This is a genomic window from Nocardia sp. NPDC056952 (assembly GCF_042674185.1).
Lineage (GTDB): Bacteria > Actinomycetota > Actinomycetes > Mycobacteriales > Mycobacteriaceae > Nocardia.
This window is the reverse complement of sequence record NZ_JBHURA010000008.1, coordinates 1-97,690: the sequence shown is the minus strand read 5'-3', so window position 1 is coordinate 97,690 and position 97,690 is coordinate 1. Positions and strand designations below refer to the sequence as shown.

At 67.9% G+C, this 97,690-nt stretch carries 98 protein-coding genes, 1 pseudogene and 1 riboswitch; of the genes and pseudogenes, 44 read left to right on the top strand and 55 right to left on the bottom strand.

The annotated features are described in order from the left end of the window. The first annotated feature begins 108 nt into the window (after nucleotides 1–108). Nucleotides 109–888 (top strand): purine-nucleoside phosphorylase, encoded by a 780-nt coding sequence (locus tag ACFTS5_RS25520; RefSeq protein ID WP_378635530.1) that lies wholly within the window; start codon nucleotides 109–111, stop codon nucleotides 886–888. Beyond that, nucleotides 889–2,397: a phospho-sugar mutase gene (locus ACFTS5_RS25515; protein ID WP_378635528.1), complete on the top strand. Its 1,509-nt coding sequence runs from the start codon at nucleotides 889–891 to the stop codon at nucleotides 2,395–2,397. It abuts the gene before it with no gap. 1 nt (nucleotide 2,398) lies between these two features. Here the strand turns inward: ACFTS5_RS25515 and upp are convergent, their stop codons facing one another. Next, nucleotides 2,399–3,022 carry a uracil phosphoribosyltransferase gene (upp, locus tag ACFTS5_RS25510; protein WP_378635525.1) on the bottom strand — a complete coding sequence of 208 codons (624 nt, stop codon included), beginning with the start codon at nucleotides 3,020–3,022 and terminating at the stop codon, nucleotides 2,399–2,401. Nucleotides 3,023–3,168: 146 nt separating this feature from the next. Between upp and ACFTS5_RS25505 the strand changes: the two genes are divergently transcribed. From ACFTS5_RS25505 to ACFTS5_RS25485, 5 genes are read left to right on the top strand one after another with little or no spacing between them, the layout of a single operon-like run. Next, a complete protein-coding gene (locus tag ACFTS5_RS25505) occupies nucleotides 3,169–3,501 on the top strand; it encodes a hypothetical protein (RefSeq protein WP_378635523.1) in 333 nt (110 codons plus the stop codon). Next, nucleotides 3,498–4,652 carry an NlpC/P60 family protein gene (locus tag ACFTS5_RS25500; protein WP_378635520.1) on the top strand — a complete coding sequence of 385 codons (1,155 nt, stop codon included), beginning with the start codon at nucleotides 3,498–3,500 and terminating at the stop codon, nucleotides 4,650–4,652. The genes ACFTS5_RS25505 and ACFTS5_RS25500 overlap by 4 nt, the downstream gene beginning before the upstream one ends. Then, complete coding sequence (locus ACFTS5_RS25495; RefSeq protein ID WP_101464284.1) at nucleotides 4,649–5,002, top strand: hypothetical protein; 354 nt, start codon at nucleotides 4,649–4,651, stop codon at nucleotides 5,000–5,002. Before ACFTS5_RS25500 ends, ACFTS5_RS25495 begins: the two co-directional genes overlap by 4 nt. After that, nucleotides 4,999–5,358, top strand: a complete 360-nt coding sequence (locus tag ACFTS5_RS25490; protein ID WP_378635517.1) for a YbaB/EbfC family nucleoid-associated protein — start codon at nucleotides 4,999–5,001, stop codon at nucleotides 5,356–5,358. Before ACFTS5_RS25495 ends, ACFTS5_RS25490 begins: the two co-directional genes overlap by 4 nt. A gap of 14 nt (nucleotides 5,359–5,372) precedes the next feature. Next, the gene (locus ACFTS5_RS25485) at nucleotides 5,373–6,611 is read left to right on the top strand and encodes a primosomal protein (protein WP_378635515.1); all 1,239 of its coding nucleotides are present in this window, start codon (nucleotides 5,373–5,375) and stop codon (nucleotides 6,609–6,611) included. A 136-nt stretch (nucleotides 6,612–6,747) separates the two neighbouring features. On the opposite strand, the gene ACFTS5_RS25480 is transcribed toward ACFTS5_RS25485, so the two are convergent. The 3 genes from ACFTS5_RS25480 to ACFTS5_RS25470 form a co-directional block, all read right to left on the bottom strand. Continuing rightward, nucleotides 6,748–7,845 carry an adenosine deaminase gene (locus ACFTS5_RS25480; protein ID WP_378635512.1) on the bottom strand — a complete coding sequence of 366 codons (1,098 nt, stop codon included), beginning with the start codon at nucleotides 7,843–7,845 and terminating at the stop codon, nucleotides 6,748–6,750. A gap of 128 nt (nucleotides 7,846–7,973) precedes the next feature. Further along, nucleotides 7,974–9,260, bottom strand: coding sequence for a thymidine phosphorylase (locus ACFTS5_RS25475; RefSeq protein ID WP_378635510.1), 1,287 nt, complete (start codon nucleotides 9,258–9,260; stop codon nucleotides 7,974–7,976). 27 nt (nucleotides 9,261–9,287) lie between these two features. Next, nucleotides 9,288–9,689 carry a cytidine deaminase gene (locus ACFTS5_RS25470; RefSeq protein WP_378635507.1) on the bottom strand — a complete coding sequence of 134 codons (402 nt, stop codon included), beginning with the start codon at nucleotides 9,687–9,689 and terminating at the stop codon, nucleotides 9,288–9,290. Nucleotides 9,690–9,979: 290 nt separating this feature from the next. Here ACFTS5_RS25470 and sdhC point away from each other — a divergent pair, with 290 nt between their 5' ends. The 9 genes and pseudogenes from sdhC to ACFTS5_RS25425 all read left to right on the top strand — a co-directional run bounded on the left by sdhC (nucleotide 9,980) and on the right by ACFTS5_RS25425 (nucleotide 16,214). Beyond that, nucleotides 9,980–10,384 carry a succinate dehydrogenase, cytochrome b556 subunit gene (sdhC, locus tag ACFTS5_RS25465; protein WP_266296386.1) on the top strand — a complete coding sequence of 135 codons (405 nt, stop codon included), beginning with the start codon at nucleotides 9,980–9,982 and terminating at the stop codon, nucleotides 10,382–10,384. Nucleotide 10,385: 1 nt separating this feature from the next. After that, entirely contained in the window at nucleotides 10,386–10,820 is a 435-nt protein-coding gene (locus ACFTS5_RS25460; protein ID WP_194826025.1) for a succinate dehydrogenase hydrophobic membrane anchor subunit, read from the top strand. 34 nt (nucleotides 10,821–10,854) lie between these two features. Next, on the top strand, nucleotides 10,855–12,606 hold the full coding sequence (gene sdhA, locus ACFTS5_RS25455; protein ID WP_378635801.1) for a succinate dehydrogenase flavoprotein subunit: 1,752 nt from the start codon (nucleotides 10,855–10,857) through the stop codon (nucleotides 12,604–12,606). After that, the gene (locus tag ACFTS5_RS25450; protein ID WP_378635503.1) at nucleotides 12,606–13,376 is read left to right on the top strand and encodes a succinate dehydrogenase iron-sulfur subunit; all 771 of its coding nucleotides are present in this window, start codon (nucleotides 12,606–12,608) and stop codon (nucleotides 13,374–13,376) included. Before sdhA ends, ACFTS5_RS25450 begins: the two co-directional genes overlap by 1 nt. 321 nt (nucleotides 13,377–13,697) lie before the next feature. Beyond that, nucleotides 13,698–14,654, top strand: a complete 957-nt coding sequence (locus tag ACFTS5_RS25445) for a WXG100 family type VII secretion target (RefSeq protein WP_378635821.1) — start codon at nucleotides 13,698–13,700, stop codon at nucleotides 14,652–14,654. Beyond that, nucleotides 14,548–14,901, top strand: a complete 354-nt coding sequence (locus tag ACFTS5_RS25440) for a DUF6973 domain-containing protein (RefSeq protein WP_378635500.1) — start codon at nucleotides 14,548–14,550, stop codon at nucleotides 14,899–14,901. The genes ACFTS5_RS25445 and ACFTS5_RS25440 overlap by 107 nt, the downstream gene beginning before the upstream one ends. A 7-nt stretch (nucleotides 14,902–14,908) precedes the next feature. Beyond that, nucleotides 14,909–15,424 (top strand): hypothetical protein, encoded by a 516-nt coding sequence (locus ACFTS5_RS25435; RefSeq protein ID WP_378635498.1) that lies wholly within the window; start codon nucleotides 14,909–14,911, stop codon nucleotides 15,422–15,424. A gap of 9 nt (nucleotides 15,425–15,433) precedes the next feature. Beyond that, a pseudogene (locus ACFTS5_RS25430) lies at nucleotides 15,434–15,562 on the top strand (succinate dehydrogenase iron-sulfur subunit); the annotation flags it as partial. Between the two features lie 142 nt (nucleotides 15,563–15,704). Beyond that, a complete protein-coding gene (locus ACFTS5_RS25425) occupies nucleotides 15,705–16,214 on the top strand; it encodes a hypothetical protein (RefSeq protein ID WP_378635495.1) in 510 nt (169 codons plus the stop codon). 106 nt (nucleotides 16,215–16,320) lie between these two features. Here ACFTS5_RS25425 and ACFTS5_RS25420 read toward each other — a convergent pair whose 3' ends face one another. Continuing rightward, the gene (locus ACFTS5_RS25420) at nucleotides 16,321–17,211 is read right to left on the bottom strand and encodes a fructosamine kinase family protein (protein WP_378635492.1); all 891 of its coding nucleotides are present in this window, start codon (nucleotides 17,209–17,211) and stop codon (nucleotides 16,321–16,323) included. Between the two features lie 204 nt (nucleotides 17,212–17,415). Between ACFTS5_RS25420 and ACFTS5_RS25415 the strand changes: the two genes are divergently transcribed. Together ACFTS5_RS25415 and ACFTS5_RS25410 are read left to right on the top strand one after the other, a co-directional pair. Next, nucleotides 17,416–18,645: a cytochrome P450 gene (locus ACFTS5_RS25415; protein WP_378635489.1), complete on the top strand. Its 1,230-nt coding sequence runs from the start codon at nucleotides 17,416–17,418 to the stop codon at nucleotides 18,643–18,645. 28 nt (nucleotides 18,646–18,673) lie between these two features. Continuing rightward, the gene (locus tag ACFTS5_RS25410) at nucleotides 18,674–19,390 is read left to right on the top strand and encodes a TetR/AcrR family transcriptional regulator (RefSeq protein WP_378635486.1); all 717 of its coding nucleotides are present in this window, start codon (nucleotides 18,674–18,676) and stop codon (nucleotides 19,388–19,390) included. Nucleotides 19,391–19,405: 15 nt separating this feature from the next. Here the strand turns inward: ACFTS5_RS25410 and ACFTS5_RS25405 are convergent, their stop codons facing one another. Beyond that, nucleotides 19,406–20,077, bottom strand: a complete 672-nt coding sequence (locus tag ACFTS5_RS25405; RefSeq protein WP_378635484.1) for a RadC family protein — start codon at nucleotides 20,075–20,077, stop codon at nucleotides 19,406–19,408. Between the two features lie 114 nt (nucleotides 20,078–20,191). Then, nucleotides 20,192–20,374 (bottom strand): type II toxin-antitoxin system VapB family antitoxin, encoded by a 183-nt coding sequence (locus tag ACFTS5_RS25400; RefSeq protein WP_378635482.1) that lies wholly within the window; start codon nucleotides 20,372–20,374, stop codon nucleotides 20,192–20,194. A gap of 246 nt (nucleotides 20,375–20,620) precedes the next feature. Between ACFTS5_RS25400 and ACFTS5_RS25395 the strand changes: the two genes are divergently transcribed. Both ACFTS5_RS25395 and ACFTS5_RS25390 read left to right on the top strand, forming a co-directional pair. Next, nucleotides 20,621–21,517, top strand: coding sequence for a phenylalanine 4-monooxygenase (locus tag ACFTS5_RS25395; RefSeq protein ID WP_378635480.1), 897 nt, complete (start codon nucleotides 20,621–20,623; stop codon nucleotides 21,515–21,517). A gap of 141 nt (nucleotides 21,518–21,658) precedes the next feature. After that, nucleotides 21,659–22,354, top strand: coding sequence for an ester cyclase (locus tag ACFTS5_RS25390; protein WP_378635478.1), 696 nt, complete (start codon nucleotides 21,659–21,661; stop codon nucleotides 22,352–22,354). On the opposite strand, the gene ACFTS5_RS25385 is transcribed toward ACFTS5_RS25390, so the two are convergent. Both ACFTS5_RS25385 and ACFTS5_RS25380 read right to left on the bottom strand, forming a co-directional pair. Then, nucleotides 22,355–22,939, bottom strand: a complete 585-nt coding sequence (locus ACFTS5_RS25385; RefSeq protein ID WP_378635475.1) for a TetR family transcriptional regulator — start codon at nucleotides 22,937–22,939, stop codon at nucleotides 22,355–22,357. Further along, nucleotides 22,929–24,440: an MFS transporter gene (locus ACFTS5_RS25380; RefSeq protein ID WP_378635473.1), complete on the bottom strand. Its 1,512-nt coding sequence runs from the start codon at nucleotides 24,438–24,440 to the stop codon at nucleotides 22,929–22,931. Before ACFTS5_RS25380 ends, ACFTS5_RS25385 begins: the two co-directional genes overlap by 11 nt. Before the next feature lie 139 nt (nucleotides 24,441–24,579). Between ACFTS5_RS25380 and ACFTS5_RS25375 the strand changes: the two genes are divergently transcribed. Further along, nucleotides 24,580–25,899, top strand: coding sequence for a D-alanyl-D-alanine carboxypeptidase family protein (locus ACFTS5_RS25375; protein WP_378635470.1), 1,320 nt, complete (start codon nucleotides 24,580–24,582; stop codon nucleotides 25,897–25,899). A gap of 16 nt (nucleotides 25,900–25,915) precedes the next feature. Here the strand turns inward: ACFTS5_RS25375 and yhjD are convergent, their stop codons facing one another. The 3 genes from yhjD to ACFTS5_RS25360 are packed head-to-tail and all read right to left on the bottom strand — an operon-like array spanning nucleotide 25,916 to nucleotide 28,978. Next, nucleotides 25,916–26,938, bottom strand: coding sequence for an inner membrane protein YhjD (gene yhjD / locus ACFTS5_RS25370; RefSeq protein ID WP_378635468.1), 1,023 nt, complete (start codon nucleotides 26,936–26,938; stop codon nucleotides 25,916–25,918). 41 nt (nucleotides 26,939–26,979) lie between these two features. Next, nucleotides 26,980–28,011: a tryptophan--tRNA ligase gene (gene trpS / locus ACFTS5_RS25365; RefSeq protein ID WP_378635465.1), complete on the bottom strand. Its 1,032-nt coding sequence runs from the start codon at nucleotides 28,009–28,011 to the stop codon at nucleotides 26,980–26,982. A gap of 22 nt (nucleotides 28,012–28,033) precedes the next feature. After that, a complete protein-coding gene (locus tag ACFTS5_RS25360) occupies nucleotides 28,034–28,978 on the bottom strand; it encodes an oxygenase MpaB family protein (RefSeq protein WP_378635462.1) in 945 nt (314 codons plus the stop codon). Nucleotides 28,979–29,081: 103 nt separating this feature from the next. Here ACFTS5_RS25360 and ACFTS5_RS25355 point away from each other — a divergent pair, with 103 nt between their 5' ends. After that, nucleotides 29,082–29,714: a TetR/AcrR family transcriptional regulator gene (locus ACFTS5_RS25355; protein WP_378635460.1), complete on the top strand. Its 633-nt coding sequence runs from the start codon at nucleotides 29,082–29,084 to the stop codon at nucleotides 29,712–29,714. Between the two features lie 9 nt (nucleotides 29,715–29,723). Here the strand turns inward: ACFTS5_RS25355 and ACFTS5_RS25350 are convergent, their stop codons facing one another. The 4 genes from ACFTS5_RS25350 to ACFTS5_RS25335 all read right to left on the bottom strand — a co-directional run bounded on the left by ACFTS5_RS25350 (nucleotide 29,724) and on the right by ACFTS5_RS25335 (nucleotide 32,011). Next, entirely contained in the window at nucleotides 29,724–30,104 is a 381-nt protein-coding gene (locus tag ACFTS5_RS25350; protein ID WP_378635457.1) for a hypothetical protein, read from the bottom strand. A 157-nt stretch (nucleotides 30,105–30,261) separates the two neighbouring features. Beyond that, entirely contained in the window at nucleotides 30,262–30,741 is a 480-nt protein-coding gene (locus tag ACFTS5_RS25345; RefSeq protein ID WP_378635455.1) for a barstar family protein, read from the bottom strand. Beyond that, entirely contained in the window at nucleotides 30,741–31,235 is a 495-nt protein-coding gene (locus ACFTS5_RS25340) for a ribonuclease domain-containing protein (RefSeq protein ID WP_378635453.1), read from the bottom strand. Before ACFTS5_RS25340 ends, ACFTS5_RS25345 begins: the two co-directional genes overlap by 1 nt. Beyond that, nucleotides 31,232–32,011, bottom strand: coding sequence for an exodeoxyribonuclease III (locus ACFTS5_RS25335; RefSeq protein WP_378635450.1), 780 nt, complete (start codon nucleotides 32,009–32,011; stop codon nucleotides 31,232–31,234). The genes ACFTS5_RS25340 and ACFTS5_RS25335 overlap by 4 nt, the downstream gene beginning before the upstream one ends. A 67-nt stretch (nucleotides 32,012–32,078) precedes the next feature. Between ACFTS5_RS25335 and ACFTS5_RS25330 the strand changes: the two genes are divergently transcribed. Beyond that, nucleotides 32,079–32,933, top strand: coding sequence for an alpha/beta fold hydrolase (locus ACFTS5_RS25330; RefSeq protein ID WP_378635448.1), 855 nt, complete (start codon nucleotides 32,079–32,081; stop codon nucleotides 32,931–32,933). A 43-nt stretch (nucleotides 32,934–32,976) separates the two neighbouring features. Here ACFTS5_RS25330 and ACFTS5_RS25325 read toward each other — a convergent pair whose 3' ends face one another. Further along, entirely contained in the window at nucleotides 32,977–34,206 is a 1,230-nt protein-coding gene (locus ACFTS5_RS25325; protein WP_378635445.1) for an acyl-CoA dehydrogenase family protein, read from the bottom strand. Nucleotides 34,207–34,399: 193 nt separating this feature from the next. Here ACFTS5_RS25325 and ACFTS5_RS25320 point away from each other — a divergent pair, with 193 nt between their 5' ends. Continuing rightward, entirely contained in the window at nucleotides 34,400–36,022 is a 1,623-nt protein-coding gene (locus ACFTS5_RS25320; protein ID WP_378635442.1) for a purine-cytosine permease family protein, read from the top strand. 166 nt (nucleotides 36,023–36,188) lie between these two features. On the opposite strand, the gene ACFTS5_RS25315 is transcribed toward ACFTS5_RS25320, so the two are convergent. The 3 genes from ACFTS5_RS25315 to glpK (ACFTS5_RS25305) all read right to left on the bottom strand — a co-directional run bounded on the left by ACFTS5_RS25315 (nucleotide 36,189) and on the right by glpK (ACFTS5_RS25305) (nucleotide 40,334). Continuing rightward, nucleotides 36,189–36,938, bottom strand: a complete 750-nt coding sequence (locus ACFTS5_RS25315) for an SDR family oxidoreductase (protein ID WP_378635440.1) — start codon at nucleotides 36,936–36,938, stop codon at nucleotides 36,189–36,191. 180 nt (nucleotides 36,939–37,118) lie between these two features. Further along, the gene (locus ACFTS5_RS25310) at nucleotides 37,119–38,798 is read right to left on the bottom strand and encodes a glycerol-3-phosphate dehydrogenase/oxidase (protein WP_378635437.1); all 1,680 of its coding nucleotides are present in this window, start codon (nucleotides 38,796–38,798) and stop codon (nucleotides 37,119–37,121) included. Between the two features lie 33 nt (nucleotides 38,799–38,831). Then, the gene (gene glpK, locus ACFTS5_RS25305) at nucleotides 38,832–40,334 is read right to left on the bottom strand and encodes a glycerol kinase GlpK (protein WP_378635799.1); all 1,503 of its coding nucleotides are present in this window, start codon (nucleotides 40,332–40,334) and stop codon (nucleotides 38,832–38,834) included. A 133-nt stretch (nucleotides 40,335–40,467) separates the two neighbouring features. Between glpK (ACFTS5_RS25305) and ACFTS5_RS25300 the strand changes: the two genes are divergently transcribed. Next, nucleotides 40,468–41,220: an IclR family transcriptional regulator gene (locus ACFTS5_RS25300; protein ID WP_378635434.1), complete on the top strand. Its 753-nt coding sequence runs from the start codon at nucleotides 40,468–40,470 to the stop codon at nucleotides 41,218–41,220. A gap of 73 nt (nucleotides 41,221–41,293) precedes the next feature. Continuing rightward, nucleotides 41,294–42,790 (top strand): glycerol kinase GlpK, encoded by a 1,497-nt coding sequence (gene glpK, locus ACFTS5_RS25295; protein ID WP_378635431.1) that lies wholly within the window; start codon nucleotides 41,294–41,296, stop codon nucleotides 42,788–42,790. Nucleotides 42,791–42,816: 26 nt separating this feature from the next. On the opposite strand, the gene ACFTS5_RS25290 is transcribed toward glpK (ACFTS5_RS25295), so the two are convergent. The 4 genes from ACFTS5_RS25290 to ACFTS5_RS25275 all read right to left on the bottom strand — a co-directional run bounded on the left by ACFTS5_RS25290 (nucleotide 42,817) and on the right by ACFTS5_RS25275 (nucleotide 48,148). Beyond that, complete coding sequence (locus tag ACFTS5_RS25290) at nucleotides 42,817–43,707, bottom strand: hypothetical protein (RefSeq protein WP_378635428.1); 891 nt, start codon at nucleotides 43,705–43,707, stop codon at nucleotides 42,817–42,819. Between the two features lie 40 nt (nucleotides 43,708–43,747). After that, entirely contained in the window at nucleotides 43,748–44,896 is a 1,149-nt protein-coding gene (locus ACFTS5_RS25285; protein WP_378635797.1) for an MFS transporter, read from the bottom strand. Nucleotides 44,897–45,127: 231 nt separating this feature from the next. Further along, nucleotides 45,128–46,345, bottom strand: a complete 1,218-nt coding sequence (locus tag ACFTS5_RS25280; protein ID WP_067447965.1) for an NADP-dependent isocitrate dehydrogenase — start codon at nucleotides 46,343–46,345, stop codon at nucleotides 45,128–45,130. A 309-nt stretch (nucleotides 46,346–46,654) separates the two neighbouring features. Continuing rightward, nucleotides 46,655–48,148, bottom strand: a complete 1,494-nt coding sequence (locus ACFTS5_RS25275) for an MFS transporter (protein ID WP_378635424.1) — start codon at nucleotides 48,146–48,148, stop codon at nucleotides 46,655–46,657. Between the two features lie 134 nt (nucleotides 48,149–48,282). Here ACFTS5_RS25275 and ACFTS5_RS25270 point away from each other — a divergent pair, with 134 nt between their 5' ends. The 3 genes from ACFTS5_RS25270 to ACFTS5_RS25260 all read left to right on the top strand — a co-directional run bounded on the left by ACFTS5_RS25270 (nucleotide 48,283) and on the right by ACFTS5_RS25260 (nucleotide 51,721). Continuing rightward, nucleotides 48,283–49,005, top strand: coding sequence for a TetR family transcriptional regulator (locus tag ACFTS5_RS25270; RefSeq protein WP_378635422.1), 723 nt, complete (start codon nucleotides 48,283–48,285; stop codon nucleotides 49,003–49,005). Nucleotides 49,006–49,069: 64 nt separating this feature from the next. Then, a riboswitch (SAM riboswitch) is annotated at nucleotides 49,070–49,180 on the top strand. A gap of 82 nt (nucleotides 49,181–49,262) precedes the next feature. After that, nucleotides 49,263–50,579: a bifunctional o-acetylhomoserine/o-acetylserine sulfhydrylase gene (locus ACFTS5_RS25265; protein WP_378635419.1), complete on the top strand. Its 1,317-nt coding sequence runs from the start codon at nucleotides 49,263–49,265 to the stop codon at nucleotides 50,577–50,579. Next, nucleotides 50,576–51,721, top strand: coding sequence for a homoserine O-acetyltransferase (locus ACFTS5_RS25260; protein WP_378635416.1), 1,146 nt, complete (start codon nucleotides 50,576–50,578; stop codon nucleotides 51,719–51,721). The genes ACFTS5_RS25265 and ACFTS5_RS25260 overlap by 4 nt, the downstream gene beginning before the upstream one ends. Nucleotides 51,722–51,725: 4 nt before the next feature. On the opposite strand, the gene ACFTS5_RS25255 is transcribed toward ACFTS5_RS25260, so the two are convergent. Further along, nucleotides 51,726–52,361, bottom strand: coding sequence for a TetR/AcrR family transcriptional regulator (locus ACFTS5_RS25255; RefSeq protein ID WP_378635414.1), 636 nt, complete (start codon nucleotides 52,359–52,361; stop codon nucleotides 51,726–51,728). A 133-nt stretch (nucleotides 52,362–52,494) separates the two neighbouring features. Here ACFTS5_RS25255 and ACFTS5_RS25250 point away from each other — a divergent pair, with 133 nt between their 5' ends. After that, nucleotides 52,495–53,451: an oxygenase MpaB family protein gene (locus ACFTS5_RS25250; RefSeq protein WP_378635383.1), complete on the top strand. Its 957-nt coding sequence runs from the start codon at nucleotides 52,495–52,497 to the stop codon at nucleotides 53,449–53,451. 64 nt (nucleotides 53,452–53,515) lie between these two features. Here ACFTS5_RS25250 and ACFTS5_RS25245 read toward each other — a convergent pair whose 3' ends face one another. Continuing rightward, entirely contained in the window at nucleotides 53,516–53,842 is a 327-nt protein-coding gene (locus tag ACFTS5_RS25245) for a DUF3017 domain-containing protein (RefSeq protein WP_235569656.1), read from the bottom strand. Nucleotides 53,843–53,888: 46 nt separating this feature from the next. Here ACFTS5_RS25245 and ACFTS5_RS25240 point away from each other — a divergent pair, with 46 nt between their 5' ends. Then, a complete protein-coding gene (locus ACFTS5_RS25240; protein WP_378635380.1) occupies nucleotides 53,889–54,371 on the top strand; it encodes a tRNA (cytidine(34)-2'-O)-methyltransferase in 483 nt (160 codons plus the stop codon). Between the two features lies 1 nt (nucleotide 54,372). On the opposite strand, the gene ACFTS5_RS25235 is transcribed toward ACFTS5_RS25240, so the two are convergent. The 5 genes from ACFTS5_RS25235 to ACFTS5_RS25215 are packed head-to-tail and all read right to left on the bottom strand — an operon-like array spanning nucleotide 54,373 to nucleotide 60,822. Beyond that, nucleotides 54,373–54,597 carry a DUF167 domain-containing protein gene (locus ACFTS5_RS25235; RefSeq protein WP_378635378.1) on the bottom strand — a complete coding sequence of 75 codons (225 nt, stop codon included), beginning with the start codon at nucleotides 54,595–54,597 and terminating at the stop codon, nucleotides 54,373–54,375. Further along, entirely contained in the window at nucleotides 54,557–55,582 is a 1,026-nt protein-coding gene (locus ACFTS5_RS25230) for a DUF4349 domain-containing protein (protein ID WP_378635376.1), read from the bottom strand. The genes ACFTS5_RS25235 and ACFTS5_RS25230 overlap by 41 nt, the downstream gene beginning before the upstream one ends. Nucleotides 55,583–55,635: 53 nt before the next feature. Beyond that, the gene (locus ACFTS5_RS25225) at nucleotides 55,636–56,676 is read right to left on the bottom strand and encodes a M48 family metalloprotease (protein ID WP_378635374.1); all 1,041 of its coding nucleotides are present in this window, start codon (nucleotides 56,674–56,676) and stop codon (nucleotides 55,636–55,638) included. 51 nt (nucleotides 56,677–56,727) lie between these two features. After that, nucleotides 56,728–60,309 (bottom strand): error-prone DNA polymerase, encoded by a 3,582-nt coding sequence (locus tag ACFTS5_RS25220; protein ID WP_378635371.1) that lies wholly within the window; start codon nucleotides 60,307–60,309, stop codon nucleotides 56,728–56,730. 57 nt (nucleotides 60,310–60,366) lie between these two features. After that, nucleotides 60,367–60,822 carry a hypothetical protein gene (locus ACFTS5_RS25215; protein WP_378635369.1) on the bottom strand — a complete coding sequence of 152 codons (456 nt, stop codon included), beginning with the start codon at nucleotides 60,820–60,822 and terminating at the stop codon, nucleotides 60,367–60,369. A 132-nt stretch (nucleotides 60,823–60,954) separates the two neighbouring features. Between ACFTS5_RS25215 and ACFTS5_RS25210 the strand changes: the two genes are divergently transcribed. Next, entirely contained in the window at nucleotides 60,955–61,911 is a 957-nt protein-coding gene (locus tag ACFTS5_RS25210; protein WP_378635366.1) for an SDR family NAD(P)-dependent oxidoreductase, read from the top strand. A 36-nt stretch (nucleotides 61,912–61,947) separates the two neighbouring features. On the opposite strand, the gene ACFTS5_RS25205 is transcribed toward ACFTS5_RS25210, so the two are convergent. The 4 genes from ACFTS5_RS25205 to ACFTS5_RS25190 all read right to left on the bottom strand — a co-directional run bounded on the left by ACFTS5_RS25205 (nucleotide 61,948) and on the right by ACFTS5_RS25190 (nucleotide 65,847). After that, the gene (locus ACFTS5_RS25205) at nucleotides 61,948–62,388 is read right to left on the bottom strand and encodes a GNAT family N-acetyltransferase (RefSeq protein WP_378635363.1); all 441 of its coding nucleotides are present in this window, start codon (nucleotides 62,386–62,388) and stop codon (nucleotides 61,948–61,950) included. A gap of 109 nt (nucleotides 62,389–62,497) precedes the next feature. After that, complete coding sequence (locus tag ACFTS5_RS25200) at nucleotides 62,498–63,424, bottom strand: sucrase ferredoxin (RefSeq protein WP_378635794.1); 927 nt, start codon at nucleotides 63,422–63,424, stop codon at nucleotides 62,498–62,500. A gap of 94 nt (nucleotides 63,425–63,518) precedes the next feature. After that, nucleotides 63,519–65,090 carry a DNA polymerase Y family protein gene (locus ACFTS5_RS25195; protein ID WP_378635361.1) on the bottom strand — a complete coding sequence of 524 codons (1,572 nt, stop codon included), beginning with the start codon at nucleotides 65,088–65,090 and terminating at the stop codon, nucleotides 63,519–63,521. Between the two features lie 16 nt (nucleotides 65,091–65,106). Beyond that, nucleotides 65,107–65,847, bottom strand: a complete 741-nt coding sequence (locus ACFTS5_RS25190) for a hypothetical protein (protein WP_378635358.1) — start codon at nucleotides 65,845–65,847, stop codon at nucleotides 65,107–65,109. A gap of 199 nt (nucleotides 65,848–66,046) precedes the next feature. Between ACFTS5_RS25190 and ACFTS5_RS25185 the strand changes: the two genes are divergently transcribed. Then, on the top strand, nucleotides 66,047–67,180 hold the full coding sequence (locus ACFTS5_RS25185; protein WP_378635356.1) for a serine/threonine-protein kinase: 1,134 nt from the start codon (nucleotides 66,047–66,049) through the stop codon (nucleotides 67,178–67,180). 20 nt (nucleotides 67,181–67,200) lie between these two features. Here the strand turns inward: ACFTS5_RS25185 and ACFTS5_RS25180 are convergent, their stop codons facing one another. After that, a complete protein-coding gene (locus tag ACFTS5_RS25180) occupies nucleotides 67,201–67,857 on the bottom strand; it encodes a response regulator (protein WP_378635353.1) in 657 nt (218 codons plus the stop codon). A gap of 85 nt (nucleotides 67,858–67,942) precedes the next feature. Next, nucleotides 67,943–69,280: a PspC domain-containing protein gene (locus ACFTS5_RS25175; RefSeq protein ID WP_378635792.1), complete on the bottom strand. Its 1,338-nt coding sequence runs from the start codon at nucleotides 69,278–69,280 to the stop codon at nucleotides 67,943–67,945. Nucleotides 69,281–69,688: 408 nt separating this feature from the next. Here ACFTS5_RS25175 and ACFTS5_RS25170 point away from each other — a divergent pair, with 408 nt between their 5' ends. From ACFTS5_RS25170 to ACFTS5_RS25160, 3 genes are all read left to right on the top strand, one after another. Continuing rightward, nucleotides 69,689–71,398 carry a PspC domain-containing protein gene (locus ACFTS5_RS25170; RefSeq protein WP_378635351.1) on the top strand — a complete coding sequence of 570 codons (1,710 nt, stop codon included), beginning with the start codon at nucleotides 69,689–69,691 and terminating at the stop codon, nucleotides 71,396–71,398. Then, nucleotides 71,391–71,603 (top strand): hypothetical protein, encoded by a 213-nt coding sequence (locus ACFTS5_RS25165; protein WP_378635349.1) that lies wholly within the window; start codon nucleotides 71,391–71,393, stop codon nucleotides 71,601–71,603. The genes ACFTS5_RS25170 and ACFTS5_RS25165 overlap by 8 nt, the downstream gene beginning before the upstream one ends. Nucleotides 71,604–71,686: 83 nt before the next feature. Next, nucleotides 71,687–71,821 (top strand): hypothetical protein, encoded by a 135-nt coding sequence (locus tag ACFTS5_RS25160; RefSeq protein WP_378635347.1) that lies wholly within the window; start codon nucleotides 71,687–71,689, stop codon nucleotides 71,819–71,821. A 1-nt stretch (nucleotide 71,822) separates the two neighbouring features. Here the strand turns inward: ACFTS5_RS25160 and guaA are convergent, their stop codons facing one another. Further along, nucleotides 71,823–73,397 carry a glutamine-hydrolyzing GMP synthase gene (gene guaA / locus ACFTS5_RS25155; protein WP_378635344.1) on the bottom strand — a complete coding sequence of 525 codons (1,575 nt, stop codon included), beginning with the start codon at nucleotides 73,395–73,397 and terminating at the stop codon, nucleotides 71,823–71,825. Nucleotides 73,398–73,529: 132 nt separating this feature from the next. Between guaA and ACFTS5_RS25150 the strand changes: the two genes are divergently transcribed. Beyond that, nucleotides 73,530–74,330 (top strand): alpha/beta fold hydrolase, encoded by an 801-nt coding sequence (locus ACFTS5_RS25150; protein WP_378635342.1) that lies wholly within the window; start codon nucleotides 73,530–73,532, stop codon nucleotides 74,328–74,330. Nucleotides 74,331–74,343: 13 nt separating this feature from the next. Here the strand turns inward: ACFTS5_RS25150 and ACFTS5_RS25145 are convergent, their stop codons facing one another. Together ACFTS5_RS25145 and guaB are read right to left on the bottom strand one after the other, a co-directional pair. Continuing rightward, nucleotides 74,344–75,498, bottom strand: coding sequence for a GuaB3 family IMP dehydrogenase-related protein (locus tag ACFTS5_RS25145; RefSeq protein ID WP_358126810.1), 1,155 nt, complete (start codon nucleotides 75,496–75,498; stop codon nucleotides 74,344–74,346). Nucleotides 75,499–75,766: 268 nt separating this feature from the next. After that, the gene (guaB, locus tag ACFTS5_RS25140; protein WP_378635339.1) at nucleotides 75,767–77,311 is read right to left on the bottom strand and encodes an IMP dehydrogenase; all 1,545 of its coding nucleotides are present in this window, start codon (nucleotides 77,309–77,311) and stop codon (nucleotides 75,767–75,769) included. A gap of 221 nt (nucleotides 77,312–77,532) precedes the next feature. Between guaB and ACFTS5_RS25135 the strand changes: the two genes are divergently transcribed. Beyond that, nucleotides 77,533–77,946, top strand: coding sequence for a DUF5319 domain-containing protein (locus tag ACFTS5_RS25135; protein WP_022567296.1), 414 nt, complete (start codon nucleotides 77,533–77,535; stop codon nucleotides 77,944–77,946). 168 nt (nucleotides 77,947–78,114) lie between these two features. Here ACFTS5_RS25135 and ACFTS5_RS25130 read toward each other — a convergent pair whose 3' ends face one another. The 3 genes from ACFTS5_RS25130 to ACFTS5_RS25120 all read right to left on the bottom strand — a co-directional run bounded on the left by ACFTS5_RS25130 (nucleotide 78,115) and on the right by ACFTS5_RS25120 (nucleotide 80,783). After that, a complete protein-coding gene (locus ACFTS5_RS25130) occupies nucleotides 78,115–79,221 on the bottom strand; it encodes an anti-sigma-D factor RsdA (protein WP_378635336.1) in 1,107 nt (368 codons plus the stop codon). Then, complete coding sequence (locus ACFTS5_RS25125) at nucleotides 79,214–79,792, bottom strand: sigma-70 family RNA polymerase sigma factor (protein ID WP_056818204.1); 579 nt, start codon at nucleotides 79,790–79,792, stop codon at nucleotides 79,214–79,216. Before ACFTS5_RS25125 ends, ACFTS5_RS25130 begins: the two co-directional genes overlap by 8 nt. A 157-nt stretch (nucleotides 79,793–79,949) precedes the next feature. Beyond that, on the bottom strand, nucleotides 79,950–80,783 hold the full coding sequence (locus tag ACFTS5_RS25120; RefSeq protein ID WP_378635334.1) for a hypothetical protein: 834 nt from the start codon (nucleotides 80,781–80,783) through the stop codon (nucleotides 79,950–79,952). A 620-nt stretch (nucleotides 80,784–81,403) separates the two neighbouring features. Between ACFTS5_RS25120 and ACFTS5_RS25115 the strand changes: the two genes are divergently transcribed. From ACFTS5_RS25115 to ACFTS5_RS25105, 3 genes are all read left to right on the top strand, one after another. Further along, entirely contained in the window at nucleotides 81,404–81,697 is a 294-nt protein-coding gene (locus tag ACFTS5_RS25115) for a WhiB family transcriptional regulator (protein WP_022567299.1), read from the top strand. A 146-nt stretch (nucleotides 81,698–81,843) separates the two neighbouring features. Next, on the top strand, nucleotides 81,844–82,461 hold the full coding sequence (locus tag ACFTS5_RS25110) for a sigma-70 family RNA polymerase sigma factor (RefSeq protein ID WP_378635331.1): 618 nt from the start codon (nucleotides 81,844–81,846) through the stop codon (nucleotides 82,459–82,461). Nucleotide 82,462: 1 nt separating this feature from the next. Continuing rightward, a complete protein-coding gene (locus tag ACFTS5_RS25105) occupies nucleotides 82,463–82,714 on the top strand; it encodes a hypothetical protein (RefSeq protein ID WP_378635329.1) in 252 nt (83 codons plus the stop codon). A gap of 157 nt (nucleotides 82,715–82,871) precedes the next feature. Here the strand turns inward: ACFTS5_RS25105 and groL are convergent, their stop codons facing one another. Together groL and groES are read right to left on the bottom strand one after the other, a co-directional pair. Continuing rightward, on the bottom strand, nucleotides 82,872–84,482 hold the full coding sequence (groL, locus tag ACFTS5_RS25100) for a chaperonin GroEL (protein WP_378635326.1): 1,611 nt from the start codon (nucleotides 84,480–84,482) through the stop codon (nucleotides 82,872–82,874). An 84-nt stretch (nucleotides 84,483–84,566) separates the two neighbouring features. Next, nucleotides 84,567–84,866, bottom strand: coding sequence for a co-chaperone GroES (gene groES / locus ACFTS5_RS25095; RefSeq protein WP_056818214.1), 300 nt, complete (start codon nucleotides 84,864–84,866; stop codon nucleotides 84,567–84,569). A 351-nt stretch (nucleotides 84,867–85,217) separates the two neighbouring features. Here groES and ACFTS5_RS25090 point away from each other — a divergent pair, with 351 nt between their 5' ends. Beyond that, nucleotides 85,218–86,699, top strand: coding sequence for an Hsp70 family protein (locus tag ACFTS5_RS25090; RefSeq protein ID WP_378635323.1), 1,482 nt, complete (start codon nucleotides 85,218–85,220; stop codon nucleotides 86,697–86,699). Nucleotides 86,700–86,769: 70 nt separating this feature from the next. On the opposite strand, the gene tsaD is transcribed toward ACFTS5_RS25090, so the two are convergent. The 7 genes from tsaD to ACFTS5_RS25055 all read right to left on the bottom strand — a co-directional run bounded on the left by tsaD (nucleotide 86,770) and on the right by ACFTS5_RS25055 (nucleotide 93,248). Next, a complete protein-coding gene (gene tsaD / locus ACFTS5_RS25085) occupies nucleotides 86,770–87,816 on the bottom strand; it encodes a tRNA (adenosine(37)-N6)-threonylcarbamoyltransferase complex transferase subunit TsaD (RefSeq protein WP_378635322.1) in 1,047 nt (348 codons plus the stop codon). After that, nucleotides 87,813–88,307 (bottom strand): ribosomal protein S18-alanine N-acetyltransferase, encoded by a 495-nt coding sequence (gene rimI / locus ACFTS5_RS25080; protein ID WP_101468212.1) that lies wholly within the window; start codon nucleotides 88,305–88,307, stop codon nucleotides 87,813–87,815. Before rimI ends, tsaD begins: the two co-directional genes overlap by 4 nt. Before the next feature lie 29 nt (nucleotides 88,308–88,336). Further along, complete coding sequence (tsaB, locus tag ACFTS5_RS25075) at nucleotides 88,337–89,029, bottom strand: tRNA (adenosine(37)-N6)-threonylcarbamoyltransferase complex dimerization subunit type 1 TsaB (RefSeq protein WP_378635319.1); 693 nt, start codon at nucleotides 89,027–89,029, stop codon at nucleotides 88,337–88,339. A gap of 65 nt (nucleotides 89,030–89,094) precedes the next feature. Beyond that, nucleotides 89,095–89,550, bottom strand: a complete 456-nt coding sequence (gene tsaE, locus ACFTS5_RS25070; protein WP_056818220.1) for a tRNA (adenosine(37)-N6)-threonylcarbamoyltransferase complex ATPase subunit type 1 TsaE — start codon at nucleotides 89,548–89,550, stop codon at nucleotides 89,095–89,097. Beyond that, the gene (locus tag ACFTS5_RS25065) at nucleotides 89,543–90,619 is read right to left on the bottom strand and encodes an alpha/beta fold hydrolase (RefSeq protein ID WP_378635316.1); all 1,077 of its coding nucleotides are present in this window, start codon (nucleotides 90,617–90,619) and stop codon (nucleotides 89,543–89,545) included. The genes tsaE and ACFTS5_RS25065 overlap by 8 nt, the downstream gene beginning before the upstream one ends. Then, nucleotides 90,616–91,779: an alanine racemase gene (alr, locus tag ACFTS5_RS25060; RefSeq protein WP_378635314.1), complete on the bottom strand. Its 1,164-nt coding sequence runs from the start codon at nucleotides 91,777–91,779 to the stop codon at nucleotides 90,616–90,618. The genes ACFTS5_RS25065 and alr overlap by 4 nt, the downstream gene beginning before the upstream one ends. A 20-nt stretch (nucleotides 91,780–91,799) precedes the next feature. Then, the gene (locus ACFTS5_RS25055) at nucleotides 91,800–93,248 is read right to left on the bottom strand and encodes a bifunctional ADP-dependent NAD(P)H-hydrate dehydratase/NAD(P)H-hydrate epimerase (RefSeq protein ID WP_378635312.1); all 1,449 of its coding nucleotides are present in this window, start codon (nucleotides 93,246–93,248) and stop codon (nucleotides 91,800–91,802) included. A 71-nt stretch (nucleotides 93,249–93,319) separates the two neighbouring features. On the opposite strand from ACFTS5_RS25055, the gene ACFTS5_RS25050 reads away from it, so the two are divergent. After that, nucleotides 93,320–93,742 carry a plastocyanin/azurin family copper-binding protein gene (locus ACFTS5_RS25050; protein ID WP_378635309.1) on the top strand — a complete coding sequence of 141 codons (423 nt, stop codon included), beginning with the start codon at nucleotides 93,320–93,322 and terminating at the stop codon, nucleotides 93,740–93,742. A 36-nt stretch (nucleotides 93,743–93,778) separates the two neighbouring features. Here the strand turns inward: ACFTS5_RS25050 and glmS are convergent, their stop codons facing one another. Beyond that, on the bottom strand, nucleotides 93,779–95,659 hold the full coding sequence (gene glmS, locus ACFTS5_RS25045) for a glutamine--fructose-6-phosphate transaminase (isomerizing) (RefSeq protein WP_378635306.1): 1,881 nt from the start codon (nucleotides 95,657–95,659) through the stop codon (nucleotides 93,779–93,781). A gap of 36 nt (nucleotides 95,660–95,695) precedes the next feature. Here glmS and ACFTS5_RS25040 point away from each other — a divergent pair, with 36 nt between their 5' ends. Further along, nucleotides 95,696–96,550 (top strand): dienelactone hydrolase family protein, encoded by an 855-nt coding sequence (locus tag ACFTS5_RS25040; RefSeq protein ID WP_378635304.1) that lies wholly within the window; start codon nucleotides 95,696–95,698, stop codon nucleotides 96,548–96,550. Nucleotides 96,551–96,627: 77 nt separating this feature from the next. Here the strand turns inward: ACFTS5_RS25040 and ACFTS5_RS25035 are convergent, their stop codons facing one another. Then, the gene (locus ACFTS5_RS25035; RefSeq protein ID WP_378635301.1) at nucleotides 96,628–96,921 is read right to left on the bottom strand and encodes a hypothetical protein; all 294 of its coding nucleotides are present in this window, start codon (nucleotides 96,919–96,921) and stop codon (nucleotides 96,628–96,630) included. Nucleotides 96,922–96,994: 73 nt separating this feature from the next. Further along, on the bottom strand, nucleotides 96,995–97,690 hold a 696-nt coding region (locus ACFTS5_RS25030; RefSeq protein WP_378635299.1), incomplete at its 5' end, for a hypothetical protein.

Genomic DNA, 97,690 nt, shown 5'->3' with positions numbered 1-97,690 from the left:
AAACCGGGCCGGTGGCGACGCCCCCCACGCTCAACGCAACGGCACCTGATCGTCGGGACACCCTCGGCCGCGAACTCGAGCGCGCCAGCGCTCCAATAAACTCAGCTCATGACTGCCGAACAGGCCGCTGCGGCGATTGCCGAACGTACGGGAGTGCCGCGTCATCGCGTGGCCGTGGTGCTGGGATCGGGGTGGCAGGAGGCAGCAGCCGAGATCGGCGCGCCGCGTGCCTCGATCCCCATGACGGAGCTACCCGGCTTCGGCAAACCCAGTGCCCAGGGGCACGGCGGCATGGTGCATTCGGTCACCGTGAACGACAACAACGTGCTGCTGCTGATGGGCCGTCAGCACCTCTACGAGGGCTACACACCGCAGCAGGTGGTGCACCCGGTGACCGCGGCGATCGCGGCGGGCGCCGAGATCGTGCTGCTCACCAATGCCGCGGGTGGGCTCAGGGCGGGCCTGCAGGTGGGTGAGCCGGTGCTGATCGCCGACCACATCAATCTCACCGCGCGCACCCCGCTGGTAGGCGCGCGATTCGTCGACCTGGTCGATGCCTGGGATCCCGAATTGCGGGCGCTGACACGGGAAATCGATCCGAGTCTGACCGAGGGTGTGTACGCCGGGCTCATCGGCCCGCAGTACGAGACGCCCGCCGAGATCCGCATGCTCGCGACCATCGGCGCCGACCTGGTCGGTATGTCGACGGTACTCGAGGCGATCGAGGCACGTTCACTGGGCGCGAAGGTGCTCGGCATCTCACTGGTCACCAATTTGGCCGCGGGCGTTACCGGCGAACATCTTTCGCATGCGGAGGTGCTGGCCGAGGGGCAAGCCGCGGCGCCCCGGTTGGGCAAGCTGCTGCGCGGCATTCTGGAGCGCGTGTAGATGCTGCGCTTCGGAACCGCGGGCCTGCGTGGACCGTTGCGTGAGGGCCCGGACGGGATGAACGTGACGACGGTGTCGCGGGCCACCGCCGGGCTGGCCGACTGGCTGCGCGAACGCTGCCTCGGCGGTGGCGCGGTAGTGGTCGGGCGCGACGCGCGGCACGGGTCGGCGGAGTTCGCCACGGCGACCGCTGAGATCTTCACTGCCGCGGGCTTTCCCGTCACGGTGCTGCCGGATCCGGTGCCGACTCCGGTGGTGGCGTTCGCGGTGCGTGAGCTGGGTGCGGTGGCGGGGGTGCAGATCACCGCCTCGCACAATCCGCCTGCCGACAACGGTTACAAGGTGTACCTCGACGGTGGGTCGCAATTGATCGCGCCCGCCGACAGCGAGATCGAGCAGCGCATCGAGGCGGTTGTCGAACCTGTCGCACGGGAAGCTGTCTCGACCTCCGGTGCCGACCTGGTCGATCGCTATCTCGAGCGCGTCGCGGAATTGCCCCGGCTGCTGGGCGGTCCCGGCGAACGGGCGGATGTGCGGATCGCGCTGACCGCGCTGCACGGGGTCGGCGGTGAGCTCGCGGTGCGCGCGCTGGCCGCGGCCGGGTTCACCGATGTGCGGGTGGTCGAGGAGCAGTTCGCTCCCGACCCCGACTTCCCCACCGTCTCCTTCCCCAATCCGGAGGAGCCGGGCGCCGCCGATCTGTTGCTCGCGCTGGCCGAGCGGGTCGATGCCGACGTGGCGATCGCCCTCGATCCCGATGCCGATCGGTGCGCGCTCGGAGTGCCGGGCCCGGATGGTTGGCACATGCTGCGCGGCGACGAAACCGGTGTGCTGCTGGCCGACTACGTGCTGCGCACGCACCCCACCGACCCGCTGGTCGCCACGACCATCGTGTCCTCACGCCTGCTGTCGAAGCTGGCCGCCGCGCGCTCGGCCCGCTACGCCGAGACCCTCACCGGCTTCAAATGGCTGGCCAGGGCGGGCGACGGACTCGTCTACGCCTACGAGGAGGCCATCGGACACTGCGTCGACCCGTCCAAGGTCCGCGACAAGGACGGCATCTCGGCCGCGGTGGCCGCCGCCGATCTCGTCGCCCTGCTGAAGGCTCAGGGCACCACGCTGCAAGCCGAACTCGACTCCTACGCTGTCGAATTCGGTCTGCACGCCGGCGGCCAGGTCTCCCTGCGTCTACCCGACCAGGCCGCCGCGAGCGTGCTGGTCGCCGCCCTGCGCGCGAACCCACCCAGCGACATCGCGGGCACCCCGGTGAAATTCACCGACCAGGCGCAGGTCCGCGGCCGACTCCGCACCGACGCACTGATCTTCGACGCCGACGACTTCCGCATCGTCGTCCGCCCCTCGGGCACCGAACCCAAGCTCAAGTGCTACCTGGAGGTATTCGCCCCGGTCGCCGACCGAGACGACCTGAGCGACGCGAAACAGCTCACCGCCCAGCGTCTCTCCCAGCTCACCACGTTCTGCCGGTCACTGGCAGCAGGCGAGGAGTAGTTCAGCGGGGGCCGAACTGGCGGTCGCCCGCGTCGCCGAGGCCGGGGACGATGTAGGCGTTCTCGTTGAGTTTCTCGTCGATGGCGGCGGTGATCAGGCGGACCGGGAGGCCCGAGTCCGCGAGGGCGGCAACGCCTTCGGGGGCCGAGACGACGCAGATGGCGGTGATGTCGGTCGCGCCGCGGGCGACGAGCAGTTCGATCGTGTGGCGCATGGAACCGCCGGTCGCCAGCATCGGATCGAGGACGAAGACGGGCAGACCGGTGAGGTCGGCGGGCAGCGACTCGAGATACGGCACCGGCTCGTGGGTCTGCTCGTCGCGGGCGATGCCGACGAAGCCGACGCGGGCTTCCGGCACGAGTTCGGCTGCGGCGTAGACCATGCCGAGCCCGGCGCGCAGCACCGGAACGAGCAGTGGGGGCGCCGCCAGGCGGACGCCCTCGGTGACCGCGACCGGCGTGTCGATGGGCTCGCGCACCACCGGCGCGTCGCGCAGCGCCTCGTACATGAGGATGCCGGTGAGATCGGCCAGAGCATTGCGGAAAGTGGCGTTGTCGGTCCGGGCGTCCCGCATGGTGCTGAGCAGGGCCGCGGCGAGTGGATGATCGACGGTGTCGGTGCGCATGAAAAGACGATAGGGTCGCTTGGCGCTTCGCGCCTACGACCGCTGGGGAAATTTTCGCGGTAGTAGGGAACCGAATGCGGAGTCGGTGCGTCCAAGATACTGAGTGACGTACTCTGCCCGGGAACTCGAGGATTGGGGGAAGTTCGATGACGAAAAAAATGTCGGCCGATGCCGAAGGCATCGTCGCGTACAGCGCAGCTGCTGAGGTGATGGCCACGGAACTGGCCACGGCGGCGGCTGGTTCGGCTGCCTCCGACCCCACCCTGCTCGGCCCCATCATGGGCCTCATCGGCGGCGACTTCACCGCCGCCTACTCCGCCGCGCACGCCGGTCACGTGGCGTCGATCGCCCAGCTGTCGGCGGTCATGGGAAGCATGGGGCTGGCCACCGCCAGCGCCGCGACCACCCTCGTCGAGACCGACCTGAACAACGCGGCCGGGCTCACCGCCGCCGCGGGCGACATCGGTACCGAAGCATGATCGACCTCACCGGCCTGGCTCAGCCCCTCCTCGATCTGCTGTCGAGCTTCGGCACCGGCGTACTCGGCACCGGCGGCGCGTCCGACGGCTTGCGCTCGACCTCGACCAACCTCGACCAGATCTATCAACAGGGCCGCAACAGCATCAACAACGTGAACACCGCGTGGGACGGCCAGGCCGTCGACGCTGCCACCGCCAAGGCGCTGCGCGTGCAGACCTCCTCGGCCACCCTGAGCGACAACGGCACCGAGATGGCGACCGTCGTCGACCAGGCCGCGGCCTATGTGGAGACCGGGCAGAAAGAGCTCGACGGAATCGTCAACTCGTTCCTGTCGCAAGTGTCCGCGCTCAGCCCCACCCTGGGCACCCCGGCCGGTCTGACCGCCGTGGTGAGCTCGGCGATCGACCACATCGGTCAGGGCATGGGCGTCGTCGGCCGGGTGCAGGACGAACTCGGCACCCAGACCGCCGCGATCCAGGAACTCACCCCCGCCCCGTCGAGCACGTCGCTGGCGAGCGTCTCGTCCGGCGCGAGCAACCTCGTGTCCTCGGCGTCGAGTTCCGGCCTGCTCTCGACCGCGGCGAGCACCGGCAGCACAGTGCTCAGCGCCATGGGTTCCGGCCTGTCGACCGCCATGGGCGGCAGCAACAGCAGCAGCAGCAGTACCTCGAAGTCGACCACTACCGGTGGGACCTCGGCGGGCACGGGCGGATCGACGGGGTCATCGGCCGGTTCGTCGACAGGGTCCGGTACCGGAGTCAAGATCACCCTGCCCGACGGCAGCACCGTCGAGGCGCCCAACGAGAAGGCCGCGACCGCGGTCCGCTCGGCCATCGGCGCCGTCGGCACCCCGTACGTCTGGGGCGGCAACGACCCCCAGTCGGGCATCGACTGCAGCGGGCTCACCAAGTACGCCTACGGCGAGGCCGGGGTCGAACTGCCGCGGCTGGCGCAGGAACAGCACATCGGCAATCCTCAGGTGTCCCCCGGTGACCTGATGCCGGGCGATCTGGCGGTGTGGGACGGCCATGTCGCCATGGTCGTCGGCAACGGGCAGCTCGTCGAGGCGGGCGATCCGGTTTCGATCAGTTCCATCCGAACGGAGAACAGTGGCATGGAGTTCTACGGCTTCTACAGGCCTACCGAATGAGCGGCACGCCGATCCCCGAGGTCCCCAATGTGGAGTCCGCGGTCAGCACCAACCGCTCCGGCACGATCTCGGTCCGCGCGACCAGCATGGGTCTGCCGATCGCGCTCAAGTTCGAACGCAGCGAATACCAGTTCGGCGCTCAGGCGCTGGCCGACGAGATTCTGCGCCTGACCCGGCGCTCGACCATCGCCGCCGCGGCTCGGCTGCGCGAGGTCTACAGCGAGCAGGCGCAGATTCCCGATGAACTGCTCGACAAGATGAACCTGCCCACCCGGCGTCAGGCGGTCGACGAGCTCGATCGCATCGACGACGCAGACACCGGTCAGACGAGCTGGATGAGGCCACTGTGAGTGCGGAAATGGATGCCCTGGTCGCGGGCGTCACCGGAAAGCTCGAGGCGCTCGAGGCCGCGCTGTACGGGTTGAAGCAGGTCAACGGGCGGTTCACCACCGAGGACGGGCTGGTCACCGCCGAGGTGAACAGCGACGGCGCCCTCGTCGCCCTGACGCTGGACGAAGCCATCACCACGCTGGCGCCCACCGAGGCCGCCGCACTCATCCTGTCGGCCTGCAAACAGGCCACCGAGACCGCCGGTGAGGCACGTTCCAACATCATTGCGACACTGAACGAATCGCTCGCCGGCCCGAGTGCACAGCCCGACGGGCAATTAGCACCCGGGCCGGATAGTGCCCGGCGCTCGAGCTAGCTAGGCTTCGCGTCATGGCTTCTGGAGACATCGTCCCGATCGAGCTCGGTCTGACCGATGGCGATCTCGTCACCCTGTGGGCACCGCGCTGGCGCGACGGTGACGACGAGTGGGAGGCGTTCCTCGGTCACGAGGACGACCTCTACGGATTCGAGTCCGTTGCGGAGCTGGCGGCGTTCATCCGCACCAACTCCGACAACGACCTCGTCGACCACCCGTCCTGGGCGGTCATCGCCGGACTTTCGGCCGCTGAGCTGGAGCCGGAGGAGAATTTCAGCTTCGATCTGGTCTCCGTGCCGGAACTGGCGGCGGGCGACCCGGACGTCGACGTCGTCGGCGAGCTCGAGGACACCCTGGCGATGGTGCGCAATATCGCCGAGGTGTGCGAGCTCGACGTGGTGACCAAGTTCTTCGGCAACAACCCGGTACTCGGTGCGCTGGCCAGCGGGGCGAGCACCTTCGTCGGCCGCGACGGTGAAGAGCTGTGGGACCAGGTCGGTGCCGCGATCGTCAAGGGCTGGGACGACGTGCTCGACGCGATCGACAGCGTCGTCAGCACACCCGACGTCGACGCGGCCGCGGTGGCCGTCGCCGAGGCGGAGCTGCTGGCGGCCGAGGAGAACGAGGTCGACGCCGACGATGTCGCCGAGGAGGAGGAAGAGTTCGAGAACGTCGACCTCTCCGCCGCCGACGAGGACGAAGAGGAATCCTTCTGGGACGAGGTCGGCATCGACCCTGTCAAGATCGTCACCTCCGACGGCGAGCAGTTCACCCTGCGCTGCTACCTCGACGACGAGCCGATCTTCCTCGGTGACGGCCGCACCATCACCGTCTTCGGTTCCGAGCGCGCACTGGCCCGCTACCTGGCCGACGATCACGAGCACGAGCTGTCGCGGGTGTCGACCTACGCCGAGGTGCAGACCGCGGCGGTGGACGGTTCGCTCGAGGTCGAGGTAACCGACGAGAACGTCTACGTGCTCACCGGTCTGGTCGACGATCTGGCCGAGGGCCCCGAGGCGGTCGATATCGAACAGCTCGATCTCGCGGTCGAACTGTTCAGCGACGCGGCCGACTACGCCGATGACGACAGCGTGGAAACGGCTCTCGCGCAGTCGAACCCGCTCGGCTGGTACGTCTCGTACCTGCTCAACCCGGATCCGAACCGGATGGCGCCGAACCCGCCGTATGCGTCGGAGGCCCAGCAGTTCCGCGACTTGCAGCGTGCGTTCGAAGCGCGGCTCGTCAGCGAATAAGAGGTCCCGCAGTCGGCAGTGAGGACATGGGTAACTCACCGGGGACGGGCGAACCCGACTCCAGCGTTACCGGTAGCCGCGTCGCTACCGGTAACGCACCCGAGTCTGGCTAGAAGTCGCGGAGAGGCGGGACAGCCTAGCCGAGTAGTACCGCGTAACCCGGCTTGATCACTTCGTCGATGATCTTCAGCCGGTCCGGGAACGGGATGAAGGCCGACTTCATGGCGTTGATGGTGAAGCGTTCCAGGTCGCTCCAGCCGTAGCCGAAGGTGTCCACCAGCTTGAGCATCTCCTCGCTCATGGAGGTGTCGCTCATCAGGCGGTTGTCGGTGTTGACGGTGACCCGGAAGCGCAGGCGGGCCAGCAGGTCGAACGGATGCTTGTCCAGCGAGGGCACCGCGCCGGTCTGCACATTCGACGAGGGACACAGTTCCAGCGGCACCCGCATATCGCGCACATAGTTCGCGACCAGGCCGAGCTGGGCGTCCTCGATGTCGCCCGGGACGCTGATGTCGTCGGTGATGCGCACTCCGTGGCCGAGCCGATCGCAGCCACAGAACGCCAGCGCCTCGTGAATCGACGGCAGGCCGAACGCCTCACCCGCGTGAATCGTGAAGTGCGCGTGGTTGGCTCGCAGATACTCGAACGCGTCCAGGTGCCGGGTGGGAGGGAATCCCGCCTCGGCGCCCGCGATGTCGAACCCGCCCACCCCGGCGTCCCGGAACCGCACGGTCAACTCCGCGATCTCCCGCGACCTCGCCGCATGCCGCATCGCCGTGAGCAGGCACGTCACCCGAACGACGTTGCCCTGTTCCGCCGCGATCGCCTCACCCTCCCGGAACCCCGCGAGAGTGTGCTCGACAACCTCGTCGAGCGTGAGGCCCTTTTCGAGGTGCTGCTCGGGGGCGAACCGCACCTCCGCGTACACGACCCCGTCAGCGGCGAGATCGATCGCGCACTCCCGCGCCACCCTGCGCAAACCCTCCGGGGTCTGCATCACCGCGACCGTGTGCGCGAACGTCTCCAGATACCGCTCGAGCGATCCGCTGTCGGCGGCGTCACGAAACCACGCCCCCAGACTCTCGGCATCGGAAGCGGGTAATTCGTCATAACCGCAATCAGCGGCCAGCTCTAGCACCGTCGAGGGCCGCAGACCACCATCGAGGTGATCGTGCAGCAAGGCCTTCGGTGCGCGTCGGATCGAAGCAAGGTCAAGGGGCGCCGGTCCAGTCATGTATAGACGGTAGCGGCCCGCGCCGATCCCGGCAGCGAAGTCCCCACGTGGCAACCGTCTCGTTGATTGTCCGTCCCGCAAAGGACTGTTGCGGGCCATCCGGCGTGCGCGACCCCAGCGGCTCGCACCTACTCGATCCGCCCGAGCACCAGCTCCCCTGGCTTACCGTCGGGCGCGGAATCGATCGTCACAGCATCGGCGAGAGCAGCCGAAGCCCCGGCGAACGCCTCCGGCGTATCGGTGTGCAGCGTCAACAAGGGCTGACCCGCCACCACCGAGTCCCCCGGTTTGGCATGCATCTCGATGCCGGCCCCCGCCTGCACCTTCTCCCCTTGCCGAGCACGCCCCGCACCGAGCCGCCACGCGGCGAGTCCCACCCCCATCGCGTCGAGCCTGGTCAGCACCCCGCTCGATTCCGCCCGCACGATCTCGCTGTGCCGCGCGACCGGCAGCGCGGCGTCCGGGTCACCGCCCTGCGCCTGAATCATCGTGCGCCAGTGATCCATCGCCCGACCGTCAGCGAGAACATCGGCGGGATCGATCCGCAACCCCGCCTGCGCGACCATCTCCCGCGCCAGCGTCAAGGTCAGCTCGACCACATCCGCAGGCCCCCCACCAGCGAGAACTTCCACCGACTCGGCCACTTCCAGCGCATTGCCCGCGGTGCGCCCGAGCGGTGTATCCATCGCGGTGAGCAGCGCGACGGTCTTCACACCCGCATCGCGCCCGAGCTCGACCATCGCGGTGGCGAGTTCCCGAGCGCCGTCGAGCGTCTTGAGGAAGGCACCCGAGCCGACCTTCACATCCAGCACCAGCGCCGCTGTCCCCTCGGCGATCTTCTTGCTCATGATCGAACTCGCGATCAACGGAATCGACTCGACCGTCCCGGTCACATCCCGCAGCGCGTAGAGCCGCTTGTCGGCGGGGGCGAGATCGGCGCCCGCGGCGCAGATCACCGCGCCGATCGCCGGGTCGGTCAGGATCTCGCGCATCCGGGGCACCGTCACATCGGCCTGCCACCCGGGAATCGACTCGAGCTTGTCCAGCGTCCCACCGGTGTGCCCGAGCCCTCGCCCGGACAACTGCGGCACCGCAGCCCCACACGCGGCCACCAGCGGAGCCAACGGGAGGGTGATCTTGTCGCCGACCCCACCGGTCGAATGCTTGTCGACGGTCGGTCGCGGCAGGTCGGTGAAGTTCATCCGGGTACCCGACCCGATCATCGCCGTCGTCCACCGGGCGGTCTCGCACCGGGTCATCCCCCGCCACACGATCGCCATGGCCAGCGCCGACATCTGCTCGTCGGCGACGATCCCCCGGGTGAACGCGTCCACCACCCAGTCGATCTGCGCGTCGGACAGCTCGCCGCCGTCGCGCTTGGCAGTAATGACCGAAACCGCATCCAGTGCCGTCATGGCGCCCAGTCTGGCACTGCCGACCGACTACTGCTTCCCGGCCGCCAGATCATCCGGTCCGAAGGCGTAGGGCAGGAGCTCCGACAGCGGCTTCGGGCCGTCGGCGTGGTCCACCAGTAGTTCGCCCCCGCCGTGTTCGAACAGCAGCTGACGACAGCGCCCACACGGCATCAGGATTTCGCCGCGAGAATCGGTCACCGAGACGGCGATGAGACGGCCGCCGCCCGACGCGAATAAGTTACCGACGAGTACACATTCGGCACACAGGGTTAGCCCATATGAGACATTTTCCACATTGCATCCGCTCACAATTCGGCCATCCGCGCTGAGAGCAGCGGCGCCGACGGGGAAACCCGAGTACGGGGCGTACGCCGACCCCATTGCCCGAATTGCCATGTCATGCAACGTATTCCAGTCGATTTCGGGCATCGATAACCTCCAGCCGATCCCGCCGAACACCGGGAAACAGAGGCCGGAACACCAGTATCCGGCATCGAGAAAGGTAAACCTAACTCGCCTGTTTTACGCGCAACGCGCGGCACGCCGAATTAGTTCCGCGAAACAGAGGGGATTAGAGTTCACCGAAGATCGGTTCAGGTTCCCGGCGGCGGGCCAGCGCTCGAGAATACAGCGCAGCCACCTGGGCATTTGCCTCTCCACGCATGCCGGCGTCGGATCTGTGACCGGGTCCATCAACGACGTTGGAGGCACCGCACTCTATGACCACGATAGAAGCTCCGGCTCCGGCCCAGCCGAAGCGGAAGACGCTGTACCGCGGCGACCCTGGCATGTGGTCGTGGGCGCTGCACCGGATCACCGGTGTCACGCTGTTCTTCTTCCTCTTCGTCCATGTGCTGGACACGGCACTGGTCCGGGTCAACCCGGACACCTACGACCACTCGATCGCGATCTACAAGAACCCGATCGTGGCGTTGATGGAGATGGGTCTCGTCGTCGCCGTCCTGTTCCACGCCCTCAACGGCGTCCGGGTCATTCTGGTCGACTTCTGGTCCCAGGGTCCGCGATTCCAGAAGCAGATGCTGTGGATCGTGCTCGCCATCTGGGTTCTGGTCTCCGCCGCCGGCGTCGGCCGCCAGTTCTTCTACCTGCTGACGGAGCACTGATATGTCTGCACCTGTCCTCGGCAAGTCCTACGATCGCCCGGCCAGCCTCGACTCCCCGCGTTCGCCGCGTGGCAAGTCGAACGGCAACTTCGAGAAGTACGCATGGCTGTTCATGCGCATCTCGGGCCTGTTCCTGATCGTGCTGGTGCTCGGCCACATGTTCATCATGCTGATGATCGACGGTGGCGTGAACCGCCTGAACTTCGCGTTCGTGGCCGGTCGCTGGTCCAGCCCGTTCTGGCAGTTCTGGGACCTGTCCATGCTGTGGCTGGCTCAGCTGCACGGCGGCAACGGTCTGCGTGTCATCATCGACGACTACTCGCGCAAGGACTCCACCCGGTTCTGGCTCAAGACCATTCTCGTGGTTTCGATGGTCCTGGTCGTCGCTGTCGGCACGTACGTCATCTTCACCTTCGACCCCAACATCACAGGTTAGGAACAGGCCACCTCGCATGAGTGAATCCCGTCCGATTCAGGAGCATCGCTACGACGTGGTCATCGTCGGCGCCGGTGGCGCGGGCATGCGCGCGGCGATCGAGGCCGGCCCGCGCGCTCGCACCGCGGTCCTGACCAAGCTGTACCCGACCCGTAGCCACACCGGCGCGGCCCAGGGCGGCATGTGCGCCGCACTGGCCAACGTCGAAGAAGACAACTGGGAATGGCACACCTTCGACACCGTCAAGGGTGGCGACTACCTCGTCGACCAGGACGCCGCGGAGATCATGGCCAAAGAGGCCATCGACGCGGTCATGGACCTGGAGAAGATGGGCCTGCCGTTCAACCGCACGCCCGAGGGCAAGATCGACCAGCGTCGTTTCGGTGGCCACACCCGTGACCACGGCAAGGCGCCCGTGCGTCGCGCGTGTTATGCCGCCGACCGCACCGGTCACATGATCCTGCAGACGCTCTACCAGAACTGCGTCAAGCACGACGTCGAGTTCTACAACGAGTTCTACGTGCTCGACCTGGTGATGACCGAGTCCGATCGTGGCCCCGTCGCCACCGGCGTCGTCGCCTACGAGCTGTCGACCGGCGACATCCACATCTTCCACGCGAAGTCGATCGTGTTCGCCACCGGCGGCTCTGGCCGCATGTACAAGACCACCTCGAACGCGCACACGCTGACCGGTGACGGCATGGCGATCGTGTTCCGCAAGGGCCTGCCGCTCGAGGACATGGAGTTCCACCAGTTCCACCCGACAGGCCTCGCGGGCCTGGGCATCCTCATCTCCGAGGCTGTGCGTGGTGAGGGCGGCATCCTGCGCAACGCCTCCGGTGAGCGCTTCATGGAGCGCTACGCCCCCACCATCAAGGACCTCGCGCCGCGTGACATCGTCGCCCGCTCGATGGTGCTCGAGGTGGCCGAGGGTCGCGGCGCCGGTCCGAACAAGGACTACGTCTACATCGACGTGACCCACCTCGGCGCCGACGTGCTCGAGGAGAAGCTGCCCGACATCACCGAGTTCGCGCGCACCTACCTCGGCGTCGACCCGGTCTCCGAGCTCGTGCCCGTCATGCCGACCTGCCACTACGTGATGGGCGGTATCCCCACCCGCATCCGTGGCGAGGTGCTGCGCAACAACACCGACGTGGTCCCCGGCCTCTACGCCGCCGGTGAGTGCGCGTGCGTGTCGGTGCACGGCGCGAACCGTCTCGGCACCAACTCGCTGCTCGACATCAACGTGTTCGGCCGTCGCGCCGGCATCGCGGCCGCCGAGTACGCCAACCGCACCGAGTTCACCGAGATGCCGGAGAACCCGTCGCAGATGGTGATGGACTGGCTCGAGCTGATCCTGTCCGACCACGGCAACGAGCGCGTGGCCGACATCCGCACCGAGCTGCAGGCCACGATGGATGCGAACGCGGGCGTGTTCCGCACCGAGGAAACCCTCAAGAAGGTCCTCACCGACATCCACACGCTCAAGGAGCGCTACACCCGGATCACGGTGCAGGACAAGGGCAAGCGCTACAACAGCGACCTGCTCGAGGCCGTCGAGCTGGGCTTCCTGCTCGAGCTGGCCGAGGTCACCGTCGTCGGTGCGCTCAACCGCAAGGAATCGCGTGGCGGCCACGCTCGCGAGGACTACCCGGACCGCGACGACGTGAACTTCATGCGGCACACGATGGCGTACAAGGAGGGCCCGGAGCTCATCTCCGAGATCCGCCTCGACTTCAAGCCGGTGGTGCAGACCCGCTACGAGCCGATGGAGCGTAAGTACTGATGACTGCTGTTATCGAACCCACCAAGCAGAAGCCGGCGCCGGTCCCCGAGGGCTCGGTCATGGTCACCGTCAAGATCGCCCGGTTCAGCACCGAGGACGACAAGGGCGCGCACTGGGACACGTTCCAGGTGCCGGTCCTGCCGACCGACCGCTTCCTCAACGTGCTCATCTACATCAAGTCCTACCTGGACGGCACCCTCACCTTCCGGCGCTCCTGCGCCCACGGTGTGTGTGGCTCCGACGCCATGCGGATCAACGGTGTGAACCGGCTGGCCTGCAAGGTGCTGATGAAGGACATGCTGCCCAAGGGCGACAAGACCCTCACCATGACCGTCGAGCCGATCCGCGGCCTGCCCGTGGAGAAGGACCTCGTGGTCGACATGGAGCCGTTCTTCGACGCGTTCCGCGCGGTGAAGCCGTACCTGATGACCTCGGGTAACGAGCCCACCCGTGAACAGATCCAGAGCCAGGCCGACCGGGCCCGCTTCGATGACACCACCAAGTGCATCCTGTGCGCCTGCTGCACCACGTCGTGCCCCGTGTACTGGACCGACGGCAGCTACTTCGGCCCGGCCGCGATCGTGAACGCCCACCGCTTCATCTTCGACAGCCGTGACGAAGGCGCCCGCGAGCGCCTCGACATCCTCAACGACGTGGAAGGTGTCTGGCGCTGCCGCACCACCTTCAACTGCACCGACGCGTGCCCTCGTGGTATCGAGGTCACCAAGGCGATCCAGGAAGTCAAGCGGGCCCTGCTCTTCACCCGCTGACCCTTCTCGTCTTTACGTCACTGGCCGCCTGCATCCGAGATGCGGGCGGCCAGTGCTATTGATCGGCGCGCTCACAGCATCACAAGAAGCCCTCGGAAGAGTGCCTACCAGCGGCTTCATCGCAGCGATAGAGGCAGCGCTTCCAGGATCCGGACTCGGCCACACGTACATGAAGGCCGGGTGGCGTGGGGGTGCAAGCCTTCGTGGTGTCGGAGGACAGCTTGTGGAGATCAATAATTCCGCGACGCACAGTCTGGCTGAGTATCAAGCTCAGCAGCAACGCCAGGTCGCTGATTTCCAGAACCTGGAAAACGGTCCACGATGACCTCGACCCCGCCCACCGTGTCACAAATCAAGAGTTGGTCGTTCGATGCCTTGACCAGTCAGGCGGACGAGTGGGCGGCCAGCACTCGATTGATCACTGATGAGCATTCGGCGATAACCACCCAAATGTCCAATTCGCCGGGCTTCTGGCAAGGACCCGCCGGTGACGCGATGCGAGCCAAAGGCGACGAAGCGCGGACCTCTCTTTCTAAGGTGGTTGGAGCATTTGAAGACTCACACAAAGCCACGCGATCCGTCGCCCAAATTCTCAGTTTTGCCAAAGCTGCGGCCGTCGACGCAATATCGGCCGCAGAGGATTTGAAACTCACAGTGAGCGAAGATGGCTCCGTTGACTATTCTGAAGAGCTCATAGCTTGGCTGATAAACGAGGACAAGCAGAACCTCACGACCGCCCTCGCGATCGCACGGAAGCTGGCATGGCAGCATGAAGTCTCAGTGAAGACGACGCTTGCCAATGCAGCGCAGTCAGCGGAAGACGCGCGGACGGCGATCGACAAAATCTTTTCCGAGGTTCCGATTCCACCGAACGCCGAGCTAGATCAGATCAAATTCAGCTACCAGACAGGCGTAGATCCGGCCGGTATGACAAAGTGGCCAGACGGCGCATTGGCCGCGACGCTCCAAGTCCTCACGTTGGGATCAATCGATCCCAAGGATGTCACACAAAGCGAAGCGGAGATGCTGAACAATCTCAGTCTCGCAGATCAGGCGCGTTTTCTCATTCTTTCCGATGAAGCATCGGCAGCCGCCGAGGAAGCTTACCCCGGCATAGCTACACAGGACAGTCAGTCATGTCGACGCGTACAGGCACACATACTGGAATGCAATGATGACCCAGGAGTTCGGTGCAGAGTGGACCCAAGAATACGCGACCAAACACGAGGGACGAGCAGACAATGCTGCAGTTCGCGAAGCGATGGACCTGCACAATAACGAAGTCGGACGTAAGATCGGCGCGGCAAACCCACAGGCAAGCTCCGCCGAGATGCGGGAGTTGGTCCAGCAGGCAGTAGATGATGGCGATACGGTCCTCATCGATCGCGATCAAAATCTGGCCTGGACCGGCGATGTAAAACCAGGCTCCTCGGTTGTTTCCGAAGAATTCGATCGGAATCCAATCTTCTTACCAGGAACGCCCTTGCCGAACAGCAACCCTTCCCCGAACAGGCCGAATTCCTGAGCATAGAGTGGAGATTAAAGCGATGGCGATGAGGTGGATAGCTGTTTCCACGCTTGTGCTTGGCACAAGCGCAACAACGCTTACCGGCTGCGATTCGTTGAATGCGGGAGAATCAGTTGAGGTCGCTTCGGAGCCAACCGGCTGGGATGCACCATTCTCCCAACTGCTGGCATCACATAACAGTTCGAAACTGGGTGACGTCGTTCGAAATACGGGCGTGCCCGTCGAAGAATGGGATAAACTGTACAGTTTCACCGGCGACGCCTCTCCAGAACGCGTAAATGATACTGTTGGAATTGGCGATATAGAATGGGTGAACCGCTCACGCAGCACTGACGTCACTATGCACGTCTTCGTCAGCAATGGGAAGGTGGTCTACGCATTCAACGATCAGCAACCCCGCAACGGAGCGACAAGTGGTGCGTTCTCGACACCTACCGCGACTGTGACACCGCGCGCTATTGAGCGCGGCTACCCGACAAACGACACCGTCTGGGTACTCGATATCGGCGGTGGCGAATAGCCAGGCCCCATCCTCAACGACGTCGAAGGTGTCTGGCGCTGCCGCACCACCTTCAACTGCACCGACGCGTGCCCTCGTGGTATCGAGGTCACCAAGGCGATCCAGGAAGTCAAGCGGGCCCTGCTCTTCACCCGCTGACACCGTTCTCGCTACACAGGCCGTCCGCACCGAAAGGTGTGGGCGGCCTTTGTCGTTCGTCGGCACTTGCGGGGAATGACGACAGGGTGGATAGTGTTACTATCCATAGTAGATAGTGTCAGTATCCATTCTGGGAGTACTAATGATCACCCTCGTCGCCCTGGTCGGCTCGCTCGTCGTCTTTCGCACGCTCGGAGCGCTCGGCGTGACCCGATTCGCCTCGTGGTCCGCCAGCGCCGCCCACGCGCTGGCCGTCATGCTGGTGATGACGGGCACCGCGCACTTCATGCCCGCGAGCGTCACCGTGATGCCCAACTACGCCGACATGGTCGCCATGATCCCGCCCTTCGTCCCGTTCCCCGGCTTCATGGTCCTGGCCAGCGGCGTCCTGGAACTTCTCGCCGCGCTCGGCCTGATCCTCACCCGCGCGAGGTGGATCGCGGGCTGGGCCCTGGTGCCGCTGTTCCTCCTGCTCCTGCCCGCCAACATCTATGCGGCCCTCAACGACATCCCGTTCGCGGGCGAGCCCGCATCGCCCCTGTGGCAGCGAATCCCGGAACAGGCGCTCTACATCGGGTTCGCAGTATGGGCGACCCGATCGGCACCCCGAGTCCTGCCCGCAATACGGCGACAGGAGCCGTCGCCGATCTGAACACCTGACCGACAAAGGCCATCAGCATCGAATGATGTTGGTGGCCTTCGCTATTGACAACCAGTACCCCTACCTCGTGCTGACACAACATGTCCCGTCATACGCACTAGCGGTAATGGGAAGCCGCGTCCAAGACGGCGGTTCGATAGGAACGGCCGAAGAGGACGGCGTGCGCCAGGAGCAGATGGAGCTGATGGAGGGGGATGCGGGTTTGCCAATCGGGGGCCAAGGGGTGGACGTCGTTGTAGGCGGCGACGATTCGGGGGAGGTAGGGGGCGCCGCCGAAGAGGGACAGGGTCGACAGGTCCGTTTCGGGGTGGCCTCCATGGGCGGCGGGGTCGATCAGCCAGGGGGTGCCGGAGGGGCCCCAGAGGATGTTGCCCGGCCAGAGGTCGCCGTGGATTCGGGCAGGGGCTTCGTCGGGGGCTTCGATGTGAATCGATTCGATGTCGGTGGCGTCGGTGGGGTCGAGAGCGCCCGCGTCGACGGCGAGCTTCAGGTACGGCAGGATTCGGCGTTCGCGGTACCAGGTGGGCCAGTCCTCGCCGGGGGTGTTGTCGAGGGGCAGACTGGCGAGGAAACCCGCGGCGGCAGCGCCGAATTCGGGGGCGCCCGCATTGTGGGTCACCGCTAATCCCGCACCGAATCGTTCGGCGGCGACGGCGGTCGGCTCGGCGTGGTCGACCCACTGCATCAACAGCAGTTCATCGGTCTGCGCGTACAACTCCGGCACCGCGACACCACCGGCCTCTCGCAGCCAGCGCAGCCCCTGCGCTTCCGCCGCGAAGAGTCCGGACGGAGCGGGCGCCCGCTCGGCGGTCGGGGCGGCGGACACCCCACCGGGCCAGGTCTTCAGGAACAGATGCGTCCCATCGTCGAGCGCGATCCGCTCGGCGACGCTGATCGACCCACCCGCTACGGGCGTCGTGCGCAGCCGCTGGTGAGCGAGGAACGTCGGAAGCAGGTGCGGGTGCGCACGCAGAAACGGCAGGTCCACGCCGCCATCTTGCCCAGGACGGCCGGTGGTGGTCAGCGAATCGGAGGATCCCAGGTCCGGACCACGCGTCCCGAGCCCATCGAGCCAGTTTGTGAACAGGTATTACTAAACACTGTTCATAAACGGTGTCGACGTGGTTTCATCGTGGTGAACGTGTTCCACATCACGGTGCGAAGTCCGCGCACCGGATCGAAGGAGACTGCCGTGACCAGCACAAACATCCCCGCGGGATTCGATTTCACCGATCCCGATCTCCTCGCCAGCCGATTGCCGATCGAGGAGTTCGCGCAATTGCGACGCACCGCGCCGGTCTGGTGGTGCGCGCAGCCCGACCGCGCCAGCGGGTTCGACGACGGCGGGTACTGGGTGGTGTCCAAGCTGGCCGACATCAAGGAGATCTCGAAGAATCCGGAGGACTTCTCCTCGCACGAGAACACGGCGATCATCCGGTTCAACGAGGAGACCACGCGCGAGCAGATCGACATGCTCGGCAACATGCTCATGCTGAACCTGGATCCGCCGCAGCACACCAAGATCCGGCGCATCGTGTCGAAGGGCTTCACCCCGCGCGCGGTGGAGAACCTGCGGGCCGCGCTCACCGAGCGGGCCGAGAAGATCGTGTGGGAGGCCAAGAAGTCCGGTCGCGGCGACTTCGTCGAGCAGATCGCGTGTGAGCTGCCGCTGCAGGCCATCGCCGAACTGATCGGCGTGCCGCAGGAGGACCGCATGAAGCTGTTCGACTGGACCAATCAGATGATCTCCTACGACGATCCGGAGTTCGAGGGCAATCACCACACCGCGACCGCCGAGGTGATGGGCTACGCCTGGAACATGGCCGAACAGCGTCGCGGCTGCCCGGCCTCCGACATCGTCACCCAGCTGGTCAACGCCGACGTCGACGGCGAGCACCTCGGTTCCGACGAGTTCGCGTTCTTCGTCATCCTGCTCGCGGTGGCGGGCAACGAGACCACCCGCAACTCGATCACCCACGGCATGAAGGCCTTCGTCGACAACCCGGACCAGTGGGAGCTCTACAAGCAGCAGCGCCCGCGCACCGCACCGGACGAGATCGTGCGCTGGGCGACGCCGGTGACCGCGTTCCAGCGCACCGCGACGCGTGACCTGGAACTGGGCGGGCAGCAGATCAAAAAGGGCCAGCGGATCGGATTGTTCTACAGCTCGGCCAATTTCGACGAGGACGCCTTCGCCGATCCGTTCCGGTTCGACGTGCTGCGCGATCCCAACCCGCACGTCGGCTTCGGCGGCACCGGTACGCACTACTGTGTCGGCGCGAATCTGGCCCGCCTGGAGATCGACCTGATGTTCAATGCCATTGCCGACGCGATGCCGAACCTGCGCCAGGTCTCCGATCCGGTGCGGCTGCGCAGCGGCTGGCTGAACGGCATCAAGCGGTGGGAAGTCGAATACGCTTGAACCGAAACATGACCGAAGGGGTGGCCGCTTGACGGGCAAGGCACGTGGCCGTGTGCCTGTGGTGACCGACGCCGATATCCGGCGGGTCACGCGGGCGCTGCTGGCCGAGCAAGGCCCCGATTCGGTCACCCTGCGGGCGATCGCGCGCGAACTCGGCGTCACCGCGCCCGCGCTGTACCGGCACTATTCCTCGCGCGACGAGTTGATCGAGCGGATGCGGGTGGAGTTCTGCGCCGATCTGGCCGAGTTCCTCTCGACCGAGATCGAGCCGCTGCCCGACGACGGCGCGGTGCAGTTCCTGGCCATCTGCCGGGGGTTCCGGCACTGGGCGCTGGCGAACCCGCGGGAATTCACCCTGGTGTTCGCCTCGCCCACCTCGGGGCGACCGATGATGCGCCGCTTCGACGAACCCTTCGGCCGGATCTTCCTGGCCGCGGCGGGCAGGCTGCTGGCGAACTTCGAGATCGCCACCCCACCGGGCGAGACCATCCCGGCCGCGCTGCGCGAGGACCTCATCGGCTTCCAGACCGAACTGCTGGCCATGCTCTCGGAGTCGGGACAGAAGTTCCCCGCCGAGAAGCTGGACCTGGGCGTGACGTACCTGATGGTGCAGATCTGGGCCCGGCTGTTCGGCCACGTCACTCTCGAGGTGTTCGGCAATTATCCGATCCCCCTGGCCGATCCGGAGATCATGTTCGACGCCATGCTCGCGGATCTGGCTCGCACCACCGGTTTCGCAGGCTGAGGCGCGTCCCGGCCGTCAAGGCAGAGGTGGCGCGGTGGACCAGGTTTCGCCCGCGACCACGATGTGGTCGAGGTAGCGCAGACCTACCGTGCGGGCCGCTTGGTGGAGCAGGGTGCTGGCTCGGCGGTCGTCGGGGCTGGGGGCGGGATCGCCAGAGGGGTGGTTGTGGACCACGGCGAAAGCTCGGCCGTCGTGGCGCAGGACGGTGTTGAGGATTTCCCGGACGGGGACGGCTACGTGGTCGATGGCGCCCTCGGCGACGAAAGCCCGGTGGCGCAGGCGGTTCTGGGTGTCGCAGACGAGCACGAGAAGTCGCTCCACCCGGGCGCCCGCGAAGAGCGGGATCGCCGCTGCCGCGATGTCTTCGGGCGTGGTGAGCTGAGGTAGCGAATCGGTGGGCGTGCGTGAGCGGGTGCCGAGGTGGAAAGCCGCGACGACCGTGGCGGCTTTGGCCGGGCCGATGCCCGCGCGGGCGGCCAGTTCTTCAGGGCGGGCGGCGGAGAGTTCGGCCAATCCGCCGTAGTCGCCGATCAATTGGGCGGCGACCTCCAACGCGGATCGGCCGCGAGTCCCCTGGCCGAGCAGCAGCGCCAGCAGCTCGCCGTCGCTGAGCGCGTGCGGGCCGAGCAGGAGCAGCCGCTCGCGCGGACGCTGGGCGACAGGCAAACTCGCGATCGGAACCGACATCGTTTCCCCCTGCGGATCGGTGACTGACTCCCGATGATCGCAGGGGGTACCGACAAGTCCGGGCTACCCCTCGGCCACCACGTGGGTGACGAAACCCGAACCCGGATCCACCCGCTAGGTGGGCTCCGCGCTGAAAACCGAATCGGCCATCAGCCGTTCCAAATTGCGTAGCTGGCGTTCGTGCACCACGATGCGGCGCAGCGCCTCGTTGACGGTGGCATTGCTGTCGGCGGTGCCCATGATGTCGGCGGCAGCGGCCAGCAGGCGCTGATCGAGATCTATTCGCAGGTTGCGCACGCATCCTCCTCTTCTACGATCGCAATCTTGCGTGATGGCGGCTCGGCTCGTCCGCTAATTCACCGCGTCGTTACCGAAACCACGCGTTCGCAAGTCCACACAGCGGCCGTCGGCATCGGACAGCAAGCACACAGAAAACACAGCTCACCGCCGGAATCCGACAGCGACCACCCCTGCAACTGTGCAGTTTGCGTAGTTGCCGGCGTGGTTGTTGTCGCGACGGGAATGCGGTGATTGCCTGGAGTCATGTTCACCGAGGCCCAGCTCTACTCGCCGGTGACGCGCGAGCGTGACGGCGATGTGACGGTGCATCTGAGCGATGACCACCCCGGCGTGCACGACGAGCACTACCGCGCGCGCCGCAACGCCATCGCCGCGCTCGCACTCGACTACTCCCCCGGCGCCCCCGTACCCCACATCGACTACACCGATGACGAGCAGCGGGTGTGGCGGATCGCCTCGGCCGAGCTGGCCCGCAAGCACGAGGTCTATGCCTGCCGTGAGGTCAGGGAGGCAGCAGGCAACCTCGCTCTCCCGCACGATCACATCCCGCAACTCGACGAGGTGTCACGGCTGCTCACCCCCCTGTCGGGCTTTCGGTACGTGCCCGCCGCGGGCCTCGTCCCGCTGCGCGAATTCTTCGGTTCCTTCGCCGAGCGCACCTTCCACTCCACCCAGTACATCCGCCATCATTCCGCCCCGCTGTACACCCCGGAACCCGACGCGATCCACGAGATCATCGGCCACGCCAACCAGATCGCCAGCCCACGTTTCGCGGCGCTGTACGAGACGGTCGGCGCCGCGGTGGCGCGGCTGGAGACCGACAACGCGCTGAAATTCCTCGCCGACGTCTTCTGGTTCTCGCTCGAGTTCGGCGTGGTCAGGGAGAACGACGAAATCCGTTGCTACGGCGCCGGACTGCTGTCGTCCTATGGCGAGATCGACGAATTCCGGCACGCCCGGCTCCGTCCGCTCGATGTCGCGGAGATGGGCACCATCGCCTACGACATCACCCATTACCAGCCGGTGCTGTTCTGCGCGGATTCGGTGGACCAGATCGTCGGCGTGCTCGGCGAATTCTTCGCGACCATGGATGACGAGACGCCGGCCAGGCTCGGTCACCCCACCCAGGCTGTTTCATAGCTATCTCCGAAAACGTTGCTACAGAACACAGTTCAACTTTTCGTGTTTCTCACTTGTTGGGACCCGACACGCGCGACCGATGCGCGACTGTTACCTTCGACCCGTTCTTCGAGCTTTTTGAAAGGGTCGGGTAGACCGAAAATGACTGTGGACGCGACAGATACGCAGGCCGAGCAGAACCCGGAACCGGAAGCGCCCCTGTGGCTACAGGGCCGGGAAGCCGTGATCGCCGCCGCGGCGCCGGAGGAATGGCGCGGCAATGTTCCCGACTACGAACTGAGCCACGAGGTGATCCCGCGCGAGCGCAGCGTCGAGCACGCGCCCGGTTCGCTCGAGGCGATCGTCGAGGACCTGGTGAAGGTCTTCGAGATGGAGGTCTCGCACAAGGCCGACCCCGCGACGTGGCTGTCGGTGGTGGCCGACCAGTATCGCGGCCGGGTCAACGGCGGAACGTGGCAGGACGCCGAGGAGTTCGCTCGTATCGGCAGCTACAACATCCTGATCGGCGACAACCCCTACTACGACGCCGAGAACGAGACCTTCGATTCCTCGCACCACATCTTCCACACCGCTTTCCCCGGCGGCTTCTTCTGGGAGGTCCAGGAAGTGCTGTCGGGCCCGCCGTCGGTGAGCTTCCGCTGGCGGCACTGGGGCAAGTTCGAGGGCGAGTACAAGGGCCACCAGCCCACCGGTGAGCAGATCGAGATGTTCGGTGTGACCATCGCCCGCGTCAGCGAGGACCTGCGCATCCTCGAGCTGGAGCACTTCTACGACAACAACAAGCTGCTGGGCCCGCTGGCACACGGCTGCCCCGTGCAGCACGGCAAGCCGGAGTGATCAGGCCTTCTCCCCGAACGGCAGCCCTGCTTGCAGGAATGCCAGCGCGTCACTGACGTTGGTGACGTTCATCGGGGTGGCGGGCGCGATGGCGAGCATGGAGCCGATCATCGCGCCCGCGGCCACCCGCACCTCGAAGTCGTCGGCGGACCGGCCGGTGTAGTCGGCCAGCATCTGGGCGGCGAGTTCGATACTGCGCAGAAATTCCAATCCGATGGCCGAGCGCAGTTCCGGCACATGGAACAGCAACGCCTGGCGTTCCTGTTCGAAGGCGAGATCGGCGGGCGACATCCGGCCGAACACGGCCATGGTCGCGTTGCGGATGGCGGTGACCGGGTTCAGGCCGCGCGGGAGCGAGGCCATTTCCTCGATCATCACCGCATCCTGGTCGTCGGCGATGACCAGCTGTTCCTTGGTGGGGAAGTAGCGGAAGAAGGTGCTCGGCGATACCTCGGCCGCCGCCGCGATCTGCTCCACCGTGGTCTCGGTGTAGCCCTGTTCCCGGAACAGCCGGAACGCCTCGACCCTGATGGTTCGGCGGGTCCGCTCCTTCTTCCGCTCGCGCAGCGACATCTCAACCGACATGGATCGATTCTGCCGCATCCGCGTCGGTCGCCGGTGCCGTCTGTTGCCGTAGCCACAGCGCGGTGCCGAGTCCGGCGATCAGGCACACCGCCGCGCACAGCCCGAGCATGGTGTCCATGCCCGCCACGAAGGCCTGCTGGACCTGCGCCAGCATCGCCGGATCACCGGTCTCCCGCGCGACCGCCACACCCGCGTTGACACCGTCGGAGATCGGCGCGCGGTCGAGCGCGCCGAGGTCGGCCCGGTACCGGGTGGCCAGCACGGTGCCGAGCACCGCGACGCCGATGGTGCCGCCCGCCTGCCGAAGTGCTTGCAGCAGTGCCGAACCCGAACCCGAGCGTTGCGCGGTCAGCTCGCCCATCGCCAGACCGACCGCGGCGGGCATCACCATGCCCATCCCGGCGCCGAGCACCGTCGTCCACAGCGCCGTGAGCCAGTAGCCGCTCTCGACCGTGGTGAACGCGCCCAGTCCGAGGCCACTCGCGAGCACGAGCAGTCCGGCGGTGATCACCACCCGCACGCCCAGCCGGGGCAGCGCCACGTCGACCAGTCTGCTGCCGATCACGAGCCCACCGATCAAGGGCAGCAGCCGCAGCCCGCTGCCGAGCGCGTCGACGCCGAGCACGGCCTGGAAGTACTGCGGGACGGTGAAGAACATCCCGAACATGGCGAAGCTGACCAGGATCGAGATCGCGGTGCCCCAGCGGAAGCCGGGTGCGGCGAACAGCGCGAGGTCGATCAGCGGATGCTCGGTACGGCGCTGCCACCACAGGAACACGGCCAGCGTCGCCGCCCCGGCCGCGACGACGAGCCAGCCGAGCAGGTCGCCCCAGCCGCGTTCGCCGATCCGGATGAAACCGTAGGTCAGCCCGAGCATGCCCGCCGCCGAGAGCAGCGCGCCGAGGAGATCGACGCGAAAAACGCTGTCACTGCGCGATTCCGGCACCAGTGTGGCCACGGCCAACGCTCCGATGACGACCAGCGGCACATTGATCAGGAACACCGAACCCCACCAGAAGTGCTGCAGCAGCCAGCCGCCGAGGATCGGGCCCAGCGGCAGGCCGATGGCGGTCGAGGTGACCCAGATCGTCAGCGCGCGTTGCCGCTCGGCGGGCTCGGTGAACAGCACCGGCAGCACCGACATCGACAGCGGCACCAGCGCGGCGGCGGCGACGCCGAGCACCACCCGCGCCACGATCAGCTGGCCGGCGGACGTGGCGAACGCGCAGCCCACGGAGGCCACACCGAACAGCACCAGCGCGGCCAGCAGGATCTTCTTGCGTCCGTACCGGTCGCCGAGCGCGCCCGCGGGCAGCATCAGCGCGGCCAGTGCCAGCGTGTAAGCGCTGCTGAACCATTGCAGCGCAGCGGTATTCGCATCCAGGTCCACCGCGAGCGTCGGGATGGCGACCGTGAGCACGGTGACGTCGAGTCCGATGGTGAGCATCGCCACGGCAAGCGCGCCGAGCGCGAGCCAGCGGCGGGTGTCTTCCGTCCGCATATCTCCTCCAAAATGATAGCTACTACTTTTTGATAGTAACTCTCATTTGAGAGCTCATGTCAATACCCTACCCGGTCCGGACCTGTCAGCTCGTGGACCGGCGAACGCGTCACCGCAGCGACTATTAGGCTGCGAGGCGATGAGGATTCGTGAAGTCGGCCTGCGCGCCGCATGCCTTCTCGGTGCTGCCGTCACCGTCACCGCACTCGCAGGCGCTCCCGCCTTCGCCGTCCCCGCCACCGACGGGCCACCGGTCGGCGGCTCGAGTACGACCACCACACCCCCGTTCACCACGCCGAACACCGACGACTGCCCACAGAAGACGCAGCCGCCCGCGCCGATCGACACCTCGGAGGTGCCTGCGCCCGGCGAGCCGACACCGACCCAGCTCCCCGTCCCCTCCCCCGCCATCGGCGGTCAGCGGATGGGCGATTGCGGCGTGATCGTGCCCGACGGCGCACCCCCGGTGCCCGCCGAGATCTCGGCGACCGCGTGGATGGTCTCCGACCTCGACACCGGTCGCGTGCTCGCCGCCAAGGATCCGCACGGCCGCTACCGCCCCGCCAGCACCATCAAAATCGCCCTGGCCATCGTCGCGCTGCGCAGTCTGGATCTGGACAAGGTCGTGGTCGGCACCCAGGCCGACGCCGATGTCGACGGCACCAGGGTCGGCATCGGACCCGGTGGCCGCTACACCAACCGCCAGCTCATGCAGGCCCTGATCATGTGCTCGGGCAACGACGCCGCGCACGCCATCGCCACCCAGCTCGGCGGCGACAAGGCGGCCGTGGCGAAGATGAACGAGGTGGCGAAGTCGTTGCGCGCGCTGGACACTCGCGCCGCAACCCCGTCCGGCCTCGACGGACCCGGCATGAGTACCTCGGCCTACGACCTGTCGGTGCTGTTCCGCGAGGCGATGAACATCCCGCTGTTCGCCGAACTGATCCACACCGAGCAGGTGGACTTCCCAGGATTCCCCGCCGACCCCAAGATCCCCGACGACAACTTTGACAAAGCAGACCACCCCGGCTTCCCGATCGCCAACGACAACCAGCTGCTCTACAACTACGCGGGCGCGATCGGCGGCAAGACCGGATTCACCGACGACGCCCGTCAAACCTTCGTCGCCGCCGCCGAACGCGACGGCCATCGCCTGGTCGTCACCCTGCTCAAGGCCGACGTGCGCCCGATCCGGCCCTGGGAGCAGGCCGCACGACTGCTGGACTACGGTTTCGCCCTCGACACCGACGCCAGGATCGGCAAGCTGCCCGAATCAGGCAGCGAGGCAGTGCAACCCAGCGTCCCCCTGGCGTCACCCCCACCGCGCGCCGACGGTACCCAGGCCGACCTGGTCCGACCGGCACACCAGGGCGCTCGCATCGCCACCCTGATCGGCGGCCCGGTGCTGATCCTCGTGCTGCTGCTCTGGGCCCGCAGGGCTTTCCGGCGCGGGCGCTGACACCGAACGCCGGGCGCTACCGCCGTTTACCGGCCAGCATCAAGGCGAGCGCCGCCACAGCTCCCGCCCCGAAGTAGGCGGCGCCGGCGCCGGTCGACATCCCGTGCTCGACCACCCGCGGCCGGATGACCACCGCGTCCGGCGGCTCGACCGTGGCAGCACGCTCGTTGTCCGACGACGTCGCCGCCCACGCCGTCGCGAACAGCAGGATCCGATAGGACATGTAGCTGAAGACCATCAGGCCGATGATCGACCCGAACGTCGCCCCCACCGGGCTGGACAGCACCGCCCGCAGATAGATCGCAGCGATGATCTTGAAGATCTCGAAGGCCACCGCCGCCAGCACCGCCGCCCGCGCCGCGCTGCGCAACGACACCGGCTCGCGCGGCAGCCGCGCGATCATCCACGCGAACACCGCCCACGACGCGAGCAATCCGAGCGCGATGGAAACCAGCCGCAACACCAGACCCGCCCCGGGCAGATGATCCGCCCCCAGCAGCTCGAGCACCCCCTTGCCCAACCCGCTCGCCGAGACCGCCGACAAACCGAGCGACACCACGAAGGCCAAGCCGAGACCGATCAACGCACCGATATCCGACAGTTTGGCCAGCCACCACGGCTTGTCGGGGCTGTGACTGGCCCACTGCTCGGTGAGCGCGGCCCGCAGGTTGGCGATCCAGCCGAGCCCGGTATAGAGCCCGACCAGCAAGCCGATGACGCCGACCGTGCCGCGGGAATTGATCGCCTGTTCGATGAGGTCGTTGATCTGGGTGCCGAAGGAGCTGGGAATCTTCTCGACGACCTTGTCCTGCAACTCGGTCAGCAGGTCGGGGTGTCCGGCCAGAATGAAACCGGCCACCGAGAAGGCCACCATCAGCAGCGGAAACAGCGACAGCACAGTGAAATACGTGATGCCCGCCGCGAAGAAGTCACCGCGCTGGCTCTGGAACCGCCCACCGGCCCTGACCAGATGATCCAGCCAGGGCCTGCGCCCGATCTGCTTCTCGACGGCTGTCGAGATGTTGTCGATCAACTGCATGACACGCGCCCCTTCAGCGAAAACCTCAGGTGCGCAACGGGTCAGCGAGCGAGGAAGCCAACCCGGTCGTACACCTGAGCAAGTGTGTTGCCTGCGATCTCACGCGCCCGCTCGGCACCCGCGGCCAGAATCCGGTCCAGTTCTGCCTGATCGGACAGGTATTCCTGCACCTTCTTCTGCACGGGTGTCACGAATTCGACCAGCGCGTCGGCCACCTCGGCCTTGAGATCACCGTAGCCCTTACCCTCGAAATTCACCTCGAGGTCGACGATCGGGGTTTCGCGCAGCGAGCTCAGGATCACCAGCAGGTTGCTCACGCCCGCCTTGTTCTCCGGGTCGTAGCGGATCTCGCGCCCGGTGTCGGTGACCGCCGAACGCACCCGCTTGGCGGTGACCTTCGGGTCGTCGAGCAGGTTGATCAGCCCGGCGTCGCTGGAGGCCGACTTGCTCATCTTCGAGGTCGGGTCCTGCAGATCGAAGATCTTCGCGGTGCCCTTGACGATGTGCGGTTCCGGCACGACGAAGGTCTTCTTGTAGCGAGTGTTGAAGCGCTGGGCCAGGTTCCGGGTCAACTCGAGGTGCTGACGCTGGTCCTCGCCGACCGGCACCTGGTGCGGGCGGTAGAGCAGGATGTCGGCGGCCATCAGCACCGGGTAGGTGAACAGGCCGACGGTCGCGTTCTCGGCGCCCTGCTTGACCGACTTGTCCTTGAACTGGGTCATCCGGCCCGCTTCACCGAAACCGGTGATGCAGCTCAGCACCCATGACAGCTCGGCGTGCTCGGGCACCTGACTCTGCACGAACAGCGTGGACTTGGCGGGGTCGATGCCGAGCGCGAGCAGCTGGGCGGCGGCGGACTTGGTGCGCGCCCGCAGCGCCTTGGGATCCTGGCTGACGGTGATCGCGTGCATATCCGGAATGAAGTACAGCGCGTCGTACTCGTCCTGCATCGTCACCCAGTACTGCAGCGCACCCAGATAGTTGCCGAGGTGGAAGGAGTCGCTGGTGGGCTGGATGCCCGACAGCACCCGCTGCTTACGTTCGGCCGTCTCGGCCGGGGCAGGACTGGACATGCCCCCGATCTTTCCATGGCACTCAAGCGGAATTTCGCTGCACCCAGTTGCGTGGATCGACACCGGGCATGCTCGGGTGGCCCGTCTTGACCATGCGCTGTTCGCGACGGGCGAGTAGCTGATAGGACGGGGCGCTCGGCCCGGCGAGCGTGCCCGCCAGAACCCGGGGCGCCAGCGGCGGGACGACATGGGCGGTGCGGATGCTGCGGCACAGCGCGCGGTGGGCCAGTTCGTCGGAGATCCCCCACTCGATGCCGTACATCTGCCGGATCCGTGGCGGAAGACTGCCCTGGACCAGCAGATACAGCGCGGTCCCGACCTGTTCGGCCGGTGGGCGCAGCCGGTACGCCTTGCGGTGGCCCGCGAGATAGGAGCCGACCAGTTCGGCCTCAGCGGTGAGGAACAGTTCGGTCGAGTTCAGATAGCTGTCGAAGTAGCGACGGAAGGCCGGGTAGTCGGCGGGTGCGGCGTCGCGCGGCATGCCGAACAGTTCGCCCCACCGGACATAGTCCTGGTAGAGGTCTTCGCGCTCGGTGGCCGTGAGTTCGCGGACGAGGCGGTCGTACATCACCTCGGCCGAATCGAAGGTGAAGGCCATGGTCATGAACATCAGGTGCGGGTCGTGGGCCGCGTAGGCGGTGCCGGCCGGATGGTGGGCGCCCGCGTCTTCGGGCAGGGTGCCGACCACCGCGTCGTGCTTGCGCCGGGTGAAGGCCAGCGCGCGATCGGCCTCGGCCAAGCTGCCGAGGAACACCGCTTCGAACAGGGCGCCGGTGATGGCCAGGCGGGTGTAGGGGGTTTCCCGATGCGCGGTGTGTTCGCTGGTGCCGACGAACAGCAGCGGATGCACCGCGCCGATCACCAGCGCCCGCACGCCGTAGGTGAGACCGACCGCGCGCTTGCTCATCACCCGCCGGATCATCGAATCGTCGGCGAAATATCCGGGTTCGCCCTGCCGTGTGGCCATGTTGCGCCTCCTCGTCGAGTGCATCTGGCAATAGAATCCTCCAGAATTGATATTCTGGCAAGAGTCTCTACCAAAACAACGCGCGAGGACGGCAGCACGCACAATGGACGCTGTGGCAGCACAACGGACATACGGTGGCGTTTCGGCGCAGGATCGGCAATCCCAGCGGCGGACCGCACTGCTGGACGCGGCGCTGGATCTGGTCGCCGCCGATGCCAAACTCACCGTCGCCGGCCTCTGTGCGCGGGCGGGCCTGAACGAGCGGTACTACTACGAGAGTTTCGACAAGCGCGACGACGTCCTGGAAGCCCTGCTCGACCGCATCGCCGACGAACTCACCGCGGCGATCGCCACCGCACTGGCCACCGCGCCCGCCGACAGCCGCGTTCAGGCCCACGCCGCGATCGACGCGGGCATCTCGGTGCTCACCGACGACCCGCGCAAGGCCAGGGCCGCGCTGATCGCCGGAATGGCCACCCCGGAGCTTCGCGCCCGTACCGCCAGGACGGTGCGGGCGTTCGCCCGGCTGGTCGCCGCCGAGGGCACCGGCTTCTACGGCGGCGACGTCCCACAGAATCTGGTCGACTTCCGGGCGATCTACCTGGTCGGCGGCCTGACCCAGACCCTCACGACCTGGCTCGCGGGCGACCTCGATCTCACCCGCGAGGAACTGATCGACCAGATCACCGACGTTTTCGTCCTGCTCGGCGACGACCTCGCCGGTCGCTACCGCTGAACGATCCCGCTACAGGGGGAAGCACGCGCCGGTGCACGGCTCCGACGACCCGTTGCTCAGCCAGCCGATCAGGCGCCAGAACTGGATGTCCACGTTTTGCACCGAGCCGGTACCGGAACCGCTGTCCGCGATCTGCGCACCGTTGGCAGGCTGGGACGGAAGGGGCACGCACACATCGAGCATGACGCCGTCGCATTCCGCGGCGGAACCGCTCGACAGCGCGCGCAGCAGGTTACCGACCAGGTCGCTCGATCCCGGGGACGCCTCGGCGACCAGCTGAATCTTCGCCTGCGCGGTGTCGGCGCCCGCCACGGCATCAGCTGTCGCCGGGCCGGTGGCCGCCGCGATGATCGCGCCGAAAATACTCGCGCTCAACAGTATTCGCTTCATCAGGTTCTCCTAGCCGGCAGCCTCGGGTGTGGCCGCACGGCGAAGACAGTAAGCGGACTGATCAGACTGCGACAGACACCAATAGCAGTGGCATCGAAACCCGGGCACCGGTGCGCCGATCCAGCGGGCAGTCGTCCACCGTGGACGCGGATTCGCGTCAGTCGGTCAGTCCGACCGCGCCGAAGGTGTCCGCGTCGCCTTGCAGAACCACGCGGAACACGACATCGCGGCGCGCCCAATAGGCGGCGCAGTCGCGCATGGTGGCGTCGAACCAGGCGCGTTCGGCGGGTTGCTCGCCGAGCATGTCGTCAGCGGTACGGATCACCGCGACATAGCCCGGGGCGTCGCCCACGAAATCGTCGAGGTCGCGCAGGCATTCGTCGAAGGCGTCCTTGTTGGCGCCGAAGTAGTACGGGAACTGGAAGGCGGCGGCGAACTCGTCGAACAGCTCTGCCATGGTGCGCATCTTGGTGCCGCGCAGTTCGCGCACGCGGTAGTCGGCGGGGGCGTCGTAGCGGACGCCGCTGAACTGGTTGGCGTCCACCGGCAGCGCACCGAGCACCGGCGGCGTGGTCGCGGCCGGCGCTTCGGGGGTGGGGCGAGCAAGGAACTGCGACAGCGTCATTCGCGGAGTCATCAGCGCATCCTCGTGAAGGTTTCGTAGTGGTCGCCGGTGTACCAGGCCGAACCGTCGCTGCCGGTGACGATGCGTTCGGCGTCGCGACCGCGATTGCGCTGCTTGGGATTCACATCCCACTCCTGGTACTTCACCGGATTGCCCGCCGAATCCTTGGGCGGCAGTTTGGTTCCCCGGTTCATGAACTGCTCGCCGCCCTTGGTGCCCTGCGCGTTGGCCGAACCGGGCCAGCGCCCCGCGTCGATCTCGACGAGGGTGACATAGGCACGGTCGGGCACACCCGCGGTCTTGGTGACCGGCGAGGCCGACGAATTCCCGGCGGGCGGACCAGGCTTCGGCGCGGACGCGGTGGTGGTGATCCCGGCGACGGCACGCGTGGTCGACGCGACGGTGGTGCTGTCGCTGCCGCGACCCCCGAACACGGTGAGGCCGATGGCCGCCAGAACGAGGACTAGTCCACCGAGCAGGCTGAGAGTCTTGCGTGAGAGTTTCATCGATACTGGACAGTAACGGGCGCGTGGTCGGACCACCGCTGGTCGTAGGCGTCAGCCCGTTCGACGACGGCCTGCTTGGCGCGACCGGTCAGCTCACCGAGGGCCAGCTGGTAATCGATGCGCCAGCCGGAGTCGTTGTCGAAGGCGCGGCCGCGGTAGGACCACCAGCTGTAGGGGCCCGCGACGTCGGGATGCAGGGCGCGCACCACGTCGACGTAGCCCGCGGCGAGCAGTTCGGCGATCCAGGCGCGCTCCTCGGGCAGGAAGCCCGCCGACTTCTGGTTGCCCTTCCAGTTCTTCAGGTCGACCTCGGCGGGGGCGATATTCCAGTCGCCGCTCACCACGAACTCGCCGGTGCGCGACTTCAGGTACGCGCCGAGCTCGGCCATGAACCGGTACTTCTCGTCCTGCTTGGGGGTGTTCTCCTCGCCTGAGTGCACGTAGACGCTCGCCGCGGTGACGTCGTCGAAATCGGCCTCGATATAGCGGCCCGACGCCGCGAACTCGGTGCTGCCGAATCCGACGCGCACGGCATCGGGTGCGCGCCGCGAAAGAATCCCCACGCCCGCGCGGCCCTTGGATTCGGGCTCGGCATGTGAGAGCACCCAACCCGCGTCGAGTGCGGGGGCCAACGCCGCCGCGGTCTGCTCGTCGGTCGCTCTGGTCTCCTGGAGGCAGACGATGTCGGCTTCGGTCGCCGCCAACCAGACCAACATGCCCTTGGTCGAAGCGGCACGGACCCCGTTAACGTTCACAGTCGAGAGGATTATCGGCACCGTACGACCGTACAATGCAGGCAGGGATGCTCCCCCGGACACCGTCGTCCAGGAAGGGGTGATGACGATGACGTCACGCACCGCCAAGTCCACCGCCCGCACCACGCCCGTCGCGGCGTTGCATATCGGGTCAGGCGACCCGGTCTTGTTGTTGCACGGGTTCCTGCTCTCACCACATTGCTGGGAGCAGGTCGCACAGCGAATGTCTGCCCATTGCGAGGTGTACGCGCCGGCGTTCGCCGGGCACTGGGGTGGCCCGAAGGTCGAGGGCTGGGCGCTGGATGTGTATGCCCTGGCCGATCAGATCGAGGACCAGCTCGACGAGCTGGGCTGGCGCACCTGTCACATCGCGGGCAATTCACTCGGCGGCTGGGTGGGACTCGAGCTGGCCCGGCGCGGCAGGGCACGCACGCTCACCACGATCGCCGCGGCGGGGGGTTGGGCGTCGCCGTCGCTGAGCCAGGTCAGGGTCGGCATCAAGTTCGCGTCGATGATTCCCTTCATCGAAATCGGCAAGCGCCTCGGCGGTGTGGCGATCAACAACCCCCTCGTGCAGCAGGTGGCCGCGATGCTGGTCACCAAGCACACCGGCGCCGTCGCCCGCCGCGACCTCGCGACCACGCTCACCGCGGTCCTGCACTGTGACGCGATGATCCCGCTGATCCTCGGCAGCCTGCGGGCGCCGGGCATGGACGACCTGGGTGAGCTGAGCACCCCGGTGCGGATGCTGCTCGCCGAATACGACCGGATCATCCCCAACAGCGTGTACGCCACCCGCTACCTGCGCGAACTGCCCGAGTCGGCGGATCGCATCCTGGTGCACGGAGTGGGGCATGTGCCGATGCTGGAGGCGCCGGACCGGATCGCCACGCTGATCGCCGAGCACATCTACGCCAGCCGCGGACACCTGCGCGCCGTGTGACGAGATCCCGGCCGCGACAGCACTGTTCGCGGCCGGGGCCGGTTCACTTCCCGAGCAGACCCTTGGCGATGTGGGTCACCTGGATCTCGTTGCTGCCCGCGTAGATCATCAGCGACTTCGCGTCACGGGCCAGCTGCTCGACCCGGTATTCGCTCATATAGCCGTTGCCGCCGAACAACTGCACCGCCTCCATCGCCACCTCGGTGGCGGCCTCGGAGCAGTACAGCTTCATCGCCGAGGCCTCGGCCAGGCTCGGCGGCTTGCCCGCGCGAGCGCGCTCGAGCACGTTGAACACCATGTTCTGCACATTGATTCGCGCCACTTCCATCTTGGCCAGCTTGAGCTGGATCAGCTGGAAGCGCCCGATCTCCTGCCCCCACAGCGTGCGATGGCGCGCGTAATCGACACAGAGCCGGTGACATTCGTCGATCACGCCCAGCGCCATGAACCCGACGCCGATCCGCTCGGCGGTGAAACTGGCTCTGGCGCTTTCTCTTCCGTCACCGCCCTGGTGTTCCTCGGTCTCGCCGAGCAACCGATCCTTGCCGAGCCGGACATTGTCGAAGAACAACTCGCCGGTGGGTGAGGAGTGCAGGCCCATCTTCTTGAACGGCTTGCCCTGGGTGAGGCCTTCCATGCCCTTGTCGAGCACGAACGTGAGCACCTTGCGGTCGCGTTTGCCGGCGCCGTCACCCTCGTCGAGCTTGGCGTAGACGATCATCACGTCGGCGCACGGACCGTTGGTGATGAAGGTCTTCTGGCCGTTGAGGATGTAGTCCTCGCCGTCGCGTTCGACGCGAGTCTTCATGCCGCCGAACGCGTCCGAGCCGGAATCGGGTTCGGTGATCGCCCAGGACGCCACCTTGCGCAGGGTGACGATGTCGGCCAGCCAGCGCTGCTTCTGCGCGAGGGTGCCCCGCGACATGATGGTGGTGGCGCCGAGACCGATGCTCACGCCGAGGGCGGACACCAGACCCATACAGACGCCGGACAATTCACTGATCAGCACCGCCATCATCGACTGCTGATCGCCGAACGGGCTGCCCGGCTTCTTGCCACCTTCGCTTGGACCCGCCGCTTCCTTGGCGAGCATCTTCGCGACGGCGTCCTCGCCCATCGCATCGATCCCGAACTGGCTGAACAGCTTGCGCAGGATCGGATACGGCAGCATCTCACCGCTGTCGAGGGCATCGAGGTTCGGCCGGACCTCCTTGTCGATGAACGCCCGCACGGCGTCGCGGATCATCAGATCGGTCTCGGACCATTCGAACACTGTCGTCTCCTGACGCTCGCTCCGTCCAAAAACATACACGCGTGCTTGTTTTTGCGGAGCCGTTTCGGTGACCCCGGTCACCATCCGCCCGCGTAACAGCGGCGTAACGGATCGGAAAATTCGCGTCTACATCTATGCAGGACCGTCTGTGAGTCGCCGGTTACGTGCGGCAGCGGATGAAGGAGAGAGGGAAATGGCCGGAGCAGATACTGCCGCCAAAGAAACACTCGAGGACTACACGCTGCGTTTCGCCCCGCGGAGCTACCGCAAATGGAGCCCCGCCGTCGTCGGCATCTCCGCACTCGGCGGCATCGCCTACCTCGCCGATTTCGCGATCGGCGCGAATATCGGCATCGCCCACGGCACCGGAAACGCCCTGATCGGCATCGGTATCTTCGCCGTGGTCGTGATGCTCACCGGATTTCCGCTCGCCTATTACGCGGCGCGCTACAACATCGATCTCGACCTGATCACGCGCGGCAGCGGATTCGGCTACTACGGCTCCGTGATCACCAATATCGTGTTCGCGTCGTTCACTTTCATCTTCTTCGCGCTCGAAGGTTCGATCATGGCGCAGGGCCTGTTATTAGGCCTCGGAATTCCGCTGTGGCTCGGCTATCTCGCCTCCACGATCATCATCTTCCCGCTGGTCATCTACGGGATGAACACCCTCGCCAAACTCCAGGTGTGGACCACGCCCCTGTGGCTGCTGCTGATGGTGGCGCCGTTCGGCTTCCTGCTGGTGCGCCACCCCGATTCGGTGGGTTCGTTCTTCGCCTACGGCGGCGAGAACGGTGAGGGCGTGAGCGTGTCGGGCGCGCTGCTGGCCGCCGGTGTGTGCCTGTCGCTGATCGCCCAGATCGCCGAGCAGATCGACTACCTGCGCTTCATGCCGCCGCGTACTCCGCAGAACCGGGCCAAGTGGTGGGGCTGGATGCTGCTCGCCGGTCCCGGCTGGGTGCTGTTCGGCGCGGCCAAGCAGGTCGTCGGCCTGTTCCTCGCGGTGTACCTGATCGCGAACCTGCCCGCCGCGCAGGGCATCGCCAACCAGCCGGTGCACCAGTTCCTGGAGATCTACAGGGACATGGTGCCGGGGTGGCTGGCCATGACGCTGGCCGTGGTGCTGGTGGTCATCAGCCAGGTCAAGATCAACGTGACCAACGCCTACTCGGGCTCGCTGGCCTGGACCAACTCCTACACCCGCGTCACCAAGACCTACCCGGGCCGCCTGGTGTTCCTGGTGGTCAACCTCGGTGTGGCGCTGGTGCTGATGGAAGCGAACATGTTCGACTTCCTCAACAACATCCTCGGCTTCTACGCCAACTGCGGCATCGCCTGGATCGTCACCGTGGCCACCGATATCGCGGTGAACAAGTACCTGCTGAAGATCTCGCCGAAGGTGCCGGAGTTCCGGCGCGGCATGCTCTACGACTTCAACCCGGTGGGTCTGGTCGGCTTCGGGCTGTCGGCGGTGCTGTCGATCATGACCTTCTTCGGCCTGTTCGGTGCGCTGCTGAAGCCGTACTCGCCGCTGGTCGCGGTGCTGGTCGCCTTCATCGCGACCCCCCTCACCGCGATCGCCACCAAGGGCAAGTACTACCTGCGACGCGCCGACGACGGCATCGAGGCGCCGATGTTCGACGAACACGGCAACCCGTCGGGCGACCTGCTCACGTGCCACGTCACCGGCATGGACTTCGAGCGCCCGGACATGATCGCCTCGGCGGTGCCTGGTCCCGAGGGCGAGATCCAGTACATCAGCTCGCTGGCGCTGTCCACGGACAAGGACGGCAAGCACCTGCTGCCCAGGCAGTAATTTTGGAGCGCTGGCGCGCTCGAGTTCGCGGCCCCTTGTGTCCCGTCGATCAGGCACCGTTGCTTGCTCCTTCGTCGCCTACGCAACGGCGCCTGATCGACGGGACGGCCGCGAACCCGCCGCTGCGCGGCGGCCCCTCCTCGAGGTCGGGGGTGCGGGGCTGGTTTCAGATCAATCTTCGGACAACCGGCAGCGGCAGGACCCGCAGCGCGAAGCCCAGTGGCACCCATGGCCAGCCGGGCACGTAGGCGTTGGCCCGGCGCTTCTCGATCGCGGCGACCATGGCGTGCACGCCGGTTTCGGTGTCCACCATGAACTTCGGCTGATGCTTGACGCGATCGTTCATCTCCGAGCGGATGTAGCCGGGATAGATCACCGAGACGTCCACGCCCGGAATCGCCTCCGCGCGAACGCCTTCGGCCAGCGCCGCGACGCCCGCTTTGGTCGCCGCGTAGGTGGTGAGCGTCTTGGGCATGCCGCGCAGGCCGGAGATCGAGGAGATCATCACCAGGTGACCGCGACCCTGCGCGCGGAAGATCTTCAACGCCGCCTCGCTCTGGGCCAGGGCGGCAAGGAAATTCACCACCGCGGTCTCGCGATTGGCCTTGTGATGGCCGGTGCCCAGCGGCGCGCCCTTACCCAGGCCCGCGTTGACGATCACGCGGTCGACGGTGCCGAATTCCTCGGCGAACTCGTCGAAGACGGTGAACACCGCCGTGTCATCGGTGACATCGAGTTGCTTCACCGACACGACACGGCCGGGGTGCTCGGCGAGGATCTGCGTACGCAGTTCGTCGAGACGCTCGGTCCGGCGAGCACACAGGCCCAGGTCGTACCCGAGCGCGGCGAACTGGCGCGCCATCTCGGCGCCGAGCCCGGAGCTGGCGCCGGTGATCAGGATGGTGCCCCGGCTCACGACAGCGCCGGGGTTCGTCGGGGGGTGATTCGCGATTCCATGTGCCCACGCTAGCCACCACGCGGCACGGAGGTCGAAGATCGGCGACTACGTTCGCCTGGCCGATGCGCCACAGCACCGCGGTGACGCACTCCTTCGCGCGTGCGAGGGCTGCGGTGCCGCGGTGCTGTCGGCGGAGTTTCAGCGGGCTGCGACCAGTCTGGCGGCGTTGGCGGCGGCGTCGTCGCCCGCTTCGTTGGCGGCCAGCTCCGCGTGGACCCGGTCGTAGTAGCGGTTGATCTCGGCGTTGGTGGTCTCCTCGTTCCAGCCGAGCAGCGGTGCGATCAGGCGGGCGACTTCCGGTGCGGCGGCGAGACCGCGATCGGGAACTTCGATCGAGATCCGGGTGCGGCGGGTGAGGATGTCGTCGAGATGCAGGGCGCCCTCGTGGGTGACGGCGTAGACGATCTCGGCGGCGATGTAGTCCGAGACGCCCGGAATCGGGTGGCGCAGGGCGGGGTCGGCGGCGATGAGGCCGAAGATATCGGTGCTCAGGGAGCCGTAGCGGCCCAGCAGGTGCTCGACCACGTCGACGGGCAGTCGCTGTGACACCGACAGGTCGGTCACCTCGGCGAGCATGTCGAAGTAGCCTGCCGCGCCGACGATCGGCAACTGCGCGGTAGCGGAGGCGGGGATCTCCCCGCCGAGGCGCGCGGCGGCGGCGTCGACGACATCGGCGGCCATCACCCGGTAGGTCGTGTACTTGCCGCCCGCGATCACGAACAGGCCCGGCGCGGGTTCGGCGACGGCGTGTTCGCGCGAGAGCTTCGCGGTCTCCTTCGTGGCGCCGGTCATCAGCGGCCGAAGGCCCGCGTAGGTGCCGACGATGTCTGCCCTGGTCAGCGGCTCACGCAGCAGCGCGTTGACGTGGTCGAGGATGTATTGCACGTCGGCGGCGGTGGCCGTCGGGTGGTTCTTGTCCAGCGCCCATTCGGTGTCGGTGGTGCCGATGATCCAGTGTTCGGCCCACGGGATGACGAACAGGACCGACTTCTCGGTGCGCATGATCATGCCGGTGTGCAGGTTCAGCCGGTCGCGCGGCACGAGGATGTGCACGCCCTTCGACATCTGGACATGGAACGGGAAGTCCACGCCGGTCATCTTGATCATGTCGTCGGTCCAGACGCCGGTCGCGCTGATCACGGTGCGGGCCCGAATGGTGTGTGTCAGACCGGTTTCCAGGTCTTCGACCCGCGCGCCGACGACCTTCTCGCCGTCGCGTTCCAGCCCGATCACCTTGGTCCGGGTCAGTACCGTGGCGCCGTTCTCGGCGGCGGTCCTGGCGATCATCATCGTGTGACGGGCGTCGTCGACCTGCGCGTCGTAGTAGCGGATGGCGCCGGTCAGCGCGTCGTCCCGCAGCGCGGGCGCGAGTTCCAGTGCGCCGGAACGGGTCAGGTGCTTGTGCATCGGGACCGTGCGCGCGCCACCGAGCGTGTCGTAGAGGGCGATACCGGCGCCGATGTAGGCGCGCTCCCACACCCGGTGCTGGAGCGGGAACAGGAACGGCACCGGGTGCACCAGGTGCGGGGCGAGCGTATTCAGCAGCAGCCCACGTTCTTTGAGTGCCTCGCGCACCAACGCGAAGTCCATCTGTTCCAGGTAGCGCAGGCCGCCGTGGATGAGCTTGGAGGAACGGCTCGAGGTGCCCGCCGCGAAATCGCGTGCCTCGACCAGGGTTACGGACAGGCCGCGCGAGGCGGCGTCGAGCGCGGCGCCGGCGCCGGTGACGCCACCACCGATGACCAGGACATCGACCTCGGCGGTGTCGAGCGTGCCGACAGCCTGCTCACGGTAGGTGGGGTCCAGTTGCACAGACACGATGATCTCCTTCTCGAAAGTATCGGGGGTGACTCAGATTTCGGCCCAGTCGAGGGTGCGTTCGACGGCCTTGAGCCAGCGGCGGTAGCCGTGTTCGCGTTGCTCCGCGGACCAGGAGGGGTACCAGCGGACGTCTTCGGACCAGTTGTCGAGCAGTTCGCCGGTGCCGCTCCAGAAGCCCACAGCAAGTCCGGCTGCGTAGGCGGCGCCGAGCGCGGTGGTCTCGGCGACGACCGGGCGCGAGACCGGGACGCCGAGCAGGTCGGCCTGGATCTGCATGGCCAGCTGGTTCACAGTGACGCCGCCGTCCACCCGCAGCGTCGCCAGTCGGACACCGGCGTCGCGCTGCATGGCCTCGACCACGTCGCGGGTCTGGTAAGCGATGGATTCCAGGGTGGCCCTCGCCAGGTGGGCGTTGTTGCTGTAGCGCGACAGGCCGACGACCGCGCCGCGGGCATCGGGTCGCCAGTACGGCGCGAACAGACCGGAGAAGGCCGGCACGAAGTACACGCCGCCGGAATCGGCCACCTGCCCGGCGAGGTCTTCGATCTGCGCCGCACCCGCGATGATGCCCATCTGGTCGCGCAACCACTGCACCGCCGACCCGGTGACGGCGATCGACCCCTCCAGCGCGTAGGCGGGCTTGTCGTCGCCGAACTGATAGGCGACGGTGGTGATCAAGCCGTGGTTCGAGCGCACGATCTCCGTGCCGGTGTTGAGCATCAGGAAATTGCCTGTGCCATAGGTGTTCTTGGCCTCGCCGGGCTGGAAACACACCTGCCCGACGCCCGCGGCCTGCTGATCGCCGAGCACGCCCGCGATGGGCACCGAGCCTTTGAACGGGCCGTCGGGCTTCGTCGTCCCGAACAGTCGCGGGTTCGCCGACGGCGCGATGGTGGGCAGCATGGCGCGCGGGATGCCGAAGATCGCGAGGAGGTCGTCGTCCCAGTCGAGGGTTTCGAGATCCATCAGCATGGTGCGCGAGGCATTGGTCGGGTCGGTGACGTGCACGCCACCGGTGAGGTTCCAGATCAGCCAGCTGTCGAGGGTGCCGAACAGGGCGTCACCGCGCTCGGCATCGGCGCGCACGCCCGCGATGTTGTCCAGGATCCACTTCAGCTTGCCGCCGGAGAAGTACGGCGCGGGCGGCAGGCCGGTCTTCTCGCGGATGAGCGCGCTGTGCTCGGCGGCGTCGAGGTCGGCGATGATGCGGTCGGTGCGGGTGTCCTGCCAGACGATGGCGTTGCCGTAGGGGCGGCCGGTGTGGCGGTTCCAGACCACGGTGGTCTCTCGCTGGTTGGTCACCCCGATGGCGGCGAGGTCGTCGGCCGTGAGATCGGCGAGCGAGAGGGCGGTCTTGACGACGGTGCGGGTGCGTTCCCAGATCTCGTCCGGATTGTGTTCGACCCAGCCGGGGCGCGGCATGATCTGCGAGTGTTCGAGCTGGTGGCGGGCGACCACGGTGCCCTTGTGGTCGAAAACCATGAATCGCGTCGACGTCGTGCCCTGGTCGATCGCGCCCACGTACCGGTTCATCTTCTCGCCTTCCCGGACCTCGTCGTCGAGTCCGCCGATCGGGCGCCTGTGCCCGAAACCCACGCTAGGAACGCGGGCACGCGGGCACCACAAGCACCGTTCGACAATGCTGAACGGTGGTAGGTTCGGGCCCATGCCTGGCCCGATCCAGTCGATCGAACGCGCCGCCGCCGTGCTGCGGTTGCTGGCGCGTGGACCGGGGCCACTGGGTGTCGGCGAGATCGCGACCGCGCTCGACCTGGCCAAACCCACCGCGCACGGCATCCTGCGGACGCTGCTCGGGGTCGGGTTCGTCGACCAGGACGCGCTCACCGGCAAGTACCTGCTCGGCCCCGCGATCGGCGAGCTCGGAACCGATCGGCTCGACGTGAACGAGTTGCGCTCACGGGCGATCCACCGGGCCGACGCGCTGGCCTCCCGTTCCGGGGAATCGGTGCGCATCGCCGTGGCGCGCGATACCGGAATCACGGTGATCCACCACGTCTTCCGGCCCGACAACAGCGAGCAGGCGCTGGCGGTGGGCGAAGTACTTCCCGCCCACGCGACCGCGCTGGGCAAGGTGCTGCTCGCTTACGACGCCGCGGCGCAAGCCGGTGCGCTCCAGGGTTTCACCCACCGGACGATCACCGAACGCGACGCGCTCGACCGGGTGATCGCCGAGGTTCGCCGACGGGGCTGGGCGGACGAAGTCGACGAGCACCGCTCGGGCGAAGCGGGGATCGCCGCGCCCATTCGGGCCAGAGGCGGCCTCGTCGTCGCGGCCATCGGCATCTCCGGGCCGACGGATCGGCTGTGCGACAACCGGTTACAGGTGCGCGCGGCCGCGATCGAGCAGGTTCGCGCCGCCGCTCTCGCCGTGCACCGCGACCTGACGGCAGCGCGATGAACCGGGCCGGTACTTTCGCGAGCGCCACCTCCACCGACCGATACTCCGCGGCCGACAACGAGAGCAGACGACGATGACCCCACGCTTCGTGCTCGCCATCGATCAGGGCACCACCTCGAGCCGGTGCATCGTCTTCGATCAGCACGCCCGGCTGGCAGGCATGGCGCAGCGGACCCATCGCCAGCACTATCCCAAGTCGGGGTGGGTGGAGCAGGACGCGCTCGAGATCTGGCGGACGGTGGAGCGGATCGTGCCCGCGGCGCTGCGCGATGCCGGGATCACTGTCGGCCAGGTGGCCGCGATCGGCATCGCCAATCAGCGCGAGACCACCGTGGTGTGGGATCGGCGCACCGGGCTGCCGGTGCGGCTGGCCATCGTCTGGCAGGACGTGCGCACCGAAGAGCTGGTCGAGCAGCTGAAGGAATTGCCCGGGGCACAGCGTATTCCCGAGTTGAGCGGGCTTCCGTTGGCCACCTACTTCGCCGCACCACGCCTGCGCTGGCTCCTCGACAATGTCGACGGTCTTCGCGCAAGAGCCGAACGCGGCGACGTTCTCTTCGGCACCATGGAATCCTGGCTCATCTGGAACCTGACCGGCGGCGCCGAGCACGTCACCGACGTGACCAACGCGGGGCGCACCCTGCTGATGAACCTCGCCACCCGCCAGTGGGACGCGGAACTGCTGCGGTTCTTCGACATTCCGCCCGCCATGCTGCCCCGCATCGAACCGTCGACGGGCGATTTCGGCACCGCCCGCACCGTCGTCCCCGGCGTCCGGATCGGCGCGGCCCTCGGCGACCAGCACGCGGCGCTGTTCGGCCAAACCTGCTTCGCCCCTGGCGAAACCGAATGCACCTACGGCACCGGCGGCTTTCTCATGATGAACACCGGCACCGAACTGATCCGCTCCCGGCACGGCCTGCTCACCACCATCGGCTACCAGGTCGGCGCCGAACCGGTGTACGCCCTCGAAGGGCCCATCGCGGTCACCGGATCTCTCGTCCAGTGGCTGCGCGATATCGTCGGCCTGATCGCCACCGCACCCGAGATCGAAACTCTCGCAAGCGCAGTCGACGACAACGGCGGCTGCTACCTGGTCCCCGCCTTCTCCGGCCTCTACGCCCCGCACTGGCGCAGCGATGCCCGTGGCCTGCTCATCGGCCTGACCTCCTACGTCACCAAGGGCCACCTGGCCCGCGCCGTCCTGGAGGCCACCGCCTGGCAGACCCGCGACGTGGTCGAAGCCATGAACGCCGACGCCGGCCTCCAGGCGAAGTCCCTGCGGGTAGCAGGCGGCATGGCCTCCAACAACCTGCTCATGCAGATCATCGCCGACGTCCTCGACACACCGGTCATGCGCCCGCTGGTCACCGAAACAGTCTCCCTCGGCGCCGCCTACGCAGCGGGTCTGGCCGTCGGCTACTGGCCCGATCTCCAAGGCCTACGCCGCAATTGGAAGGTCGCTGCCCAATGGATACCGTCGCCGGACCGTCGAATCCGCGAGGAAGAATACGAACGCTGGCAACGAGCCGTCCAGCTCAGCGTCGGCTGGGCCCGGCCCGCCAACTAGACCACTGAGGTAGGGACGGTCGCGCGTCAGCCGAAGAGTTCGTCGGTACGAGTGGCGGTGACCGCCTGCGTCAACCATGCGTCGAGCTGGTCGAGATCGGTACACGCGGCGAGCAGCGCGCGCTGCGCGGCGGACAGCTCGAGCCCGCGGGCAGTCAGCACGGTGAGCACCGCGTGCGCAGCAGTCTCGGCGACCTTCGCGTCCACCTCCGCGAGGCCCTCCTCTCGCCCCTTCGCCATGTACTTGGTAGCGATGCGGCCGCGATATTGAGGCGAGCTCTCCATCAGTTCCTCCAAGCGTCGGCTTGCGGCGACGGTCAACGCGTCGTCGACCAGATCAAGATACATTTTGGCATGTTCATCGTCGGTTTTCATCAGCCCGGCCAGGAACGCGGCAAGGACTTCCTCCGTATGCGGGCCTGCGCCGTGGGCGATCGCCGACAGCGTCGCGCGCTCGGGGCACTTTCCGGCCTCGACCGGATCGGTGACGACCGGGAAACGGTCCGGGCCCAGCACCAGCGGTTGGATGACCGATCCGACTGTATCGAGCTCGATCGGCTGCTCGGCCCACTTCGCGACTGCTCTGCTGGGCGTCACCACCAACAGCACTACCGGGCAACACAGCCGCGATCGCAGGGTGGTCAGGTAGACCGGCCATTTCCAGCGACGCACGTCCGCCTTGGACAACTGCACCTCGACGCACACACCGAGTACCGGGATGTCCCGATCGTCGTGGGTGCTGAGGGCCAAGTCACCGCGGAACTCCTTGGGCCCGACGTCAGTGAAGTCGCACGGCTCAGCCCGCATCTGCGACAAGCCGGGCAGCGGGATCCTGAACTCCTCAGCCAGCAACGACGGGGCGAGCAGGAGATCCGTGCGGAACAGGTCAAGCAAACCCTCGTGCAGGTGGCTCGGCATGTGGGCAACGTAGGACGAGGTGCGCAAGGGCACCAATCGGTTACGGCGTGTTACGCGCCGACCGGCGTTGCAGGAAAGCCGTGAGGGTGAACAGGAGGACACCGGCGACGGCCAGCAGGGCGCCGACCACGGCCGGGGCGGTGTAGCCGAGGCCCGCGGCGATGACGAGGCCACCGAGCCAGGCGCCCGCGGCGTTGGCCATGTTCAAGGCGGCGTGGTTGAGGGCGGCGGCGAGGGTTTGGGCGTCGGCGGCTACGTCCATGAGGCGGGTTTGGAGGCCGGGGGCCAGGGCCGCGCCGGAGGCGCCGACGAGGAAGGCGCCGATCGCGGCGGTGACGGGGTTGTGCGCCGCCAGGACGAATCCGGCCAGGATCACGACCATCGCGATCATGGCGACGAAGATCGAGCGGTCGACGCCACGGTCGGCGAGGATGCCGCCGCCGATATTGCCCACGATCATGCCGAGACCGAACAGCGCCAGCACGATCGGCACCGCGCCGATGGGCATGCCCGCGACATCGGTCATGGTGGTGGCGATGTAGGTGTAGACCGCGAACATGCCGCCGAAGCCGATCGCGCCCACAGCCAGGGTGAGCAGCACCTGCGGGCGTCGCAGCGCACCGAGTTCGGTCATCGGGTTGGTGATCTTCATGCTGGTCAGCGCGGGGACATAGCGCCACAGAGCGGCCACCGTCGCCACGCCGATCACGGCGACGACCACATAGGCGTCACGCCAGCCCAGGTGCTGACCGAGCCAGGTCGCGCCCGGCACCCCGATCACATTCGCCACGCTGAGCCCGAGCATCACCGCGGCCACGGCCTTGGCTCGCTGCCCCACGGGTGCGAGCGTGGCGGCGGCCAGCGAGGCGACGCCGAAGTACGCGCCGTGCGGCAGACCGGACACGAACCGCGCGAGCACGAGCGTGCCGAAGGTCGGCGCGAGCACGGTCCCGATATTGCCGATGGTGAACGCGACCATCAACACGATCAGCAACTTCTTGCGCGCCACCCGCGCGCACAACGCGGCGATCAACGGCGCACCGACCACGACGCCCAGCGCGTACGCCGACACCGCGTGCCCGGCCGACGGCTCGGAGATATCGAAGGCCCGCGCGATATCGGGCAGCAACCCCATGGTCACGAACTCGGTGGTCCCGATCCCGAATCCACCCAGCGCCAACGCGAGCATCGCCGGGACATGCCAGCTGGTGCGTGGCACCTCGAGGCGATCGGGGGCTGCAGTGGAAGAAGTCACGCTTCCATGCAACGGCGACGACTACCCTTTAGCTACCCGAAACGAGCGTGAGTTACCCCACCGTGGGAACAACCGCCGGGGACGGACGCAAAAGCGCTCGCATCGGATTCGATGCGAGCGCTTTCTTACAGCCGTGCGGGTTCGCGGTCGCGAACCGGGGCTACATCACTTCAGAGCACGAGCCAGGTTGACGTCCAGCGCGCCGAGGAATTCCTCGGTGCTCAGGTAACCCTGGTCGCCGCCGACGAGCGCGGCGAGGTCCTTCGTCATCTGACCGCCCTCGACGGTCTTGATGACCACATCCTCGAGCGCCTGCGCGAAGCCGATCACCTCGGGGGTGTTGTCCAGCTTGCCGCGGTGTTCGAGACCACGGGTCCAGGCGAAGATCGACGCGATCGGGTTGGTCGAGGTCGGCTTGCCCTGCTGGTGCTGACGGTAGTGCCGGGTGACCGTGCCGTGCGCGGCCTCGGCCTCACAGGTCTTGCCGTCCGGGGTGAGCAGCACCGAGGTCATCAGGCCGAGCGAGCCGAAGCCCTGGGCCACGGTGTCGGACTGCACGTCGCCGTCGTAGTTCTTGCAGGCCCAGACGTAGCCGCCCTCCCATTTCATGGAGGAGGCGACCATGTCGTCGATCAGGCGGTGCTCGTAGGTGAGGCCCGCCGCGTCGAACTCGGCCTTGAACTCGGCGTCGAAGACTTCCTGGAAGGTGTCTTTGAACATGCCGTCGTAAGCCTTGAGGATGGTGTTCTTCGTGGAGAGGTACACCGGGTAGTTCTGCTGCAGGCCGTAGTTGAACGAGGCCCGCGCGAAGTCCTCGATGGACTTCTTGAAGTTGTACATACCCATGACGACGCCGCCGTCCTCGGGCATCTTCACGACCTCGTGGATGATCGGCTCGCTGCCGTCTTCCGGGGTGAAGGTCAGCGTGACGGTGCCAGCCTCGTAGACCTTGAAGTCGGTGGCGCGGTACTGGTCGCCGAAGGCGTGACGGCCGATGATGATCGGCTTGGTCCAGCCGGGCACCAGGCGGGGCACGTTGGAGATGATGATCGGCGCGCGGAAGATGGTGCCACCCAGGATGTTACGGATGGTGCCGTTGGGCGAGCGCCACATCTTCTTGAGGCCGAACTCTTTCACCCGCGCTTCGTCGGGGGTGATGGTGGCGCATTTCACTCCGACGCCGTACTTCTTGATGGCATTGGCCGCGTCGACGGTGACCTGGTCGTCTGTCTTGTCGCGGTACTCGATGCCGAGGTCGTAGTACTCGAGATTCACGTCGAGATAGGGATGGATCAGCTTGTCCTTGATGAACTGCCAGATGATCCGGGTCATCTCGTCGCCGTCGAGTTCTACAACGGTGCCTTCAACCTTGATCTTGGACATGGATCTTCGTGTCCTCCTCGGTGGGTGCCCTTATTGCACGGCTAGGCGAACACGCTTGTGAGCGGACCCCAGCAGTTCCAACAGACAACGTATATGCCCCGCGTTGTCTGCGGGACGTGTGGTGCAAACAAGACGAGCGTACTGCTGTCCCCCACCTCACCGCGATGGGAGGGCCCGCTGTGCGGGACTCCTCGAAGCTACTCCGCTCCGGCCGCACGTCGGCACCCGATCGGGCCTTGACCGGCTACTGAGTAGTAACACGGCGGGGCCCGCGCACCGAGAACGGTGGCGCGGGCCCGGTTCACCAGGTCAGACCGCGATCGGTACCGCGGCCGCGTGTTCGTCGCCTTCGATCAGGTTCTCCGGCTTGTCGCGGATCATCACCGCGATCACCACGGCGGCGGCGAGGAAGAAGCCGGCGCCGATATAGAACGCGACGTCGTAGCTGTAGATCGAGGCGCGTTCGATCAGGTGGTCGACGGTCGGGTTGTCGGTGACGTAGTTCTCGGCGGCCTGCACCGACAGCGTGGTCAGCAGGGCGGTGCCGACGGCGCCGCCGACCTGCTGGGCGGCATTGAGCAGGGCGCTGGCGACGCCGGAGTCCTCAGCGTCGACCTGATGCAGCGCGACGGCCTGCATCCCGACGAACAGCGGGCCCATCCCGAGCGCCATCAGCAGCTGCGCGGGCAGCACGCTCAGTGCGTACCCGTCGCCGTAACTCAGTTGCGCCAGCCACAGCAGTCCGACGACACCGAGCAGCGCGCCGACCACCATGAGCGGACGCGGCCCGAACTTGGGCATCAACGAACTGGTGATGCCCGCCGCGATCCCGATGCCCACGGGGAACGGCAGGAACGCGATGCCGGCCTTCAGCGGCGAATAGCCCAGGGTGTTCTGGTAGTAGAAGCTCAGGAACAAGAACATCGCGAACATCGCGATCGGGATCAGCAGCGCGGCCAGCAGGGCGCCGCCCCGATTGATCTCACCCGGAATGCGCAGTGGCAACAGCGGATTCGCCGAGCGCGCCTCGATGAAGACGAACGCGATGAGCAACGCGAAGCCCGCCCCGAGCAGGCCGAGCGTGCTGCCCGCCAGCCAACCGTGTTCGGCGGCGCGACTGAATCCGTAGACGATCGACACCAAGCCGAATGTCACGGTGACGGCGCCGGGCAGGTCGTAGCCGCCGGTTCTCGGCACCGGGATATCGCGCGCGATCACCGCCACCGCACCGGCTACCGCGATGAGCGCGATCGGCGTGTTCATCAGCAGCGTCCATCGCCACGACGCGAACTCGGTGAGCGCGCCGCCGACGATCAGCCCGAACGCGATGCCACCGGCGGTGATGCCGGCGAAGACCGCGAACGCGCGGGCCCGCTCCTGCACATCGGTGAAGATCACCGACAGCAGCGACAAAGCCGCGGGGGCGAGCAGCGCGGCGAACGCACCCTGTAGACCTCGGCCGATGAACAACTGCGGGCCGGTCTGCGCGAGCCCGGCCAGCGCCGAGGCGGCAGCGAAGCCGACCAGGCCGACCAGGAAGATCCGGCGGCGGCCCAGGTAGTCGGCCATCCGTCCGCCGAGCAGCAGTAGGCCGCCGAAGATGAGCGTGTACGCGGTGAGCGCCCACTGCTTGTCGCCGTCGCTGATCCCCAGGTCGCGCTGGGCATAGGGCAGGGCGATCGTGATCACGGTGGCGTCGAGCACCACCATCAACTGGGCGGCGGAGAGCACGACCAACGCCCACCACCGCATCGAATTCTGTTGTTGATCAACATGTTTCGTCATTATCTCGGTGCCGGTCACCAGGACTCCTCGTCGCTCGATTGGCGTGGGTCAATCCTGGCACTGCAAGACAATTGGCGTCAAGAGAAAAATGTCTGAATGCGCCAATTGGCCTACTTGGACAGATAGAGCCGCCGACACGGTAGGCTGAGGGAATGCTGGACTCGACCACTCCGATCAGCGCCGACCGGACGACCGAACCGGCTGCCGGCGCGCCGCTGGGCCTGCGCGAGCGCAAGAAGCTCCAGACCAAGGCCGCGATCGTGGCGGTCGGACTCGACCTGTGCGACAGCCAAGGGTTCGACGCGACGACGGTCGAGCAGATCGCCGCGGGTGCCGATGTGTCCCCGCGCACCGTCAACCGGTACTTCGCGCTCAAGGAAGACATCGTGCTGGCCCCGATCGACGACTTCGGGGTCTCCGTCGCCGTCGCGCTGCGCTCCCAGCCGAACACCGGCAACGAACTCCAGGCACTGTGTGGCGCCTACCTGACGGTGGTCCAGGCCGAGGCGGACGCGGACGGCATCCGGTTCATCCGCCAATTCCTGCAGATGCAGCGCATCATGCGCACCAGCCAGTCGGTCAACGCCCGCGCGCTGGAATACGCGGAGAAGAAGAACGTCGCGGTGTGCACCGAGCTCGCGCAACGGATGGGCACGTCACCGGACGACTTCACGGTGAAGCTGGTGGCCGGGATCTGGCAGATGCTGTGCCACCTCTCCGTCGCCGACACCGAACAAGCCTTGCTGAGCGGGTCACCGGCGGTAGCTGTCCGGGTCACTCGGGACGCCGTGCTGCGCGCCTACCACGGCTTACGGCAGGTCTGCGGCGCACCGGTGGACGACACGCCAGGCTTCGGCACACCGTCCAACGAGTGATCTTCGGCGGGAAATGCGGGGGAAGTTTCCGCCCGCGGGAGATCTCCGGTTAACATGACGGCAAGGTCATGAGTACCAGCGCCAAGCCCCGGCTCGCTGGTCGGCAACCCTCCAGCTGCGGTGGGGTGCTCCGGGTGATGACCGGGCTCTCGAAAGTCGAGAGCAAGCGCGCACTGCAGGAGGCCCCCATGTGTTGTTGCCAGTCGATCCGACCCAGTTGACGAGATCCCCCGGCTGACACCCATTTGGAGCACGACATGACTGACTCTTCTCTGCCCGAGAACTGGTCCTTCGAGACCAAGCAGGTCCACGCGGGCCAGGCCCCCGACGCGAGCACCAACGCGCGGGCCCTGCCGATCTACCAGACCACCTCCTACACCTTCCGCGACACCGATCACGCCGCCGCGCTGTTCGGTCTCGCCGAGCCGGGCAACATCTACACCCGGATCATGAACCCCACCCAGGACGCGGTGGAGCAGCGCGTGGCCGCGCTCGAAGGTGGCGTCGCGGCGCTGCTGCTGGCCTCGGGCCAGGCCGCGGAGACCTACGCGATCCTGAACCTGGCGAGCGCGGGCGACCACATCGTGTCCAGCCCGCACCTCTACGGCGGCACCTACAACCTCTTCCACTACTCGCTGCCCAAGCTGGGCATCACGGTCTCGTTCGTCGAGGATCCCGATGACCTCGCGCAGTGGGAAGCCGCGATCCAGCCGAACACCAAGGCGTTCTACGGCGAGACCATCGCCAACCCGAGCAGCGCGGTGTTCGACATTCCCGGTATCGCCGGTGTCGCGCACGCGAACGGCCTTCCACTGATCGTGGACAACACCGTCGCGACCCCCTACCTGATCCAGCCGCTGGCCCACGGCGCCGACATCGTCGTGCATTCGGCGACGAAGTACCTGGGTGGTCACGGTGCGGCCGTGGCGGGCGTGATCGTCGACGGCGGCACCTTCGACTGGACCGTGCGCGACGCCGACGGCAACGCGCGCTTCCCCGGCTTCACCGAGCCCGACCCCAGCTACCACGGTGCGGTGTTCGCCGATCTGGGCGCGCCCGCGTTCGCGCTGAAGGCTCGCGTGCAGTTGCTGCGCGATCTGGGTGCCGCGGTCTCGCCGTTCAACGCGTTCCTCATCGCCCAGGGCATCGAGACGCTGAGCCTGCGGGTCGAACGGCATGTCAGCAATGCCGAGGCGGTCGCGAAGTTCGTCGCCGAGCAGCCGGGCGTCGACGCGGTGTTCTACGCGGGCCTCGAGTCCTCGCCCTGGCACGCGCGAGCCAAGGAGCTGGCGCCCAAGGGCGCGGGCGCGATCGTGGCCTTCGAGCTGGCCGGCGGTGTCGATGCGGGCAAGAAGTTCGTGGACGCGCTCAGCCTGCACAGCCATGTAGCTAACATCGGTGATGTGCGTTCACTCGTGATTCACCCGGCGTCGACCACGCACTCGCAGTTGACGCCCGACGAGCAGCTGGCGGCCGGCGTCACTCCCGGCCTGGTCAGGCTCGCGGTGGGCATCGAGGGAATCGACGACATTCTGGCCGATCTGCGGGCCGGGTTCGCGGCGGCGACGACGTGACTGTGAGCACCGAATCGCCGATCGCCCGACCCGGAACCGGGGTGGCCCTGCTGCCACCGCCGGACGGGCGCGTCGGCGTGGTCGCCATCGGGGATGTGGCGCTGGAGAACGGCGCCGTCGTCCCCGATGTGCGGCTGGCGGTGCAACGCTGGGGCGAGCTCTCGCCCACGCTGGACAATGTGGTGCTCGTCGAACACGCGCTCACCGGCGACTCCCATGTCGTCGGTGGGCCCGACGGGGCGCCCGGCTGGTGGGAGGGCATGGTCGGGCCCGGCGCGCCGATCGACACCGACGAGTGGTGCGTGATCGCGACCAACGTGCTGGGCGGCTGCAAGGGCAGCACCGGCCCGTCCTCGCTCGCCTCCGACGGAAAGCCTTGGGGCGCACGGTTTCCCGAGCTGACCATCCGTGACCAGGTAAAGGCCGAAGCGCAGTTGTTCGAGGTGCTCGGGATCGAGCGGCTCGGCGCTGTCGTCGGCGGCTCGATGGGTGGCATGCGGGTACTCGAGTGGATCATCGGCCTGCCCGAGCGGGTCAGCGCCGCGCTCGTGCTGGCCGTGGGCGCCCGCGCCACCGCCGATCAGATCGGCACCCAGACCACCCAGATGGCCGTCATCGCGGCCGATCCCGACTGGCAGGGCGGCGACTATCACGGCACCGGCCGCGCGCCGATGACCGGCATGGGACTGGCCCGGCGCATCGCGCACCTGACCTACCGCACCGAGGGCGAACTCGACCACCGCTTCACCAACAAGCCCCAGGGCGACGAAGAACCGTGGACCGGTGGGCGCTACGCGGTACAGAGCTACCTCGAGCACCAGGCCGACAAGCTGGTCCAGCGGTTCGATCCGGCCACCTACGTGCTGCTCAGCGAGGCCATGAACCGCCACGATGTGGGTCGCGGGCGCGGCGGTATCGCTGCCGCGCTGGCCTCGACATCGGTGCCGTGCGTGGTCGGCGGAGTCGACTCGGATCGCCTGTACCCCTTGCACACCCAGGCCGAGCTGGCCGAAGGGCTGCCGGGCTGCGCGGGTCTGGAGATCGTGCATTCGCGCGACGGGCACGACGGGTTCCTCACCGAGGCGGCCGCCGTGTCGAAGCTGCTCACCGAGACGATGCGCTTGGCGCGGGAGAACCGCTGAGCCGTCAGGGCCCGGTCAGCAGGGTGACGATCGAGCGAACGTAGGCCTGAAGCCGTTCGCGCGGATACTCTTCCGGCTCGCTGACGGCCAGCCTGCCGAGCATTTCGGCGACGGTCAGGGTCGAGTTCGCGAGCAGTTCGGCATCCATGCCCGACCAGCGCGGTGACAGCGAAATGCCCATGCGGACAAGAGATTCCGCGCGCGCCAGGATATCGGCCCGCGACGTGCGAAGAGCCGCGCGGTATTCACCGGGGGCGCTCGCGGGTGTGGCGAGGATCAGCCGCCAGCGCGTCGGATTCGCCAGTGCCACACCGACGAACGCTTCCACCGTCGACGAGGCGACGGCGACCGGATCGGCGCCGAACAGGTCGTCGGGCAGCGTGTCGGCGATCTGTTCCAGTCCGCGTTCACTCTCGCGCTCCAGCAGCGCTTCGACCAGTTCGGCGCGGGTCTTGAACACGGTGTAGAGCACCGGTTTTCCGACCCCGGCCTCCTGCGCGACCGCCTCCATGCTCAACTCGTGCAGTTCCACCCGGCCCAGCACGGCGAACGCGGCATCGAGCAGTTGCGCACGGCGTTCCTGCGGCGGCAGTCGCGGGGCATAGCGGCGCCGCGGTCGTCGGTCCTGCGTCGCGGTCACACGCCCACCTGCCTTTCTCTCCCTGGACGATACCCCGCGGCCGACTTGTCAGCGCAATTCCTACGCAGCCGTTGTATTCATCACACGCCATTGCTACGGTGGTGTTGTATTCACTTGCAAAGGAGCACGTGCAATGGCCTTCGACCCCACTTCCCTGCGCCGCGACGACTACGGCTTCTTCGGACCCGACTCCCCCAGCTGGAAGGTATGGGCGTCGCCGACCGCCCTGATCGGATTCCAGCGCGCGGTCGCCCTGGAACACTTCGATCCGTTCCTCACCGCCGCCGTCGCCGATTCGCAGGGGATCTACAGCAACCCACGCACGCGGCTCGACCACACCCTGCTGTACTTCGTGCTCGTCGCGGTCGGCGACGGCCGCACCGCCATCCAGGCCGCCGAGCACCTGATGAAGGTGCACGCGCCGATGACGGGCATCGAACCGATCAGCGGCAAACGCTACAGCGCCAACAGCCCGGAAACCCAGCTGTGGATCCACATCACCGGCTGGCACTCGGTGCTCAAGGCCTATGAGATGTACGGACCCGGCCCGCTGAGCCCCGAGGAGGAGCGGCGCTTCTGGGCCGAATGCGCGATCGCCGCCGAATTGCAGACCTGCAAGCCCGCGGACGTCCCGCGCTCGCGCGAGGAGGTGCGTGCCTACTACGAGCGAGTCCGGCCGCAACTGTGCGTCACCGAGCGCGCCATCGAAGGCATGCACTATCTGATGTGGACGCCGCCGAGCAAAGGCTGGGGCTACGCGATCGGGAGCAGGCTGCTCTCGCTGGCCAGCATCCCGACGCTGCCGATGTGGATGCGCAGGCTCGGCCGGTACCGGGTGCCCCGCGTGGTCGACCTCGCGGTGCGGATTCCCGCGAAGGTGATCGCCTGGGTCGCCGCCCGGCGCGACAACTGGGTGATCGTCAAGGCCGCCCCGTTCATCGCCCCGATGACCGGGCAGGTCTTCGCCGCGCACGCCGCCGCGCCGGTGCCGGTCGACCCGGTGACGATCACGCCGGACCGGGCGCGCGCCCTGTACGGCAGCCAGGGGCATCGCAGCCTCTGGGAACCGAAAGTCCCCGAAACCGCCTGAACGACACCACATCCGGGGGTGTCGGGGCCGGCCACGTCAACGATGCCGTGGTCGGCCTTCGTCGTCAGCTGACGCCGAGGGTGTTGATCGTGGCGGCCAGGAAGACGATGGCGCTGCCGAGCGCGGTGAGCGCGGCCACGTCGAACGGGCGGCTGCGCACGGCGAGCAACCCCACCTGCACGGTCGGCAGGCACAGCCGGAACGCGGCGGCCACCAGGGCGGCGCTGCCGAAGATCAGCGCGCCGCGGCGCCACCGATCCCACGCGACGAAGCCGACCGCGATCACGATCAGCGCGGTCACCACGGTCATCGGCAGATGACTGCGCAGGTACTGCTCCCCCGCGCTCAACCGCGCGACCCGGTGCTTGCCGGTCGTCTCCGCCTCGTTCACGAGCCCGATTGTTCCAGATACCGCCTGCGCGCGGACGGGGTGGCGCATGACAGAGTGGTCCGCTGTGCTGCACCTGATCTTTCACGAGCCTGTGATTCCGCCCAATACCGGCAACGCGATCCGGTTGGCCGCGGGGACCGGCTGCGCGCTACACCTGATCGAACCGCTCGGATTCGACCTCTCGGAGTCCAAGCTGCGCCGGGCCGGACTGGACTACCACGACCTCGCGGTGGTGACCGTGCATCCCGACCTGGCGACGGCGTTCGCGGCGATCCGGCCCGGCCGCGTGTTCGCCTTCACCACCCAGGCCACCACTCGTTTCACCGATATCGCCTATCGAGACGACGACGCGCTGCTGTTCGGCACCGAGCCCACCGGTCTGCCCGCGGAGGTACTGGCCGATCCGCAGATCACTGAGCAGGTGCGCATTCCGATGCTGCCGGGTCGACGGTCGATGAACCTGTCGAACGCGGCGGCGGTGTCGGTGTACGAGGCCTGGCGGCAGCTGGGATTTCCGGGCGCGGTCTGACTCAGTCGATGTCGAACCGCTTGAACCGTGAGGTGGCGCCGGCGGTCAGCCGGACGGCGGACTTGGCTACGCCGAAATGATCGGCGAGTAGTTCGATGGCGGCCTTGTTGGCCTTGCCCTCGACGGCCGGGGCGCGGACATAGAGGGTGAGGGTGCCGTCTTCGGCGGTTTCGACGAGTGGGCCTTTACGGCTGTTCGGTTTGATCGTCGCCCGCACTGTGGGCACCGGGGGTCTCCTTCCCGGATGCTGCCGATGCCGATGCGCCGGATGCGTTGACCTCGGATGCGGTGGCCGGCGGTGCGGTGGCCGGCGGTGCGGTGGGCACCGCAGCGGTGGGCACGTGCGCTCCGGTGCGACGGCGCCTGCGCAGCAATCGCAGTGCGGCATACAGCAATCCGCCGATCACCGCGAGGAAGCCCAGCCACGGCACGGCCTTGCCGACGAAGACGATCGCGTCCTGCAACCAGTCGATCAGCGAGTGCCAGCCCGAGACGATGCCGTCCCAGAAGTTGTCCGGATCGCCGGGGGCGTTCTTGTCGTCGGCGGTGAGGGTGATGGTGAGCGTCGACAGCGCGACCTGATCGTCGAGGCTGCGTTTCTGCGCGGTGAGGCTGTCGAGCTCGCCCTGCCTGCTCGACAGCGCCTCCTCCGCGGCGATCAGGTCGGCGGTGTTGGTGGCGCTCGTGATCAGCGCTTTGAGCCGGTCGACGGAGGCTTGCAGGGCGCGGATGCGGGCGTCGAGGTCCTGCCACTGCATGGTGACATCGTCGCGGTTGGTGCTGACCCGGGTCACCGTGCCGACCCCACCGAGCCCGGTGATGAAGGCATCGGTCTTGTCGGCGGGCACCCGCACACTGAGCACGGCCCGAGCGGCCCGCTCGTCGGTACCGGGCTGTTCGGTGCGGCTGTCGATCCGGCCGTCGACGGCGCGGACCTGCTCGGTGACGGTCGCGGCGGCGGCGATCGGATCCCCCGAGGTGACATCCACCGACCCGGTGATCACCTCTTTCCGGTTCGACTGATCCGTCGGCGCCGGACTGTCCTGCTGCGGGGCGCCCTCGCGGAACCCGGGCGCCACTGCGGGAGCGGGCCCGCCCATGACGGTGGGCGAGGACGCCTTACCGGCATGGTCCTCGCTCTCGTCATCGCCGCACCCGACCAGGAACACGAGTCCGAGCAACGCGATCATCACCACGGCAAGCTTGCGCATGTTCGCAGCGTAGTGCGTGGGAGAGCCGGAGCGGGCGCGCTCGCGCGACCTGGTCATGACGGCTGATCGTCGGCCGTTGCCGTGTGCCGTTGAGATTCAAGCGCTTCGACCGCGCGGCGGCGACTGTCGGGCGACGGGTGGGTATGAATCAAGCGAGCCAGCTGGCGCTGCTCGACAGGGGTAGCGTCCCAGTCCGCCTGCAGTCGTCGTAGTACACCACGAAGATCCTGGCCGTAGCCGAGTTCCACCGCTACTCGGTCGGCACCGTACTCCTGCCACTGGGACAGCCTGGCTCGCGCGAGGGGCTGCGCGACGAGGACCACCACCACGACCAGGGCGGTCGGCAGCCCGAGAAACCGGGTCGACACGGCGAGAATCGCCCAACCCGAGCCGAGGACGGCTGCGGTCGGCACGATGACGACCACCAGCACGCCGAGGAGGATGACCGGCCGAGGCCCCCGAAACAGTCGGTGGGCGATCCACCGAGGCCCGATTTGCAGCGACCACGCGACCTTGGACACCACGCCCACAGCGAGTTCGAGGAGCAGGTCGGCAGGCCCTCGATACCACTTGATCAGCCACCGTAACCACATTCGTCCCAGCAACTGATGGCCCAACTCGTGCGCGAGTACCGCCTGCAGTTCTCCTCGCGTGAACACGTCGACGGCATGCCGGGTCACGACGACGTGCCGGCCGAGAGTCGCGTATCCGTACACCTCTCCGTTCACCGTTGCGACGTCGTTAACCCATGGCGTATAGCGAGATCCGTCGATCCGGGCAACGGCGGCGACCGCCGCCCACGCGGCGGCCACTTCCGCGTGCTCGGGCGACGCGGACCGGCTGGCCTGCGCTGCCGCACCGGAGATCAGGACACCGACGAGCAGAACGCACGCGCCCGATACCGGCCACACCAGCGCGGCGACGACCACGAGCCAGTCCCCGACCAGCGCCGACAATCTCCAGATGAGCCATCCGCTGAGCACGACCGACGGCAGCGAGACAACCAGATCCCCGATCAGCACGAAGAACTTGGTCCGTCGTGCGACCAGCACCGGTCCCGCGGGTTCCGATTCCTGCCGAGCGTGCGCGTTCATGCTGTACCCCCAATTCCCAAGATACCCAACGGATACCGGGTGACCGCGAGATCAGCGGAAGTCGCGGGATCGGGCGACGATCCGCAGGTCGAGATGTTCGAGGTGGTCGGCGACGACGCTGGCGGCGCCCTCGGCGTTTTGGATGCGGCCGCGGATGAGCAGGGCGGTGGCGTTCTGGGCGAGACGGCGGTAGCGGGTCCACAGGCCGACCGAGCAGACGACGTTGACCATGCCGGTCTCGTCTTCGAGGTTGAGGAAGGTGACGCCCGCGGCGGTGGCGGGGCGCTGACGGTGGGTGACGGCGCCCGCCACCAGGATGCGGGCGCCGTCCTCGACCAGCAGGAGATCGCACGCGGGAACCACACCGAGTGAATTCAGGTGGGCCCGAAGGAATTCGGTGGGATAGGAGTCGGGCGAGATGCCGGTGGCCCAGACATCGGCGGCGGCGAGTTCGAGCGCGCTCATGCCGGGCAGGGACGGAGCGACGGTGGCGGGACCCGTGCCGGGTAGGCGATCGGGACGTTCCACGGCCGCCGCACCCGCTGCCCACAACGCCGCCCTGCGCACGCTGCTACCGCGCGATTCCCGTTGCGCAACCAGCTGATCCGGCACAGCATCTGGACCCCGCACAGCCGTGACCCCACCGCGACCGGCGCCCGAGCTGAGCCTGTTCGGCGGTGCGACGCGGCCGTTCGCGGAGTCGCCATGGCGCGGTTCGGTGTCGACCAGGACGTCCAGCGCCCCTGCGGTGGCGAGCGATTCCGATTGGGCGACAGTGAGTTCCACGCGACCGGTGAGGTCGAGCATCGAGGCGAAGGGGCCGTGTTCGGCACGGGCGGCGACGATGCGCTCGGCGAGGTCGGTGCCGATGTGCCGCACACCAGACAGGCCGAGCCGGATCTCGGTGCCCGCGTTCTCGAGGGTGGGCTCGGCGCGGCTGGCGTTGATGTCGGGGCCGTGCACGCGCACCCCGTGCCGGCGGGCGTCGGCGACCAGCGACTGCGGCGAGTAGAAACCCATCGGCTGCGCACGCAACAGCCCGGCACAGAACGCCGCCGGATGGTGCAGCTTGAACCACGACGAATAGAACACGATCGAGGCGAAACTCTGCGAATGGCTCTCGGGGAAACCGAAATTGGCGAAGGCGTAGAGCTTCTCGTAGATGCGGTCGGCGAGATCGCCGGTGATGCCGTGCAGGTCCCGCATGCCCTGGTAGAGGCGGTCCTTCAACTGTTCCATCTTCTCCGGCGAGCGTTTGGAACCCATGGCACGGCGCAGCTGGTCGGCTTCGGCGGCACTGAAACCGGCGACGTCGATGGCCATCTGCATCAACTGTTCCTGGAACAACGGAATGCCGAGGGTGCGGGCGAGTGAGTTCTCCAGCGCGGGGTGATCGCAGACCGGCGCCTCCTTGCCGTTGCGCCTGCGGATGTAGGGGTGCACCGAACCACCCTGGATGGGCCCCGGCCGGATCAGCGCCACCTCCACCACCAGGTCGTAGAAGGTGCGCGGCTTCAGCCTGGGCAATGTGGCCATCTGCGCGCGCGACTCCACCTGGAACACCCCGATCGAGTCGGCACGCGAGAGCATCTCGTAGACACCGGCTTCGGTGAGATCGAGCGCGTGCAATTCGACCTGCTCGCCTTTGTGCTCGCGCACCAGGTCGATCATGTAGTGCAGCGCCGAGAGCATGCCGAGGCCGAGCAGGTCGAACTTCACCAAACCGACCGCGGCGCAGTCGTCTTTGTCCCACTGCAACACGCTGCGCCCGGCCATCCGCGCCCACTCCACCGGACACACGTCGGCGATCGGCCGATCACAGATCACCATGCCGCCGGAGTGGATCCCCAGATGTCTGGGCAGACCGTCGAGTTCGCCCGCGAGCTCGAGCACCGCGTCCGGGATATCGGTGCCGGTCTCCGCGGCCACCCCGGACCAGCGGCTCACCTGTTTGCTCCACGCATCCTGCTGCCCCGGTGAAAAGCCCAGTGCGCGTGCGGCATCACGCACCGAGGACTTGCCGCGGTAGGTGATCACATTCGCCACCTGGGCGGCGTAGTCGCGACCGTACTTGGCGTAGACGTGCTGGATGGCCTCCTCGCGGCGGTCGGATTCGATGTCGACATCGATATCGGGTGGTCCGTCACGTTCGGGCGAGAGGAACCGCTCGAACAGCAGCTGGTTGGCGACGGGGTCGACGTTGGTGATGCCGATGGCGTAGCAGACCGCGGAGTTGGCGGCCGAGCCTCGGCCCTGACACAGGATGTCGCTCTTCTTGCAGAACTCGACGATGTCGTGCACCACCAGGAAATAGCCGGGGAACTCCATCTTCTCGATCACCGCGAGCTCGTGCTCGAGCTGCCGGTACGCCCGCGGGTTCCGCTCCGGCGGCCCGTAGCGCTCGGCGGCGCCACGCAGGGCGAGCTCGCGCAGCCACGAGTTCTCGTCATGGTCGGCGGGCACGTCGAACGGGGGGAGCTTCGGGGCGATCAACCCCAGGTCGAACGCGCATTCGCGAGCCAGCACCGCCGCGTTCGCCACCGCGTGCGGGTAGTCGGCGAACAGGTGCGCCATCTCCGCACCCGAACGCAGGTGCGCGCCGCCGGTGGGCGCGAGCCAGCCCACCATCTCGTCGAGACTGCTCCTGGCGCGGATCGCGGCCAGCGCCATCGCCCGGCGACGCTGCGCCGGAGACGCGAAATGCGCACCGGTGGTGGCGAGTACGGGCACATCGAGCCGGTCGGCCAGCGCGATCAGCAGCGCGTTGCGCTCGTCATCGGTGGCGATGCCGTGATGGGTGAGCTCCACGCTCACCCGATCGGCGCCGAATCGTTCGAGCAGATCCCGCAGGGCCGCTTCGGCTTTCGGTAGCCGGATATCGCCACCGCGCAGATCGTGTTCGAGCGCGGTGCGCAGGTGGCCTTTCCGGCAGCCGGTGAGGATATGCCAGTGCCCGCCCGCCGCCGCCGCGAGCGTGTCGAGGTCATAGCGCAGCACGCCCTTCTCCCCCGCGGCCATGTGCGCCGTCGCCATCTCCCGGGAGAGCCGCCGGTAACCCTCCTGCCCCCTGGCGAGAACCAGCAGATGCGGACCGAGCGGATCGGGAGATCCGGTGCGCGGCACCGAGTCCGGCGCGTTCACGTGCCCGTGTTCGACCGCATCCGCGACAGGAGTTCGCAACCCGCCCCGAGGGACAGAACGGCGCCGGACCGCATCCCCTCGGCCCGGCGCCGCCTCCGCATCGGTTCCCAGTGACAGTTCGGCACCGAAAACCGTTGGCATTCCCCATTCCCTGGCCGCCTCGGCGAACCGGACGGTCCCGTAGAACCCGTTGTGGTCGGTGAGCGCGAGCGCTTCCAGACCGAGCCGCACCGCCTCCTCCACCAGCTCCTCCGGCTGACTCGCCCCGTCGAGGAAGCTGTAGGCGGAGTGGGTGTGCAGCTCCGCGTAGGGCACCGTCGGGCCGGTCGGCCGGTCGAGCCCGGCGGCGTGGTACTCGCCGCGTTTGCGTGACCAGGCCGGACTGTCGCCGCCGTCGCCCGGGTGCATGTCTTGCGCGGGCCTGCCGCTCGGCTTGCCCGAGAGCACCCGCTCCAGTTCCGACCAGGTCGGCGGACCGTTGCTCCAGCCCATGCACCCGCTCCTCTCACGACCCCCGCATCACCACACCCTTTCCCCTTGGCGGACTACTCAATTCGCGGGCAAGCGCTCCATCGACCGCGATTCCAGCGCCGCCTCCACATGGCTCAGCCCGGTGCGGATCACCGCGCCGTAGGCATCGTTGGCGAGCACGTCCAGGTGCCCGCGCGCGATGGCCAATTGCATCCGCGCCATCTCGAAGTCACCGACGCGGCGATGACTGTCGGCCAGGTTCAGATACAGCGAGGGCAGAAACCCGCGCAGCCCCTCATCGAGCGGGATGCCCGGCCCGAACACCGCGGCCAGCGCCCGCTGGTCCCACAGCAACGCACCCTCCGGCAACTCCTGCACATCCGCCAGGTGATGTGCCACCACGCAGCGATGCAACGGGTCGCCGCCTTCCCCTATCTCACTCCACAGCCTGGTCAGCGCCGCGCGCGCCGCATCAGGGTCGCCACCGCCGAGCCGCACCGCGGCATAGATGTCCGCCATCCGATCGTCCGCCATGTGCATCAGTATCGCACATACGTTCGAATATTGGCGAGAGGCATTCGAACATATTTTCGAGTTTCCCGGCGATCCTGGCCCTCTAACTTACTTTGGAGTAAGTTCGAGGCAACGAGCTGCAAAGGAGCAGTGATGTCTCAGGTTTCTCCAGGTGAACGCGGCCGCAAGCGGCGCGATCTCACCGGCAGGCATGTCGTGATCACCGGTGCGTCGTCCGGGATCGGACGGGCCGCCGCACTCTCGGTCGCCGACAAGGGCGGTGTCGTGTTCCTGCTCGCGCGCCGCGCCGACGAACTGGCCGCGGTGGTCGCCGAGATCGTCGACGCGGGCGGGCAGGCCTACGGCTACCCGTGCGATGTCACCGACTCCGAGTCCGTGGACTCGGCCGTCAAGGCGATCCTCGACCAGCACGGCCACGTCGACATGCTGGTCAACAACGCGGGCCGGTCCATCCGCCGCGCCATCCACCGATCCACCGATCGCCTGCACGACTTCGAACGCACCATGGCGGTCAACTACTTCGGCGCGCTGCGGATGACCCTCGCGCTGCTGCCACAGATGCGCGAACGCGGCTTCGGCCACATCGTCAACATCTCCAGCGCCGGCGTGCAGGTGGCCACCCCTCGCTTCGCCGCCTACCTCGCCAGCAAGGCGGCCCTGGACAAGTTCACCGAGGTCGCCTCGGTCGAAACCCTCGCCGACGGAGTCACTTTCACCACCATCCACATGCCGCTGGTGCGCACCCCGATGATCGCCCCCAGCGGCGACCAGGGGCCGTCCGAATCCCCCGAGTGGGCTGCGGGCACGATCGTGCGCGCCCTCACCGAACGTCCCAAACGCATCGATGTCCCCCTCGGCACCCTCGCCGAATACGGCGGCATCATCACCCCCAAACTCCGCGACCGCATCCTGCACCGCTACTACCGCGCGCTGCCGGATTCCCCTGCGGCCAAGGGCGAATCGGCCGAAGACACCCCTGCCCCCGCACCGGTCCCCCGGGCAGATCCGAAAACCCCTTCCGCCGCCCGAAAAGCCACCGGCACCGCCCTGCGCCGCGCGGCCCGCTGGGTACCCGGCACACACTGGTGACCCCCGGGTAGCACAGCTCCCGGGTCCGCTCGCGATTCACTGCAGGTCGAGGGTGAAGTGGTGGGCGGTGATGGCCAGGTGACGGCGCATGTAGAGACGATGGGCGGCGGCTCGGGTAGGGCCGACGCCGGAGTCCAGGTGGACCCCCGTGCACCGCAGACGCCGAGCTTCGGCGGTGAGCCAGTCGAGCAGACTGTCGGCATGGCCTCGACCGCGCGCCGCGGGAAGGGTGGAGACATCGTCGATGTAGAGGTGGTGGCCCCAGGCGGTGGAGCGGGATTCGCGGAACCCTGCCACCGATAGCGCCGCAGGGGAACCCGTTTCGAAGACCCCGATGAGACGGTAGCCCGCGGGGCGGAGTTCGTTGTCGATGAACTCGGTCAGGCGCGATGCCGTCTCCCACCCTGGGCGAAGCTCCAGTAGCGCCGGGCCCGCCAGCTCGGTTTCGTCCTCGCCGATTTCCCGGATGTCGATCATGGAGTCGACGTTAAGCCCGTCGGATGACGCACGGGAGGGCCACCGCGCCGTAGTTCCAGTAGTCCACTGTGGCGCTTGCCCGGAAGCCGAGCCGTCCGCAGTCGATGAGTCAGTGATCCGTGGGGCGTTCGGACTGCGCGCGGGACAGCGCGGGAAGTTGTTCTATCGCAGCGGGTTCCAAGTAGGTAGCCGGCTTGGGGGCGGCGCCGCAGCTGGCTTGGCGCGGAGCGGCGGGGACGGTGCGGGCGGTGACGCGCCAGCGGCGGCCGTCGCGGTGGGTGACGATGGCGGCGCCCGCCACGGTCGGGTCGTGCGTGGGGGCCGGGTCGGGCTGGACGGTGAGAGCGGTGGCATCGGCCGGGACCTGCTCGCGCACAGCCACTTCGGCGAGCTGGGAGATCGGGGGGTAGCAGCTGCGGCCACGGAGACCGGTCAGGGAGACCTCGTCGGCGTCGGCCGCCGCGAGCATCGCCTTGGCGGCAGTGGCGTCGACGCGGCCGTAGGTGAGGCCGGAGGGAAGCAGGACAACCGCGGGGGCGAAACGGTGACCACCGGTGTGCGAGGCCTCCCAGACCCGGCCCGGGTAGTCCGCGGCGAGGGCGGCGGCGATCGGGCGGCCCAGCAGGGCACAGCACTGGTCGCGTTTGCCGTGCGCGCAGACCAGCACCACCGGATCGTCCACGCGCACACCGATTCCCGGCGCCGGACCATCGACGAGATGCAGGTCGATGTCGAAGAGCTGGCGCAAGTCGGTGATCTCGAACCGCTCACACCAGGAGCCCTCCGGCCGCGAACTGACCAGCAGCACAGTGCGGGTACCGGTGAACTCGTTGCGGCCCGGGCGGCGGATCAGCGTCGGCCGGACCTGCGCCGCCGACGTCCGCGCCGCGAGTTCGGCGGTGATCTCCGGACCGAGCACTTCATCACCGATCACATCACCGCCCCACGCACCGGGATGCTCGATACACAGCCATCCGGTGAAATGTCCCGCGGTACCGAGCAGCGGAAGATCGGCAGCGGCCGCCGTACACAACATGCCCTCGAACGGGTTCACAGCGCTCCTCCCACGACCGAGCCTTCCGGGGCTGTCCCGGACAAGCGTCGTTTCACTCTAGAACCGGGTCGGTGGGCTACTCGTAGACGCCCTCGGCATGCCATTGCATCGCGTCGTAGACGAGCAGGACAGCGCGGATCTCGGTGGGGTCGGCATCGAGCTGGACTTGGACGCGCACGGCCAGGGAGGTGGGCTCGGCCGTGGACCACCAGCGTTCGGTGATCGGCCAGGGGCCCGCCCAGCCCAGCAGCGCCCACTGCTTGCTGCCCCAGCGCAGACGGGTGGGGACGGCGGTGAACAGGCCACGATCGGTGACCAGGACGGGGGCGCCGTCGGCGGCGCTCAGGTGCACGACCGGACGGTGCAGCAGGAGCAGGGTGGGAGCGGGTTCGGGGAGGCGGCCCGGCCAGGGCTGGGTGGGGTCGGCGGCGGGGGTCAGCTCGTCACCGAGGGCGATCATGGTGATGCGTTCGGCGGGCCCGCGCCCGCCGCTGAGCACGCCGATGCGGACGGCTTCGCCACCGAGCAGCCCCTGCACGCGCACCAGGGCGCGGCGGGCGCGCTCGGTTTCCTCGCCCTCACCACCCCACAGACCGAGTTGCAGAGCACCGGCGGCGACCACCTCGACCGGTTCCAGTGTGAGCGCGACGATCGGGCCGGTGGGGCGGGCGCGGTGGGTGAGCCAGCCGTCGAGTTGCCAGCGGACGCGGTCGGCGGTGTCGGCCGGGGTGAGTGGGCGAGCACAGCGCCAGATCCTGGTGAGCTCCTCGCCCGTCTCGGTGCGCGCGGTCACGGCGAGCCGGGTGCACGCCACTCCCGCCGCCGACAGCACCGTGTGCAGCCGGGTGGACAGCTGCCTACCCGCGAAAGCGGCCGCGTCGACCCGGTCGATGGGCGGGTCGCAGGCCAGCTCGACGGTCAGCTCCGGAGCGGGGCGGCGCGCCGACGGTGGACGTTCCGGCAGGGCGCGGGCAGTGCGATGGGCGAGCACGGCGTCGGCGCCGAACCGGGAGGCCACTTCGGCGGGAGACAGGCGCGCGAAGTCGCCGATGCGGCGCAAACCCAAGCGGCGCAGCAGGTCGACCAGCTCCGCGCGCTGCGGTGCGGCCAGGCTCGGCTCCACCGCCAGCTCCGAGACCGGCAGCCCGGCGAGGAACTTCGCGCCCTCCCCCGGCGCCACGATCGCCCCGCGCCTCGCCGCGATCACCGCTGTCGACATGGCATCGGCGATCCCGATCTGCGCCTCGGCTCCCGCCACGGCGACCGCGTCGATCAACCGCACCACCGCGGCCTCCTCGGAGCCGAAATACCGTGCGGCACCGCGTGCCCCGAGCACGATGAGCCCGGGCCGCAACACCTCGACGCCCGGCACCGTCTCGTCGACAGCGCCGACCACCGGCTCGAACAATCGCGCGTCCCGATCCGGATCATCCTGCACGACAACAAGCTCCGGGCAACATCCCTGCGCATCCCGCCGCCGCATCCCCCGGCGCACACCCTCGGCCCGTGCGATCGCCGAACACGCCACCACCGAACTCCCCCGCAACACCGCGATCGGCCGCTCCGCCGACACCCCCTCCACCGCGGCCGCCGCCACCGCGGGCCAGTCCAGGCACCACACCGCCAGCACCCGATCAACACGCGTCACGACGACAGGTCGGCGGTCATGAGACAGCCTCGTGTAGTGCGGTGACTTCCGTTGCGCCGCTGACGGTTTCGCGTGGCAGCCATTCGGTGCGGCCGACCTGGGCGCACAGGTCCATGCGGCCGTGGCGGGTCTGGCCCGCCTTCGCACTCACGCGCACGTCGAGGCAGACCGAGCGCAGACGGCCGCGACCGGGGCCGAGGCCGCGGTACCCGGTGACGCGGGAGTCCAGGCGCAGAGTCGGGTTGGCCCATTCGCCCGCGACCACCAGGGTGGCGCCGCGATTGCGGGCGCGGGCGGCGAGGACGCGGCAGCGCGACGGGGGAACAGCGTGGCCGCCGAGACCGAGGACTACCAGGTCGAGGCCGTCGAGCAGGACCGCGGCCACTTCGGCGGGGTCGGGGCCGGGGTCGGTGATCACCGCCAACCGGGACAGCTCGGCACCCATCTCGGCAGCGGCCAGCAAACCCAGCCGGGGCAGGCCGACGACCGCGGCGTGGCCGCCGCTCCCGGTAACCGCGGCGAGCATCCCCGTCAGCAGGGAGTGTGCGCCGGTGTAGGCGACGACCGCGCCTTTCGGCAGCCCACCATCGGGCAACAGATCGGCGAGCGGGGGCGGAACAGGCAGCAGATCTCGGCGTAGTGGCTGCTCACGTGGCATATGTCCGGTCGCGGACTCACCACGTCCCGGCACTGCGGCCATCCGCCTGCGCAGCTCGTCGATCATGCCCGCACCGGGCGACAACGCTTCCGAACCCATCAACACCACCTACTTCCACGATGGACCCGCGAGCGGAAAACCGCCCTGCGCCGAAACGGCAGCACCGTTCCAGCTATCGATCGTATTCGAATATACGTTCGATAGCGACCAGCCTGACACCCACCCCCACCCCGTGTCCACCGCGCAGCACCCCGGAGATCCCGGCCAGTCAGCGCCATATTCGGCTACCCTCGCACCCGTGACCGAACGTGCTCGCCCCCATATCGGCCCCGACTACCTGGTCGCGGGTCGCTACCGCCTGCAGTCCAAGCTGGGCGGGGGTGGCATGGGTGCGGTCTGGCTCGCGACCGATCGGTTGCTGAACCGGGAAGTCGCGATCAAGCAGGTGCTGTCCACCGCCGGACTGAGCGCGGCCGAGGCCGAGCGAATCCGCAGCGCCATCGTGCACGAGGGCCGGGTGGCCGCCAAGCTGTCGCACATCCACGCCGTCGCCGTGCACGACGTGGTGATCGAGGCGGGCGAGCCGTGGCTCGTCATGGAGTACTTACCCTCGCGCAGCGTGGCCAAGGCGCTCGCGCTGGTCGACACGCTGCCCGCGGTCGAGGTCGCCCAGATCGGCGCGCAGGTCGCCGACGCGCTGGCCGCCGCGCACGCCGCGGGCATCGTGCACCGCGATATCAAGCCGGGCAACATCCTCGTCGCCGACCGCGGCAACAGTGTGGGCCTGGCCAAACTCAGCGACTTCGGCATCTCGCGCGGCGCCGGCGACACCCAGGGTGACGAACCCGACGGTGTGATCACCGGCACCCCCGCCTACCTGCCGCCCGAGGTCGCGCGCGGCGCCCGGCCCACCGAGGCCAGCGACGTGTTCTCCCTCGGCGCCACCCTCTACACCGCACTCGAAGGCCAGCCGCCGTTCGGTTTCGACTCCGACGAGCACGACGTCGTCGCCGCGGCCGCGATGGGCCGGATCATCCCGCCCACCCGCAGCGGCATCCTCACCCAGCCGCTGCTGCACATGCTCGAGCCCGCGCCGCAGCGCCGCCCCACCATGGCCGAGGCCCGCGACGAAATCCTCACCGCCGCCTTCGGGCCCGGCACCGGCGCCTACATCCTCGGTGTGCCGCTGCGCACCGAGGACGGCACCATTCCGGCCTGGTCCACCCGTAACTCCGCCAGCGGCCTGCGTAGCCCCAATTCCTCCCCCCTCCCGCGCCCGCACCGCGCGCCGGTGGGCGCCACCGCCGCCGCACCCCAGCAGCGCACCGGCAGCTTCGTCGACAACCTCCCCAACGGCGCCCCCCTCGCCATCGGCGCGGGCGTGCTGATCGGCTTGATCATCCTGATCGCGATCATCATCGCCGTGATGTAGAGCCGCGGCCCTACCGCGCTTCACTCGATGCGGCGCCGATGAGCCCATCGAGTCAGCGCGTTCCGGTTCGACTGTTGCGTCTTACGAAGCACATTCGACGCGTGCGTCTCCACGGTCTTCACCGAGATGAACAGGGATTCGGCGATCTCCCGATAGGTGTAACCACGCGCCAGCAAGCGCAGCACCTCCAGCTCGCGCGGGGTGAGTGAATCCAATTCGGGATCGAGCGGCGGCTCGGGGACCGGCGAGCGCCCGGTGAACGAATCGAGCACGAACCCGGCCAGCCGCGGACTGAACACCGCGTCCCCACCCGCGACCCGGCGGATACCGTCGGCCAGCTCGGCACCGGAAATCGTCTTGGTGACGTACCCGCGCGCCCCCGCCCGGATCACCGCGATCACATCCTCGGCCGCGTCGGACACACTCAGCGCCAAACACACCGGCCCCGTGACGATCCCGCTCAGCACCGCCACTCCACCACCGTCGGGCATGTGCACGTCGAGCAGCACCACGTCCGGCTTCGTGGCATCGATCCCGGCGATCGCCTCGGCCACCGCCCCGGCCTCACCGACGACCTCCATATCGGTCTCCCGGCTCAGCTCGGCCCGCACCCCCGACCGGAAAACCGCGTGATCGTCGACCAGGAACACCCGCACACTCACTACAAGACTCCTCATTCGAACCGCTCGATCGACCTGCTGTCATCGGTACCACACCGCGGCGTCCGGGCGCCGAGATCGGCCCGGGTCGGTGCGATCGCGCTCAGTGATCGGCCGGATGATCCCGTGCCGGCGCGTGGTCATCCTGGTCGGCGACGGCCGGCACGTCGTCGCCGGCGACCTCGTCCGGCTCGGAGGTCCCGGAGTCGGTGCGCGGCATGACGATCCGTACCTCGGTGCCACGCCCGAGGGTCGAGTCGATCACGGCCGTACCGCCGCGGCGCTCGATCCTGGCACAGATCGACTTGGCCACCCCGCGCCGATCGGCAGGCACCGCCGACACGTCGAAACCGGCGCCACGGTCGCGCACGAAGATGCTCACCTGGTGGGGTTCGGTCTCGGCGAACAGGTCGATCTCGGGGACCTCGGCGTGCTTGGCGGCGTTGACCAGCGCCTCACGGGTGGCGCCGAGCAGGGCGGTGAAATGTTCCTTGGGCAGGCCCGCGCCGGTGTCGCCGGGGTCCATCGCCACATCGCCGACGGTGACCGGGGTGACCTTCACACCGTGCTGGTCCTCCACTTCGCCCGCGATGGTGCGCAGCGCGGTGGCCAGGCTCGACTGGGCGGGCGCGGTGTCGTCGAAGAGCCACTTGCGTAGTTCGCGCTCCTGACTGCGGGCCAGGCGAAGCACCTCCTGCGGATCCTCGGCCTGGCGCTGGATCAGCGCGAGCGTCTGCAATACCGAATCGTGCAGGTGCGAGGCGATCTCCTCGCGTTCCTCGTTGCGGATACGGGCGCCGCGCTCGGCGTTGAGCGCGCGAACCATGCGCAGCCACAGCGGCACCGTCAGCAGACCCGCGCCGACCAGGGTGACCGCCACCGCGATCAGCGCCGACCCGAGCGAACTGAGATCGATCCTGGCCAGCACCACCACACCGAGCCCGACCACGATCAGCGTCGCCCCGGCCACGATGCGCGACCAGGTGACCACCGAGGGACGCGCGGGCAGCCCGAACAGGGCCCGCGGCCCCGGCGCGGCGACATCGTATTCGCGCCATACCAGCGCGGCACCGACCGCCACCACCACGATCGGCGCGATCACCTTCGCCGCGGTCCCCTGGAACAGCCACCCCACCGTCACCGCGAGTCCGAGCCCGAGCAGGGCGAGCCCGATCGCCTGCCTGCGCTCGTCGCCGGTCGGTTTCGCCGCGTCCGCGCCACCCGGAGTGAAGATCCACAGCAGCCCGTACGCCACCAGTCCCGCACCGACCAGCGCGGACAGCAACACGAATGCCAGCCGCACCTTGATCACGTCGACACCGAGATGGTCGGCCAGACCACCCGCTACGCCACCCACCACCCGCCCACCACTGCGGCGGACCAGGCGCGGGGTCTCGGGCACCGGCGCACCCACCGGCTCGGGGCCGGGTACGGGCAGCATGGGCCGATAGCCGCGCGGCACGCCATAACCCTGCGGATACTGGCCGTAACCCGGCGCGGCCCGATACTGCGGCGGCTGCGCGTAGTGCTGCGGCGCCCCATAGACCGCCGGCTCACCCCCGAACGCGCGCTCCACGAAACCACGCGGCCGTTGCCGACCGAACCGCGGATTCGCCGCGGCCCCCGGCCCGTCGGAAGGCCATGGGTGGGTGGCGTTGTTCCCGGCGGCGGCGCCGGGCCCGGACGGGGTCGCAGACCCCTGGGCGGCAGTGCGGGCGGGAACAGACGGATCCATGCTCTCGATACTGGCACGCATCGGGCGGGGTGGGCATCGGGAACATCCCTGAGATCAAATTATCAGGGTTACCCCCGATGTGCGGAAGGGGTGGCTCGGCACACCATGGATGGCATGAGCAGAACGAGCTTCGCCGACCAGGTTCACCAGATGTGGCAGACGCGGCCCGTCCGGCTGCCTCGGCAAGGGCCGATCGCCGGCGTGGCGGCGGGGTTCGGGATGCGGTACGGGGTGGATCCGGTGCTCGTGCGGGTGGCCTTCGTGGTGTCGACGATCTTCGGCGGGGCCGGGATCGTGCTGTACCTGCTGGCCTGGCTGGTGCTGGGGTCGGCGGGTAACGAGATGTCGGCGGCGCAGGCCCTGTCGGCCCACGATCGAGGTTCGCATTCGCAGACCAAGACGATCGTGTTGATCGTCGCGCTGGCTATCGCCGTGTCGACCATGGGGCCGATCGGGCTGGGTATGGGCGGGTCCGGGGTGGTCAGCATGGGGCTGATGCTCGCGGGCTGGTGGATGCTGTATCTGCGTCATCCCGAGCTGCCCGCGGGGTTCGACGCCTACCGCGCTCCGCTGGGCACGACGGGCTACCCGGGCGCGGGCTATCCGACCGGGGTCCCGGTGCGCGGCTACCCGTACAACCCGGAGGTACCGCCGACGGGGATGTACACGCCCTACACGAAACTCCCCGACGCCTACGTTCCCGATCCGGCACTCGCCCGCGAGGAAACCCGCATGGCCACAGCCGAATCCACGCCGCTCCTGCGAGTCGACGCGACCGACACGGTCGTTCTGCGCAAGGACATCGACGAATCGGGCAGCGCTGCTGAGGATTCCGTCGAGACCACTCGGATCGCGGTGACACCGGCCCCCGTCGAACGCGGACAAGAGGATCCGGACAACCGCGAAGTCGCCTCGGACGCCGTGTCGGATACGAGCGAGCAGGCGGGGGATTCGGCTCCACCCGTCGATCTCGACAAGCGGGCGGACAGCTCGAAATCCGAGGTCGTCGAGCCGGCCGACGCCGACGAGAGCATGCGGCCCGCCGCGCAACCACAGGCGAACGACGCCGGTGCTACCGCCGTGCTGCGCAAGGACCTCCCCGGAACCATCTCTTCCGCACCGGAGCCCCCGCGGATCAACGCGCAGGTGCCCAACGGCTGGGATCCGCTCGCCGTCGCCCCCCTCGCCTGGGAACTTCCGGAAGCGGCACCCCGCTACGCACCTGTCGCGCCACCGGCACCGAAACGTCCACGCTCCCGGCTGACCCCGGTCACCATCGGCCTGGCGATCCTGGCCGCGGCGCTGGCGGGTGCGGCAGCGGCATCGGGCGTCGAATGGATGACCCCCGCACGGATCGCGGCCTTCGCCTTGGCCGTAGTCGGACTCGGCCTCGTCGTCGGCGCGTTCCTGCGGCGCGGGTACGGGCTGCTGATACTCACCGCCCCGCTGGCCGGGTTCGTGGTGCTGGCCTCTCTGATCGGGCCGATCGACTTCAGCGAAACCGCCGTCGGCGACCGTGTCTGGGCGCCGACCTCGGTCACCGAGTTGCAGCCCCGCTACGCCCTCGACATCGGTTCGGGCACGCTGGATCTGCGCGGTCTGAACCTCACCGAGTCACGCAGCGTCGAAGTCGCGGTGAACATCGGTGACGCGAAAGTGCAACTGCCAGAAGGGATGACGGTGAACATGACGTGTGACATCCGAGTAGCCGACTCCAACTCGACCTGCAAAGACGGACTGAGCGGACCGAACTCCCCCGGCGCCCCGGTCCTCGACCTGCACGTCAAGATGCACCTGGGTGACGCGGTGGTGACCCGTGGCTGATCCGACCGGCACCGAGCCCGCCCGCCGACCCGCCTTCACCCTGCTGACCATCGGCCTGATCGCACTGGCCGTGAGCGTCTGGGCACTGCTGGGCGCACCCACCCCCGACGACGGCGGGATCCTGCCCATCGGCTGGGGCGTGGTGATCGCGGCCATCGTCATCGGCCTGCTGCTCACGCTGGCCCCCAGCCGTAAACACCACTGACCGAGGACAACCCAGGACACAGCAATGGCCCGTCATCACGACGGGCCATTGCTGTTGACGGGACCAGTTGAAAGACAAGGGCAATGGACGAATCCGAGAAGAGACCGGAAACCCCACTGGCGAAGGTCCTGCCACCGGTCACCCACCGGCCGCACACCGGCGGCTTCCTCCTGGGCAGGCTCCTGCTCACCCAGGCGGCGCCGCCGCGGCCGGCCTAGGTCACTCCCACTCGATGGTGCCCGGCGGCTTGCTCGTCACGTCGAGGACCACGCGGTTGACCTCAGCCACCTCGTTGGTGATGCGCGTCGAGATCCGTTCCAGCACGTCGTAGGGCAGCCGGGTCCAGTCCGCGGTCATCGCGTCCTCGCTCGACACCGGACGCAGCACGATCGGGTGACCGTAGGTGCGGCCGTCGCCCTGCACACCGACCGAACGCACGTCGGCCAGCAGCACGACCGGGCACTGCCAGATCTGTTTGTCCAGGTCGGCCGCGGTGAGCTCCTCGCGGGCGATGGCGTCGGCCTGACGGAGCAGGTCGAGCCGGTCGGCGGTCACCTCGCCGACGATGCGGATCGCGAGGCCGGGGCCCGGGAACGGCTGGCGCGCAACGATTTCCTCGGGCAGCCCGAGTTCACGGCCGACCGCGCGGACCTCGTCCTTGAACAGCAGGCGCAGCGGCTCGACCAGATCGAACTCGAGGTCGTCGGGCAGGCCACCGACATTGTGGTGGCTCTTGATGTTCGCGGTGCCGGTGCCGCCGCCGGATTCGACGACGTCCGGGTACAGGGTGCCCTGGACCAGGAACTCGACCTTCGGCGCGGCGCCCGCGGCAGCGCCCTCCTCGAGCACGATGCCCGCGACCGCGTCTTCGAAGGAGCGGATGAACTCGCGGCCGATGATCTTGCGCTTCTCCTCGGGATCGGAGACGCCCTTCAGCTCGCCGAGGAACTTGTCCACCGCGTCGACGGTCACCAGCTTGGCGCCGGTCGCGGCGACGAAGTCCTGCTGGACCTGCTCGCGCTCGCCGGCCCGCAGCAGACCGTGGTCGACGAACACACAGGTGAGCCGGTCACCGATCGCGCGCTGCACCAGCGCGGCCGCCACGGCGGAGTCGACACCGCCGGACAGGCCACAGATGGCGTGCCCGTCACCGATCTGCTCGCGCACGCTCTCGATCAGCGACTCGGCGATATTGGCCGGGGTCCACTGCGCGGGGATGCCCGCGAGCTCGTGCAGGAAGCGGCTGAGCACCTGCTGGCCGTGCGGGGAGTGCAGCACCTCGGGGTGGTACTGCACACCGGCCAGGCGCCGCGCACGGTCCTCGAACGCGGCCACGGGCGCACCCGCGGTGGTACCGGTGACCTCGAAGCCCTCGGGGGCGTCGGTCACCGCGTCACCGTGCGACATCCACACCGGCTGGATGGTCGGCAGGCCGCCGTGCAGCACACCGCCGTCGATGTTCAGCTCGGTGCGGCCGTATTCGCGGGTGCCGGTTTCCGACACGGTGCCGCCGAGCGCCTGAGCCATGGCCTGGAAGCCGTAGCAGATGCCGAACACGGGCACACCGAGATCGAACAGCCGCGCGTCGAGTTGCGGTGCGCCCTCGGCATACACACTCGACGGACCACCGGACAGGATCACGGCCAACGGCTGCTTGTCGGCGATCTCTTCCACGGTCATCGTATGGGGAATCACCTCGGAGAACACCCGCGCCTCACGCACCCGTCGGGCGATCAGCTGGGCGTACTGCGCGCCGAAGTCGACGACGAGGACCGGTCTCTGAGTATCTGCCACCGCCACAGTTTAGTGACGGGGTGCGGCGAGCAAGCAGCGGGCATCGCCGGAGGCCGGACTCGCCGTAGTGACTGTGCACGACGCGCCCCCATTCTTGGGCGTGGCGCGGCGGCTCTGGCTATCCTCGTGCTCGTGCCATTCGCCCGCGCGATCGATGCCGACATCTACTACGAGGACAGCGGTGGCACCGGTCCGGTGGTGTTGCTCGCCCATGAATTCTTCATGGATCGCACGATGTTCGCCTCGCAGCAGGCCGCGCTCGCACCCGAATTCCGGATCGTCGCCTGGGACGCGCGCGGTCACGGCCGCACCAGAGACCAGCGGTTGCCCTTCACCTACTGGACGGCGGCCCGGGACGCGCTGACGGTGCTCGACTCGATCGGCGTCGAACGCGCGATCGTCGGCGGGACGGCGCAAGGGGGCTTCACAGCATTGCGGACCGCGTTGGTCGCACCCGACCGGGTCGCCGCGCTGATCTTGATCAGCACCGAGGCGCACGGGCCGACCCTCGACCAGTCGACCGCCACCCAGCGATTCCTCGACGAGTGGCACGACCGCAGCTCCCGCGAGGAAGCCGCGGGCCGACTGGCCGACTGGCTCATCGGCGACGACACCTGGTACCGCGACATCTGGACCCGCCGCTGGGTCGGCGACGCCCACAGCGGGCTCGACGCCGCCGTCGGCTGCCTACTCGGGCGCGATTCGGTACTCGACCGACTACGCGAGATCACCTGCCCGGCACTGATCATCCACGCCACGCAGAGCGGCATCGCGGGCGACCGGGCCCGCACGCTGGCGGACGGGCTCACCGCCTCCACCTTCGTGGAGATCGATGGCGCCCGTCTCGCCGTCACGATGACGCACCCGGAACCGGTCAATACCGCGATCTCCCGGTTCCTGCGGGATCGGGTCTCACTGGCCCACGTTCGTTAGCGCGGGCGGCCTGTCAGCGGACGCTGAGCCCGACCTTCTGGAATTCCTTGAGGTCGGAGTAGCCGGCCTTGGCCATCGAACGGCGAAGGCCGCCGACCAGGTTCAGCGAGCCGAACGGGTCGTCGGAGGGACCGTAGAGCACGCGCTCGAGGCTCGGGCGGGCCACCGCGCCGTCGGGGCCGTCCAGCCAGGCCTCGTCGACCGGCAGGAACGAACCGCGCGGCACCGAGGGGTGCGCGGTCGCCGAGGGCCAGTACCAGCCACGACCGGGCGCCTCCGCCGACGCCGACAGCGGCACACCGAGCATCACAGCGTCGGCGCCGCAGGCGATGGCCTTGGCCAGCTGACCCGAGGTGGCCACGTCACCGTCGGCGATGACGTGCACGTACCGGCCGCCGGTCTCGTCGAGGTAATCGCGACGGGCCGCGGCCGCGTCGGCGATCGCGGTCGCCATCGGCACGCCGATGCCGAGCACCTCACCGGTGGTGGTGGCGCCGGGGAACGAGCCGTAGCCGACGATGACACCCGCCGCGCCGGTGCGCATCAGGTGCAGCGCGGTGCGGTGATCGCTCACACCACCGGCCACGACCGGCACGTCCAGCTCGGCGATGAAAGTCTTGAGGTTGAGCGGCTCCTCGCCACCCACGTGCTCGGCGGAGATGATGGTGCCCTGCACGACCAGCAGGTCGATGCCGGCCTGGAGCAGCGCCGGGGTCAGCGCGCGGGCGTTCTGCGGGCTCACGCGCACCGAGGTGGTCACCCCGGCCGCCCGGACCTGCGCGACGGCGGCGGCCAGCAGGTCGGGCTGCATCGGCGCGGCGTGCAGTTCCTGCAGCAGCGAGATGGCCTTTTCGTAACCCCCCTTGTCGACCAGATCGAGCAGCTGGTCGATCTTGGCCTGCACGTCGGCGTGGCGGGCCCAGAGGCCTTCACCGTTGATCACACCGAGGCCACCCTGGCGACCCAGCTCGATCGCGAACTCGGGCGAGACCAGCGCGTCGGTGGGGTGCGCGAGCACCGGGATCTCGAAACGGTAGGCATCGAGCTGCCACGCCAGCGAGACCAGCTTGGACGAACGCGTCCGCCGCGAAGGCACGATATCGACGTCGTCCAGCTCATAGGTCCGACGGGCGACCCTGCCCATACCGATTTCGACCATGTCACGCACAGTTGCTCCTGTGTTTTTGGAGCGCTGGCGCGCTCGAGTTCGCGGCCACCACGGGCCGCCGGTCAGGCACCGCCGCTTGCTCCTTCGTCGCCTACGCGGCGGCGCCTGACCGGCGACCCGGCCGCGAACCGCCGCTGTGCGGCGGACCCTCCTCGAGGTCGGGTCGTGCGGGGCCGGGAGTGCCGGTAGGCGGCGGACTCGGAGCCTGCTTGCATTGCCCTTGTGCGCCGGGAGCGTACCTCCCGGCGCACAAACGCATCTATTGTACTCAGCCGCGCCCGGTGTAGTTCGGGGCCTCGACGGTCATCGTGATGTCGTGCGGGTGGCTCTCCTTGAGGCCCGCCGCGGTGATCTGCACGAACTGCGCGCCCTGGAGGTGCTCGATGTTCTGCGAACCGGTGTAGCCCATCGCGGCACGCAGGCCGCCGACGAGCTGGTGGATCACCTGGTTGACCGGGCCGCGGAACGGAACGCGGCCTTCGATGCCCTCGGGGACGAGCTTGTCCTCGGCGAGCACGTCGTCCTGGAAGTAGCGGTCCTTGGAGTACGACTTGGCCTGGCCGCGGCCCTGCATGGCGCCGAGGGAGCCCATGCCGCGGTATGCCTTGAACTGCTTGCCGTTGACCAGCACCAGATCGCCGGGCGACTCGGCGGTACCCGCGAGCAGCGAGCCGAGCATCACGGTGGACGCGCCCGCGGCGATGGCCTTGGCGACGTCGCCGGAGTACTGCACGCCACCGTCGGCGATCACCGGCACACCGGCGGCCTTGCAGGCGGCCACGGCTTCGAGGATCGCGGTGATCTGCGGCGCGCCGACACCGGCGACCACGCGGGTGGTGCAGATGGAGCCGGGGCCCACACCCACCTTCACCGCGTCGACGCCCGCCTCGACGAGCGCGGCAGCACCGGCGCGCGTGGCGACATTGCCGCCGACGATCTGGATCCGGTCACCGACCTCGGCCTTGACCTTGGCGACCATCTGCAGCACCTGCGACTGGTGGCCGTGCGCGGTATCGACGATCAGCACGTCGACCCCGGCGTCGGCCAGCGTCATGGCCCGCGACCAGGAATCCTCGCCGACACCGATCGCGGCGCCGACCAGCAGGCGGCCGTCGCGGTCCTTGGTGGCGTTGGGGTACTGATCGGTCTTGACGAAGTCCTTGACCGTGATCAGCCCGCGCAGGCGGCCGTTGCCGTCGACGATCGGCAGCTTCTCGATCTTGTGGCGACGCAGCAGACCCAGCGCGGCCTCGGCGGTGACACCCTCACGAGCGGTGATCAGCGGCGCCTTGGTCATCACCTCGTCCACACGACGGTCCTGATCGACCTCGAAGCGCATGTCACGGTTGGTGATGATGCCCACCAGCGCACCGGTCTCGTCCACCACCGGCAGACCCGAGATGCGGAAGCGGGCGCACATGGCGTCGACCTCGGCGAGGGTATCGGTGGGACGACAGGTGACCGGGTCGGTCACCATGCCCGCCTCGGAGCGCTTCACCGTCTCCACCTGGGCGGCCTGATCGGCGGCCGAGAGGTTGCGGTGCAGCACGCCCATACCGCCCGCACGCGCCATGGCAATGGCCATGCGCGCCTCGGTGACGGTGTCCATGGCCGAGCTCACCAGCGGCGTGCGCAGGGTGATGTCCCTGGTCAGCTTGCTGGACGTCTCGACCGAGCTGGGGATGAGATCCGAGGCGGCAGGCAGCAACAGCACGTCGTCGAACGTGAGGCCGAGCATGGCGATCTTGGTCGGATCGTCGCCCCCCGTAGGAGGGCGCACCGCGATTCGTTCGCCCGACACGGGATTACTCATTCGGATCGACCCCTCCTGGTCGTCATAGCTACCGACGCGGTAGACACGGTGCGTCGGTGCTCGAGCGGAAAAAGCTTTCGGATGGTCGGCTGGAACAAAGTCGCCGACGCCTGTATTCCATGGTATCCGGCGCCCGGAGACGCCTGTGAAGTGAGCCCTTCCGCAAAACTTGCCCGGTGCATCGCTGGCGCGATGCACCAAGTACTGCGTACCGTGGGGATGTGCGTGACCATCTACCACCTGGCCTGCCGCCGGATCCCTTCGCCGGAGACCCCTCCGACCCGTCCGCCGCGCTCGATGCGATCGAGCCCGGTGAGCCGTTGGATCCTCATGAGCGCCTCGCGGTCGAGGAAGATCTCGCAGACCTCGCCGTATACGAAGCCCTGCTGGCCCACCGCGGTATCCGCGGTCTGGTCGTCAGCTGTGAGGATTGTCGGCAAGATCACTACCACGACTGGGACATGCTGCGGGCGAACCTCCTACAGCTACTGGTCGACGGCACCGTCCGTCCACACGAACCCGCCTACGACCCCACCCCCGAGGCCTACGTCACGTGGGACTACTGCCGCGGCTACGCGGACGCGTCGATGAACGAGGCGTTCCACGGCGACGGGTTCGACGGGTTCGACAACTGAGCTCTCCGGCGACTCGGCACAGCTGAGTCCGTCGCGGCGCCTGCCCTCCCCCACTCTCGGTCACGCGTGCGTGGGGGACTACGCAGGCCCGCACCGGAAAGCCCCCAGCACAAGACGAAGGCCCCGAACCTGTTCGGGGCCTTCGTCTTTGTTCAATTCATCGTGCTGCTACGGCGAGGGCACCGCGGGCGGCGACTGCAGGATGGTCGCCGGCGGAGGCACCTGCTGCGTGGGCGGCAAGCTCGGCAGCGGTGCGGACGTCGGGACCACCGTCGGCACAGTGACGACCGGCGGTGATTCGACGATGGTGGTCGGCGGTGTGGTCGGGTCGACAGTCACCGGCGGAGTCACCGGCGGCTGTGTCGGCTCGACCGGCGGCTGCGTCGGCTCGACGGGAACCAGCGGCTTGGTTTCCGGGCCCGGGCCCGGGGTCTGCATGATGACCGGCGGTGGGGTCGACGGATCGGTGGTACCCGCTCCCGGACCGGTCGGCGCCACCGGCGCGGTGGTGCCCGGATTCGTCGTCGGCGGGACCTGGACGGGCGAGCTCGGCTTGGCCGGCGCGGTGGTGGTCGGCGGCAGTTGCGCGCCGATCTCCGGGGCGACCTTGATCAGCTGATCTCGCAACAGGTTCCAGCGCGCGATCAGATCCTCACGCTTGGCCGGATCGTCGACCTGGCCTGCGTTGGCCGAAGCCTGTTCCAGCCTGGCCTTCGCCTGTTCCGGATTGCCCGAGGTGAGCAGATTCTGCGCGGCCAGCAGATCTTCGTCGGCGTACTGTACGACGGTGGACTGCGCCTGCTCGCTGAACACGACCTCCTTGACCCGCCACAGCGGATCGCCGGGGGCCGCGCTGTAAGCGAAGGCCGTGATACCGCCGAACACCAGCGACAATGCCGCTGCTGCCCCGAAAATCGGGCGGACCAGTCGTAGACGTCCGCGCGAGGAAGCTCCGACTCGAACCTGCCGCGCACCGATCTCCTGATTGACAGCCGCGAACACGGTGTCGAGATCAGGGCCCGCGGGCATCGGCTCGGCCAGTAGGTCGGCCCGCCAATCCGCGAGTAACGACGCGAGCTGGAACTCTTCGGGACTGTCGGTACGCACCGGACCATCGCTCGCGATCGCGTCGATCAGCGCATCATCGCTGCGCACCGCCGCAATGTCGACCGGCCCGGAGTCACCGGCATCCTCGGCGGCGTAGGGACCGCTGTCGTGCGATCCGCGCTGCCAAACTTTCCGGTCGCCTAGACCGCGCTCGCCATCCCTAGCCATACATTTCACCTGCCCTCGCCACTTGTGACTTCAGTTTCGCGAGTGCCCTGTGCTGGGCAACCCGTATCGCCCCCGCCGTGCTGCCCACGGCGACTGCGGTTTCCTCTGCTGACAAACCCATGACCAAACGCAGGATCAGGATCTCTCGATGCTTCTCGGGGAGCGTTGCCAGCAGAGTGTTCATCTGCCTGCTCGTCTCCGAGTCGAGAGCCCGCTGTTCCGGCCCGTGGTCGGTGGATATGACATCTGGTACTTCGGCCATCGCCTCCGCCTTGTTACGGGCGGCGTTGCGATGGGCGTCGGCGACCTTGTGCGAAGCGATTCCGTACACGAAGGCCATGAAGGGCCGACCCTGATCCTGATAGCGGGGCAGGGCGGTCATCACAGCCAAACAGACCTCTTGCGCAACATCGTCCGCGGAGAGCTGTCCGCGCTCCGCGGCTCCGATCCGTGCCCTGCAGTAGCGAACTACCAAGGGACGGACCAGTTCCAATACCCGAGCTAAAGCGGTCCTGTCGCCCTGCGCAGCCGCAGCGACGGCGAGGTCCAACTCTTCGCCCATATGCGTCATCGTCAGAGATTTTCCTGGCGTTACGAGTGGCGCGGTCGAATGTGACCGAGCTTCCACCGAAAAGGCGGAACGGGACTAACAATAGCGACCCCCGGATCGGCCGCCAGCGGGCGTGGTCGCTTCTAACCGAGCTCTCAGAAAGATCATCTGGAGCGAATCAGGCACCCAGCGGGGCGATGTCCCCACCCCAGGCCCGTAGACGGGCGCCATGATCTGCGGCTTCGCCCGCCGCGTCGTGCGCCAGAGCCGGTTCGGCGACTCCCGAGCGCAGCATCGCGGTGGCCCATCGCAGTGGGAGAAGGCCGTTTTCGCGGCAGTCCGCGTCGACTCGCACGGCCAGTTCGGCGGCCCCGGCGAGATCGCCGGTCGCTGCTGTCGCGGCCGCCACGAGCAGTGCCGATTTCACCTGGTGACGCACAGAGGGCAGCGCCGCGGCGAGTTCGGCCGCCGCGACCGCGTCGCGCAGCGCTTCGCCCGCTTCACCGCCGGCGAGCGCGGTCTCGGCGCGCACCCAGTGCCAGCGCACCTCGGCTCGCGGAGGTGCCGCGCCGAGCAGTGGCCGTACCCGGCCGAGCAGTGTGCGGGCCAGCGCGAGTCGACCGGTACCGAGGGCATCGGCGGCCAGGCCCGTATACGCGTCGGCGAGCGCCTCGTCGCGGGACGCTCCGGTGGCGCCGAGTGCGATCGCCGCGGCGCGGCCGTCGAACGCTGCCGCACCCGCGTGATCGCCGAGCTGGCGCAGCAGCGATCCACGGGTGCTCTCGACGAGGGATTTCAGGCCGGGATCGGTCGCGGTTCTGGCCGATATCAGCAGGTCAGCACGGGCGGCGGCGTAGCGGCCCTGTCCGCCGAGAGCGACCGCGCGGTACCACCGCGACAACGGGTCTGCCGGCTCCGGCAACTCCGCAGCGGCCAGGCCCGGAGTGGGCCCGAAAGCAGTCGAAACGAGTATTTCGGAACCGATATCCGCGGGTGAGGCCGTTGTCTGCACGACGAGACTCTAGCCGCCACCTACCCCGGGCGGCTCCCATGTTATGGATCGACGAGGGGCAATCAGCAAACAATCAGCATTTCTCTCGAGTGTCGATGTTGCCATCAGGTAAATCTCCGCTCCCCGATGCCACTACCGGAAAGTCTCGAATTCACATGCGTTTCGCGCAATTAACCTTCACGCCCCGTTTTCGCCATCTGCACGCAGTCCGGCGGCGGAGGCCGTTGTGATCCAGCACACCCGGCCACCCTGGCCGTCACCGGCACGAACCAGGCTCCGACCGGCGCGACCTGGGAAAATATGGGATGTCTCGGAAACGCGAAGACACCCGATCCATAGCCAACCAAACAGTATGGAGGGATCGGGTGTGAAATGTAAATAGTGAGTAGGTTAAATTTCAGCGTTGCAGATTTACTGAACTCATGCGCCGAACTATTGACGGAAATTCCCGCCTGCACCTAACGTAGCTCATCGCCACGGTTGGCGCCGCGCGAAATCGCAGCGACCTCCGAGCGGCACCGTCAGGCACCGTCGAGCCGGCCACCCCCATCGGGTGGCGCGAAGACCTGCCGCACCACTCGCTCGACAACGCTGACGAGCTCGCGCCTCAAGGAGTTCACATGCCCATGCCCACCCACCTCCCCGGACCGAACGCCGATGTCTGGGACTGGCAGATGCGTGGCTCGTGCCGCGGTCAGGACTCCGCGGTCTTCTTCCACCCCGACGGCGAACGCGGCCGCGCCCGCACGGCGCGCGAGATGCGCGCCAAGGAGATCTGCCGGGCCTGCCCCGTGCTGATGCAGTGCCGCACCCATGCCCTCAAGGTCAGCGAGCCCTATGGCATCTGGGGCGGCATGTCCGAGACCGAACGCGAGATGCACGCCCGCCGCAACCGGCGACGGATGGCCGTCTGAGGCCAACCGGGCCCGTCTGGCCGGGTTGGCAAATCTGTTCCAATCCGCTGGCCGTGGCGCGCCGAATCTCTAGCAAACAGCTGGCACCCGAATAAAAGGCACCCCCGGTCGCGGGAGGTCATAGCCTCGGGCTACATTCGTGACCGATGACACAGAATGGGTTCCGAAGCGAAGCCTTTCCACCGAGCGTGGATTCTGCGGTTACCGCACGCGCGGCCGAAGGAGTCGAGCTAGCTGCACTGCTGGAACGATGCGGTCTGTCCGACCAGCAGGCCTTTGCCGAGCTGTACGACCGAACGTCCGCGCGCGTTTTCGGCCTGGTCCTGCGGGTGCTCCACGACCCCGGGTACGCGGAGGAGACCACTCAGGAGGTCTATCTCCAGATCTGGCGTACCGCCACGAGTTTCGACCCCGCCAAGGGGTCGGCGGTGACCTGGCTGATGACGTTGGCACACCGGCGCGCGGTCGACCGGGTTCGCGCCGAGCAAGCCCACACCCAGCGCGAGGTCGCGTACGGGATCCGGGTGCTCGGACACGAATTCGACGAGGTCACCGAGGAGGTGGAACGCAGACTAGAACAACAGGCCGTCCAGCGCGGACTCTCGACCCTCACCGAGACCCAGCGCGAGGCGATCTCGCTCGCCTACTACGGCGGGCGGACCTACGCGGAGGTAGCGACATACCTCGGCATCGGGTTACCGACCGTTAAGTCCCGAATTCGGGACGGATTGACACGACTGAAGAAAAGTTTGGGGGTGACGTGAGATGAACGAAGCCCAGATCGATCTCGCGCACACCGTCGCGCTCGGATTGATCGACGACGAAGACCATCACGCGATCCAGACCATCATCGATACCGAAGACTCCACCCTGTGTACGCAGTTCCTGCGAGAGGTTCGCGGTACCCGCGAAGCTCTCGCCCAGCTCGCGTCCGCAACCCCCACCCCACCGCCACCGTCCCTGCGCGCCCGTTTACTGGCCGCCCTGGATGCCGAAGATCCCCCGGTAGCCAGCTGAACGACGAAAGGCCCCCAGATCGCGATAGCGATCCGGGGGCCTTCGTCATATCACCAACCCGCCACGCACGACCCGACCCTGAGGAGGGTCTCGCCGCGCAGCGGCGGTTCGCGGCCCGTGGTGGCCGCGAACTCAAGCGCGCCAGCGCTCCGACAACTCAGTGCGAGTGACCGTGGTGCCCGTGGTCGTCGTCGGCCTCAGCCGGCTTCTCCACGATGGCGCTCTCGGTGGTCAGGATCATCCGCGCGACCGAGGCGGCGTTCACCACGGCGGAGCGGGTCACCTTGACCGGGTCGACGACACCGTCGGCGAGCAGGTCGCCGTAGGTCAGGGTGGCGGCGTTGAAGCCTTCCTTGCCCTCGGAGACCTTGGCGACGACAACCGCACCGTCGAGACCGGCGTTGCTGGCGATCCAGTACAGCGGCGCCTCGAGGCCCTTGCGAACCACCTCGACACCGACGGCCTTGTCGCCGGTGAACGAGTCACGCAGCTCGACCAGCGCGGCAGCGGCGATCACGAGCGCCGAACCACCACCGGGGACGATGCCCTCCTCGACCGCGGCCTTGGCGGCGGCGACCGCGTCGTCGACGCGGTACTTGCGCTCCTTGAGCGCGGTCTCGGTGGCAGCGCCGACCTTGATCACCGCGACGCCACCGGCCAGCTTCGCCAGACGCTCTTCGAGCTTCTCGCGATCCCAGTCGGAGTCCGAGGCCTCGATCTCGCGACGCAGCTGCGCGCTGCGGCCCTTGATGTCCTCGTCGGAGCCCGCGCCGTCGATCAGCACGGTCTCATCCTTGGTGACGACGACGCGACGCGCCTGACCCAGCTGCTCGATGGTGGCCTCGCGCAGGGTGACGCCGAGATCGGGGTTGATCACGGTGCCACCGGTGACGACGGCCAGGTCGTCGAGGAACGCCTTGCGACGGTCACCGAAGAACGGCGCCTTGACGGCGACGGCCTTGATGGTCTTGCGGATCGAGTTGACCACGAGGGTCGACAGCGCTTCGCCGTCGACGTCCTCGGCCACGATCAGCACGGCCTTGCCGGACTCGGCGATCTTCTCCAGCAGCGGCAGCAGATCGGGCAGCGAGCTGATCTTGTCGCGATGCAGCAGGACGTAGGTGTCCTCGAGCACGGCCTGCTGGGTCTCGGGATCGGTCTGGAAGTAGGGCGAGAGGTAGCCCTTGTCGAACTGCACACCTTCGGTGATGACGAGTTCGGTGTTCGTGGTCGAGGATTCCTCGACGGTCACGACGCCGTCCTTGCCGACCGTGGTGAGCGCCTTACCGACCATGTCGCCGATTTCCTCGTCGCGCGAGGAGACTGTGGCGACCTGGGCGATGGCCTTCTCGCCGGAGACGGGGGTGGCCAGCGCGAGCAGCACCTCCGACACCTTCTCGGCGGCAGCGGCGATGCCCTGGCCGAGGGTGATCGGGTTGGCGCCCGCGGCGACGTTCTTCAGGCCGCCGCGCACGAACGCCTGGGCCAGCACGGTGGCGGTGGTGGTGCCGTCGCCCGCGACATCGTTGGTCTTGGTGGCGACGCTCTTGACGAGCTGTGCGCCGAGGTTCTCGAAGGGGTCCTCGAGGTCGATCTCACGCGCGATGGTGACACCGTCGTTGGTGACGGTCGGGCCACCGAAAGCCTTGGCCAGCACCACATGCCGGCCGCGGGGGCCGAGGGTCACCTTGACGGCGTCGGCCAGCTTGTCGACACCGCGTTCCAGAGCCCGGCGAGCCTTTTCGTCGAACTCGATCTGCTTGGGCATAAGAGGATTCAGCTCCTGTTTGTGAACGCAATCCGCCCCGGGCCTGTGAAGACGCCGGGGCGGAACGCTGATGCGGCGTTGGCCTTACTTGGTGACGACGGCCAGGATGTCGCGCGCCGAGAGGATGAGGTATTCCCCACCCTGGTACTTGATCTCGGTGCCGCCGTACTTGCTGTAGATGACGACGTCGCCTTCTTTGACATCGACCGGGATGCGGTCACCCTTGTCGGTGACGCGACCCGCGCCGACGGCGATGACGGTGCCCTCCTGGGGCTTCTCCTTGGCCGTGTCCGGGATGACCAGGCCGGAGGCCGTCGTCGTCTCGGCCTCGTTGGCCTGGACGAGGATCTTGTCCTCGAGCGGCTTGATGTTCACGCTCGCCACGTTGAGCCCTCCACTTTCAGGGGAAATTCGGTTGTCCGGAACTGGTGTCCCAGGCCGGGTTTCGGTCAGCTCGCGACCCTGCGCACAGCCCCGTCGTCGCGGGTGCCGGAGCCGAAGCCCAGAAGTCGACTGGCACAAGTACAGCTTCACAGTGCCGACTAGCACTCTATACGCGAGAGTGCCAGCACTCAAGGTCGGGTTCTGCCGATGTCGCATTTTCGACACGCCCACACTGGCCAGTGATCTTCACATCGCCTGCCACAATCTGTAACGTTCGCATAACAGGCTGTGACATAGCACAGGAAGGCGCCATCCGCTCGGAGAGCACCATCGGCTTGAAGGGAGGTGAACATGCGAACATCCCTCGGCATCTCGGCCGGGAACGAGGTGGTGTGCTCGGCATTGGTCGCGACGGGGCCCGCGGGCGAGCAGACTTTCGACTACCGGGTCGTTTCCGCAGATGAGGCACATTCCGATCTCGGCGATCTCGTATCGTCCTCGATCGAATTGATGACCACCCAGCTGCCGGTGTCACAGGCGGCGATGGCAGGCGAACCGCTCGGGCGCTATTCCGGCGGCCACCGCCGCGCCGAGTCGGCCCGGTCACGGCCACCGACCAGCGTCGCCGTCGCCTACCGCAACAAGGAACAGGCACAAGCCATTCGGGCCGCCACCACGCGCCACCGTGATCTGCGGCTCGTCACCGAGGGCGCCGCCGCCCTCGCCTATCTGCGCCACACCGGACTGCTCGACCGCTACCCCACCGTCGCCGTGATCGACCTGGGCGCGACCGGACTCACCGTCACCGTGGCCGATTACACCGACAACGTGGTGCTGCACACCGAACGGACGCCGACGCTGAGCGGCAACGCGATCGACGAGCTGATCTACCACCACCTGGTCGACCTGCACTACGCCCGACGTGGCACCCGGCCCAACCGCACCACCCTGACCAACCGTGGCCGTGCGGCCAAGGAACACCTGTCGCTGGCACCCGTCGTCACCATCGATCATGTAGCGGGGCAGGGGCTGGAGCTCACCCGTCCCGATTTCGAGGAGCTCATCGACGGCCTTCTGCGCAATATCGCGCTGTTCTCGTCGTCGGTGTTCACCCGCGCGCCGAAGTACCCCGACGCCGTCGCCGTGATCGGTGGCTGCGCCAACATCCCGTGTGTCATCGACATTCTCGAATCGCGCCTCGACGTCCCCGTGCTCACCGTGCCCGACCCCGAGGCCGTCATCGCCAAGGGCGCGGCGCTGGTCGCCGACGCCGCGGCACCGTCCGGACTGCCGGGCGTTGGGCACGCCGACGCACCGAGTGGCACCTTCGCCAAGGTCGTCGGCACCCTCGTCGGCGCGGTCGTGGTGGTCGGCCTGGTGATCGGCTACGGCGTGCAGGCAGTCTCGCCCGACGCCCCCGATGTCACCCCCGCCGGCACGAGCAGCACCGTGCGTCAATCCCCGTTACCGCTGGTGCCCTCCCCGGCACCCACCCCCGCCAATCGCGAGAGCACCGAACGCACCGGCGCCACCGTGGCCCCGCCCGCGACCGAAGCACCGAATGCCACCACCGGGGCGCCGAGCCCGAGCGGCACCACGCCCTCCGCGCCCACCTCGACGACAGCCCCCACCCTGCGCCCCGATCCGAACCTCCCGCAGATCCCCTACCCCGAGTCTCCTCTCGGCGGCCCCTTGGACAGCGGCTCCTCCGGCGGCGGCAGACAACGTCCCTCCACCCCCAATACCTCGCCCACGCAGGCCCCCGCCAACAGCACCCTCCCGATTCCGTCGGCCACCGCGACAGACGAAATCCCCTTACCGCCAGCCGATTAGCACGCGCACTGCGCCGAGTGGACCGGTGGTGGGTTCTTCAGGAGTGCCATGCGACCAGGCAGGACGGGCGCTAGCCGCGCAGGGCGCTCACCGAGACCGGCAGCCCGGGATCGGTGGCGACAGTCAGTTCAGCAGGCTGCGCACCCGCCGCGATCACGTGCGCGCCCAGCGCCGCGATCATCACACCGTTGTCCGTGCACAGCCGTGGCTTGGGCACCCGAAGCGTCAAACCCGCGGCAGCACACCGCTCTTCGGCCAGTGATCGAATCCGCGAGTTAGCGGTGGCGCCGCCGCCGAGCACGATCGTGTCGACACCGACGTCGGTCGCCGCCCGGACAGCCTTCATCGTCAGCACATCCGCCACCGCCTCCTGAAAGGACGCGGCGATATCGGGAATCGGCAGCTGGTCGGGCGTGATGCCCTGACGCTGCGCGGCCTCGACATAGCGGGCCACCGCGGTCTTGAGGCCGGAGAAGGAGAAGTCGTAGCGCGCGTCACGGGGCCCGGTCATCCCACGGGGAAAGGCGATCGCCCGCGCGTCACCCGAGCCGGCGGCAGCGTCGAGGGCCGGCCCACCGGGATAGCCGAGACCGAGCAGCCGCGCGACCTTGTCGAACGCCTCCCCGGCGGCATCGTCGACGGTGCTGCCGAGTTCGGTGATCGGCTCACCCAGATCCGTGACCTGCAACAGGTGCGTATGCCCACCGGACACGAGCAGCGCCACCGCGGGCGGCATCGGCCCGTGCTCGAGCGTATCGACCGCCACGTGCCCACCGAGGTGGTTGAGCGCGTAGAACGGCACATCCCACGCCGCCGCATAGGCCTTGGCCGCGGCCACCCCCACCAGCAGCGCACCGGCCAGCCCCGGCCCGATGGTGACGGCGAGCGCGTCCGGCTTGCTGATTCCCGCGGTCGCCAGCGCACGGCGCATCGCGGGCACGATCGCCTCGAGATGTGCGCGCGAGGCGATCTCGGGCACCACGCCGCCGAAGCGGGCGTGCTGGTCGACGCTCGAGGCCACCTCATCGGCGAGCAGCTCGACCGAGCCATCGGAATGACGGCGCACGATGCCGACTCCCGTTTCGTCGCACGAGCTTTCGATCCCCATGACGATCACGACAACACCTCGTCCTGCCGGCCGCGCGCGGCCCATTCATCGGCCGCGGCGGTCAGTTCCGGACGGCGCATCGTGTACGCGTCGGCCCCGCTGGGGTGGTAGTAGTTCTTGCGCAGCCCGATGATGTGAAACCCGTGCTTGGCGTACATCGCGATGGCGGGCGCGTTGTCTGTGCGCACCTCGAGGAACACCGGCCCGCCGCGTTCGGCCGCCGTCGCCAGCAGCGCTTCGAGCAGCAGCGTGCCGATGCCGCCCCGATGACATTCCGGGTCGACACCGATCGTGTGCACCTCGGCCTCGGGATGGGCGTCGTCACCGAGCAGCGCGATGCCCGCGTAGCCGACCATCACCCCGTCGGCGGTGCGCGCGGTGATGTAGCGGTTGTGCCCGCCGGCCAGCTCGGACCGGAACGACACCGCCTGCCACGGGTCGTCCTCGGGGAACAGCAGGTGCTCGAGTTCGACGCAACGGTCGATGTCGGGCAGGGTCATGGGAGCGATCAGGTACTCGGTCACGGCACTCACGCCCCGGTCCGGTCGAGGGTGCGGAAGCTGTTCTCCACCGCATCGGGCCTGCGCAGATACAACGGCACCAGCGCTTGCGGTGCCTCTCCCGCCAGCAGCGCCGACGCCGCGACGGTGACCAGCCCGGCAGGCGAGGGCGTCTCGCTGGGCAGCACCGGCAGATCGAAGAAGTCCACGTGCGCGGCCGACCCGGCGATCGCCGCGGCCTCACCCACCGGAACGTCGACAGCCTTGTTCACCTCGGGACCGGCGACCCGCGCCCCGTTCAGATACTTGGCCCAGTACACCTCGCGCCTGCGCGCGTCGGTGACCACCAACAGCTCGCCGGGATCTCGCTTCTCACCGATCGTGTCGGCGGCGATGGCGTCGAGACTGCACACCCCGTGCACGGGTAACCCGAGCGCGTCACCGAAGGCGGCCGCGGTGGCCATTCCCACGCGTAGCCCGGTGAACGGTCCAGGTCCGAGCCCGACGACGACCGCGTCGAGCTCGTCGCGGCGCACCCCCGCCTCGGCTAGACACTCCAGGATCTGCGGAGTGAGGACCTCGGCGTGCGCGCGGGCGTCGACCTTCACGCGGGCAGCGAGCGTCGCCACGGCGGGGCGGGTGCCGGGTTCACCGGCAGGTGACAGGTGCACCAATCCCGCTGTAACGGCGGGTGTCGCGGTGTCGACTGCTAGTACGAGCATGATTGTCTCAACAATACCGGGTGGTATCGGCGCTCGGCGCGCACCGGTGCGCGCATGATCGCGCGTTATTCGATCCATTCCCAGATCGCCGTGCGCACATCGGATTCCGGCTCCCGGGCGAGTTGCACTCGCAGATGCCGGTCAGCGAGGTGTTCGACGACCCCCTTGCCCCATTCCACGACGACGACCGCGTGGTGCAGGTCGGTGTCGAGGTCGAGCGAGTCCAGTTCGTCGAGGTCGCCCGCGAGGCGGTAGGCGTCGACATGCACCATCGCCACCCCGGGCGTGCCGTCCGGCCGCACTCCGGCCTTGTGTGCCCGCGCGATGATGAACGTCGGCGAGCTGACCCGGCCCGCGACACCGAGTCCGGCGGCGATTCCGCGGGTCAACGCGGTTTTACCGGCGCCGAGCGGGCCGTCGAGCACGACCAGGTCACCCGGGCGCAGGGTGGCCGCCAGTTCGCGGCCGAATGCTTCGGTGTCCTCGACGGTGTCGAGAACGCGCTGGTGCGGGTCAGCCACCGACGGCCTCCTCGCCGCGGTTGCCGATGATTCCCGCCCGCGCGAGCAGCCGGTCGAGTGCGGCCAGGCTCACCTCGGGGAACTGCAGGTGCGGCATGTGCGCCGCCTCACGCACCCGGACCAGTTCGCTGCCCGGTAGTTCCGCCGCCAGTTCGCGGGAGTTGCGGAACGGGATCACCACGTCGTGCGCACCGCCGAGGATGAGTACCGGCAGCTCGCCGAGGACGGGCAATGCGGCTGACTCATCGTGCAGCTCAATCGCTTTCAGGAACTTTTCGATGGTGCCGACGGGCGTGCGGTCGATCATCATCGTGGTGAATCGCGACAGCGTCGGGCTCACGGGGCCGTGGAACGAGCTCACGTGCAGGATCGGCGTCACCACGTGCTTGCTCGCGCTGCGGCTGAACTGCACCAGCGTCGGCGCCGTCCGCACCGCCAGCCGGAAGCCGTCGACCGCGGGATGCCGAACCAGTTGCGAGATCCCGGTCGCGGTCACCTCCGCGGCGGCGGTGCTCAGCAGCCCGACCGCGCGCACCCGCGTCGCGAACAGCTCGGGGAACTGCGCGGCCGCCGCGAGCACGGCCATTCCGCCGAGCGAATGCCCGACCAGCACCACCGGCCCCGTCGGCGCGCACTCACGGATCACCGTGGCGAGGTCGCGGCCGAGCTGGGCGACCGTGCAGCTCTCGGTACTCGGTGTGCCGGAGCGTCCGTGTCCGCGCAGATCGAAGAACACCATCCGCATCCTCGACCCCCACTGCCGCGCGAGATCGCGGCGCTGGAAGTGGAAGGACTCCATGCTGTTGCAGAATCCGTGCACGAAGACGACCGTGACTTCGGCCGCCTCGTCGCCGTAGGTGCGGGTGGCCAGCGACACCCCGTCGTCGGCGAGCACCATGCCCGGTTCGTCGTCGTCGATCAGGGCGAAGTTCTCGTCGCGGTATTCGTCACGCTCGGCGGGCCACATCACTCGCGCGCCGATCTGGCGCAGGGTGTGGGCGATGGCGAGGCCCGCGAGCAGGCCGGCGGTCGCCAGGCCACCGCGGCGGATCACCGTGCGCCGGGTCATCGGCCGGTACCCACGTAGCGGCGGACCACACGGCCGCGCGGCGCGCAGACGACTTCATAGTCGATCGTGTCCAGCGCCCGCGCCCAATCGAGTGCGTGTGGCTGTCCCGCGCCGCCGCCGAACAGCACCGCGCGGTCACCCTCCCGCACGCCGCCCGCGTTGTCGCCGAGGTCGACCATGAACTGGTCCATGCACACCCGTCCGACATTACGGTGTCGGGCTCCGCCCAGCCACACCTCGAAACGTCCACTGAGCGAACGGAATACGCCGTCGGCATATCCCGCGGGCACCAGCGCGATCGTGGTGTCGCGCGGTGCGATCCACCGGTGCCCGTACGACACGCCCTCCCCTGCCGCCACCTTTTTCACCAACGCGACCTCCGCCTGGAATGTCATCGCGGGCTTCAGACCGAATTGTCCGAGCTCCGGTATGGGCGAGAGCCCGTACACCGAGATACCCGGCCGAACCATGTCGAACCGCAGATCTGGTCTGGTCAAGGTGGCCGCCGAATTCGCCAGGTGCACGAGTTCGGGTTCGAGACCGTGCTCCTTGGCCAGCGCGATCGCCTCGACGAACCGGTCCCGCTGCCGATCCACCATCGGATGCCCCGGCTCATCGGCGTGCGCGAGATGAGAGAAGATCGCCCGTAACCGCACCACCTGCCCGTCGACGAGCGCCCGCACAGCACGCAGGACCTGCGGATACTCGATCACCGACACCCCGTTGCGATTGAGCCCCGTATCCACCTTCAACGTCACCGTCGCGGTCTGCCCCGTCGCCACCGCGGCGCGCTCCACCGCCCGCAACTGCGCCAGCGACGACACCCCGATCTCGAGATCGCCCGCCACAGCACCCGCGTAATCGGCGTCGACAGTATTGAGCCAGCACAGCACAGGAGCCGTGATCCCCGCCGCCCGCAGAGCCAGTCCCTCCCCCACGGTGGTCACGCCCAGCTCCCGCGCACCCGCCCCCAATGCGGCCCGAGCCACCTCCACCGCCCCATGGTTGTACCCGTCGGCCTTGACCACCACCATCACAGCGGCCCCGTGCGCGTACTCCCGCAACACCTGCACATTGTGAGCAATGGCATCCAAGTCGACGACCGTCTCCACTTGCGCATTCACACCCCCGATCGTGCCAGGACCCGCCGAATCCGCCATACCTGGGCTCCGTCCCGGGCCTACCGACCCTCGCCCCCACCGACCTCCCGCAACACCCGCACGGCCTCCCGAACATGCCCCAGCAACGGCGTAGCGGAAATAGGCGCCCCCGCCGCCCGACCCTCATGAGCGGCCAGATTCGCCGCCAACGCATGTACCCGAGCCCCGGCAGCCGCAGCCCACCCCGCCGCACACCCCGCGGCGAGCAACGCCCCGATAATCCCCGACAGCACATCCCCCGACCCCGGCGTGGCCGCCCAATCCCCACCTGCGTCATTGACCAGCGTCGGCTGCCCCGGCGAAGCGACAACCGTCGCCCGGCCCTTGAGCAGAACCGTCACCCCCCACTCCTGCGCGAGCCTTCGCACCGCCCCCACCCGATCCGCCCCCACCGCACCACCGGTCAGCCGAGCGAATTCCCCCGCATGCGGCGTCAGCACCGTCACCGCGGATCGCCCCCGAACCAGCCCCGGTTCCTCGGCAAGGATCGTCAACCCATCCGCATCCACCAACACCGGCAGATCGGTACCCAGCACCTCGGCCAACCGATCCCGGGCCCCCGGATCAGTACCACCCCCCGGTCCGACCACCCAGGCCTGCACCCTCCCGGTCTCCGAAATCGACGAACTGGCGACAACTTCGGGGAACTTCTCCAATACCTCGGTGTCGGACCCCACATACCGAACCATCCCCGAGGTCGCCGCCACCGCGGCACCCGTGCACAACACCCCCGCCCCCGGGTACTTCGCACTGCCCGCGCAAACCCCCGTCACTCCCTGGCTGTATTTGTCGTCAGCAGGCCCCGGCACCGGCCACCCGGCCCCCACCGCTCCTGGATCGAGCTGCACCAGCCCAGCCTCCGGAAGACGTAACCCGATCGGCACCAACACAATTCGCCCGCACCGAGGCACCGCCAACGCATGTACCGGCTTATAGGCACCGAACGCCACCGTCACATCCGCCGTCACCGCGGGTCCATCCACCGCCCCTGTATCCGGATCGACTCCACTGGGCAGATCTGCCGAGACAATCGGAACATCCAGGGCAGCAACTATTTCCGCCGCCCCGGGCCGCAAAGGCCCCCGTCCGGAAATCCCCACGATCCCATCGATCACCAGATCGACACCATCGAGCCGATCGACCACCCGGCCCCCAGCTGCCCGCAACGCAGCAAGCCCTTCCCGATGCGCCCGTTCAGGATTCAGCAGAACAGCCGACACCCGGACGCCCCGACGCCGTAGGAAGGCCCCCGCCCACAACGCATCCCCGCCGTTGTCCCCCGACCCCACCAGCAGTCCGACGGTTCGGCCGACCACGCCCCCGGTCAGCGACCGCAATTCGTCGACAACCACCCCGGCCAGCCCGAAGGCAGCCCGCCGCATCGGCATACCCGCAGGCACCCGCGTGAACAGCTCGGCTTCCGCCGCCCGCACCTCGTCGACGGTGTAGTAGCCACGCCGATCCGACATAGTCGCCTCCCAGCTGCCCGAAACGGGCCGCCGACCGGCCCGGGGTCGCTCGCAGACTACGCTCCACACCCATGTCGATGGTTCGTCACCGCGCCGCATCCGCCCGGTTTGCCGCCGGAATAGTCGTGGCCGCCGCCCTGGTGTCCGCCGGCTGTTCCGGCGACTCGGGAAACGCCGCCACCACCACAACCCGCAAACCCCGCCCGGTCACCACCACGACCACCCAACAGCACGCCCCGACCAACCTCACGGTCGAGGTCGGCGACATGAAATACGCACCCGCCGACGCCACCATCAAGGTCGGCGAGACGGTGACCTGGAAGTTCTCCGACAAGGTCCCGCACAACGTGCAGGGCATCGGCGACAAGGCGATGGGCCTCAACAGCCCCATCTTCGACAAGGGCGAATGGTCCTACACCTTCACCCAGGCCGGCACCTACCGCTACATGTGCACCCTGCACCCCGACATGCGCGGATCCATCACCGTCAAGTGACCCTGCCGGCCTCGCGTCGAGGCCGGCACCCGGTCCCTATTCGACGGTGACCGACTTGGCCAGGTTGCGGGGCTTGTCCACGTCGTAGCCCAGAGTCTGGGCCACCTCGGCGGCGAAGATCTGCAGCGGCACCGTGGACAGCAGCGGCTGGTACAGGGTCGGGGCGGCCGGGATCTCGATCAGGTCGTCGGCGAACGGGCGCACGGTGTCATCGCCCTCTTCGGCGATCACGATCGTGCGGGCACCGCGCGCCTGGATCTCGCGAATGTTGCTGAGCAGCTTGGAATGCAGCACCGCCCGCCCCTTCGGCGACGGCATCACGATGATCACCGGCAGGCCCTCTTCGATCAGTGCGATCGGCCCGTGCTTGAGCTCGCCCGCGGCGAAGCCCTCGGCGTGCATGTAGGCCAGTTCCTTGAGCTTGAGCGCGCCTTCGAGCGCCACCGGGTAACCCACGTGGCGACCGAGGAACAGCACCGTCGGCACGTGCGCCAGCTCGCGCGCGATGGCCCGCACCTGCGGCGCGGTCTCGAGCACCCGGGCGATCAGCTTCGGCATCGATTCCAGTTCGGCGAACTCGCGAGCCACCTCGTCGGGGTACTTGGTCCCGCGCGCCTGCGCCAGGGCCAGACCGACCAGATAGTTGGCGGCCACCTGAGCCAGGAACGCCTTGGTCGAGGCGACACCGATCTCGGGCCCGGTCCGCGTGTAGATCACCGCGTCGGACTCGCGCGGGATCTGCGCCCCGTTGGTGTTGCAGATGGCCAGCACGCGCGCCTTCTGCTCCTTGGCGTGGCGCACCGCTTCGAGGGTGTCGGCGGTTTCACCGGACTGCGAGATCGCCACCACCAGCGTCGACCGGTCGAGAACCGGGTCGCGGTAACGGAATTCGCTGGCGAGCTCCACCTCCACCGGCACCCGGGTCCAGTGCTCGATCGCGTACTTGGCGAGCAGGCCCGCGTGGTAGGAACTGCCGCACGCCACGACGAACACCTTGTCGAATTCGCGCAGTTCCTGGTCGGCGAGGCGCTGTTCGTCGAGGACGATCCGGCCGCCCTTCTCGTCGACGACGAAATGCCCCATCAGGGTGTCGGCGACGGCGGTGGGCTGCTCCTCGATCTCCTTGAGCATGAAGTAGTCGTGGCCGCCCTTCTCGGCGGCGGCGAGGTCCCAGTCGATGGTGAACGGCCGGCTGACCACCCCGTCGGTGTTGCCCGCGAAGTCGGTGACGCTGTAGCCGTCCTTCGTGATCACCACGGCCTGGTTCTGCCCGAGCTCGACCGCCTCACGGGTGTGCTCGATGAACGCGGTGACGTCGGAGGCGATGAACATCTCGCCCTGGCCGACCCCGACGACCAGCGGCGTCGACCGGCGGGCCGCCACGATTGTGCCGGGATGGTCCGCGTGGGTGAACACGAGCGTGAACGCGCCCTCGAGCCGCTGCAACACGGCGTGGACACTCGCGGTGAAGTCGCCCGCGGTGGGGCCGTCGGCGTACGCGCGCGAAACCAGGTGCACCGCGACCTCGGTATCGGTGTCGCTCAGCAGCTCGACGCCCACGTCCTCGAGCTCGCGGCGCAGCGGCGCGAAGTTCTCGATGATGCCGTTGTGGACGACGGCGAGCTTGCCGGAGATGTCGCGGTGGGGGTGCGCGTTGCGGTCGGTCGGCGCGCCGTGGGTGGCCCAGCGGGTGTGCCCCATCCCGGTCGAACCGGCGAAACGCTCGGTCCCCGCCTCGCCCAGTTCGGCTTCCAGATTGGCCAGCCGCCCGGCCTTACGTTCGACCGCGAGAGCACCGTTTCCATCGAGGATCGCGACCCCCGCGGAGTCGTATCCGCGATACTCCATGCGTCGCAGCGCGTCGACGACAACGCCCAGCGCATCCCGGTATCCGACGTACCCCACGATTCCGCACATGGTCCCCCACCCTACTGATCGGATACTCTTCTCGCCGTGTCGGTGTCTGCAAAATCGCTCGTGAGCACCCTGTCCGTGCGTGGCCCCCACCGGGTGCTGCGTGGGAACTTAGGGATCGCAGGTCAGCCGGGTGTGGTGTACACGCCCGAGTCCGGGCTGAACCTGCCCGCTGTCGCGTTCGCGCACGGCTGGCTGACCAGCGCCGAGAACTACAAGAGCCTGCTCGAACACATCGCGTCGTGGGGTTTCGTGGTCGCCGCGCCCGATACCGAGCGTGGCCCGATTCCGTCACATCTGGACCTCGGCACCGACTTGCTCACCACGCTCGACATCGTCAGCAAGGTCCGCCTCGGTGACGGCACCATCAGCGTCCACCCCGACCGCCTCGCCCTCGCCGGCCACGGCATGGGGGCAGGCGCCGCGGTGATCGCCGCGGCTCAGCGCCGGGTAGCCGCCGTCGTAGCTCTCTTCCCTGCCCCCACCTCCCCCGCCGCGGAGAACATCGCCCCCGACATCGACGCGCCCGGCCTGATCCTGACCGGCGACGATCTCGACTCGGTCAGCTCCAACGCCCGCGCCCTCGCCGCCGCCTGGTCGGGCCCGTCGATCCTGCGCACCATCGGCGGCGCCTCCCACAACGGCATCATCGAGGGCCGCCGCCTGTTCGCCGCCCTCGGCGCGGGCCGCTACGAACACAAAACCGACAAGGCCACCCGAGCCCTGGTCACCGGCTACCTGCTCGCCACCCTCCTCGCCGACAAGAAGTACGCGGCCTTCGCCGACCCGGAAGCCGAGATCCCCCACACCAAGGTCGTCGACCCCCACGCCGAGGTCGAGGTCGAGTCGCCCAAGCTGTCCATCGGCACGGTCGCCAAGCTCATCCGCGGCTAGAGAAAGAAGCCCCCGGGCCGTCCGAACGACGTCGGCCCGGCGCGATCACCCTCCGTATTCGGCGTCGCGCCGGCGATTCAGACCAGCCAGCTCTTCCGCTGGTAGTACTCGGCTTCGGGATCGTCGTCATCCAGCGGAGCAGCGCGGTCATTGGCCCGTCGAGCGGCGATAGACCGTGCGATGGCTTCGCGCTGCTCCCTGGCCGCGGCTTCTTGACGCTCGCGTTCCTCCGCTTCGAGCCGTGCCCGCTCTTCGGCCTCGGCAGCTTCGCGCTCCCTGACCGCTTGAATCTCGGCGAGAATCTCGTGACCGTTGTTGTGCACGGCGAGGCTGTTGCGCATCTCGTCGTACTCGTAGTCCAGAATCTGCACCCGGCGAAGAAAATCGTAGGCGCCTTCTTCGATCCGTGATCGACTCATCACGAAACCCCCTCAATTCGTTGATTCACAGCGGGCCCGCCTCCGCCAGGACCGCACCGGAGTCACCCGGATCGGGTTGCTGGCTCACCGGATACTGTTCCGCCCAATGTTCACCGTCGGGCTCGTTGTCCGCACTCGGCGTGGAGCCCGCCCCCGGCATGTTCTCCGCGGCATAGCCTTTGGCGTTGAGGGAACCGGTCGGGTTCGGTGTCGCACCCGAGGATGTCCCCTCCTCAGTGTCTTCGAGACCGGTCGGCCCTTGGCCCGTGCCGGTCTCCGGTGTGCCCGAGCCGATGTCGCCGCTGGTCTGCTCGTCGATGATCACCGGGATGCCGTTGGCATCGAGCGTCATGCCGTATTCGTGTGAGTTTCCGGCAGCGTCGGTGGTGCTCACCGTGAGTTGGCCGTTCGCATCGGTTCCCACACTGACCTGGGTGCCGTTCAGATCGAATGTCGCGCCACCGGACATCAAGCTGCTCAACTGGCTCGAAATCGACGCGAAACCCTCTTGCACCGAGGTACTGAGCGAGGTGAGGCCGGAACTGATCGTCTCCGCCGTGCTCGTGACGAGCGATTCGAGTTCACTCACCGATGACACGAGCGACGTGAGACCGGACATCACTTCGCTGACCGTATCGGTGATTTCGCTGATCGTGTCGGTGATGTCGCCGTCATCATCGTCATCGTCATCGTCGTCTTTGGTGGTCGACGGGTCCTCGGT

Bases quoted from the DNA above. Each gene is read 5' to 3' on its own strand.
- ACFTS5_RS25520 (WP_378635530.1), top strand. From the start codon at position 109: ATGACTGCCGAACAGGCCGCTGCGGCGATTGCCGAACGTACGGGAGTG.
- ACFTS5_RS25515 (WP_378635528.1), top strand. From the start codon at position 889: ATGCTGCGCTTCGGAACCGCGGGCCTGCGTGGACCGTTGCGTGAGGGC.
- upp (WP_378635525.1), bottom strand. From the start codon at position 3,022: ATGCGCACCGACACCGTCGATCATCCACTCGCCGCGGCCCTGCTCAGC.
- ACFTS5_RS25505 (WP_378635523.1), top strand. From the start codon at position 3,169: ATGACGAAAAAAATGTCGGCCGATGCCGAAGGCATCGTCGCGTACAGC.
- ACFTS5_RS25500 (WP_378635520.1), top strand. From the start codon at position 3,498: ATGATCGACCTCACCGGCCTGGCTCAGCCCCTCCTCGATCTGCTGTCG.
- ACFTS5_RS25495 (WP_101464284.1), top strand. From the start codon at position 4,649: ATGAGCGGCACGCCGATCCCCGAGGTCCCCAATGTGGAGTCCGCGGTC.
- ACFTS5_RS25485 (WP_378635515.1), top strand. From the start codon at position 5,373: ATGGCTTCTGGAGACATCGTCCCGATCGAGCTCGGTCTGACCGATGGC.
- ACFTS5_RS25480 (WP_378635512.1), bottom strand. From the start codon at position 7,845: ATGACTGGACCGGCGCCCCTTGACCTTGCTTCGATCCGACGCGCACCG.
- ACFTS5_RS25475 (WP_378635510.1), bottom strand. From the start codon at position 9,260: ATGACGGCACTGGATGCGGTTTCGGTCATTACTGCCAAGCGCGACGGC.
- ACFTS5_RS25470 (WP_378635507.1), bottom strand. From the start codon at position 9,689: ATGCCCGAAATCGACTGGAATACGTTGCATGACATGGCAATTCGGGCA.
- sdhC (WP_266296386.1), top strand. From the start codon at position 9,980: ATGACCACGATAGAAGCTCCGGCTCCGGCCCAGCCGAAGCGGAAGACG.
- ACFTS5_RS25460 (WP_194826025.1), top strand. From the start codon at position 10,386: ATGTCTGCACCTGTCCTCGGCAAGTCCTACGATCGCCCGGCCAGCCTC.
- ACFTS5_RS25450 (WP_378635503.1), top strand. From the start codon at position 12,606: ATGACTGCTGTTATCGAACCCACCAAGCAGAAGCCGGCGCCGGTCCCC.
- ACFTS5_RS25445 (WP_378635821.1), top strand. From the start codon at position 13,698: ATGACCTCGACCCCGCCCACCGTGTCACAAATCAAGAGTTGGTCGTTC.
- ACFTS5_RS25440 (WP_378635500.1), top strand. From the start codon at position 14,548: ATGATGACCCAGGAGTTCGGTGCAGAGTGGACCCAAGAATACGCGACC.
- ACFTS5_RS25425 (WP_378635495.1), top strand. From the start codon at position 15,705: ATGATCACCCTCGTCGCCCTGGTCGGCTCGCTCGTCGTCTTTCGCACG.
- ACFTS5_RS25405 (WP_378635484.1), bottom strand. From the start codon at position 20,077: ATGTCGGTTCCGATCGCGAGTTTGCCTGTCGCCCAGCGTCCGCGCGAG.
- ACFTS5_RS25395 (WP_378635480.1), top strand. From the start codon at position 20,621: ATGTTCACCGAGGCCCAGCTCTACTCGCCGGTGACGCGCGAGCGTGAC.
- ACFTS5_RS25390 (WP_378635478.1), top strand. From the start codon at position 21,659: ATGACTGTGGACGCGACAGATACGCAGGCCGAGCAGAACCCGGAACCG.
- ACFTS5_RS25385 (WP_378635475.1), bottom strand. From the start codon at position 22,939: ATGTCGGTTGAGATGTCGCTGCGCGAGCGGAAGAAGGAGCGGACCCGC.
- ACFTS5_RS25380 (WP_378635473.1), bottom strand. From the start codon at position 24,440: ATGCGGACGGAAGACACCCGCCGCTGGCTCGCGCTCGGCGCGCTTGCC.
- ACFTS5_RS25375 (WP_378635470.1), top strand. From the start codon at position 24,580: ATGAGGATTCGTGAAGTCGGCCTGCGCGCCGCATGCCTTCTCGGTGCT.
- yhjD (WP_378635468.1), bottom strand. From the start codon at position 26,938: ATGCAGTTGATCGACAACATCTCGACAGCCGTCGAGAAGCAGATCGGG.
- trpS (WP_378635465.1), bottom strand. From the start codon at position 28,011: ATGTCCAGTCCTGCCCCGGCCGAGACGGCCGAACGTAAGCAGCGGGTG.
- ACFTS5_RS25360 (WP_378635462.1), bottom strand. From the start codon at position 28,978: ATGGCCACACGGCAGGGCGAACCCGGATATTTCGCCGACGATTCGATG.
- ACFTS5_RS25355 (WP_378635460.1), top strand. From the start codon at position 29,082: ATGGACGCTGTGGCAGCACAACGGACATACGGTGGCGTTTCGGCGCAG.
- ACFTS5_RS25350 (WP_378635457.1), bottom strand. From the start codon at position 30,104: ATGAAGCGAATACTGTTGAGCGCGAGTATTTTCGGCGCGATCATCGCG.
- ACFTS5_RS25345 (WP_378635455.1), bottom strand. From the start codon at position 30,741: ATGACTCCGCGAATGACGCTGTCGCAGTTCCTTGCTCGCCCCACCCCC.
- ACFTS5_RS25340 (WP_378635453.1), bottom strand. From the start codon at position 31,235: ATGAAACTCTCACGCAAGACTCTCAGCCTGCTCGGTGGACTAGTCCTC.
- ACFTS5_RS25330 (WP_378635448.1), top strand. From the start codon at position 32,079: ATGACGTCACGCACCGCCAAGTCCACCGCCCGCACCACGCCCGTCGCG.
- ACFTS5_RS25320 (WP_378635442.1), top strand. From the start codon at position 34,400: ATGGCCGGAGCAGATACTGCCGCCAAAGAAACACTCGAGGACTACACG.
- glpK (WP_378635799.1), bottom strand. From the start codon at position 40,334: ATGAACCGGTACGTGGGCGCGATCGACCAGGGCACGACGTCGACGCGA.
- ACFTS5_RS25300 (WP_378635434.1), top strand. From the start codon at position 40,468: ATGCCTGGCCCGATCCAGTCGATCGAACGCGCCGCCGCCGTGCTGCGG.
- glpK (WP_378635431.1), top strand. From the start codon at position 41,294: ATGACCCCACGCTTCGTGCTCGCCATCGATCAGGGCACCACCTCGAGC.
- ACFTS5_RS25290 (WP_378635428.1), bottom strand. From the start codon at position 43,707: ATGCCGAGCCACCTGCACGAGGGTTTGCTTGACCTGTTCCGCACGGAT.
- ACFTS5_RS25285 (WP_378635797.1), bottom strand. From the start codon at position 44,896: ATGCTCGCGTTGGCGCTGGGTGGATTCGGGATCGGGACCACCGAGTTC.
- ACFTS5_RS25280 (WP_067447965.1), bottom strand. From the start codon at position 46,345: ATGTCCAAGATCAAGGTTGAAGGCACCGTTGTAGAACTCGACGGCGAC.
- ACFTS5_RS25270 (WP_378635422.1), top strand. From the start codon at position 48,283: ATGCTGGACTCGACCACTCCGATCAGCGCCGACCGGACGACCGAACCG.
- ACFTS5_RS25265 (WP_378635419.1), top strand. From the start codon at position 49,263: ATGACTGACTCTTCTCTGCCCGAGAACTGGTCCTTCGAGACCAAGCAG.
- ACFTS5_RS25250 (WP_378635383.1), top strand. From the start codon at position 52,495: ATGGCCTTCGACCCCACTTCCCTGCGCCGCGACGACTACGGCTTCTTC.
- ACFTS5_RS25240 (WP_378635380.1), top strand. From the start codon at position 53,889: ATGACAGAGTGGTCCGCTGTGCTGCACCTGATCTTTCACGAGCCTGTG.
- ACFTS5_RS25230 (WP_378635376.1), bottom strand. From the start codon at position 55,582: ATGCGCAAGCTTGCCGTGGTGATGATCGCGTTGCTCGGACTCGTGTTC.
- ACFTS5_RS25225 (WP_378635374.1), bottom strand. From the start codon at position 56,676: ATGAACGCGCACGCTCGGCAGGAATCGGAACCCGCGGGACCGGTGCTG.
- ACFTS5_RS25220 (WP_378635371.1), bottom strand. From the start codon at position 60,309: ATGGGCTGGAGCAACGGTCCGCCGACCTGGTCGGAACTGGAGCGGGTG.
- ACFTS5_RS25215 (WP_378635369.1), bottom strand. From the start codon at position 60,822: ATGGCGGACGATCGGATGGCGGACATCTATGCCGCGGTGCGGCTCGGC.
- ACFTS5_RS25210 (WP_378635366.1), top strand. From the start codon at position 60,955: ATGTCTCAGGTTTCTCCAGGTGAACGCGGCCGCAAGCGGCGCGATCTC.
- ACFTS5_RS25205 (WP_378635363.1), bottom strand. From the start codon at position 62,388: ATGATCGACATCCGGGAAATCGGCGAGGACGAAACCGAGCTGGCGGGC.
- ACFTS5_RS25200 (WP_378635794.1), bottom strand. From the start codon at position 63,424: ATGTTGTGTACGGCGGCCGCTGCCGATCTTCCGCTGCTCGGTACCGCG.
- ACFTS5_RS25190 (WP_378635358.1), bottom strand. From the start codon at position 65,847: ATGGGTTCGGAAGCGTTGTCGCCCGGTGCGGGCATGATCGACGAGCTG.
- ACFTS5_RS25180 (WP_378635353.1), bottom strand. From the start codon at position 67,857: ATGAGGAGTCTTGTAGTGAGTGTGCGGGTGTTCCTGGTCGACGATCAC.
- ACFTS5_RS25175 (WP_378635792.1), bottom strand. From the start codon at position 69,280: ATGCTGCCCGTACCCGGCCCCGAGCCGGTGGGTGCGCCGGTGCCCGAG.
- ACFTS5_RS25170 (WP_378635351.1), top strand. From the start codon at position 69,689: ATGAGCAGAACGAGCTTCGCCGACCAGGTTCACCAGATGTGGCAGACG.
- ACFTS5_RS25160 (WP_378635347.1), top strand. From the start codon at position 71,687: ATGGACGAATCCGAGAAGAGACCGGAAACCCCACTGGCGAAGGTCCTG.
- guaB (WP_378635339.1), bottom strand. From the start codon at position 77,311: ATGAGTAATCCCGTGTCGGGCGAACGAATCGCGGTGCGCCCTCCTACG.
- ACFTS5_RS25130 (WP_378635336.1), bottom strand. From the start codon at position 79,221: ATGGCTAGGGATGGCGAGCGCGGTCTAGGCGACCGGAAAGTTTGGCAG.
- ACFTS5_RS25125 (WP_056818204.1), bottom strand. From the start codon at position 79,792: ATGACGCATATGGGCGAAGAGTTGGACCTCGCCGTCGCTGCGGCTGCG.
- ACFTS5_RS25115 (WP_022567299.1), top strand. From the start codon at position 81,404: ATGCCCATGCCCACCCACCTCCCCGGACCGAACGCCGATGTCTGGGAC.
- ACFTS5_RS25110 (WP_378635331.1), top strand. From the start codon at position 81,844: ATGACACAGAATGGGTTCCGAAGCGAAGCCTTTCCACCGAGCGTGGAT.
- ACFTS5_RS25105 (WP_378635329.1), top strand. From the start codon at position 82,463: ATGAACGAAGCCCAGATCGATCTCGCGCACACCGTCGCGCTCGGATTG.
- groL (WP_378635326.1), bottom strand. From the start codon at position 84,482: ATGCCCAAGCAGATCGAGTTCGACGAAAAGGCTCGCCGGGCTCTGGAA.
- ACFTS5_RS25090 (WP_378635323.1), top strand. From the start codon at position 85,218: ATGCGAACATCCCTCGGCATCTCGGCCGGGAACGAGGTGGTGTGCTCG.
- rimI (WP_101468212.1), bottom strand. From the start codon at position 88,307: ATGACCCTGCCCGACATCGACCGTTGCGTCGAACTCGAGCACCTGCTG.
- tsaB (WP_378635319.1), bottom strand. From the start codon at position 89,029: ATGCTCGTACTAGCAGTCGACACCGCGACACCCGCCGTTACAGCGGGA.
- ACFTS5_RS25065 (WP_378635316.1), bottom strand. From the start codon at position 90,619: ATGACCCGGCGCACGGTGATCCGCCGCGGTGGCCTGGCGACCGCCGGC.
- alr (WP_378635314.1), bottom strand. From the start codon at position 91,779: ATGGCGGATTCGGCGGGTCCTGGCACGATCGGGGGTGTGAATGCGCAA.
- ACFTS5_RS25055 (WP_378635312.1), bottom strand. From the start codon at position 93,248: ATGTCGGATCGGCGTGGCTACTACACCGTCGACGAGGTGCGGGCGGCG.
- ACFTS5_RS25050 (WP_378635309.1), top strand. From the start codon at position 93,320: ATGTCGATGGTTCGTCACCGCGCCGCATCCGCCCGGTTTGCCGCCGGA.
- glmS (WP_378635306.1), bottom strand. From the start codon at position 95,659: ATGTGCGGAATCGTGGGGTACGTCGGATACCGGGATGCGCTGGGCGTT.